Consider the following 115,343-nt stretch of genomic DNA (forward strand, 5'->3'; position numbering starts at 1 on the left):
GGATCTGCACACAGGCGCCATTGAAACCGGCGCCGGCCGCAATAATTACGCCTGCACCCCGCCGCCGTCACTGCCGGTTAACGCGCAAAGCGAACACCCATTAACGGCGCTGGAAGCCTTCTTGATGGAGTTTCCGGGTCGCGTACTTTTCTGCGCCGAGTCTGCCGGGCGCCGCGAAACTTTGTTAGAGCTTCTCAACCGCATACGCCTGCGCCCCAAAGAAGTCACAGGCTGGCACGCATTTGCGCAAGGCGATGACAAAATCGCCATCACGGTAGGAAATATTGACCAAGGCCTGTGTATCGACGATCCGGCCATAGCACTGATAACCGAAAGCCAATTGTTTGGCGAGCGAGTTCAACAGACCAGACGCCGGCGCCAAAGCCAGGAAAATGCCGACAATGTCGTAAAAAACCTAACCGAGCTTCAAGTGGGAGCACCGGTGGTGCACATCGACCACGGTGTTGGCAGGTATCGCGGCCTGGAAACCATTTCCGTTGAGGGCGAAGCCAACGAATTCTTAATGCTTGAGTACGCCGAAGATGCCAAGCTCTACGTCCCGGTTACCAGCTTACATTTGATTAGCCGCTATAGTGGTGCCGATGAAAATGTCGCGCCCCTGCACAGGCTTGGCTCGGAACAATGGGGCCGCGCCAAACGCAAGGCGGCCGAACAAGTGCGCGACACCGCCGCTGAGCTTTTGGACATATACGCTCGCCGCGCTGCGCGCAAGGGCTACGCTTTTGGCGACCCCAAAGCCGACTACCTAACATTCGCGGCAGGCTTTCCGTTTGAGGAGACACCAGACCAACAAGTTGCCATCGACAGTGTCGTGCGCGACATGCTGGCGCCACAACCTATGGATCGACTGGTGTGCGGCGACGTCGGCTTTGGCAAAACCGAAGTGGCCATGCGCGCAGCCTTTGTCGCAGCGCACGCGGGAAAGCAGGTGGCCATACTCGCCCCCACCACCCTGCTCGCTCAACAACATTATGAAAGCTTAAAAGACCGCTTCGCTAGCTGGCCCTTTACCATCGAGGTGATGTCTCGTTTTCGTACCAACAAAGACGTCGAAGCCGTTAAGGAGCGTTTGGCCAACGGTAAAGTTGATATTGTGGTGGGCACCCATAAACTGATTCAACCCGATATCAAATACAAAGATTTGGGGCTATTGATTATCGACGAGGAGCACCGCTTTGGCGTGCGGCAAAAAGAGCAATTGAAAAAGCTACGCGCCGAAATCGACATGCTCGCCCTGACTGCCACACCGATTCCACGCACATTAAACATGTCGATGGCCGGCATTCGCGATCTGTCCATCATCGCCACCCCGCCGGCCCGGCGTTTGTCTGTGAAAACTTTTGTACGCCAGCATGAAGAGGCCGTTATTAAAGAAGCCATTTTACGGGAGATTTTGCGTGGCGGTCAGGTTTACTATTTACACAACGAAGTTAAGAGTATTGAACGAACCGCGCGCGCCTTACAAGAATTGGTGCCGGAAGCTCGCATTGGCATTGGCCACGGCCAAATGCGCGAACGCGAACTGGAAAAAGTCATGTCAGACTTTTATCACAAGCGTTTTAACGTCATGGTATGCTCGACCATTATTGAAACCGGCATCGATATTCCAAGCGCCAACACCATTATTATTCATCGCGCCGACAAATTTGGTTTAGCACAATTGCACCAGCTGCGCGGTCGCGTTGGTCGTTCGCATCATCAGGCTTACGCGTACCTGTTGACACCAGAGCAACGCGCCATGACCACCGATGCAGTTAAAAGATTGGAAGCCATTGCAGGGGCTGAAGATTTGGGCGCAGGCTTCACCATTGCCACTCACGATATGGAGATTCGCGGCGCCGGCGAGCTGCTCGGAGATGAACAATCGGGCCAGATACAAACGGTGGGCTTTTCCATGTATATGGATATGCTCGATCGCGCCGTGAAAGCGATGCGCGCGGGCAAGGAGCCCAATATAGAACAGCCGCTGGCCGACAATACCGATGTGAATTTACGTATTCCGGCATTGATACCCGAAGAGTATTTGCCCGACGTGCACTCGCGCCTGGTACTCTACAAGCGCATCGCCGGCGCCGAATCACACGAAGCGCTACGCGAATTGCAGGTGGAAATGATCGATCGCTTTGGTTTATTGCCGGAGCCTGCCAAAAACTTATTGCGAGTGACCGAAATAAAGCTCGCCGCCGAAGCCATGGGCGTCGCCAAACTGGAAGCCTCCAGTGCCGGCGGTAAAATTGAGTTTGGCCCCGACACCCAAGTAGACCCGCTGAAAATTGTACAGTTGGTGCAATCACAGCCAACCGTATTCTCGCTGGCGGGCGCCAATGGCTTAAACTTCAAGGTACCCATGGTTGAAACTGAAGACCGCTTGCAGCGGATCACAGATTTACTCGACAGTCTTAAATCGCAATAGCGTCATTCGATGAGTGCACGCTAGACTGGCCGCTGATATACGGAATATGACGAAGATGAAGACAATGATTAAGACGAAACTGGGCGCACTGGCAGCGGCACTACTGACATTAGCAACAACCCCTGCAAACAGCCAAAGCTCGCCACACGAAGGCTGGTACCAGATCGAGGTGGTTATCTTTGCCCGGCCACTCAGTAGCGACGAACGCTGGCCCGATGACATCACACTCGACTATCCGTTGAACTGGGAAGCGCTGAGCGACCCACAAGCCGACTTTGAACAGCGACTGGAAAAAGCGCAGCTAGAAGCTGAAGCGATACGCCAGGATGCCAAATTGCAATCGCTGACGGAGCAAGACGGCAGCCCAGACACCTCACTTGTGGCGCAAAATACAGCACCTGCAACGCTTACTGATGAGGCCACTGCTAGCAGCGACCCGAGCACTGGCAAAGTACCGACAAATACGGTAACTGACCCGGGGCAAGCCATTATTGACGCCGTTGAGCCGGTTGATTTAGCGCGCAGAGAGCGATTCTTGTTGCCCCGCGAAGAGCGCAATTTAAATGCGCTGCAACAACGTATTGATGCGCAAACTGGATATCGGGTTTTATTTCACGAAGCCTGGCGTCAGTTTGTGACCGGTGAAAAGCAAGCCCCGTGGGTCCTCATCGAGGGTGGAGAAGCGTACGGTGAACACTTTGAACTAGAGGGCAGCATTAACATCAACGTATCGCGCTACCTGCATATTTTGACCGACCTGTGGTTTACCGAATTCCAGATAAACACCGGTCAAAGTCGCAGGCAGTGGCCAACCTTGCCGGAAAATCCTTATAAGCGCTTGCAAAAAAATACCCAACGCTCCGAGGCTAACGCTCTAAACACAACCACCGTATTTAACGATGAGACAATGTTTAGTGGCAGCCCCAATGCCCCGGGCGACAGTGAGCTAGACGCACTATTGTCGGACTTTCTCGACGCACCGTATATGCCCAGGCAGATATACACCCTCGATCAGCGCCGCCGGATGCGCAGTACAGAACTGCACTACCTGGACCACCCCAGGCTCGGCCTACTGATTAAAATATTACCGTACGATGTGCCACCGGAAGAGACTGAAACCACCGACAGCAAAGCACCCGCTGCCGACGCATCCATATTGCAGTAAAAACTGACCGGGCGGGAGCAGAGGCCAGCGATCAAGCCACTGGCCCGCTGGAGGACTTACAACTGAATGACGTCGTCGGCCTGAAGCCCCTTGTCGCCTTGCTGGACGGCAAATTCGACATTCTGGCCTTCAGCCAACGAGCGATAACCTTCGCCGCGGATGCTTCTGTAATGCACAAAAACATCTTCACTGCCCTCACCCCGGGTGATAAAGCCGTAGCCACGCGCATTGTTAAACCACTTAACGGTTCCTGAAAGTCGTTCAGACATACTCCTAACCTCGTTATTTTTATATGTATGCTTCTGCCTGCGTCAGGCAGGGTGACCCCCAAAGCCACCAAGAGAACTGGCAGCCATAGGCCAATCCTTACGCTTTTTTACTTTATTGTTCGCAAATTGTCCACTCCTTGACGCAATTTTCCCCTTTTCGACGTCTTTAACCGCATTCAGGGCGTGTGAACATAAATGCCGGGAAGGTTACGCGACAATTCATTATCGTCCATGCCATAACCAAAAACGTAACCATCGGGCGCGTGCAGTGCGACGTAATCCGCCTCTATCCTCGGTGGCTCTGAGCGATCTTTGCGCAATAAGACAAGTGTGGTTACCGCTGCTGCCCCCTTGTTGCGGCAATAATTCGCCACCTCCGCCAGGGTAATTCCCTCATCGAGAATGTCGTCCACTAAAATAACCTGCCGACCCGCGATCGGTGCAGTCGGTTCATGCAGCCACATCAACTCGCTCTGAGCGTTGTTATGCTGATAACGTGTGGCATGAACGTAATCTACTTCCAGAGCAAAATTGAGCTTTGGCAGAAGTGCGCCGGCCGTAACCAGCGCCCCTTTCATCACAACCAGCACCAGTGGCGGTGCCGACAACCCGTGCATATCTTGGTTGAGAGCGACGGCAACTCGGCCTAAGGCCGCATCAATGGCCGGCAAGTCGAACAGACATGTTGTCCTCACCGGGAGTCGCCGCCACGCAAGTCGATACCTTCCGGTAAATGTAGCGTTTGTGTTGGGAAGGCGCACTCTGCCCCCTCAGCGGCAACAATTTCCAATACCTTCAGCAACACATCTTGCTTTACTTTGTGGTAATGCACCCAGTTTACGGTCTTTGTGAATGTGTATATAAAGAAGTTTAACGACGAGTCGGCAAAAGCATTGAAGTTAACAATAAGGGTTTGCTCACTATCAATTTCGTCGTGCTGTTCTAGCATCTCGCGAACCTTTTCGACAATACCTTGCATTTTATCTGCGTCGTCGTAACGCACGCCAATAGTTTCGTAAATACGACGATTGAGCATACGAGATGGGTTTTCTACCGATATTTGCGTGAAGGTTTGATTGGGAACGTACAGTGGGCGCTTGTCAAAAGTACGAATACGGGTCAATCGCAGGCCAATTTCCTCTACCGTACCTTCAATTTCTTTATCCGGCGAACGAACCCAGTCACCCACCTTAAAGGGCCGATCCAGATAAACCATCAACCCCCCAAAGAAGTTGGCGAGAAGATCTTTGGCCGCAAAGCCAACGGCAATACCGCCGACCCCACCAAACGCCAGCACCCCGGATATGCTGTAACCCATTGACTGCAACAGCACTAACGCTGCGGTGATTATAATGGCAATTCGCAACAGCTTACCGACCGCCATGACGGTGGTCGGGTCGGTGGGTTTGCCCTGCTCTGGCTTGAGAAAGTTTTGCTCGCCAAACTTGACCAAACGTACCAAAAACCAGGTGAGCAATACGATAATACCAATGCGCAACACTGAGTCTGCGTACTTCAGCAAAGACTCCTCAGTAACATCATGGGCGATTTCCGCAGCCCAACATAGGCCCACTAACCAGATTAGCCAACGCACTGGCGCCATAGCAGCCTCTACGATGGTGTCATCCCAGCGGTTGCGGGTTTTATGCGCGTGTTTCACTATTGTCGACAGTATTCTGCGAACAAACGCAGCTAATAGTAATGTTATAAACACCACCAAAAACACTTCCAGCAGCCACAAGTTCCCGCTTGCGGCTAATTGTTGAAACCAATTTTGTATTTGATCCATTGTCTCGTTACGCCTATAAACTGCTATTTTTCTGAATAGTTGGCAGTATATCACCGCCAGAAAACTCTGCAGCATTACTGTTTATCAACACATTTATTTATTTTTCATAGGCTTACGAGGCATACATAAGGGCCATTTGAAAAACACTTGCACAGGCAATTTAACTGTATATAATCACAGATACTGTATAACCAAACAGTACAACAAAGTGATCGCCTGCAAGCGGCAGGTGTCACTTGCCATTGCTCACGGAGATATAGGGACGCCAATGCAAAACCTTACCGCACGCCAACAACAGGTATTTGAGCTGATTAAGAGCTACTCCGACGAAACCGGCTACCCGCCAACCCGGGCAGAGATTGCCCGCATGCTTGGCTACAAATCGGCCAATGCGGCGGAAGAGCACATCAAAGCGCTCGCCCGCAAAGGTGCGATTGAACTAATTCCCGGCGCGTCGCGTGGTATTCGCCTACCGGAAACGCAGGACGGTCTACCCATCGTCGGTCAGGTGGCGGCCGGCAGCCCGATTCTAGCCGAAGAGCATATTGAAGATTACTGCAAAATTCCCGCTGATTTTTTCAGCCCCCGTGCCGACTTTTTTCTTAACGTTCGCGGCATGAGTATGAAGGACGCCGGTATTTTGGACGGCGACTTATTGGCGGTGCACCGCACTGATCAGGTTCACAATGGCCAAATTGTCGTGGCCCGAATTGAGGATGAAGTGACGGTGAAGCGCTTTAAACGTGAAGGCAACAGGGCTCAGGTCGAGCTGTGGCCCGAGAACCCTGATTTTGACGTAATACGCGTGGATTTACGCGATCAGGACTTTGCCATTGAAGGCCTAAGTGTAGGAGTACTGCGCCGTGACTAGCTTGCATGCCATAACCGCCGAAAGCCAACCCAAGGGTACCCTTACAGAACTCGTGTTAACGCAAGGCGCAGCCGACTCCTGGGCGATGGTAATGCCGATGATTGCACACCTTAGCCATCAGAGCGACGGCCGTTGGCTAACCTGGATCACTCGTGAAACCATATCTCACAGTTTGCTGGAGCGCTTCGGCGTCGATACATCTCGCCTACGCCTGGTGCACTGCAAAGACGACGCAAAACAATTGTGGGTAAGCTGGGACGCCCTGGCGCTAGGCAATAGCCATACCGTGATAGCGAGCCCCGGCAGGCTGGGTAAGCAAGAGCTTGCACAGCTCGAGAGCGCGGCCATGCAAGGACGTTGTCAGGGGTTGTTACTCAGGGAGAGGTAAGGGTACGGGGTACGGGGTACGGAGTACCCTGAGCTTCGCGGCTTGCTGCTCAGTGCAGGGTGCGCTTGTTATACAGGCCCGCGTCGACATCGGTTTCGGCTACATCCGACAAATCAACTTCTTCTTCCGCATCGGCCAGATCCCCAGCTGCTTCCATGCCCGCCTCTATCATGGCCTTGGCAACATCAAATTTGCCGTCTCGCATCAGCGACAGGGATTCTGTAGAAAAGCGGATGCACAACAAGGGCTCGCCCTCTTCGTCGGCACGCTGCAGCACAACATCACCGTTGGCCAATTCTACAATTTCATACAAAGAGGCTGACATAGGTACTCCACCCGAACCATACTCGGGCTGCAAATTTAATCGGACAGGTCGGCCAGTATAACAGAATCGAGTATTTCAATAAATGCGCCAGTGCTCACACGGGCACAGATACAAGCGCCAGGCGGGCTGTGACCAACCCGTAACTGGCTCGATCACTGCGATTCCTTATCAATAATCTATTGGACGTACGTCCACAGAGGGTATACCTCAACACTCAACCGTCGTCTCCCGTTGCCTGTCGACAACTTCCTGAAACTTTGCGATGAATGCCGCGATTAAGTCCGCATCCAGCTCTGGAATGACGGTTTTATCGAGATTCGTAAGGGCAATGGTATTTACCGCGGGGGTTGTTTCCGCCTGAGGCACCTGCCATGTTTCTTCAAACAGGGCTCGCAATTGGCTCAACCAGGAGTCTGCCTGCTCTGCCAAATGACACAGTTCTTGCACCTCGGCCGGATGCTTATCGATTTGGCTTAACGCTTTGGCGGCCGCCTCCTCATCTTGTAGATGATCGACATATTTGACGCCGTAATAACTCGACAGCTCTTTGATATAAAACCGATAACCACAGCACAGATGAAACACACAGGCGTCTAGCAGTGCCTTGCTGTGAACCGGTGAGCGGGCGTCGGCCACGTCAGCCAGCAGCATGCGGGCGCACGCCATACGTTGATTAACCAGTGACGTTAGCGAAGCTGCCATTGCCATTACCTCAGGCGGTTGTGACGAAGCCGCTATTTATTAGCGACCCATTTACCGCCTTGATAAAAAGCTTTCCACCCTGTTGCCTTACCCTCTTGTTCTGACTGGACGTACTGCTCTTTTGTTTTGCGACTAAAGCGCACTACTGTCGCAATACCGTCTGGGTCTTCGGTTGGGGCGGAAAACAAAAAGGTATATTTGGGATCAATCTCGCTCTTATGCGGCAACAGCTCGGCCACCAAAGGGGCTCGTGTTTCACGGTTTTTAGGGAAGCCGCTCGCCGCCAGGAATAGACCTGATGCGCCATCGCGCAATATATAAGTGTCATCCACTTTCTGACACTGCAGCTCCGGCATGGGCACAGGATCCATTTTCGGTGGCGCCGCCTCTCCATTTTTCAATAGCTTGCGGGTATTTTTGCAATCCTCACTGGTACAGCCAAAATACTTGCCGAATCGACCCGTTTTTAACTGCATTTCACTGCCGCATTTGTCGCATTCAAGTGTCGGGCCTTCGTAACCTTTGAGCTTAAAGGTGCCGAGTTCTACCTCGTAGCCAGGACAATCTGGATTATTACCGCAGATATGTAACTTGCGCTTTTCATCGAGCAGATAGTTATCCATGGCCGTATTGCAAAGTTTGCAGCGGCGCTTGGAGCGCAACTGACGTGACTCGGCCTCTTCATCGGCTTCCACATCCACGGCCTCATCACCCGAGACGAGGTTCATCGTGCTTTTACAGCGCTCTTTGGGGGGTAAGGCGTAACCGGAGCAACCCAAAAATACACCTGTGGAGCCGGTGCGGATCTGCATATGACGCCCGCACTTTTCGCACTCAATGTCTGTCTCTGTAGGGCTATTGGCACGCATGCCACCCTTCTCCTGACTCTGTGCCTGCTGTAGTTTCTGTACAAATCCCGCGTAAAATTCATCCAGCAGCTCACGCCAGTTGCGACCGCCCTCAGCTACAACGTCGAGTGACTCCTCCATGCTGGCCGTAAAGCCGTAATCCATCAGATCCTGAAAGCTTTCATTCAGCCGCTCAGTCACAATATCGCCCATTTTCTCGGCATAAAAACGCCGATTCTCCAGGCGCACATATCCGCGGTCCTGAATGGTGGAGATAATAGAAGCGTAAGTAGATGGTCGGCCAATACCGCGCTTCTCCAACTCTTTTACTAAGCTTGCCTCGCTGAATCGCGCTGGCGGTTTGGTAAAATGCTGCGAGGGATCCACCTTCTGCATGGGCAGGACTTCGCCCACTTTTACCTCTGGCAAAACAACATCTTCGTCTTTTTTACTCACCGACGGCAAAACTTTGGTAAAACCGTCAAACCGAATGACACGGCCACGGGTACGCAATTCATAATCGCCGGCATTCACTGTAATGTTCGTGCTGGTATATTCGGCCGGGCTCATTTGGCAAGCAACAAACTGCGCCCAGATCAAAGCATAGAGGCGCTCTGCGTCGCGCTCCATACCGTTAAGCTGAGTTGGCAACACGGTGACACTGGATGGACGAATCGCTTCGTGGGCCTCTTGCGCGCCCTCCTTGCTCGAGTAAACATTGGGCGCTTTAGGGAGATACTTAGCGCCGTACTCCTCGCCGATGTATTCGCGACAATTTTCCACGGCCTCTTTACTGAGGTTAGTGGAGTCGGTACGCATGTAGGTGATGTAACCTGCCTCATAAAGACGCTGGGCCAACATCATGGTTTTCTTCACCCCAAAACTCAATCGCGTGCTGGCGGCCTGCTGCAAGGTAGAGGTTATAAATGGCGCCGACGGCTTAGACTGGGTTGGCTTATCTTCACGGCCTGCCACTTCATAGGATGAAGCCTTGAGTGCTGACACTGCCGCCATGGCATCGGCTTCGTTGTCGGGTCGAAAGTTTTTGCCACTGTGCTTTTTCACCTCAAAGCGAATGTTATCGCCTGAGCTGGCGGTCAAATCGGCGAATATATTCCAGTATTCTTCTGGAATAAAAGCGCGAATCTCTCGCTCGCGCTCAACCACCAGCTTGGCCGCAACGGACTGTACACGACCGGCTGATAAGCCCCGAGCAACTTTTTCCCACAGTAGCGGCGAGACCATATAACCGACCACGCGATCGAGAAAGCGGCGCGCCTGCTGTGCGTTAACGCGATCCTGATCAATTGGACCGGGCTCTTCAAACGCGTTCTGGATCGCGGTTTTGGTGATTTCATTGAAAACGACACGACGGTAGCGATTTTCATCGCCTCCGATAGCTTCGCGCAAATGCCAGGCAATGGCCTCTCCCTCGCGATCCAAATCCGTTGCGAGATAGATCGTATCGGCCTTCTCGGCGAGCTGTTGTAGCTCGCTGACTACTTTTTCTTTGCCAGGCAAAATTTGATAATTCGCATCCCAGCCGTGTTCCGGGTCAATACCCATGCGGTTGATAAGCTGGCTGTGGGCCTTTTCGGCTTTGTACTTTGCTTTCGCTTCAGGCGACATTTTACGCGTCTTGGCCGCCTGTTTTGCCCGCTCCTTAGGATCGACCTTCTTGCCACTGCCGCTGGTCGGCAGGTCGCGAATATGACCGACGCTGGATTTCACAATGTAGTCTCGGCCGAGATACTTGTTGATGGTCTTCGCTTTGGCCGGAGACTCCACAATTACCAGTGATTTACCCATATGCGCTCGTATATCCTTGTCAGAATGATCATAAGTTTGTGGCTTTTTCGCTTAAAGCCTAGGCGTACATCGGCGGTGCGACAAGCACAAACCTTCGCCTTGGGGGGGCATATATAAGTCCTGTGTGCGCCTCGGTCAAGCGCCGAATGTAAATACACTTCCCTTTTTTAACAAATAAATGCTAAATTAAGTGCCAAGGAGTGACGTTTTATAAATAGCGATTGCAGCTTGCTTTCGATTTCCTAACTGGCTGTTTGTATTGATTTTTTTCCTGTGTCAGTGAGTTTTAGTTTGCCCCGCATATGAACTTGTGAGCGGCCTTTAAAGAAAAAAGAATGTAAGACGTGTCGACACCTATCATAATTGCTCTTATTTTGATCACTATTGCTGCACTGATCGCGGTAAACGTAGTCAATGTGCGCCAAAAGCACCTCCAGTTACTCGTGAAACAGCAGCAACGATACTATCAGGCCCTCGAACAGGCCGAGGACGCACTCAGCACTTGTCTAAAAACGGTTGAAAGTCTGGATGTCGCCGATCAGCTCAACCGTGAAATCATAGTCATTCTTCAGCGACTGCTTGAGCTTGAACGCTTTAATCAGGATCCCATTAAAGCGCGGTTGGCACTGGCAGAATCTCGGCAACAGCACATTAGCAGTGGTCAACTGACTCCCAATTTAAGTCGCTGGTGCTCCAGCGATACCGAGATTGCGGCACTGCAAACTTCCCTGAGTCAGGCCACCCGAATTATCAACCAACGGCACGCTCACCAACAACTGAACGACGAGCAAGCCCGCCAGTTACGCCAACAATTAGATTGGGCCAAACTGCAAATCAGCGTCCTGTCCATTATTGCCGCAGGATACCAGGCGCGAGATGCCGCTCAAATCACCTCGGCCTTAAGCTACTTCCAAAAAGCCCAGGACTTACTGCAAGGCTCCCGCAACCCAGACCCCAGACGGCTGGAAATTGTCCGCCAGCTGAGTTCTGTTATGCGCCACGAGCGAGACACTATTGAGCTAGAGCTGTTTCCAGAGTCAGCCGATTACGTGTCGGGCGAACCTTCACTAACGGACGCAACCTGAGCCAATTTTTGTAAAAACCCCGTCAGTTGATCGACGTTGCCAGCCTCCCCCCACTCCTTCCAATACACGGCGACTTCCTGCCCCTGTGCAGTGACAGCAACAACCCCTCGCGGCAGTTCATCAATCGTCTGCGATAGAAAATTCCGTACCGCCTGACCGGGCTTGGCCGCCTGAAACTGCCACCACTCGTTGAGATGTATCTCGTGAGCAAAGCTTGCCCTCACCAGTTGCCAGCAACCTACCCCCTTATGGTGTATGCAATAAGCGGCCATATGACTGGCTTTTTCAGTGGCCGTTGCCGCGCTCGGTGGCAAACGCAAATGCACAGCGACACCTAATTGTCGCGCCCGCAGACGCAGTGCATCGCGTTTCTTTTGCGCAGGGGAAGGCCTCAACATCGCAACCGGCCCAACAACCATGGCAACCACCAGCAAAAGAATAATCACAACGATGTAGTTCATTTCAATTAACACTTCCAGCAAGTAAAGGGGCGGCACACAAGGTGTGGCAATGTTTGTTTTTTTCGACCATTATTGAAGTAAATCACAGTAGGGAGTTTGTATGAATTCATATACACACATTCTTGTGGGCCTGGATCTTACCGAAGAGTGCCCTGAAATACTGCAAAAATCCGCTGCGCTGGCGCGCGCCTGCAACGCCAAGCTCTCGGTTGCTCACGTCATTGAGCCGCTCACCTTCGCCTACGGTGGTGATATGCCTATTGACCTTTCCGAAGTGCAGGACCAATTGCAAATTAAGGCCGAGCAGGAATTGCTACGCCTGATCAAGCAAGCGGACTGCCAGGTGGAGCAAGAGCATATTTTAGTGGGCCAACCCGCTACCGAATTGCACCATCTGGCAGATCAGCTCGGCGCAGACCTAATCGCGGTAGGTAGCCATGGCCGCAAAGGCTTCGCCGTTTTGCTTGGTTCCACCTCAAACAGTGTCTTACACGGCGCAGCCTGCGATGTGTTAGCCATCAGAGTAAACGTCAAACAAGACGCAAAATAGCGAATGGCGACACCTTAACGCGAGGTCACCTAGCTGGCCTCGCGTTACCCCCCATTTCTTCGAGTTCCGCCCAGCGCTCGAAGCGCGCTTCAAGTTGTTGCTGGACGTCCGCTAATTTCTGCAGGTGGACCTCTATTTCTGCGGAATCCCCTGCGTAAAAACTTGCCCCACTCGCCACGCTCTGTAGCTCATCCAGCCGCACTTCTAGCGTTTCGATTTCTCCGGGTAAGGCATCAAACTCGCGCTGCAATTTATAAGACAACTTTTTTTTCGGCGCGGGCGCACTCGCACTGACACTTTTGGGTTGACTATCTTTTCCAGCCTGTGCGACTTGGCCAGCCTGCGGGGTGTCATCGCTAGCGGCTGAGTCCACGGCGCTATCGTCAACCCATTTGCCCCCCTGGCGCAACCAGTCATCGTAACCGCCAACGTATTCTCGCACCGCTCCGCCCCCTTCAAAGGCAATCACACTGCTCACCAAGTTATTAAGGAATGCCCTATCGTGGCTCACCAGCAATACGGTGCCACTGAATTGGCCCAGCACCTCTTCCAGCAGCTCCAGCGTTTCAACGTCTAAATCGTTTGTCGGTTCGTCCAGCACCAAGATATTGGCCGACTTGCTGAACAACTTAGCCAGCAATACGCGATTACGCTCGCCCCCGGATAGTGCTCGCACCGGAGTGCGGGCGCGTTCTCCGGAGAATAGGAAGTCGCTTAGATAGGATATGATATGTTTGGATTTACCATTGATTTCAATGGTATCACTGCCTTCTGAGACGTTATCGACAGCACTTTTGTCCAGGTTCAGCTGATCGCGCAGCTGATCAAAATACGCCACACTTAAGTTCGTGCCCAACTTAACCTTGCCACTGTCTGGCTCAAGAAGCCCCAGGATTAATTTAAGTAGCGTGCTTTTACCCGCACCGTTGGGCCCGACCAGACCAATTCGGTCGCCGCGAATAATGTGTGACGTGAAGTTGCGAACGATAGGCTTGCCCCCGTACGCGAAGTTCACATCTTTAAGTTCAGCCACAAGTTTGCCGGACAGACCGCCTTCGCCGACGTCCATTTTCGCTGTGCCTTGTTGCTTGCGTCTGGCTTTGTGTTCCTCACGCATGGCCTTGAGCGCCCGCACCCGTCCCTCGTTGCGCGTACGTCTCGCTTTTATACCCTGGCGAATCCAGACCTCTTCCTGAGCAAGCTTTTTGTCGAAGAGCTCATTGTGACGTGCCTCTTCGGCCAGAGTCCGCTCTCGATAATCGAGAAAACTACGGTAATCACCCTGCCAGGTACGCAATTGGCCCCGATCGAGCTCTGCGATGTGTGTCGCCACTGACTGCAGTAACGCCCGATCATGGGTAATGAAAACGATAGCCCCCTCAAAACTTTTTAGCTCAGTCTCTAACCATTCGATCGCACCAATGTCCAAATGGTTAGTGGGCTCATCTAAGAGCAAGACGTCCGGTTCCAACACCAAAGCCTGAGCCAGGGCGACCCGGCGCCTCCAGCCACCGGAAAGTGAATCCATAGGGGTGCTGGCGGTAAGGTGCAAACGGGTCAGCACCAGGTCAACTCGCTGTTGGAGGCTCCACCCATCGCGGGCTTCGAGTTCTGTTTGCACCTTGGTGAGTTGCTCGACCCAGTCGTCTTCGACATCGCCGTGCTCTTGCTGATCCAGCAACTTGTTGTAGCGCCTTAGCAATTCACCAACTTTGGGCACTCCGGCTGCAACGACATCAAAGACAGTGCGGTCATCGGCATCGGGTAGGTCCTGTGACAACCTCGCCACCCTAACGCCGCGATCAATGTTAATCGCGCCGCCGTCCAGCACAACGTCGCCAGTCAGTGTTTTCAGGAAGCTCGATTTCCCCGCGCCGTTGCGGCCGATAAGACACCAGCGTTGGCCCTTTTCGATAACGAAATCAACGCCATCAAGCAACACTTGCAGTCCATAGTTTAGGTGAGCTTTATCAACAGTAATTAGCGGCATAGGGTATCCAGAGTGTGAATCAATACTTATTGCTAAATATCAGCAATTTGCGAGATTTTCTTTAAGCAGGGAATAAGGTTAAAAAATTTGCATTTGCGGTTAAAAAAGTGGCAGCATGATACCCTATTCCTCTTCGGCAGACAGCTTGATTTAAGTATCACTCCGAGTCGGGGTAGTAAGCGCCTGGGATCAGGCTGAAGCTTTTAACGCTTCAGCCGATATACAGCACAGGCCAGAATCACCATAACAAGAATAAGCGTTCGGTTTAAGGCCGACCACTTATCCAGACGTTGACGCAGCGACACCCGTGGTAAAAGGCCACCGAGGTATCAGGTCAGAGGTATAACAATGCGGCGAATCAACTCAGGATTTTCAAACCGCCCACGGATCTGTCATTGGGGCAAAGTTGCCGGAGCAATCTCTCTGGGGATGCTGCTCGGCCTATCATTCTCTGCGACATTTGCAGCCGGCCAGGTCGCGGCGCCACCGAGCGCGATTGCCGACAAATCGGAACAGCGCAAACTCTACGATCAAGCCCAACAAGCGCTCAGCGCAAGTCGCTACACGGACTACCGCAAGTTAGCGGTCGGTTTGGAGCACTATCCGCTCTTGCCTTATCTGGAGTACCGCTACATTCGTCGGCGTTTATCGCGAGTGGGGGCTAACGAAATTGACCAGTTTTTGGCTGATTACCCCGACTCGTATCTGGCCGAGAAGCTTGAGCGCGCCTGGGTGGAAAAACTCGCCGAGCGTCGCCAGTGGCAAAATGTCTTAAAATATTACCGAGCTGACAACTCCACATCAGAACTCAAGTGCTATCAGCTAAGGGCGCGCGTTATCACCAGCGATCAAACCGCATTTGACGAGGTGGTCGATCTCTGGAACGTGGGAAAATCTCAGCATAAGGCTTGCGATCCGCTTTTCGCAGCTTGGCAAGATGCCGGCTACCTGAGCGACGATATTGCCTGGCAACGCTTTGAGAAGACAATGCAGGCCCGCCAGCGCTCACTGGCACGTTACGTCTCGCGGCAAATGTCGGCCCCGGTTAAAGAGCTCGCTGACCTGTACTACCAGGTCGACCGCAATCCTAAACTGCTCAAACAAATGAGCCGTTTCAGTGAGCAGAGCGATCGTATGCAATCATTGATATTGCATGGTTTGCAACGCTTATCGCTGCGCGACTCTAAATTGGCCATTGATCTTTGGCATCGCTACGACGCGCAACAACTTTTTAACGATGAGGACCGACTCACAACGCAGCGTTACATCGCAGTCCGCTTGTTGCGCCAGGGGCACACGGCGGAAACTCACGCACTGCTCGCCAGCAGCCCGGCCCTCAATACCGAGAGCGTCATTGAATCTTTGGTACGCGATGCACTGCGCAATCAGGACTGGCAAGGTGTCGCTAAGTGGATAGCAGCCCTACCCGAAGCGACACAACAATCGGAGCGTTGGCGCTACTGGAGCGCACGTGCACTGGCCCAAACAGGTACCGAAGAGGCCGTTGCGAAAGCGCGGGACATTTACAGTGAAGTGGCAGGCACACGGTCATTCTATGGGTTTCTGGCGTCCGATATTTTGCAGCAGGAATACCAGCTACTGGATAAACCGCTGGAGGTATCCGGGCCGCTGCGTGATCTGGTCGCCAGTAATCCTGCCATACAACGCGCCCGAGAGCTGTTGATTATCGGCGACAACCTCAACGCCCGACGCGAGTGGTACCACACGACTCAACGCATGAGCGAGCCCGAAATCGTCGCGGCCGGCAAACTGGCTGAGAGCTGGGGCTGGCACCGCAACGGCATTCAAGCCATGATTCAGGTTAGCTACTGGGATGATCTGGGCACACGCTTCCCTCTCGCGTATCAAGAGCACGTTGAGTCCACGGCTAAAGACACGACACTTGAGCCGCACCTGCTGTTTGCTATCGCTCGTCAGGAAAGCGCTTTCACACCGGACGCGCGCTCTTCGGCTGGGGCTCTAGGTCTGATGCAATTGCTGCCATCAACAGCCAAGCAAACCGCCTCGCGGGCGGGGATGAGGGTCTCTAATCACGATTTGCTGAACCCGCAAACCAACATTGCTCTGGGCGGACGATATTTGAACCAGCTGATGGAACAATTTGGCGGCAACAGAATTCTCGCAGCGGCTGCCTATAACGCGGGCCCCTACCGGGTGAAACAATGGCTAAATCGCGACGAAAATACCCGTGTACCTTACGATATTTGGATCGAAACGATCCCCTACCGGGAGACACGGGGCTATGTGCAGAATGTCCTGGCCTACTCCGTTATCTATGGTTACCGGCTGGGCGACAAGCGACCATTTATTCGCGATCTTGAAGCCGCTAACTCACTGTAACCCATAAAAAAGTAGTGGCCGTATAACACGGCCACTACTTGTGACGAATAAATTGGTTCAGCACATTAGCAGACTACTCCGGCAAGGTATCCAAATACTCCTGCAACCTTTTTTGCACAACGCCGGCCAATTCATCCGGGGCAAACTTCGACAAAAAAGCGTTACAGCCGACCTTCTCTACCAACGCACTGTTGAAGCTTCCACTCAGTGAAGTATGCATCACCACAAACAGGTCTTTAAGATCAGCATTCTGGCGAATCTCCGCAGTCAGCCTGTAGCCATCCATTTCGGGCATTTCAGCGTCGGTAATAAGCAATAAGTATTCGTCGCAGGCGCGTTTACCTGAAGCGATTAAATCCCTGAGGTTATTAAAAGCCTTGAGACCGTCTTGCATTGCGACAATTTCAATACCGAGGTCAGATAGGGTTTCACGCACCTGATGCATAGCCGTGGCAGAATCTTCCGCAACCAACGCTTTCAGCCCCAGCTGACGCGCGCGCGCTGCGATATCGACATTGAGCACTTGTTCAGAAACACGTGTGTTATAGGGGATTATGTCCGCCAAGACCCTTTCCACATCGAGGATTTCAACAATTTCATTATCCTGTCGGGTAATTGCCGTAAGATAATGTTCCCGGCCCGCTCCCTTTGGGGGTGGCAGTATATCTTCCCAGTTCAGGTTAACGATACGATCCACACTGCCGATGGCGAACGCCTGAATCGAGCGATTGTATTCCGCGACGATCAAGTTACCATCATCCAAGCTCTGGGTGGGGCCCATACCAATTGCCAGGCCAAGATCTATGACCGGCACAGTTTTACCGCGTAGGTGCGCGACACCGCAAACGTGAGGGTGACTGTGAGGCACCTGTCGCAACGCCGGTATTTTCAGTACTTCCTGCACCTTGAATACGTTGATGGCAAACCGCTGCGAGCCACCTAGCTTGAAAATTAGCAACTCCAGTCGGTTTTCGCCGACTAAATTAGTTCGCTGATCAACACTACTGAGGATACTAGACATATTTTCTCCGGGCGCACCACCGGGCAATTTTCAGGGTAAATAGTGCTAAATTTCAATCGATTACGTTCTTAAGCATACACCAGGGTTCGGGGTTAAGCGATGTAAAATAATGCCTAAGTGGCGCGATATATTCTAGAATCAAACATGAAGCTCAGGGAATGGCACCAGAATTGACCGAGACCGCGTCAACCCGTCATTCCCAGCATAGCAATAACTGGAACTTTCTATGGCACAGATGCACCCTTTGTTGGCTCGACAGCCCATTTTCGACCGCAATATGGGTGTTGTGGCGTATGAGCTTTTGTATCGGGCCAGCCTAGACAATCATGCCGCCGTGACCGACGGTAATACCGCCAGTACACAGGTGCTCCTCAATGCGTTTACTGAGCTCTCCGTAGAAAAGGTCGTGGGCCAACACAGAGCTTTTATCAACTTTACCGGCGATTTGATGGACGCGCGATTACCGTTTGACACCTCGCAACTGGTGGTCGAGGTATTGGAAAGCGAGGCCATAGACAGCAACCTGCTGCATCGTCTCAAAACCCTGCGTGAGAACGGCTTTGCTATTGCCTTGGATGATTTTGAAATAACCGAAGAGTCCGAACCTCTGCTCGCCTATGCAGATATTGTCAAGTTAGATGTGCTCGCATTATCGGAACAACAACTTGTCACTCATATTCAACAGCTCAAAAACCTCGGGATTCAGGTATTGGCAGAAAAAATTGAAACCTTTGAGATGTTGGAGCAATGCAAAGCCATGGGCTGCGACATGTTTCAGGGGTATTTTCTCGAACGCCCGGCGATTATCGAAGGGCATCGACTGAACGAAAGTAAGCAAGCGGTGCTTCAGCTATTAGCCAAGCTGAATGAGGCGAATGTGGCCTTTACCGATGTCGAAGAAATTATCTCGCGCGACCCGGTCCTGAGCTTTAAGCTACTCCGCCTGGTTAATTCAGCAGCATTTGGCTTACCGCGGACGATCGAGTCTCTGCGACAAGCACTCACGTTGCTTGGGCTAAAAATCATCAAGAACTGGATAGGGCTACTGGCTATGGCCAAACTTGGTGACAAGCCTGCCGAGCTCTCAGCTCAAGCCTTGACTCGGGCCAAATTATGCGAGCTTATGGCCGCGCAAACCCGGCCAGAAAGTCAATGCGATACATTTTTTACCGCGGGCCTGCTGTCCATGCTCGACGCATTTATGGATTCGCCCCTAGAGTCGGTACTGGCAGAAATACAATTAAGCGAGGAACTCAAGGCGGCACTGCTAGATTACAGTGGTGAGGAGGGCAATTTTTTGCGCACAGTCATCCATTATGAGCACGGCGAATGGAATGCTATTGACTGGGACTACCTCAAGACTAAGGACCTCGATCCGGGTTCGCTGTCCACCCTCTATTTGCAGACACTGTGCTGGGTCGACGAAACTCAGCGGGCAATACAGGCAGAGGTTCAGACATTACCGATCAAGCCATAAAGCGTTAACTGCCAATGAACTGAATTACATCCTCGGCACTAAACGGCCAATTAAGTTCATTTAAATCAGGGCGCCTAAGCACTGGAATACGCAACCCATAGCGATCAATCAGTTGCTCGTCACAGGCAATATCAACCTCCTGTAGCCGAACACTAGGGCAGCTGGCCACTACAAGCTTAGCTTGTTCGCACAAGTGGCAACCCGTCGTCGTAAAAAAAATAAGCGTTTTCATAGCAGACCAACCAGGCCAAACAACAGTTCGGCCTAGTGTAAGTCATCACTCAAAATAATTCAGTGCCTGGAATAGCTTTTACACCGCAGCTTGTGGGTCTTCTGTCGCAGTTTGGTCACTTTCAGCAGCCTGTTCACTTGGCTCAGGTGCTAAAAACTGGCCAATAAAATCGACAAACCTTTGCCCATCTCGGTTGCCCGGAACCGTTTCATCGCCATACATCGACTCAATCATCGACAGCAATAAATTTTGTGGCTGAGCGAAGCCTGAGGCGTCGTCAACTGCGCCGTTCAGGTCTTGCAGGAAATCACCGATAGGCTTCAGCTTACTCGACAAGTCCTGCTCACTGGCTTGCGGCTGATAGGCAACACTGGCTCGCTGAATCTCTACCCGAGTCAAGTTCAATGCAAATCCGCTTATCTGTTCGGCGTCATAGCCTAGGTCACTGGCGTAGTCGAACGCCGTCTGCAAGTCACCGGTGAAAAACTCATCCGCCAGTTGATTGACCTGCCCCAACAATTCGTCGATTGCCGCTTGCTCCTGGTCATTCAGGTCGCCCTGCACCGTGAGTTGATATTGACTGCTTGCAACCGAGGCGTATGAATAGCTCGCGCTACCGCTGCTATTTTCAAAGCTGGCACTTTCGCCACGACTGGCGCTGGCCTGAATGGTGACTTTATCCCCCTCAGCCGTCAGCAGCTCGAAACTAAAACTCTGAGCCGAGGCGTACTCGTAGTTTGCCTGAGTCACCTGCCCCAGCGCCGGCACTGCAAATTCCTCGGCAGGCTCGGCCTCAGTCAGGCCGTAACGCGCGGCAAAATCATCAATGCCATCAGTAACCCGCTGATAGGTCTCTCCGATATCCTTAGATACCTGATCATTGAGCATACCGAGAGCATCGAGTTTTTCCTTAGCCTCGTTGAAACCTTTTTTGAAGCCCGCCAGACCTGCCTCAAGCCGGGACTGCAGCTCATCCTGAGTAGCACCAGCGACGACGTCGCGCTCAAGCTGGCGCTCGATAAAGCCTAGGATGTTATTCGCAGCCTGCTCTGCGGTGAGGGGCTGAAAACCGCGGGGGGCTTTACCTTCAATGTGCTTTTGCGCACTTTGACTAAGCAGTTGCTGGGGATCTTGCGGTTCGGGTCGTTGAGCCGAGCTCAGCGTTGTGGGAGTCAGCGACGACAAACCGGGTGAATGTGAAGAAATCATGGGTACACCTCAACGTATTACGCTATTCCCCGCTTGCGGCAGAAATCGGTAAACCTTGAGGTCTTTCTAAGACCGAATCACGCTAACAGAGCATAGCTCAAAGCCCTAAAGCTATAAGGACGATCAACTAACCTCTGGTTAAAAACAGCGCTGCCACCACCACAACCGTCAATACCACCAAAACGCCCATGCCTGCGGTGGCATATCGGGGCCTGGTATGACTTTGCTGCTTATCTGAGGCCTCACCCTGTGTATTTTTCGGTACCTCAGAACTCACCGGGCTTGCCTTACCAGCAGGGCGCGCTGCGGCACTGCGCGCAGCACGGGGTTTATCCGCGCTGCGGACTGTCGTTTTTGCCATGTCATCAGCCGGGCCAATAACACCAAAGCTCAGGGTGTCGAACCGCAGCTCATCGCCACGCTTTACCCGAGCCTCGGTAACCGGCTTACCGTTGAGATAGGTGCCATTTGCAGAGCCGAGATCCTGCACGTACAAGACCCCATCTTTGACGTCGAGGCGAGCATGACGGCGCGACAAGTGAGCAGCGGCCAGGGACACATCACATTCACTGGCTCGACCGACTATATTTTCAAGCTTGAGGGGATAAACCCTATTCCCTAGGGCTGTATGATTGGCTTTGAGTGCCCAACCTGTGGTGGCTGGGTTTCTGGGACTGGTATTTTGCTTGGCCTTCGCTGGCTCAGGTTTTACAGAATCGTCCTTAGGGTCGATAATTTCGAGTTCGATCCCCGCCAAAGAGATAACATCTCGCGCGTTGAGGGCACAACGCTCAACGACTTCCTGACCATTGACGCTTGGGGCTGCCGCAGGAACTAAGTTAACCAACTCAAGCTGCTCGTGATTAACCTCGATGACGAAGTGCTTTTCAGCAACGTTGGGAGCGCTCACCACCAGTTCATTGGTTCTTGCACGCCCAACCCCGATACTTGGTTCTACCAGCCATACCGCACTGTATTTTTTGTTTTTAAAGCGGATTTTCAGCATTGAGGTTTCCCTTGCTCAAGACATAAATGCGTAAGTAAATGATGCATCAGCCCTGCGGTGTTTGCAAGGCAGGCGTGTCACACTTCCGCGGTTGACAACTAGCAGGTTGTTGAAAAACCCCATGCATGCTCCCTCTTACGCATTTGCAGACCTGAACTAAGGCAATATAACTTCAATTTGCCCCCCCTTCAAAAGCCCGGCATTCTTTAGAGCGATTCGCCCATGGCGATCTCCACGGCGGTGTAAATTGGCTATTTCACGCGCAAACAACAGGCCGAGGTTAGTACTTCCATCACTAAAAGATACGCTATCGCGCGCGGCATTAGGGCTCGCCAACATAAACTCCGGGTAACCGCGACCATCATCGGCAACCGCCAAATGCAATTCGTCACACTCAATCCAGGCGGCGATCTTAATGTGGCTTTCGCAATAGCGCGCCGCATTGACCAGGACATTATTCACCACACCGCCCAAAAGCTCCGAATCCACATACCAACAGATGTCTTCACTACAATCTACATCCACCAGAATGTTGCGCGACCGAAATAAAATGTCGTTGCGGGCCAGCTGATCGTGAATGACATCGTCGATATAACACTCTTCGAGCTGGACCAACATACGTTGATTTTGAACGCGGTACAGCGCCAGCAACTGAATGAGTTCGCCGTTAATTCGCGCTGCCTCATACCCTAATACCGACAATTGTTTGGCTTGATCATAATTGTCTGGCGACGTGGACGCGGAAAGTTCTTCGATTGTCTGCAACAGCATACCCACCGAGTTTTTCATATCGTGAACGCTGGAAGCCAGGACAAATGAGAAGTCTACGGGCAAAGCATCGTCAGTCATCATTAATTCTCCTTACCCTGAAATTGTTGAGCTGCCTGTGTCAGTTTCGCGTTGAGCTGAAGCAGCCTTGCCGCCTGGGGGTGCTCACTTGAAACAGAAACGGCCAAGCGCTTGGCGACACTATTCGCCTGTTCTAGTTGATGCGAGTTCCCTCCCCCCTGAGTCAAGGAACCAATAAGCGCCTGCAAAAGGTTCAACTCAATCCCAATATGTTTAGGAAACTCTTTAGCAGCCCGGGTAAAACATTCTACGGCGCCGGTATAATCGGCTTTCTCGTAGCAGGCTATACCTTGCTTATTGACCTGTGCAACTCGTTTGCGATTCTTCTCGCTCGCTGGATTTTCCAATACGCGATCGATAGCCTCAAGCGCCTTTTCGTTGCCCTCATAGCTTGTCAAAACATCTTTAACCAGTTGGTCATGTAACTGCTGTTTCCCCAAGCTTTCCGCAGCCACAATCCAATCGAGTTTTACCGGTAAATCCACATCGACTGTTTCACTTTGCTCCATCAGCTGTTCAAGCAGTTTCGCCGCGGTATCAGTCTCGCCAGTTGCAGCGTAATACATACAGGCGGTCGAGCGGACCGACACTCGCTCGTTATTTTTGTTGCCAAAGCGTTGCTCAAAATCCGCTAGCGTCCTACTAACGTCTCTGGCATAAGGCTTCGCGGCGTCGGGATCAGTTCGCGCCAGCTCAGCGCAAGAGCGTACAAACTGCAAATGCACATCCTGCCGGTCATAGCATGAATGCTCTCCCAATTTGACACTGCTCTTAAACGCCTGAGTGGCTAAAGCCGCATCGTGATTGTCGTAGGCCAATTGCCCCAATTTTTGCTGGCGCGTAAGCGACATAGGAGATATTTCCACCGCCTGCGCAATAGTTTGTTGTTGCGCCATACTGTCATCGCGCGCGCCCTGTATTTCAGACAGCAAATCATAAGCTGGCATAAACATGCGGTTATTATTGAGCGCCTGCTCCGCCCACTGCTGCGCGCTCACCCAATCACCTTGTCCTTTTTTTGCGGCGGCTAAACCCACCTGCGCCCAATCCAGCTCGCGCCCCTGCAGCACTTGCCGATAGACTTTCTCAGCCGCATCAAATTGCTCGCTGCGCAACAGCAGGCGCCCCAACAGCTTCTGCGCCAGCGGGCGGGCGCGACTTTCTCGTCCAATCACATCTCGACAGCACGCAATAGCACCGTTGATATTATCAGCATCCATAGCTTTGTAGATGTCGCGCATCTCAAAACATTGGCGAAACAGTCTCTCAAGACGTTGCTGTAGGTTTTTTGCCGTTATAGGTTTGGTGAGGTAGGCATCGGGCTCATAATCGTAAGCCGCCATAACAATGCTTTTACTGGACTCAGCCGAAATGAGGACGAACAGCGCGCTGTTCGTAAGAAGTTTATCGTGCCGCAATTGCTCCAGCACTTGCTGGCCACTTTTACCGGGGCCTAAATTATAGTCACAGAGTACCAAATCGTACTGAGAGGCCCGACACCGACTAACGGCGTCTTTGCCATTGACCGCAGCATCAACCGTATGAGCACCGAACTCTTGCAGCATACGCGTGATGGTCGTGCGGAAGTTCTCAAAATCATCCACCACCAGTATGCGCTTGTGCTCAAATCCAGCTGGGGTCATTTATGTGTCGCCTATGTGCCGCCTGTAGCCTCATTTCGCCTCAGCATAGCGCATTAATTACGAACAGGGAAAATCTGGCACCAGGATATGCGGTAAAACATCACATTTTTACTGAATAACGGCCAATTGATAGTGAGGACTATAAGGGAACCTCTTGATCCAGTCTCCAGAGGCCTCTGGCTTACCGAGTTTTTGAGCTCAAGGCGGCGAACGGAAAGCGTGCAGGCCGCACGGTGAGGTGAGCCATCACAGAGATCGGAAAACTCTATAAGCCCCGATGGGCGCGACCAAAGCACTCCCTATGTCGCGCTGTTTTTCTTGCCCTGGGCGACGGCCACTACCTGTAAAAAACGCCCTACGTACTGAGCGTGTTGGACACGCGCAGAGGCTCCTTAGGTACTGATTGTTTCAGGCGCCCTACGCCGCGACAGAAAGACATGCTGCCCCCCCATGGACTTGGCCCGGTGCTTGGCATCGGCCAGCAGCATAGCCACATGGTGGTGAGTCAGACAACGCTCTGGATCGGGGTGCACACAGCCGATGGCAATTTCCAGCGGGCCAAAGCGCCTGCGGTTGCCATTGCGATCCTCCGTCCAATAATCCAATTGCTGCTCTGGCATTTGCTCGGCAATAGTCTTACTAAACATAGTCAATAAATGAGCACAACGCTCGCGCCAATCCCGACTTCGAAACACCACTACAAAGTCATCGCCACCGACGTGACCGATAAAGTCTATCTCCTGATCGACTACATCGCGCAACAAGTTACCAAGCAAAATAATGACGTCATCACCACAAGAATAGCCAAATGCATCGTTAAACGGTTTGAAATGGTTGATATCGCAATAAGCAACGACAAAATCGACTTTTTGGCATAACAACTGGTCTATCCATTCATAGAGCGGGACATTACCAGGCAACGCGCTTAAAGGGTTGGAGTGACGAGCCAAGCGTAACTTCTCGTCGGCAATACTGCGCAGAATATTGCGCACCTTAGCCACACCGATGTACGCCTCTCCTTCACTGACAATGATATCAACACTCAAGTTTTGCGCCGGATCTTCTGTCACCAGTCGCCCGGCCGAATGCAAATCACTGTTGATATCCATTAGAATGGAGCGGCTACTGATAAACCCGGATACCGGCTTATTAGCATGCAGCTCGTAGGAGTAACGCCAGGAAAAAGTATTTAAAAGTTCAGAGCGACTGATCATGCCGAGCGCTTCACCGCTAGCAGAAACCACTGGTAGACATGTTAAACGTACATCTGAGCGAAATTTATTGACCACCTCGCCGGCCGTGACACTCGGCAAAATGGAATCCTGAGCAACCGTCACTTCACGTAACGTATGCTGAAACATATCGCGCGATACGGGCATAGCCAGCTTTCGTGCCGCTAAAACATGCGCAGGCGTAGCTACAATTGGCTCTTGGGCTGGCCGGGCAATATAGTAGCCTTGGAAGTATTCAACCCCCATGGCCACCAGGGTTTTAAATTCAGATTCTGTTTCAATACCTTCAGCGATCACTTTATTACCAATGCGTTGCGCTATGTCGAGCATAAAGCGAACAAACTCTCTTTTGACGGCACTGGCGTCGATACCACTGATAAAGTGTCGGTCAATTTTGACATAATCAGGGTTTAACTCACTCCAAATACGAAGCCCTGCGTACCCCGCTCCCAGATCATCAATAGCAACCGCAAAGCCCTGCCGCTGAAAATGTTCACAGGCATTGGTAAGCAGCTCGTATTCCTCCATGGGCTGCTTCTCCGTAAGCTCAAACACCACCCGCTCAGGGTCTAGCTTAAGTTTGCGCAATATCGCCATGGTGACACCGTCGCGATATTTACTGTCGGTAAAAGCCAAGGGTGTCATATTCAAAAACAGTTTGCCGGGAAGCTGTTGAGCCATAAAACTGTGACACGAAGCTTCTCGACAGGCGTACTCAAGCCGCGCTAACTGCCCTTCACTTGCCGCTGCCGCGAACAGTTGATTGGGCGTCGCCAACTCCGTACCTTGTGGGCCCCGAATCAATGACTCGTAACCCAAAATTCGGCCATTTATTATGTTGACTATTGGCTGGAAAACCGCATACAACTGGTTGGAATCTATAACGGTCTGGAGCTTGTCCCGCATACATTTAGCCACAGCGTCATCCTGTGTTGCGAGTACGGACATTAAAGGTAAGTACGACATAAGGCGGGATTATCAAACGATTTAATGACAAATAAGTTACACTTTGTCATTCTGATACCGCAATAGATTGAGACTCGGAGCCTGCACAGCTAAAATGCCGGCGTTTTCTCGCATTTTTCCATCCACGGCAAGTCAATCAATCACCTACAGCGCTGGCTTCACCACTATGACCGACTCCCGAGATACGCTCTACGCCAACCCCCTCGCCGATGTTAGTAGCTTTAGCTTTGATCAACAGGTCGTCGACGTGTTCCCCGACATGATCAAACGTTCGGTTCCGGGCTATGCAACGATATTATCCATGATCGGCACTCTGGCGGAGCGTTACGTGACAAGCGACAGCCGCTGCTACGATTTGGGTTGCTCATTGGGTGCAGCGACACTAGCGATGCGGCACAACATCCGCGCCGCCAACACTCAAATTATCGCGGTGGACAACTCCTCAGCAATGATATCCAGAGCGCAGCAGGTTATCGCGGCCGACAGTCACGAGGAGGTTCCGGTAACATTGCGTGAGGCTTTGATTCAGAGTATCGATGTCGATAACGCCTCCATGGTGGTACTCAACTTCACCTTACAGTTTATTGCTCAGGCAGAGCGCGACACCTTGCTCGCCAATATTGCCAAAGGGTTGAATACAGGTGGCGTGCTGATTTTGTCGGAAAAGGTAGCCTTTGCAGACGAGCCTCACCAGCAACTCATGACCGACCTGCACCACCAGTTTAAACGCGCCAATGGTTACAGTGACTTAGAAATTGCGCAGAAGCGCGCGGCAATAGATAATGTACTGATCCCCGAGTCTCTTAACACTCATCGCCAGCGTTTGCGAAATGCCGGCTTTGCCAGTGTCGATGTCTGGTTCCAATGCTTAAATTTTGCCTCACTGATTGCCATTAAATGATTGACTATCAAAACCTATACAGCTTTCTTACCGAGCATCCCAAACTGGCCCGGTGGGCCGCTCAGCTGCCCGATCAAACGGAGCAAGGACTGAGCACGCAGCGCTTTGGCGACTTGCCAGGGTGGTTTGACGCACTGCAAAATATGCCCGACATTTGCCCTGACAAGGTCGACTTGCTCAACGGAGTAAGCGTGCAATCAACACTGGACGATGCCACTTCCCGGCGACTGCTCGACTCCCTGCAAGCGCTCATCCCCTGGCGCAAAGGCCCCTATCAGCTGCACGGCATCGAGCTCGACACAGAATGGCGTTCAGATTGGAAATGGGACCGTATTAAACATGCGATAGCGCCCATGACTAACCGGCTCGTTCTCGATGTAGGCTGCGGTAACGGCTACCACTGCTGGCGTATGCTCGGCGCAGGCGCCCTGCGCGTTATCGGTATCGACCCGTCACCGCGATTCGTAGTGCAATTTGCGATGATTAAACGCTTATTGGGACAGCAACTCGCCGTCGATGTATTGCCATTAGGTATAGAGGCCCTACCCTCTGATCTTATGGCATTCGATACTACTTTTTCCATGGGGGTATTTTATCACCGGCGCTCACCGATGGATCATTTGCGCGAACTAAAGGCCACACTTCGCCCGGGTGGGCAACTGGTGCTGGAGACTCTGGTCATTGAGGGCCGCGAAGGTGAGGTTCTGGTGCCGCCCGGGCGCTATGCGATGATGAACAATGTCTGGTTTTTACCCAGTGTTCCGACACTGCTCAGCTGGCTCACAAAATGTGGGTTCCGCAATGCCAGAACAGTAGACGTATGCCCTACCACCACCGACGAACAGCGCAGTACCGAGTGGATGCGCTATCATTCATTGAGTGACTTTCTTGACGAGAACAACCCGAGCCTCACCAAAGAGGGACACCCAGGTCCGATTAGGGCGGTCTTTCTCGCCGAGGCCTGATGCCTTTGAGCTAGTCCCCTAGAGAGAGCGGCGTAGCGAGTCTCATTTCCCGGTGTATTTGCTCACACCAGCGATCAAGGCGCCCGGCCGTTAAGTTTTCCTGTTGATCTTCGTCAATAGCGAGGCCGACAAACTGCCCGTCACGCAACGCTTTTGAAGCTTCAAACTCATAACCGTCGGTCGACCAGTAGCCCACGCGCTTGGGGGCAGAAGCGGCAATAACATCGTGCATCATGCCCATGGCGTCGAGAAAATAATCTCCGTAGCCAAACTGATCGCCCAAACCAAACAAGGCTATGGTTTTATCACTAAAATCAATATCCCCTAAATCTTCCCAGAACTCTTCCCAATCTGACTGTATTTGGCCGAAATCCCAGGTGGGAATACCCAAAATAAGAGTGTCATATTGAGTGAATTCCATTTGTGTCACATCGGCGATGTCATAGACATCAACAACATCTGCCCCTAAGCGTTTTTGAATCCTCTGGGCGATAAACTCGGTGTTACCCTCATCACTGCCGTAAAAAAGCCCAACACTGGCCACTACTGAACACCCTCTGGTTACATAGGTCTTATCCATTACCCTCTGGCCTACGTATACTAAAACGAGGTACATTCGCCAAGTAGGAAAGCCAAGGGCAATAAAGTCTGGGCGGATTTTCCCAGCTGCAGCGGGCGAGCGCAAGAGCTCCCGTGCCGGTTAAGTTAGGTTAAGCGAGCTCGCAAGCCATGACAGAAGGCTATGACTGATGCAAACTTGCGCGGCACCGGGTCGACCTGCCGGGGGTTACACGTAAAAATAAGGGGTAAACATGGCCGATATTCTACTGATAGATGATGACAGGGAGTTGTCCGAGCTGCTGCAAGAGTACCTGACCGCAGAAGGTTTTAGCGTCAGTGCCGCCTATGATGGTGGCCAGGCGCTGGAAATGGCCATGGAAAATCAATATAAGGCCATGATTCTGGATGTCATGCTACCTCAGCACAGCGGCTTTGATGTCCTAAAACGACTTCGGCAAAGCCCAGAGCTCGGCCAGCAGCACACGCCTGTGATTATGCTGACAGCGAAGGGAGACACCATCGACAGGGTCATTGGTCTGGAAATAGGCGCCGACGACTACTTGCCCAAGCCCTGCGATCCGCGTGAACTGGTGGCTCGCTTGCGCGCTATATTGCGCCGCACCACTACAGCACAAACGGCGCAGCCTGAATCCGACACCCTGCAAGTGGATAGTCTGATACTGCAACTGGGCAGTCGTTCGGCCTTTTGGCAAAACGATCAACTCCCGCTCACCGGAACAGAATTCAGCGTTCTGGAGCTCCTGGTTCGCCAAGCCGGCCAAGTCATTAGCAAAGACGAACTCACCGAACAGGCGCTCGGCCGCAAGCTTACCCCTTACGATCGCAGCATCGACGTACATGTCAGCAATATTCGTAAGAAGCTGGCCGCCGCCGGTGCCAGCAAAGAGCAAATTATTAACGTGCGCGGTGCAGGTTATATGCTTACCCGCTCCAGCGAGGCGCCTGCCGCTCAATGACGCGTCTTTACCTTCGGGTATTTTTGACCTTCTGGTGTATAACGGCGGTCATCATCGTGACCACCAACGTCATTGTGCACTGGCGCGACATTAATCCCGACAACAATTTGCAACGCCTGCGCGATAATCGCGAGTCCGAACCTGCACAGCGCTTTCTCTACCAGATGGTGAGCTCGGCTATTAACCGCAACTCGGCACAGGTTTTGGCTGATATGCGCACCATGCCCGAATGGTCCATTCGATATTTTTACATTGTCGACTCCAGCAACCGTGATCTTCTGGGCAGACCCTTACCAGAGGGTGTACAAAAATTGGTCGCGAAAATTAACCCCAGCCATCCCTTCGATAAAATCATCATAGGAGAGGAAAAAACCTGGGGTCGCCACGTCACCCTAAACGACGGCAAAAGCGTAAAAGTGTTTACGCTTGCCTCAGCGGAGGGCGAGAAAAGTTCCGGGGATATTGTCTGGCAGCTGTTTATCAATAATATCTGGCCACTATTGCTGACATCTATTCTGGTCAGCGGCACCGCTTGCTTCTTTCTCGCCCGCCACTTGGCGCGCGGTCTATCGACCTTGCAAAGGGCCACACGCTCGATCGCCAAAGGCGACCTGAGTGTTCGCATAAGCCAGCGCTTTGACAAGCGCCGAGATGAAATTGCTTTTCTCGCCAACGATTTTGACCATATGGCGGAGCGCCTGGAAAAAGCCATGGCAGAACAAAAGCGTCTGATTAAAGACGTCTCACACGAGTTGCGCACGCCGCTGGCCAGATTGCAGGTTGCACTGGCTTTAGCGCAACAGCGCAGCCAGGGTGTTGTTGATCGCGAACTGGAAAGAATCAAACAGGCGGCCGACTACCTCAACGATGTGATCTCCGATATTCTAGCCATACCCGTACTCGACGATGGTGGCTGGACCCTGGATGACACCATGGACCTAACGGCTCTACTCAGCGCCCTGCACGAAGCGTTGCAGGCCGATGCTGAACAGCAGTCAGTGAACTTAACACTCCACAACGAACTGCATGAAGCCCTGGTGGCAACGCACGGGAATATGCTGGTTGGAGTATTCGACAACGTCTTGCGCAACGCGTTGCGCTATACACCCAATGGGGGTGACATCCATACCGAGCTATGCGACTGCGGCGATCACTATCAAATTGAAATTCACGATACCGGGCCGGGTGTAGCGGATGACCAGTTGGCGGACATTTTTCATCCATTCTATCGCACCGATCAGGCACGAGACCGGGAAAGCGGTGGATACGGGTTGGGACTGGCGATAGCCCAACGCACAGTAGCGCTGCATGGCGGCAAAATAGAGGCCCGAAACCTCCCCGACGCGGGCTTGTGTGTACGCATAAACTTACCTAAAAGTCATCCAACAGATGTCCAAAACGGCTAACGCCAAGCTTTTGACTGGCGGCAAAGACTTTCCTCATTTGCCGCTTACCTGAGTCAAGTTTTTGACCTGACGTGTTTGCAACTTCAAATTAAATATCGTAACCCACTGTTTTATATACACTTAATACAAACCTCGCACGATTGGCATGTAATTCGCTGAAGCACTCGTATGATTCGCCACTTACCGGAATTCAGTGGCTCACTCACCGACGAAGAGCGGAACAACTATGCCAGACTTATCGACAGGTATTGGCTCAGAAGCACTAGCCTCTGAACTGATGAGCGACCAGCTCGCCAATTCAGCCCTGCTTGAGGTGCGAACCCGATTGGCCCACGCGTTACAAATTAGCTTGGATGCGCAGGAGCTGCTGTCAGTGTTCTACAAGCACTCGCAACAACTCGTCAGCTATCAAGGTCTTACGTACGAGAGTTCCGAATTAGATAAGGTGGTCCGTATTGGGCAGCGTTCATTACACCGCTGCCATTACACCTTGAGCCTGCCCGATAGCGACTTAGGTGAAATTACTTTCTATCGTAAAAGCCGGTTTACTGAAAGCCAACAACTCATTTTAGAGACTCTGCTTGCGTCCCTGGCCTTCCCGTTAAACAACGCCAAAAAATATCAGCAAGCGATGAAAATGGCGCTGATTGACCCACTGACTAAAGTTGGGAACCGCAGCGCTCTGAGCGCAGCACTTGAACGTGAGCATCAACTGCTACAGCGCAACGGCAAAGCGTTTGCCCTGATTATGCTGGATATTGATCACTTCAAGGGAATCAATGATGAATACGGCCACAGCCGAGGCGACGAAGTACTAATACAAGTGGCAGCCACTGTCGAAGACGTTAGCCGTGGCACAGATATGACTTTTCGGTATGGTGGCGAAGAATTCGCTTTGCTACTGAGTGCTACCGGAGCTGCGGGAGGACTGATTACAGCAGAAAGATTGCGCCGGGCAGTGGAAAAACTGCATATTCGTGTTGCGGATAAAACAATTCAACCCACCATTAGCTTGGGTGTAAGCTCATGCGTAGATGCGCGAGAAGAACTTAATTTAGTCCTAGAACGTGCAGACCGGGCGCTATACGATGCCAAGCGCCAGGGCCGCAACAGAAGTTGCTGCGAGCCGGCGCAAATCTACCTGGACAATACCGCCAAAGTCTAAGCTTTTGGTTTAGGCTTGGGTTTACTACTGTGCGGGCGCTTTTTGTCTGGCCTGCGCCCCTTACCCGCTCGCAACCGCTTTTCCTGCCGTTCGCGCTGACGCTTCAAATCGGGGTCATCAGATTTAGAGCGCTTTTGCGGCTGTATATCGGCAGTCATACATAAATCGGCAATTTCCTTGCCGTTCAATTCTAACCACTGGCCAACGCGCACATGAGAGGGAATAAAAATATTTCCGTAACGCACTCGTTTTAATCGACTTACCCGCACGCCTTGTGACTCCCACAAGCGACGCACCTCCCGGTTACGGCCCTCCATCACCACGCAATAAAACCAACGGTTGCGCGATTCACCTGCCCCGTCGACAATATCGGTAAAACGTGCAACGCCATCATCCAAAAGCACACCATCAATCAGCCGACGCTTCATGCTGTCGTCGACGTCACCTTGAATACGAACTAGGTATTCACGGTCAATAACCGATGACGGATGCATTAGTTTGTTCGCCAAATCGCCATCGTTGGTGAACAGCAACAAGCCACTGGTATTGAAATCGAGCCTACCCACCGAAATCCAGCGCTCCCCTGACAATCTCGGCAAGGCGTCGTAAACCGTGCGACGACCTTGCGGGTCGTTGCGCGAGCATATTTCCCCTTCGGGCTTGTTATACAAAATCACACGCCGGCGACTGACCTCGGTTTTGGCCCTTACCGCTTTGCCTTGATAGGTCAGAACATCATCAGCACTGACCCGGTCGCCGAGGGATGCAGGTTTGCCATTGACCGTTACTTCGCCGGCAACAATGGCGCGCTCCATTTCACGTCGCGATCCCAAACCGGCTCGTGCCAGAACTTTTTGCAACTTTTCATCATTAACATTTTCGACAGTTTCAATAGGACTGTCGTCAGAGGTTGGGTCTATTTGTTTCGTTTTTTTAACCATAAATAGGCGTCTTTTTAAACGCTGCGCTCGTCGCTGTCGGTTTCAGCTTCGGCAACGGAGGTGAGCGCTTCGTCATCGCTGCTTACACTGTCACCGGATTCACTTGCAAAATCGCCATCAGTATCGGCCGAAGCCTCTTCGACCGCGGGTTGGTCACTCTCATCTACAGGCTCGAACACGTCATCGTCTGTAGCGTACATATCACTTTCGGGCGGATTTGCCCCATCGACCGCCGAGGCCGACTCCACGGTCTCGCGCGCATCCAGCTCGGCGTCGCCTTGATCACTTACCGTCGCTTCGGCCAGCTCCTGCGCTGCCGCAACAGCGTCATCACTTTGAGCTGCATCGGCAGCTTGGCCGGCATCTGTAGAATCACCCAGATCCAGTGCCGAATTAATTTCATCAATATCGCGAATCTCGCTCAGAGTAGGCAGCTGATCGAGACTTTTGAGATTGAAGTAGTCCAAAAACTGTCGAGTAGTCGCGTACAATGACGGGCGCCCGGGAACATCGCGCTGCCCTACCACTTTTACCCACTCGCGTTCGGTCAGCGTTTTAATAATATGGGAGCTCACGGCTACGCCGCGAATTTCTTCGATATCGCCACGGGTAATGGGTTGGCGATAAGCAATGAGAGACAGGGTTTCGAGCAGCGCCCGAGAGTATTTTTGCGGCTTTTCTTCCCACAAACGATTAACCCAGGGGGCGAGTTCCTCGCGCACCTGAAATCGCCAGCCAGTCGCCACTTCCTTAAGTTCAAAGCCGCGCGCTTCACACGCAATAGCGATTTCTGCCAAAGCCTGCTCGAACAGTGCCCTTTCTGGCACACCCTCTTCGTCGAACAAAGTTTCTAGCTTCTTGATAGACAGAGGCTCACCCGCTGCTAACAGCGCGCCCTCGATAATGATTTGTAGTTGCCGTAGTTCCATATTATTGCGTTTTCGCTTTAACGTGTATTGCACCGAATGATTCGCTCTGGACAATTTCCACCAGAGACTCTTTGATCAACTCCATGACAGCTAGAAAAGTAACAACCACACCAAGCCGGCCTTCCTGCACCGTAAATAAGCTGACAAAAGGCACAAAGTTCTTACCTGCGATACGATCAAGCACTTGTGCCATACGCTCACGTGTGGAAAGCCGCTCCATTTCTACATGGTGGCTTTCAAACATATCGGCGCGCCTCAGCACCTCCGATAGCGCCAGTAAAATTTCTTGCAACTCAACCTCTGGATCGGGTCGAGTTAAATTGCGGTCAGGCGCCTCAGCATGCGCCTGATGAACATCGCGACCAAGGCGCGGTATTTCATCGATATCCTCGGCGGCCTGTTTAAAGCGCTCGTACTCTTGCAACCGACGTATCAGGGACGCGCGCGGATCTTCGCCCTCCTCTTCCTCCTCTACCGAACGCGGCAGCAGCATTCGCGACTTAATTTCCGCTAACATGGCCGCCATCACCAGATACTCCGCGGCCAGCTCAAAGTGCGCCGCATCCATGAGCTCAACATACGCCATATATTGCGACGTGATTTGCGACACATCAATTTCTAAAATGTCGAGATTTTGCCGGCGAATTAAGTAAAGCAATAAATCCAAAGGCCCTTCGAAGGCCTCCAGGAACACCTCCAAGGCATCGGGCGGAATATACAAGTCTTTAGGCAGCTGGGTGTAAGCTTGCCCCTGGACTATCGCAAACGGCATTTCACCCTGCTCCGGGCCGGGCTCCGAAGCCACCCCTGCGGTAGGCTCCGCCGCTACATTGTCCACTTCTTGTGGCTCAGCAGTTTCATTCATAGTTGCCCCGGTTCCCAGGATAATATCGAATCGCCAGTCGAGTCTTTCGTGTTTGGGCGATTATAGAGAGGCAAAGGCGGCGCGCCTAGCCCTGTCAATCAGCCAGCAAAGCAGAAAAATCGCCCTTGCCTTCGCGAATAAGCTCTGGTGTGCCGTCGGTGAGCCCTACTACTGTGGTCGGCTCGAGACCGCAAAACCCACCATCTATAATCAACTCCACCTGATGCTCCAATGTATCGCGTATATCGTAGGGATCGGTTAGCGGGAACTCATCTCCGGGCAGCAACAAGGTACTGCTCATGAGAGGCTCGTTAAGCTCTTCCAGTAATGCGAGTGCTATTTTGTTGTCTGGCACCCGCAATCCAATGGTTTTACGCTTGGGGCGGCGCAGGCGCCGCGGCACTTCCGATGTACCCTCCAAAATAAAGGTATAGGGTCCGGGGGTATGGGTTTTAAGCAGGCGAAAAACTTGGTTATCGACCCTGGCGTAAGTCGCAATTTCCGATAAATCTCGACACATCAGCGTAAAATTGTGATTTTTGTCGAGCTTTCGCATCATACGTATACGATCGAGCGCCATTTTATCGCCAATGTGGCAGCCCAGGGCATAGGCCGAGTCCGTCGGATAAGCGATTATGCCGCCACTGCGAACAATATCAACGGCTTGTGAGATCAAGCGCGGCTGCGGGTTATCGGGGTGTACCTGAAAAAATTGAGCCACTTCACCATCCTTATCTCAGGCTGTAGGGCCTCTCGGCCGGAAACGAGTATTATAATTTTCAGGCGGGCGTTATACAAACAGGATTACACACAGATAGTGGCAAATATCGTAAATTAACTTATTTTCTTTCGCAATCAGAGCACAATGTGCACTTTCGGGGGGGACCTACAGCCAATTGCGCCAAACCGGCACAATACCAGCTGGCATGGGAGCAATTGCCCCCAGCTCCTGCCAAGGCTGCCCGGGCCTATGGAAATCGCTGCCCTGCGATGCCAACAACCCAAACTCCTGCGCTATATTCGTCAAATTTTGCGCGACACCCGCGACTTGATGACCGCTGATAATTTCCATCGCTTCGCCTCCACTTTCGGCGAAATCGGCCACTAAAGCCCTAAGTTTTGTTCTCGTTAAACCGTATTTGGCTGGATGAGCCAAAACCGCAACCCCTCCCGCAGCCTTAATGCTCGCGACGATCTCGCCGATTTGCGGCCATTGCAGCCGAATGTCGCCCATTTTGCCTGACCCCAAATACTTTTTAAACGCCCGGGCCGTGTCGATCACAAGCCCATCTTCAACCAACAATTGGGCAAAGTGTGGCCGCCCTGGCTCATCGCTGGCCAGTGCACAGGCTCGCTCGTAAGCATTTTTAACACCCAGCTTGTCTAACTTCTGAGCAATGATTTCATTGCGCTCACGCCGCGCACGAGCTTGCTGAGCGACGCGCTCACGCAATTGCACACCGCTAATATCCATATTAAGCCCGACAATGTGGACCCCGATTTTGCCCCAGCGGCTGGAAAATTCAATGCCATTGATAAATTGTATGGATAAAGCGTCGGCCTCAGCCTTAGCTTCGGCGATTCCCGCCAAGGTGTCGTGATCGGTCAGTGCCAACATCGACACGCCCTGCTCGCAAGCTCGCTGAACCAACGCCCTGGGCGAGAGAGCCCCATCTGAGCAGGTACTGTGCATATGTAAATCGACGGTCAACTAAAATCCTCGCTTCTGGCGTATAATTTTGTACTTTATAACGCTATCATGCCCAAGCCGCTAAGATGACCTGAGTAAAGTGAATACATCATGACCGATTCTGCCACCGATAAACAGTCAAAAGTCGCTTCAACAGGTGCTATAGACGAGCCCACTGCTACGACCACCAAAGAAAAGCCGCAAAAAGAGAGCTTGTTTCTCAACATTCTGCTCAATATCGTCATCCCGACATTGATTCTCACTAAGTTAAGCGGTGACGAGTACCTGGGTACTCGCAATGCACTGGTGGTCGCCCTGGCTTTTCCGTTAATTTACGGAATTAAAGACTTCATTTCCCGCCGTGAATTTAACGCATTTTCCATACTCGGCACGATCAGTATTTTGTTGACCGGCGGCATCAGCCTAATGGAGCTAGACCCCCAGTATATTGCTATAAAAGAAGCCGCTATCCCCGGGATTATCGGCCTTGCCACTCTGGTTTCAATGAAAACACGTTACCCGTTGGTGCGCACTTTTCTCTACAATGACAAGGTCCTTAAGACTGACTTGATTGGCGAGCGCCTAGCCCAGCGCGGCAACGGCCAAGCATTTGACCGGGCGCTCAACATGGCCTCCTATTTAGTCGCTTGCTCCTTTTTCCTCAGTTCATTTCTCAATTACGTGCTGGCAAAATGGCTGCTGCAAAGCCCACCGGGCACCGCAGAATTTAATGCCGAATTAGGAAAAATGACCGCGCTAAGCTTCCCCGTTATCGCTCTTCCCGCGACGATCATCATGGTGATCGCCCTGTTGTATTTGTTCCAGCGCATTCGCAAACTAACCGAGCTCGACTTCGAAGACGTTATTAACGCCCATTGAATCTAAGGATTTTCCATGCTTTATGCCATCGTAAGTGAAGATGTCAGCGATAGCCTTCCACTGCGCGCCAAAGCGCGCGCGGCTCATATTGCCCGTTTAAATGATCTGCGCGACAAAGGCCGTTTAATTTTGGCAGGCCCGCTGCCCGCAGTCGATGCTAATGATCCGGGAGACGCTGGATTTACCGGCTCTTTGATCGTAGCCGAATTCAATTCATTGGCTGATGCGCAAGCGTGGGCCGACGCAGATCCCTACGTCGACGCCGGTGTGTATCAACACGTAAGTGTTAAGCCGTTTAAAAAAGTATTACCTTAGAGCGCCGCCTCTATGTATAAGCATAGTCACAAGAGTAGCCACTTGGTTGTGATGGGGTTGACAGGTAAACATTGCTCTTTAGGCTACAATACAAGCGCTAAACACTGCTACAGATAAGGGTATTCACGTGATAAAGGCCAAGTTATCAACCATTGCTTCCACTGCCATTTGCCTAGGGGCGATCTTGTTCCATCATTGCACCTACGCCGAGCAACGCTACATCAGCGATGAGTTGCGCGTTCCACTGCGCAGCGGCATGGGAAACGAGTACCGTATTGTGCATCGTGGACTGGCCAGCGGCAGCCAATTAGAGCTTTTGCAAACAGACACAGACGACAGTGAAACCGAGTGGTCGCAAGTGCGCACCAATGGCGGATTGGAAGGATGGGTTCGCTCACAGTACCTTCTAGCCGAGCCAACCGCAGCCATTAAACTGGCCAAACTCGAGTCTAAAATGGCGCAACTCGATGGCGATCAAACTCAACTACTTGACACCAACGAAACCTTAGAGCAAGAAAACACCCTACTTCAAAGCCAGCTCGCAGAACTGAATACTCAATATAACAACATTCAGCGTGAATTTGATGCACTGCAGAAACTCTCTGCCAACGCTGTTGCTCTAAACGAACAAAATAAAAAGCTCAGCGAGAGTCATCAACTGCTGCAAACGCGGGCCGAAGTATTGAAAACAGAAAACCATCGGCTAATGACCAGTCAAACATATCAACAGTGGATCTACGGTGCCGGTATTCTCATTGCGGGCATTGCCCTTTCTTTCTTTTTACAGGCCTTTGGCCGTCGCAAACGTCGCTCTGAGTGGGGCTAATTGTAAGGACTTTTCTATGTACAACATTCGCTCTGTTTTACTTGCCGTATTCACATTAAGTTGCCTCGCCCTGCCCTGCCACGCCGAGCAAACCGAACAAGCGGCTGAAACCGACAAATCCGAACACTATGTCACGGTACAGACCGATTTAGGGCCCATGCTGATAGAGCTTTACCCGCAACAGGCTCCTATTTCCGTTGCGAATTTTCTCGCCTATGTAGACAGTGGTTTTTACGAAGGGACCATCTTTCATCGCGTAATACCGGGATTTGTGGTTCAGGGCGGCGGTTTGACGTTTGACTTCAATCGTAAAGAGACACTCGATCCCATTAAAAATGAATCAGATAACGGTTTAAAAAACACCTATCTCACATTATCAATGGCGCGCCTAAATCGGCCTGACACTGCGACCAGTCAGTTTTTCATTAATTTAAAACACAACGAATCGCTCGACGGCTCAGAAAACAAGCCCGGCTATGCGGTGTTTGGTAAAGTCATTGCGGGGGAGAATGTTGTTCGCGCTATTGTCAGTGAACCGCGCGGCATTTTTCGTGCCTATCCAGATGCCCCCAATGCAGCCGTTCGAATTCTCAAAACCGAACGCGGCAACCACTATAAGCAAGCACAACCTACATCGAAATTGAAGGATATGATCGCCCAGTGAGCACCGCACTCAGTGTAAACTTGAATAAGATAGCCCTTATTCGCAACTCGCGAGAGGGCAATTTTCCGAACGTCTACGAGTTCGGTGAGCTTTGTCTTGCCGCTGGAGCAGCTGGCCTTACCGTTCACCCACGTCCAGACCAACGTCATATTCGACCCATTGATGTGCGCAAATTGGCGCAGTTATGCCGCGTCAACTCAGGTATTGAGTTCAACATAGAAGGCAACCCTTTCGCCCCTGCGCAAGGCGACTATCCAGGGCTTCTAGCATTAGTGGCGGAAACGCGACCGGACCAGTGCACTTTGGTGCCTGATAGCCACGACCAACTTACGTCCGATCATGGCTTTGACTTACACACCACCGCAAAATTGCTAGAACCTGTTATTCAACAGTTAAAGGCGCTTGATGTTCGCATCAGCTTGTTTATGGATCCGAACCCAGAGCAAATTAGAATGGCCCGCGATTGCGGCGCCGACCGTATCGAACTCTATACCGGACCCTACGCTCAACACTACGGAACGGATACCGGTCGGGCACTGTTGCAACAATATGACCAGGCAGCCCGAGTGGCGCGAGAATGTGGCTTAGGTATTAACGCCGGTCACGACCTGAACCTGAGTAACCTACCCGACTTTCTGACTATTACCGGTATTGAGGAAGTGTCTATCGGCCACGCCCTAACCGTGGACGCTTTAAAGATGGGCATGAGCGCTGCGGTAAAATCCTATCTCCAAATCTGCCAGCAATAAGCATTGCGGTAAGCTACAATTTTAGAAAAGCGATATCCGATACCCCAAAGGAGGCGTCTATGCATTCGATTCTCGTACGGGACTATATGCAATCCGATCCTGTTGCCTTTGATCGCAACACTAATTTATTGCAGGCAGTGCACAAATTGCTCGCGGCTAAAATGACTGGGGCTCCGGTCATTGACGAAAGCCGCACCGTCATTGGGTTTGTGTCTGAGCAAGATTGCATTAAGGAGATTCTACAGGGCGCATTCTACTGTGAAGACCCACCGGCCGTGGCAAGTGTTATGTCGAGCCAGGTACTTAGCTTTAAGCCCGATCATTCAGTGGTTGAGGTGGCGCAGCAAATGATCACACAAAAGCCCAAAATTTACCCCGTTATTAGCGAAGGTAAATTGGTTGGAGTCATCAGCCGCAGCGACGTTCTCGCCGCTCTGCTCGACAATGACGAAGATTGTTATCTGCGCGCAAAATAAAGTATGCTCGCACCCCTGCCGGCCTGTGCAGAACCAAAACCGCAGGCTTCTGTACTATTAGGGGTAATACCATGAACCAAGGTGACAGCGATCACTACCTTGCCCGCAAACGTTTTTTTAGCCGTATGCTCACCGTGTATGGCCGCAAGCCTGTGCTCGAAGCGCTTGAAAACAAAGACATACAGGTCCACCGCTTGCACTTGGCCAGCAGTAATAAACCCGGGGATTTGGTTCGTAAAATTAGCGAATTAGCAACGAGTAAGGGTGCTGAAATATTGCACCACGATAAACAGGCACTATCGCGAATATCCCGCAATGCCAAGCAGGATCAGGGAGTCGCAGCCGATTTGCTGTGCCCGGGCTTCCAAACACTCGATCAACTGGTTGAGCAGATCAAAAGTAATGCCCTTAACAGAGACTTTCGAATTCTTGCGCTCGACGGTATTACCAACCCTCAGAATCTAGGTATGATTATTCGATCGGCTTGCGCCGGCAATATTGATGCGATATTACTGCCCAGCAAAGGCTGCGCTCAAATCGATCCTCTGACAATCAAGGCCAGTGTTGGCACTGTGTTTCGAGCACCTATTGTTCGGCTGGATGGGCAGTTGGCTGATGCCCTGCGCGCATTAAAAGACTCGAAATGCGCGATAATCGGCCTTTCCTCACGCGCACAGAACACGCTGAACGAGTGCCCAAGCGGCAATAATGTATTTGTCCTCGGCAATGAAACTCACGGCGTGAGCGATACCACACAAGCCACTTGCAGCGACTGGGTTAAAATCCCCATGAACAATGGCGTAGAGTCCCTAAACGTAGCAGTGACTGCGGCACTTATCGCCTTTCACTAGCCTTGTTCATTCTGCATGCCTAAAAAAGCCCACCACTGTGGGCGGGCATTCAAATACCAGGGCTGAGCGCTACAACTTGTAGCCCTCCTCCTCATGCATAGTAATATCCAAACCAATCTGCTCTTCTTCTTTTGTAACCCGCAAACCCGAAGTAAGTACACCGGTTATCTTTAATAAGATCCACGTCACGACGGCTGTGTATGTGAAGGTGATAACCACCCCAAGAAACTGAACCCATACTTGCTCACCCATGCCATTGACCGCATCGGAGAATCCGTAACCGCTGAACACTCCTAGATGCGGTGACGCGAACACGCCAGCCAACAAAGTGCCCAGTATGCCGCCGACACCGTGCACCGGAAACACGTCCAATGAGTCATCAATTTTCCACACGCGCTTAACGACCTGAGTCATAAAGAAGCAAATAACACCGGCGAGAAGGCCAATCACCAAAGCACCACCAGGGCCAACGAACCCGCTGGCTGGCGTAATGGTACCTAACCCTGCCACCATACCCGTCACAATACCCAGAACACTGGGTTTACGGAATTTGATCCACTCTATGGTCATCCAGGCTAAAGAGCCCGCCGCAGCGGAAATGTGCGTGACCAGCATCGCCATGGCAGCATCGCCATTGGCAGCCAAGGCACTGCCACCGTTAAAACCAAACCAGCCAACCCAGAGCATGCCCGCACCGGTAATGGTCATGGTCATGTTATGCGGAGGCATGGCTGTCGTTGCGAACCCGCTGCGCTGGCCAATGACCAGCGCAGCCACCAGGGCACCGACACCGGCAGTTATGTGAACGACGGTGCCTCCTGCGAAATCAAGTAGCCCCCACTGGCCGAGAAATCCGCCCCCCCAAACCCAATGGCATACAGGTACGTAGACCGCAAGCAGCCAGAAGGCAGAGAATATTAACATCGAGGAAAACTTCATACGTTCAGCAAACGCGCCAACAATCAATGCAGGTGTAATCACCGCAAAAGTCATCTGAAACAAAGCAAATAATGGCTCAGGTATATCACCTGCCAAGGTGTCCCGTCCCATGCCGGCAAACAGTACATTACTAAAATCACCAATGTACGCGTTACCCTCACCAAAACTTAAAGAATATCCAACAATGAGCCAAAGCAGCGACGCGATACAGGCAATCGCAAAACACTGCATAAGCACCGAAAGAATGTTTTTCGAGCGCACCAAACCGCCGTAAAACAGCGACAAACCAGGCAGCGTCATGAACAAGACCAATGCCGTAGCCGTAAGTATCCAAGCCGTATTGGCGCCATCCAGCCCACTCGCATTTACCACCGGGGCCAAAACCATCAAACTGGTGGTTAGCAGTCCGAAATTCAATTTTTTATTCATAGAAATTTACTACTCTCTCGTCGTCTTTCAGTGGCATTCGTATTTATGCTCGGGCGCATTATTATTAAAAAACCACCCCACGCATGCACCGCATTGGCACACCTAAATGTAAGAACGTGTCATACACTTCACTTTCGCACTCTATCGGAGCGCGACAAATTATATGCACAATATATGCCCACTAACTATATGCATATATATCAGCAACTTAGCACTGCCATGGTTGATTTTTGTGCAGGCGAGAGCACCATTACGGTGCCAACATTGAAGGGGTGATTATTTTTGGTGCAGAAAACGGCTCCACGCACCAGTATTTACCTAAAGGGCGATAACAACCTTCTTGCTTTGATTTTATGTACCAGAAGCCGCAGCCTGGGGATAGAAATTGGTTGATTTTGGTAGACATGGCGTTCGAACAAATCGCTCGCCTCCAGAACAAGCGCACCTAGTTCATGATTGTCACGCGAGACCCTAAGGGCGAAATCTCGGGCGCCCTCGCCAACGTGTCGCTGATACCCCAAAGCAGATAAGTAACGGCACATACGCAGGTAAAGTCGGTGTATTAAAGGTTGCCGGTTCCTGCTCTTGCGCCAAACACCGGGAAGCATAAGGACCGCTATAATCAGAGCAAAGATACCACTTACCCACACGACTATACGCCACGGAGCCGAGTCACCAAATATACGCTGCATAAAGGCTTTTTGTTGTTCGCCATCATAGTTCATAACCCAAATGTGCCAGCGATAATTAAACGCGTCCAACCGATCCCGCAAATTCGCCAAAACATAGAAGCGGCGACTCCATGCATCCCCTAACAATTGGGAGCCTGCATTGCCAAGCGAAAACTCAACGCCGCGATCAATACGCTCTGGCGCTACGGCAAACGTAGGATCGACTCTGACCCAACCTTTTGCTTCTAGCCATACCTCAGCCCACGCATGGGCATCCAACTGACGAACTGTTAAATAACCTTGGACGGGATTAACCTTCCCCCCCTGATAGCCGACTACCACACGTGCCGGAATGCCCGCCGCGCGCATGAAAAATACAAAGCTACCGGCAAAATGTTCGCAAAAGCCCGCCCGGGTGTCAGTTAAAAACTCATCGATGCTGTGCTTTCCTAACACGGAAGGCTGAAGGGTGTAGTGAAAGCGATTCTCAATGAAAGTCAAAAAGCGCTGGATCAATGCTTCCGGGCTACCCGCTTCGGCCATCCAGCTTTTGGCAAGCTGACGGGTATATGGGTTAAAGTTGCGAGGTAACTGCAGGGAACTTCTTTGCAGATAATCGCTTATCCCTTCAGCCTGCACGGTGTAAGATGGATATGAACTCACTGTATATTGCTGGCGCTGCGAGACCAGGTTCTTTTGATAGAGCGTCATTCCACGACTCATCCAAACATCACGAGAAAACTCAGTTGGCGCGGCAAGTGCGTAGAGCCAATTCTCATCCGTAGGCTCCAGCAATATTTCATAATCATAGCGTTTATCAGAAACTTCTATTTGCGACTGCCAGTCTCGCCAGCGAACGTACCCGCGCGCTTTAACATCTTGGGGATTACTCTGAGTCCAGGTCCGCCCGTCAAAATGATCCAACACTAATGCCCGCCAGTATAGCTGCCGGGGCTCGGGAATTTCATCTTCAAAAGTTGCGCGGAACGCCACGTCTGAAGATTCCATTAACGACGAGAAATCCCCGGGCGACATACTACTGCTGACGCCGGTAGTACCGGCGGCATTGTTAAGAGGTACCGTCCACAACGACCCCACGCGCGGTACGACAAAAAACAGTACCAACATAAATGGAGTTGCTTGCATGAGCATTATTGTTATTGTTCTTAGCGATCGCAGAGCAACCGTGGCATTGCCGCCACCCGCGTGATTGACCATCACAGTGACACTAACCAACAGCACGCATACCAGCGCATAAAAGGCCCCGATGATCCCCGAGGTATAGAGTAGCTGGGTGCCTATTACAAAATAACCGAGATAACTTAACAGACATGCGTCGCTGCGGGTGCGCAGCTCAGTCAGCTTTAGGACAAATCCGGCAACCAGAAGCGAGACCATAGCGTCCATCGCAAAACTGCGAAAGGTAGCTGCCAACCCTGCCGTAACGGCAACAGCAACTAATACCTTGAGCCAGCGCCCAGGGTAATACCAGAGCCCCCGGCTTAGCTGAAACCGCCATACGATAAGCGCAAATGCGAGAATGGTTAACCAGATGGGTAGCTGCAACACCAATGGCGCTACAATGAATAATTGAGACAGCAACAGCCAACGCAAGGCTTTGACCGAAAGACTAAAGGAGACCTTCACTTGGCGGACTCCGGTTGGTAGAGCGCGAGCGCTTTAAGCACTTGGTGTAAATGAGCCTCGCCTGCGGCCACGGAAATTGTCTGTCCCGGTAACTTTAATCCAAAATCTCGTCCTGACTGATGCCACTCCAGGGCAAGATAGCAAAGGCCAGACAGGCGCTGCTCAACACCGCCTGTTAGATTTTCATAGTCCAGCCAAAAGCTAGCGCGCTCTGCACCGCCATACTGCTTGAGGTGTAAACCCGCCCCACGCGCGTACAGTTTCCATGCCACTTGCGATAAGGGCGCACCGGGCTGATAGTCGACAAAGCCCATGAAATCGTCATCGGCTTGAATACGGGCACCTTCTTCACTCTCGCCACCACGCCCCAGATGGTCCACAAACGTTGGAGGTGTCGGTTGCGGATAAATAAGTATATTGGTATCCAGATAAACCCACGACCAAACCCGCACCAACCCCAGTGGATAATAGCTCTTCACTATTATTCTGCCCGGCTGCAGCCACCCTCTCCTTTCTGGAAGCACCTGCAGAGCAATTGTTGCGGCAGCACCTTGCGGGACATCAGCTTGAGCGAGGCCATCCGGTGCCATACCCAACCACAGATCATGCGCCGCCATATTTTCCGCAGTCGATAGCTCTATAGGCACATTGACCATCTGGCAGCAAAACCCGGGCGACGGTGCGTTTACACTTAAAGTTAAGCCAGATAAATTGCGAAAAGCATGAATAATCGATACAAAAAAAAGCCCCATCAGCAGAAAGCTGGCGGCCAGAATAAGGTTGTTTTGATAATTAGTGCCCAGCAACCACAACAAAAAAATCGCCACCGTGAAGCCTAGTGACGATTTACTGGGAATAACGTAAATGGATCGATGCCGTAATGTCACCTGGCGCGAGCGCGGCACCCGCTTCTCGGTCCAGCGCCAAAACACAGCTTCAATACGGTTGCTCAATCGCACGGTGGCCTATCCAATAACTTATTGAGCACAGCCTATCATATTACGCGGCACAAAAATAAACTTGCAACGGCTCTCCTTCAATCGAATATCCGATACACAAGCTATCTCCCGATACAGACGGCCTCGAGCCTGCATCATCAATTTCTTCCAACCAACTGTGATTAATTTCCTCGGCCAGTTGTCTTAGCAAACGACCAAAAAAATCTTCAGGTGATACCCCGGCTGCATACACAGGTTGCCCTTGTAGGTGGCCGGCCAGCTCAAAGTCTTGCATGACCTGCTGCCGCTGCTTCAAGGTTTGAACAAAAGAGGGAGCCGGCGCCACGCCAACCACTGAACTGACAGTGTCGCTCACCATCCGCCAAGTCCATTCCGGAAAGGTAAGTGGATGCTTAGTCAACACATAACTTGGCTGCGAGAATAGACCATACTCTCGTTGTAGCTGGCGTTCCAATAAGTAGGTAAATCCGTCGACATGAGGCGCCAATGGGCTCTGTGAAACGCGCCTGTTACATTCGCGCTGGTTGCGTAAATTCCAATAGTGGTAATCTGCCAATAGGTGCTGCAATTGAGCATCGGTCAACACCCCAAGGTTTATCAGGGCCTGTCCTAATGTGACATGATCCAGCTGCTGACGCGCCAACAATTGGCTGACCTGCGCGCCTGTCAACCAACCCAGTGATTCAGCCAACTCGCCAAACAGAGCATCGGTTTCGCGTTGTCGTAAATTTATTTGCGCGCTTTGCGCAGCACTGAGCAGCCCCTCATCGACGGCCAGCTGCCCGAAAGATCTATTGCTCGAGCTTTGCAAAGCTAAAGCTTGAAGTAATTGCTCCCGATCGATAATGCCTTTGATCTGCAAATACTGTCCAAAAAATGTCGCCGCCATGAAGAGGCCTCACCAAAGATCTCTTGGCACATTAGCTAGAAGTGCGATTTCATGCGCCTACCTTTAACCTATAGCTCTAAATATCGGAAATGTCGAGAAAACCACCGAATCAAGCAGGAATAATAGGGATAATCCTAAAATACAGGTATCACTCATGTATTTTAAGAGACGACTAACTAAAACGATCAGCCATTAACAGATAAAATATCAACACTTTGCTGTAACTGCTCTATTTGGCCAGAATCTGGCACCCCTGCCGCTAGAACACGATGCGACACCACCGAAGGTAACACCGCCTGAATGTCCTCCGGGATGACATAATCACGGTTGTGCATATAGGCCCACGCTTTTGCTGCATGCAACAACGCAAGCGCTCCGCGCGGTGACAATCCGTGGGCAAATTGGCTGTCGTGGCGGGTCGCATGTACTAACCGTTGCAAATAGCCCAAAAGAGCATCTGAGGCTTGGACCTGTGCAATTTGATTCTGTGTCTCAACCAGCGCTTCTGGCGAGACGAGCGTCTTCAAATCAGCAATGAGCCTACGGGAATCACCACCTTTAAAAAGAGCCAGCTCGGCTTTTTGATCGGGATAACCCAGGCTGATACGCATCAAAAATCGATCCAATTGAGACTCAGGCAAAGGAAAGGTACCCATTTGCGACTGGGGGTTTTGCGTTGCGATCACAAAAAATGGGTTCGGCAGCGGGCGAGTATTTCCATCTACAGTGACCTGACGCTCTTCCATAGCCTCTAACAACGCACTCTGCGTTTTTGGTGTAGTCCGGTTTATTTCGTCAGCCAGCAATACTTGAGTAAACACAGGGCCGGCGTGAAACGAGAATTGATTGGCCGATGCATCAAACACCGAAACACCCAGAACATCTGCAGGCAACATATCACTAGTAAATTGCACACGTTGATACTGCAAGCCCGCCACTTTCGCCAAAGCATGCGCCAAGGTGGTTTTCCCCATGCCGGGCAAGTCTTCAATCAGTAAATGTCCATTGGCAAAAAGACAGGCGAGAGACAATTTAATTTCAGGTTCTTTACCTAACAGAACCTTGCCAATTTCATCAATAATGTTCTGAACGCTTTCTCTCACCTAACACCTCTTTATGACAGCGAGCTCAAACCACCTGCGATATCCTTTTGAATATCGTCAATATCTTCCAGCCCTACCGCAATACGGATCAGGTTTTCCGTTATGCCTGCCTCGACTTTTTGCTCTGCGCTCAAACGACCATGAGTTGTCGTAGCCGGATGCACAATAGTGGTTTTAGCATCGCCCAAGTTGGCCGTTAAAGATAATATCTGAGTGGCATCGATAGTCTGCCAAGCTTGCTCACGACCACCAACCACCTCAAACGACAAAACGCCTCCGAAACCACGCTGCTGTTTTGCAGCGAGAGCATGTCCCGGATGGTTAGGCAAGCCAGCATAGTATACTTTGCTGACTTGCGGCTGGCTCTGCAGCCAGTGAGCCAGTGCGAGAGCATTGGTACTGTGAGCATCCATGCGCAAACGCAACGTTTCCAGGCCTTTCAAAAATACCCACGCATTAAACGCGCTCATGGTCGGACCTGAGCTTCGAATAAATCCAAGCACTTCGTCAATGTATTTGTTGGCACCGGCAACCAAACCGCCAAGACAACGGCCCTGACCATCAATATACTTAGTCGCTGAGTGCACGATTAAATCCGCGCCAAAATCAATGGGTTTTTGCAGCGCAGGGGTGCAAAAACAATTATCGACCACCAACAAGGCGCCGGCACGGTGCGTAATATCTGCAAGCCGCTCTATATCAACAACATCACATAAAGGGTTAGAGGGCGTTTCGACGAAAACCAATTTTGTCTTGGCCGTCATCGCCGCCTGCCAACCTTCAAAATCGGTAGCGTCGACAAAACTGGTCTGTACTCCGAAGCGCGCCAAATACTTGTTAAACAAAACCGTCGTAGTGCCAAACACACTGCGCGAACACACGATATGATCACCGGCCTGTAACAGCGCCATACAGGTCGACAATATTGCCGCCATACCCGAAGCGGTTGCCACCGCACTCTCAGTGCCTTCCATTGCGGCGATACGCTGCTCAAGCGTCCTCACAGTGGGATTCGTATAACGCGAATAAACGTTACCGGGTTCATCACCGGAAAAGCGAGCAGCAGCTTCTGCGGCACTGGCAAATACGTAGCTAGACGTTAAATACAAAGCCTCACTATGCTCGCCTTCCGCACTTCTTACCTGACCCGCTCTAACAGCCAAAGTATCAATACCCGCACCCTGTAGGGCTTTTGCTAAATCGCTAGCGTCACTCATAATCTTATCCGTCAATGAATGTGCAAATCTTCACCGTCGTTATGCAAACCTATCGGACTTTCTTCTTCTTTTGCCCGAAGCTCTTTTTTCTTTTTTACTTTGCCTTCCTTGCGACTTGCTTCTAATTTATCGAGGTAATCTTTATCGACATCACCGGTAATATACTCTCCATCAAACACGGCACAGTCAAACTCGGTAACGCCACTGCCACCATCAGCTGATGCCGCTTTAAGGTCTTCTAAATCTTGGTAGATCAACCAATCCGCGCCGATTTCCTCACACACTTCTTGATGACTACGTCCGTGGGCTATGAGCTCCTTAGTGGTTGGCATATCGATACCGTAAACATTGGGATAAACCACCGCGGGGGCTGCCGAGGCAAAATATACTTTTGCGGCGCCCGCTTCACGGGCCATTTGTATGATTTGCTGGCAGGTGGTGCCGCGAACGATCGAATCGTCCACCAACAGAACATTTTTACCGCGAAACTCCAACTCAATCGGGTTGAGCTTTTGCCTTACCGATTTTTTGCGCATTTGCTGGCCTGGCATAATAAAAGTGCGGCCGATGTAACGGTTTTTAATCAGGCCTTCGCGAAACTTAACACCAATTTTGTAGGCCAGCGCCTGCCCTGCTACCCGCGAGCTGTCCGGTATCGGAATCACCACGTCGATATCATGATTGGGGCGCTCTTGCAGAATTTGTTCAGCCAGCTTCTCACCTTGACGCAGGCGCGCCTTATACACAGAGACGCCATCCATAATAGAATCGGGGCGGGCAAAATACACATGCTCGAAAATACAGGGGGTTAAAGCCGTTTTTTCTGCGCACTGTTTGCGGTGCAGTTGGCCATCAAAGGTGATGTAAATCGCCTCACCCGGCGCCACATCACCAATCAGTTCAAACCCGAGCACATCCAGCGCGACACTTTCTGAGGCGACCATATACTCTTCACCTTTATCGGTCATACGCTTGCCATACACCAGTGGGCGAATGCCGTTGGGGTCGCGAAAGGCCACAATGCCGTAGCGGGCAATCAGTGCGACCACAGCGTAGCCGCCGCTAACGCGTTTGTGTACACCCTCAACCGCAGCAAAAATATCTTGTTCGGCGGGAATCAACTTGCCCTGCTGCTGCAATTCATGAGCAAACACATTGAGCAGTACTTCGGAGTCGGAGTCGGTGTTTACATGACGCAAATCGGTTTTAAACAATTCTTCGCTAAGCTTATCAGCGTTCACCAAATTGCCGTTGTGGGCCAGAGCAATGCCGTAGGGGGAGTTAACGTAAAACGGCTGCGCCAGAGCGGGCCCCGAACTGCCGGCAGTTGGGTAGCGTACATGGCCAATACCGATATTGCCCACCAGTCGTTGCATATGGCGGGTACGAAACACGTCGCGCACCAAACCATTCGCTTTTTGTTGTGCTACCTTTCCATTTCCCTGACAGGTAACAATACCTGCGGCATCCTGACCGCGATGTTGAAGAATAGTCAGCGCATCATAGAGCTGAGTATTAACGTCGCGCTTACCGACAATGCCAACAATACCGCACATAGTTGTCTTACCTTTGTATGGAGCAAAAAATTAGTTTATTTCATCTTCAAACAGGGACAGCGCCCAATCTTTAATGAGAAACGTTGTCTCCCGGGCCCAGTCTTCGAACACTAGAAAATGTGGAATCAGCAGTGACTCTTGCCACCAGGGGTCATCATTTACCGGAATCATAGCGGGCAATAAAATAACCGCTGCCATAACCACAACAGCGCCTCGCACTAAACCAAACACCATACCAAACAAACGGTCGGTGCCGGATAGGCCCGTAATTTTGACCAATTCACCGATGAGGTAATTGACCATTGCGCCGACGATAAGCGTCGCGGCAAAAAGTGCGGCAAAAGCAGCTATGGCACGCAACGATGGTGTTTCAATAAGGTTAGTCATCAGGGCGGCAAGCCTGTCATTGAAGAGCATAGCAATGATAAAAGCGGCAACCCACACGGCCAGAGAGAGCGCTTCTTTGACGAAACCGCGCTTTAGGCTGATCAAACAAGATACAGACAATATGCCAATGATTGTCCAGTCTGCCCAGTTCATGCTGGCGGCGTCTCCGATAACCAGAAAGGCGCAAATTTTAACAGAGCACGGGGCCGCATCATACCCATAATGTCGCGGGTTTATGGCTTAAAGCGCAATACCAGAGAATTCACCTTGAATACCGGGTCTACCTCATTCTTTACCGTCTCAGCCAGGGCTTTATCCAGTTTTGGACCGATAAACACCCTGCTTACCTCGCCTTGACCGGTTTGCGCCTGGCGAACATAGGCCTTGTAGCCGCGATCCTGCAATTGCTTGCGTAAGCGCTGCGCCGATTCGGACGAGCGCAAACTGGCCACCTGCACAACCCAGGCATTTAGCTCTTCTGGCGCCGAGGATGAGAGTTGGCTTGGCGAACTACTGCTCGACTCAGGGCGTGGCAACGAACTCGGCTGCGATGAAGTCGATTGTGCAACCGGCTGAGCACTCGCTGCGGCGCGCTCACTCGAAGCGGCTACCGAGGCTTCATTCGCGGCCTGCAGCTGGCTTAAGTCTTCGGCTACAGGCTGATCAGACTCAGGCAAATAGAGGTGGTCAGGGTCAGGTAATGGCTCGTCAATAATCGGCCTGGGCGTTTCGATAACAACCGGCGTCATAGCGGGCTTAGCGGGTATTTGGGTGCGGGTATCAACCTGGTGCAATTGCTGCTCTTTAAAAAAGTCAGGCAGGAAAATCACAGCAATTCCTGCGAGAACCAGCGCACCAATCACTCTTTGTTTTAAACCGTCGTTCACCTAGCCTCACCTATATCGCTGGTATTGATTCGGGAGTCAAAATTTTAAGCGCCTCAGCCACGGTAAAAAAGGATCCAAACACCACAATCAGATCATCTTTTTTTGCTGCAGCTTCAACCTTATATAAGCATTGAGCCATCGTCCCCTCCGAGGCCACAGTCCAGGCCCTTTGATCGATCAGCGCCCTAATATCCTGAGCGGCACCAGCTCTTGCATTGCCGTCGAGCTGGGCAAGATACCAAGTACCGGGCAACTCGGACAAGTTGTCCAGAATACCATCAATATCCTTATCCGCCATAACCGCAAAAATATAATGCAATCCGGAAGTTTGGTTGCGGGCAATTTGTGCGGCTAACATTTGTGTTGCGGCTGGGTTATGGGCGACATCAAGCAAATAGTTGAAGCCATTTTTTGCGACGTGTTGGCAGCGCCCCGGCAAGTGTAAATGTCCCAGCGTCCGCTGGAGCAACGGTTGTTCGGGCAGGCCCACCAATAGGTTCACCGCCTCGATAGCCGCCGCTACACTTGGCAGTGGTAAATGAACTTGTGGCAAATCTATCTCAATAGAGCCGCTGTTAAATCGGCAGCCCTTTTCCGTCAAACTTAAATCAAAATCATGTTCAATGCGCCGCAAAGGCACCTGCAATGCACCAGCAACATCCAGAACTGATTGTGGCGGATCACTATCGGCGCAAACAGCGTGCTTTCCTGCGCGCAAAACACCCGCTTTTTCACGTCCTATCGTTTCCCTATCACTGCCGAGCCAATCCTGATGATCAAGCGCAACAGAGGTAATAACCGCCACATCCGGGTCGACAATATTGACCGCATCCAGACGCCCGCCCAAGCCGATTTCCAACACGTACACATCCACTTGCTTGCGATTAAATAGCCACAGGGCCGCCAGGGTGCCAAACTCGAAATAGGTCAGCGAGATTGCGCCCCTGGCGCTATCGACCGCGGCAAACGCTTGGCACATCTCCTGCTCGGAGACAGGATGACCATTGATTTTAACTCGCTCACAGTAATGATTTAGATGTGGAGAGGTGTAACTGCCAACGCGATAGCCCATCGCGCGCAAGATTGCGCTTGTCGCTGCGACACAAGAGCCTTTGCCGTTGGTACCGGCAACTGTAACGACCTTTGCCTGATGGGATAATGCCAAGCCTGCGGCAGCCTGGCGAATACGATCCAACCCCATGTCAATTTCAGTGGGGTGAGCTCGCTCGATCCTGGCGAGCCACTCATCGAGGGATTGAGCCTTCACTAAGCGTTAAGACGCTTCTACACGGCGGGTAAATTTAGCAATGAGACGTGCAATCGTGTCTCGCATATCACTGCGATGGATAATCATGTCGATAGCGCCATGTTCGAGCAAAAACTCAGCGCGCTGGAAGCCCGCCGGTAGTTTTTGACGAATGGTTTGCTCAATAATAGCGGGGCCGGCAAAACCCGCGCGGGCTCCGGGCTCAGCGGCGTTGATATCACCCAGCAATGCCAGTGATGCCGATACGCCGCCATAAACGGGATCGGTCATTATTGAAAAATAAGGTGTCCCCTGTTGCTTCAATTTCTCCACCACCGCAGACGTCTTAGCCATTTGCATCAAAGAGATCAACGCCTCTTGCATACGTGCACCACCCGTTGCCGGGAAACACACCAATGGGATATTCTCCTCCAAGGCAACTTTTGCCGCGCGAGTGAATTTTTCACCGACGACATAGCCCATAGAGCCGCCATGGAATGCAAACTCGAAGGCGACACCCACAACAGGCATACCTTTCAGTTCGCCCTTCATCGCGACGATAGCGTCTTTCTCACCGGTCGCTTTCTGGGCGCTGACCAAGCGATCCTTATACTTTTTTACATCCTTAAATTTGAGGCGATCGACAGGCTCGATTTCCGCACCAATCTCTTGGCGAGAACCCTCGTCCAAAAAGATGTCCAGGCGGCGGCGAGCGCCGATGCGCATGTGGTGGTCACACTTAGGACACACATCCAGATTGCGTTCGAGCTCTGGGCGATACAGTACCGCGGAGCATTTAACACACTTTTTCCAAAGCCCCTCGGGTACTTTACTGCTCGTACCCTTACGGCCTTCGGCGCGAACCACACTTGGAACCAGTTTCTCTAGCCAACTCATTGCTCGTATTCTCTCTCGATCAGTTCTTCTCGGATGTGGGTGTTACAGGCTGTCCAACGCCTGACGGATGTCACTAATGATACCACCAACAGCACCGGCAATCTGCTCTGGGCTCTGCCCTTGCGCTTTGCCCATAGCATCAACCAGAACACTGCCGATAACCACACCGTCGGCCAATTCCGCCACGGCCTTTGCACTGGCGGCATCTTTAATGCCAAAACCTACACACATTGGCAAATCGGTGAGCGCGCCGAACTCTTGCAGTTTTCGTTGCACTGCTTTCACATCGAGATGACCCGCTCCGGTAACCCCCTTTAAAGAAACATAGTACAAAAAACCACTGGCCTGGGCCGCAACCTGGCGAGCGCGCTCTACACTCGTCGTCGGTGCTAGCAAAAAGATATTATCGATATCACGGCTGGCAAGCTCTTGCTTGAGCCCTTCCAGCTCCTCAAGAGGTAAATCTACGGTCAACAATCCATCGACACCTGCCGCCGACGCCTTTTGCGCAAATACGCTGTAGCCCATACGCTCAACCGGGTTCGCGTATCCCATCAGCAGCACGGGTGTCGTTTTATTCTCTTTACGAAACTCGGCCACTACGGCCATAGTGTCGGTAAGACTGACATGATGCTCAAGCGCACGCTCGTGGCCTTTCTGAATGACAGGGCCTTCAGCCATAGGGTCAGAGAAAGGCACGCCTAACTCAATAATGTCCGCGCCTGCAGCCACCATTTTATGCATAGTGGGCAACGTCGCTTCACGATTGGGGTCACCGTTCACAATGTAGGCAACTAATGCCTTACGACCAGCGTTTTTCAGATCACTGAAGGTTTTACTTATACGACTCATTCTATAGCTCCAGCTCTGTTTTAAACGGTGATGCCATCTATATCAGCGACCGTCAGAATATCTTTATCACCGCGACCAGAGAGATTCACGATGATGATTTGATCCGGCGACATAGTCGGTGCCAACTTCTCCACATAAGCCAATGCATGGCTACTTTCCAGAGCAGGCATAATGCCCTCTGTTCGCGTGGTTTTACGAAACGCAGCCAGCGCCTCGTGATCATTGATTGGCACATAATTGACCCGGCCAAGGTCTTTCAACCAAGCGTGCTCAGGCCCCACCCCCGGATAATCAAGTCCCGCAGACACCGAGTGCGTTTCAATAATTTGGCCGTTTTCGTCTTCCATCAAATAGGTTCGGTTACCGTGCAAGACACCAGGGACGCCATCGTTCAGCGGAGCCGCATGACGACCGGTCTCAACCCCGTCACCACCTGCCTCGACACCGTACATTGCGACACTTTCATCGCTCAAGAACGGGTGAAACAACCCTATCGCATTCGACCCACCGCCGACACAAGCAACCAGTGCGTCGGGTAATTTACCGGTCATTTCTAAACACTGAGCACGTGCTTCACGGCCGATAACGGACTGAAAATCACGCACTAACTGAGGATATGGGTGTGGGCCAGCTACCGTGCCAATAATATAGAAGGTGTCATCGACGTTAGTAGACCAGTCGCGCAAAGCTTCATTCATAGCGTCTTTCAGAGTTTTTGAACCGGACGTTACCGGAATCACTTCGGCCCCTAAAAGTTTCATGCGATAGACGTTGAGCGCCTGGCGACGAACATCTTCCGCCCCCATATAAACCTGGCATGTCAGCCCTAACCGCGCAGCGACTGTGGCTGTAGCCACGCCGTGCTGGCCCGCACCGGTTTCGGCAATAACACGACTTTTGCCTGTCATTTTGGCCAGCAGAGCCTGACCAATGGTGTTGTTAACTTTGTGCGCGCCAGTGTGATTCAGATCTTCGCGTTTCAGATAAATTTGCGCCCCACCGAGTTCGCGACTCCAACGCTCGGCATGATAAAGCGGTGATGGACGGCCAACATAGTGCGCCAAGTCCTTATCGAACTCAGCCTGAAATTCGTCGTTATCTTTCAGCTGGCTGTAAATCTCTTGCAGTTCGTCCAATGCGTAGATCAGTGTTTCCGATACAAAACGGCCGCCAAATTGGCCAAAATGGCCGCGCTCGTCAGGAAACGCACTGTAATCCACTGGGGACTTGGTTAAATCATTCACGATTTTACTCACCTATAGATTGCCGCGTTTGGCATTTACGATAAAGTTCTTTACTCGTTCCGGGTCTTTCATTCCCGGCCCAAGCTCGACACCGCCGCTGACATCGACCGCGTTACAGCGGGTCGTGGCAATGGCTTGAGAAACATTGTCTGGTGTGAGCCCTCCCGCTAGTACAATGGGTTTCAGCGGCTGAGTAGGCACGCGCTGCCAGTCGAAAGTTTCACCGGTACCGCCGGGAGTGCCGGGCCGATAGGCATCCAGCAAGATTCCCACAGCGCTCGGATAGGCCGCAATACTCGCCTCTAGGTCCAGCTCTGGGCGCATTCTCAGCGCCTTAATATAGGGCCTGTGAAAGCGCTCGCAGTCGGATAAGGTCTCATCGCCATGAAATTGCAGCAAATGCAGAGGGACTTTCGCAAGAATCGACTCTATTGCACTGGCGGCTGCGTTTACAAACAAGCCTGTCACCGTAACAAACGGTCCGCAAGCCAAAGCGATAGCACGAGCCTGCTCAAGGTCCACACAGCGGGGGCTCTTGGCATAAAACACTAAGCCAATTGCATCGGCACCTGCCGCGACCGCAAATTGGCCCTGCTCAACAGTGGTAATCCCACAGATTTTTACGCGCGCACTCATGAAATCGATGACTCTAAAACTCAGAGCGCGAATCTTAGCAGAATTTTGCTCATTCGTCAGAATACCAATGCCCTACCGGCTCATCGAAATACAGCGGCCCGGGAAGCCTGGCGGGCAAACCAAAGCTGGCGTCATAATCCACCTGAACCAAGTAGAGCCCGAAAGGCGGCGCCGTGACCCCGCCCAGGCGCCGGTCCCTGGCCATAAGCACCTGCTTTGCCCAACCAACCGGTTTTTCGCCTGCGCCAATGGCCATCAGAACACCGACTATATTGCGCACCATGTGATGTAAAAAAGCGTTGGCACGGATTTCCAGTACGATGAGTTCGCCCTTGCGCACTAACGTTAAATGCTCGATGGTACGAACGGGCGAATGGGCCTGACACTGAACCGCGCGATAGGAAGTAAAATCATGCTCCCCAACGAGATCTCTCGCTGCATCGACCATTTTTTGCAAATGCAACGCCTTGCGGCTCCAGGTAATCTGATCGTGCAGAAGCGCAGGCTTGGCGCAGCCTTCGGCAATCAAATATCGATAGGTACGAGACTGAGCGTTAAAGCGGGCGTGAAACTCTGGACCAACGTCGTGCGCCCAGTGAACAGAGATATCATCCGGTAAATAGGCCTTCAATCCCCGCGTCCAGGCTTTTTCCGGTCGCTGTACCAACGTATCAAAATGGACAATTTGATTGGTTGCATGCACCCCCGCGTCCGTCCGCCCGGCGCAAACCAAACTAATGGGTTCAGCCGCAATCTTCGACAAGCCCTTGTGCAGTGCACCCTGTACCGTCGCTAAACCACCGGGTTGCACCTGAAACCCGTGAAAACTGCTGCCCTTGTATTCCACCGCCATGGCAATTCGGTTCATACCTTCAGGCCAATTGGTGTCGGCAAGAATTTCACCGTTACGGACATACTTACCCATGTTAACTCTCATGTGACAAAAAAGGCCTTGTACGTCGAAACGTACAAGGCCTTTCGAATAACCAAAGCGCTTAACTGTCTACTTTTTCAAGCAGGCTTTGCGCCTCTTGTTTCTGCTCATCATTACCTTCTTCAGTAACTTCAGACAAAATATCTTTCGCCCCTTCCATGTCACCCATGTCGATGTAAGCACGCGCTAAATCTAATTTAGTCGCCACTTCATCGGCATCAGCCAAAAAGTCGAGGTCTTCGTCGTCATCGTCAGCGACTTCAGCGACAGACTCTGGCGTTGGTAAATCATCAACGTCCATTCCTTCGTCGAGCCCACTCAATGCTTCATCGAAAGCGTCATCTTCGTCTACGGATAAATCCATATCCTCGCTGACGTCGTGCTCAGAGTTCGCCGTCGGCTGAGGCTCCGCAGGGGCCGCCTCGTGCACAGAAGCATCCGACTCTGGCGCATCAAGATCCGCCATTTCACGATCCAGTGCCTCGAGATCAAGATCTCCCATGGCCTGGTCCAGGTCAAAGTCGTCGGCGTCTTCATCGGCCAAATCCAGACTCGCGCCAGACACTTCTGAGTCAAGAGTTAGATCTGAATCGTCCTCCAGATCCTCTGACTCCAGAGTTAATGCCGACTCAGAGGGCTGGTCGATTGCAGAGTCCAGCGTCAGATCGTCAGAGGAGTCCGGCAACTCCTCTGTGTCGCTGCTGGCCGATTCAGGCTCGGCACTTTCCAGCGAATCATTACCATCGAGCTCGAGCCCCTCGTCAAGCAGGGGGGCCGACTCAATATCGTCGTCCAATTCCAGCTCAAAGTCATCCAGCTCTGCGGGCTCGCTCGACACCGAAGGCTCCAAGCCACTGTCTTCGCTAACAGAGTCCTCCATATCTAACGACAAAATGTCATCAGTATCGGAGCTGAGCTCGTCGCCTTGTGCCTCGTTTGTATCGTCTAACTCCAGCGAGAATTCTTCATCTGCTGAGCCCTGTGTTGATAATGGCTCGTCAGCCTCGAGATCCAGCAGAGGCTCTTCGACAGTTTCCGTATCAGCAGCACCGGTAGCAGACTCATCATCCAACTCGAGGTCAAAATCTAAAAGCTCATGCTCGTCGCTCTGATCATCTTTATCCGTTTCAAACGATAGATCGTAACGGGTCTCGGAGCCTTCCAGTTCGAGCTCATTGGTTGCTGGATCTGCAGCAGTCTCGCCGTCAGAATCCTCATCCAGATCTAACTCGAAGTCATCCAGAGACAAATCTTCGCCATCTAAATCGAGCAAGTCTTCGGTTGCACTGTCATTGCTCGCCGAGTCTGCAGCAAAATCATCGAGATCAAAGCTTTCATCCAGGTCCAGTGCAGGCTCTGACTCAGATTCATCGTCGCCATCTAGCGTTAGCTCACTGTCACTTTCCTCGGTGCCAGTAATGTCATCATCAAGATCTAAACCGAAATCCTCGAGTTCATCCAGCGCGGGCTCTTCAGTTGTATCCGCAGCTGGCTCGGCATCACCAAATTGAGCGCGCAGTTCGTTCGCCCTAGCGAGCGCGGCCTGATCAGCCGCAGGTGCTACAAGATTATAACGTTCGTCAAACGCTGAGCGATTGCCACTTTCCGCATAAACTTCCAGCAATTTCAGTTGAATTGGCAAGGACCCAACTTCTTTTTCCAGCCCTTTAAGCAGCATTTCTTCAGCCTGATCGTACTTGGCGTAGGCGATGTAGATATCAGCTTCGCTGACAACGTCACCTGTTTCAGCTTCTACTGGCTGGACCGTCTCCTCTTCGAACGCATCACCCAGATCTTCATCAAACTCATCGGCAACGGCATCTTGTTCTGTGTCTTCTTCTGTTTCAAACACAGAATCATCAAACTCGGAGGTAAATTCATGCTCAGTGTCGCTCGCACCGCTGCGCTTGCGCAAAATAACGAACAGCGCAACGATCAGACCGACAATTGCCAATCCAATCCAGTGAATATTCGCCATCACCTTGTCCATCAGAGATGGCTCCGGGGGGCGACGGACGACTTGAGTGGCACTTGGCTTAGACTCTTCGACTTCAGGTGCTGGCTCTTCAGCGACTTCAGGCTCAACAGCTACCTCAGTTGACACTGAACTCTGCTGTTCTGCCGTCGCCGTATCTTCAGCTGTAGACATGGAAGACTCTTGCTCACCGGAAGACTGCAAAGCGGCAAGCTGTTCATTGCTGACTGCCAGCAGACGCTCCATGGTTTCAATTTGGTCTTCCAGATCCGTCACTCGTGAGCGTAAATCATTGTTTTCACTCACGCTACGCTGTAATTCTTCTTCCGCGGCTGCCAATTCATCGGCCAAAGCCCCGGCCGAGCCACTGCCATAGCCACCGCCTTGCGCAGTACCACCTTGCCCGGTTGTGCCGGGAGCCGCCAACTTAACCTGACCTTGCACACCAGCGTCGGAGCGATTTGCAGAGCCGCTGCGACCAGACGCATCCAACTGCGCGCCCATAGCATTGCCAGACCACTCGCGATTTTGCTGAGCCACCTGACTAATCGCCTGACGCGCGGTTAGGCTGCCAATCTCCTGGGCCGAAGGAATACGCAACACCTGACCTTTACGCAGCAGATTAATATTACCTTTTATGAAGGCTTGCGGGTTCGCGCGCTGGATGGCCAGCATGGTCTGCTGAATAGATGCGCGCCCCGGTCTTACCGCTCGGGCGATATCCCACAAGGTGTCGTTTGCTTTGACGGGCCCGTACACGTCACTGCCTGTAGAGCGTTCTGCCGGTACGGCGCCGGGCTCTCTCGCAGTCCGTACCGGCTCATTCTTTACCGCTGTGCTCGTACCACTTACCGGAGTGGCGGTTGCCTCAATAGGGCGAGCAGATTCGTCGGAAAAAACCGGCAGATCGAGTAGCACTGTGTATTCACGCAACAGTCGACCACTGGTCCAGCGCACCTCCACGACAAAGCTCAGGAAAGGCTCTCGCACCGCATCTTTGCTGGTCACCGCGATAAACGGCTCACCGGGCTGGTCCGCGATGACATTAAAGCGCAGCTGGGTGTAAAAGAAAGAGCGGTCAATTCCCAGACGGCGAAAATCGCCTTCGTCGGCCAGCCTGACGATAATCTGGTCTGCCCCAAGTTCGCCAATATCAATAAGATTGATATGCGCATCGAGCGGTTCGTTCAAGTTCGAGTTCAGCTTTATTTCGCCCAGACCCAAAGCCATCACGGAGCGTGACACTATGAGCGACAAGACTCCAAGCAGTAAAAACAGCTTACGAAGTTGCATAGCACTTTCCTTTTATAGTATCCCCCGGCCTTCCGACGACCCGGCCCTTCGACATCCTGTCAGCCACTGAATTGATACGCGGCCAGCCAATTGTGATTCTTAAGAGGCCCCAAAACCTCGAATATTTCTTCAATATTGGCTCTAAGTATTCATTATAAATAGCTTTTTATCAATACTTAGCCTGCCAAGGTCCATCCATTTGGGGTGGTTTTTGGGTGATATAGAGCTCCCGCCACTAAAAATGTGAGAAATTGCGCCGCGGATCACACTCCAGAAATAAAAAAACCTCAGTTTGCCAAGCAAACTGAGGTCTTCAACGAGCCGTAAAATCAGGCTTCGCGCAGTACTTTCAACATGCGACGCAGAGGTTCCGCCGCGCCCCACAATAACTGATCACCGACAGTGAAGGCGTTTAAGTATTCACCGCCCATACTCAATTTGCGTAAACGCCCTACCGGAACGGTCAAAGTACCAGTTACGGCGGTTGGGGTTAGATCACGTAAAGTGGATTCTTTATCGCTGGGAACCACTTTCGCCCACTCATTGTGCTCGGCAAGCATTTGTTCAATGTCAGCCACAGGTACGTCTTTTTTCAACTTCAACGTCAATGCCTGAGCGTGACAGCGCATGGCACCGATACGCACACAGGTACCATCCAAAGGAATTGGATTGCCGGTATTGCCCAGGATCTTGTTGGTCTCCGCCTGCGCTTTCCACTCTTCACGGCTCTGACCGCTTTCGAGCTGACTGTCGATAAACGGCAGTACACTACCCGCCAACGGGGCGCCAAAATTCTCTGTCGGGAAGTTGCCCGAGCGCATATTTTCGGCCACCTTACGATCGATTTCCAATATGGCCGAGGCTGGATCAGCTAACTCAGGTGCCACCGCATCCCGAATGGTGCCCATTTGTTCAATCAGCTCTCGCATATTGCGGGCGCCTGCGCCTGAGGCCGCCTGGTAAGTCATGGATGTGCCCCACTCCACCAAATCATTGGCAAAAAGACCACCAAGCCCCATCAACATCAAGCTCACGGTACAATTGCCACCGATGTAATTTTTTACACCGCGGGTCAAGCCATCTTTAATGACGTTAAGATTAACCGGATCCAGCACAATGATGGCGTCATCCGCCATGCGTAAGCTAGATGCCGCATCAATCCAGTAGCCCTGCCAGCCACCGTTGCGCAAATCAGAGAAAACCGCTTTGGTGTAGTCGCCACCCTGACAGGAGATAATAGCGTCCATTTGCTTCAATTCGTCAATCGCGTAGGCATCCTTGAGCGCAGGTAGATCGTCGGCAACCTGTGGCGCCGCGCCACCCACATTAGATGTGGTAAAAAATACAGGCTCTAAGCCCTCGAAATCGTTTTCCGCAACCATGCGCTCCATCAGTACGGAGCCGACCATTCCGCGCCAACCTACAAAACCTACTTTCATGTTTAACTCTCTGGTTTGAATGAATTAAAGCTGGCCTCAGCGCCTTTTGAGCAAGCGATGCCAGCCTTTGATTTTGCCGCATTTAGCGCCTTACTGCAAATAATTGGCCTGACCAATAGCCAATTACAGGGCCTGGAGTACCGCATCGCCCATCTGCTGCGTACCCACTTTCTCATTGCCTGCCGTATGGATATCAGCGGTCCGCAAGCCTTGGTCTAACACTTTACCGACAGCGGCCTCAATTACATCGGCCGCATCGGTCATACCCAGCGAGTAACGCAGCATCATCGATGCCGACAAAATGGTCGCCAGCGGATTGGCAATGCCCTGACCGGCGATATCAGGTGCACTGCCGTGACAAGGCTCGTACATCCCTTGGCCCTGCTCGTTAAGTGACGCCGATGGCAACATACCGATGGATCCGGTGAGCATAGCGGCAGCGTCGGAAAGTATATCGCCGAACATATTGCCGGTGACCAAAACATCGAACTGTTTAGGCGCTCGCACTAGCTGCATGGCGGCATTGTCGACATACATATGCGAAAGCTCGACATCAGGGTATTCAGGAGCCAGACGATCCATCACTTCACGCCATAATATGGTGGCCTCCAGAACGTTTGCCTTATCTACTGAACAGACTTTTTTATGGCGCTTGCGTGCCATTTCAAACGCGGTGCGACCGATGCGTTCAATTTCACTCTCTGAGTATTTGTAGGTGTTATAACCTTCACGCTCACCGTTTTCTAATGTCCGAATTCCGCGGGGCTCACCAAAATATATGCCTCCGGTAAGCTCCCGCACAATCAAGATATCCAAACCAGAAACCACTTCGGGCTTAAGACTAGACGCCTCAACCAATTGCGGGTAAAGCAGCGCGGGGCGAAGGTTGGCGTATAGACCGAGCTGCGAACGAATTTTCAAAAGACCTCGTTCGGGGCGAATGGAGCGATCAATAGTGTCCCATTTAGGGCCGCCGACGGCGCCCAGCAATATCGCATCGCAGGATCTGGCTCGCTCTACCGCGGCATCCGTCAATGGCTCTCCGTGCACATCGATGGACGAGCCACCAATCAACTCTTCAACAAATTCCAACCCCAGATTAAACTTTTCATTAACCGCTGCAAGCACGCGACACGCCTGCTCGACAATTTCAGGGCCAATACCGTCACCCGGTAAAATCATTACTTTTTTAGACACAATACTTCCTCAAATCTGAAGGGACTGATTAGTTTTTTACCGCGTCAAATAACCACGGTGCCGACTGGCGACGCTCTGCCTCATAGGCTTTAATAGCATCGGCTTGCTCAAGCGTTAAGCCAATATCATCCAAACCGTTTATCAAGCAGTGCTTACGAAACTCATCGACTTCAAAGTGAAAAACATCTCCGCCCGGTGTCACCACCTGCTGGCTTGGCAAATCCACCGTCAACTCATAGCCCGGCGCGGCGTACATCTGTTGAAACAGGACCTCCACCTCGTCGTCGGTTAGCACCAGTGGCAACAAGCCATTTTTAAAACAATTGTTGTAAAAAATATCGGCGAAACTAGGCGCAATGACGCAGCGAAAACCATAGTCATCCAACGCCCAGGGGGCGTGCTCTCGGGAAGACCCGCAGCCGAAATTTTTACGCGCCAACAGCACACTCGCGTTCTGATAGCGCGCGTGATTGAGTGGAAATTCCGCATTGAGTGGGCGCCCCGTACACTCTTGATCGGGCTTGCCTTCATCGAGATATCGCAATTCATCAAACAAATTCTTACCGAATCCGGTGCGCTTGATGGATTTTAAAAACTGCTTGGGAATGATCATATCGGTATCGACATTAGCGCGATCCATAGGCGCTGCAATGCCGGTAATTTTGCTAAAACTTTTCATTTATCTTCCCCTTATTCCTGACCGACAAATTCGCGAACGTCAACGAAATGCCCGGCAATACCTGCCGCAGCTGCCATCGCCGGGCTCACTAAATGAGTCCTGCCGCCATAGCCTTGGCGACCTTCAAAGTTGCGGTTCGAGGTGGAAGCGCAGTGCTCACCCGCACCTAATTTGTCAGCGTTCATGGCCAGGCACATAGAGCAACCTGGTTCGCGCCATTCAAAACCGGCCTCGACGAATATTTTGTCCAGACCCTCGGCCTCGGCCTGCGCCTTCACCAAACCTGAACCAGGGACCACCATCGCCTGCTTGACGCTATCGGCTTTCTTGCGACCTTTGACGACTTGCGCCGCCGCACGCATATCCTCTATGCGTGAATTAGTACAGGAGCCGATAAAAACCCGATCGAGCTTTATGTCCTGGATAGCTTGCCCGGCACTAAGCCCCATATACTCCAGGGCCCGCTCCATACCTTCGCGTTTAACGGCGTCCACTTCAGCCTCAGGCGTTGGCACAACATCCGCAACACCTACCACCATTTCCGGTGACGTTCCCCAGCTCACCTGCGGCATGATTTCAGCGCCGTTCAATGTCACCACCTCATCAAAATGCGCCCCGGCATCAGAGGTTAAATCCCGCCACGCGGCCTCGGCCTGCGCCCACTGCGCCTCGGTGGGGGCGTAAATACGGCCCTTGACGTAATCGAGTGTAATATCGTCAACAGCCACCATACCGGCACGGGCACCCGCCTCGATGGCCATATTGCAGACCGTCATACGGCCCTCCATACTCATGGCGCGAAACACATCCCCCGCAAACTCAATGGCGTAACCGGTGCCACCGGCGGTGCCAATTTTGCCGATAATGGCCAGCACTACATCTTTAGGGGTGATGCCAACTCCGAGTTCGCCGTTAACCTCGACCAACATATTTTTCATTTTTTTGGCGACGAGACACTGAGTCGCCAATACATGTTCAACCTCGCTGGTACCGATACCGTGCGCTAACGCGCCCAATGCGCCGTTGGTGGCGGTGTGTGAATCGCCACAGACAATGGTCATTCCCGGCAGACAAGCACCCGACTCGGGCCCTACAACATGCACAATTCCCTGCCTGCGATCGTTAATCTTGTACTCAACGATTCCGAACTCATCACAGTTATCATCGAGGGTCTTAACCTGAATTTGCGATACCGGGTCTTCAATACCGCTCACACCAGAGGCTCGCTCTTTGACGGTGGTCGGCACGTTGTGGTCCGGGGTGGCCAGCACAGAATCCACTCGCCAAGGTTTACGGCCAGCCAGACGAAGCCCCTCAAAGGCTTGCGGCGAGGTCACCTCGTGCACAATGTGACGATCAATGTAAATCAACGCTGAACCATCGGCGCGCTGCTGCACCAAATGGGCATCCCAAAGTTTGTCGTAAAGCGTTCTTGCAGCCATTACTAATCTCCCACTATCACGGTTTAGCGGTGTCTTGCACACGCCTGAGTATTGAATGTGTCTTTTAATGGTTATGTTATTACCGCAACAACAATAAAACAAATTTATATTTTTTATATTTTGCATTCCCAAATGGAATAGGTAAACTATGGGCTATGGACACCCAACAACTTGCCACATTTATTGCCGTCGCCGAATCGGGCTCCTTTTCACGAGCCGCCGAGCGCCTGTACCTGACCCAGCCGGCAATCAGTAAGCGTATCGCCCTGCTGGAGCAGAGTGTCGGAGCTAAGCTGTTCGATCGCATTGGCAAGAAGGTGAGCCTCACCCACGCGGGCGAGGTGCTCATACCCCGCGCCAAACAGATACTTATTTTGGTCGGTGAAGCAGAGCGGGCCATCGAAAATTTAAATAATCGGATCGCGGGAAAGCTTAGCATTGCCACCAGCCACCACATTGGCCTGCATCGATTACCTCCCGCTCTCCAGTCCTTTTCCCGAGCGTACCCCGAGGTTAATCTAGACTTGCACTTTCTCGATTCAGAAAAAGCGCTAACCGCGGTAGAGCAAGGCTTATTTGACCTTGGCGTTATCACCTTACCCGACAACCCAGCGCCAGGCATTTGCCATATTCCCATATGGCGCGACGACTTACAGTTTGTGGCGAGCCCCAACCACCCTCTGGCCGGTCAACCCATCGATCTTAACAATCTGGCCGAATACAAAGCGATATTGCCCGACAACAACACCTACACCACGGCGCTGGTTGAATCCATGTTTCAAGCGCAACACCTCACCCTTAACGTGGATATGGTTACCAACCACCTGGACACCATAAAAATGATGGTGGCGATTGGCTTAGGCTGGGGAGTCTTGCCAACCTCCATGATTGACAGCAGTTTATGCTCGCTCAATCTAGCAGCGCCTTCATTATCGAGGACACTAGGCGTCGTTTATCACGGCGGTCGCAGCCAAAGCAATCCGGCACAAAAATTTATTGCAAGCTTGCAAAGTGGCAGTGTTGACGAACGATCGTCAATGCTATGATTCGGCCCAGTCAGGAAATCAATCAAATCTGTACACGTGTCAACTAAAGCAACCGACGATTATTGTTCGACGAGCAACCAGAAAGGATATGTTATGAAAGCTATTGTCACCGGTCTGATCACATCAGCGCTCATGTTTACCCATGCCACGCAAGCGGATGCAATAGGCGTAAAAGGCGACGCCGGCATCTGGCGCTCAGACTACAGTGGTGATATCAGCCAATTCGATGTCAGTGACTTAGGGTTTAGCGAGGAAGACAACCAGTATTTCCACCTTTACGTCGAACACCCAATTCCGCTTATCCCCAATGCCCGGTTGAGTTACGCCGACATCAACAGTAGCACAACGTTCTCAACCGCCGGCATTGATTTAGCACAAGCGAGAATAGATTTAAGCCACGTCGATGCGACGGCCTATTATGAACTACTGGACAACTGGGTAAATATCGATGCAGGCATTTCACTGCGTAAGTTTGACGGCAAAGTTAACGTTGATGCCGGCGCGACTGACGCCAACCTAAATCTGGACGATGTATTGCCGATGGGCTATCTATTGGTGGAAGCCGAACTGCCTTTTACCGGCTGGTCTGCCGGTATCGAAGTAAACTATACCGAATTTGACGATTACACCATCAGTGACAATACCGTTAAGGCCCGCTATTTATTTGACTCTCTGATCAATGTCGGTTTTGAAGTTGGATATCGTCAATTGGAGGTCGACTTAAGCAAAGGTTTTGGAATAGATCTAAAACTGACAGGACCATTTGCCGGCTTGGCTCTGCATTTTTAGAAGGTCACTTAGCACTGCGCAAGCGTTAATCGCTTGCGCCTGACATCGGCCAGCGACACTCAAAGCGCGCTCCACCGAGCGTCGAGCCATCCACCACGCGAACGGTTCCTTGGTGCCACCCCATAATACGACGCACAATGGCCAATCCCAAGCCAAAACCTTTACTGTCCTTTCCCGGCTGCTGCTTTAACCGTATGAACGAATCAAAAATACGCAATCGGTCATGGGCTGGCACACCAGGGCCGTCATCCTCGACCGCGACTACGTAGTTCAGATCTTCGCTGTAAAGCTCCACCCGAATCTGCTTTTCCGCGTAACGCCTCGCATTGCCCAGCAAGTTTTGTAAAATGCGCTCAAACAAATGCCACTCACACCACAATTCGCTTAAACCTAGCCTATCTTCCACTTCGATATCAATATGTGGATACTGCTCTTGAATACGCTTTATTTGTTGTTCGGCCAGCGCCGCCAAAGCATCAGCGGCGCCCGGTCGCTGCACCAAGCTCTGCGATTGCGACTCAAAACCTGCGTAGCTAAACAGTTGGTTGATTAAATCATCCATGTCTGCCACGTCTTGCCGCAAACTCAATAATTGACGCTGCACCGGGTGCGGCATCTGCTCGACAGATTCCGCCAGCTCCAAAGCAAACTTCATTCGCGCTAACGGGGTACGCAATTCATGGGAAACCGCGTATGTCATTTCACGGTAACTTGTCAGAAGCTCATCAATACGCTCCTGCATTCGATTAAATTCACCGGCGAGGGAGTATACGGGTGAGCTTTGATTGAGCTGAACACCTTGATGCTCGCCGCGGCCAAATTGCTTCGCCTGAGCCTCAAGAGATTTCAGGTCGCGAACCAATGGCCACACCCACAGATAGATAACAATAGCCAAAAATATATAAAACCCAATCAGTAACACGCGATGGCTAGCCGGGGCTTCGTCTGGCAACTCGATACGAACGATAAGTGACAATTCGCCGAGCTTCACATACAACTCGCGACCATCATCGGAGTCCAAAACAAGTGGCTCGCCAGAGGCCAGCGCGTCGCCCAAACCCGAGTCGGCCAAATCCGATAACCGATATGCGCGCGCATTCAAACCGAGACGTTGCAAATGGGCCTGCACGAAAGCCAGTCGACCGTCATCAGGCTGACGCGCGGTTTGCTCAGTGATTAACCGGAGAAAGGCCGCTTCGGTGGCACTGATTGGCGCCTCTGTGGAAATGGATTGCTGCAGGCGATCGAGCCCCCAGCCGGCCAACAAAATGGCAACAACAACGAGCAAATAGAGGGTGAAAAATGCTCGCTTCAACAAGACCGCTTCCTCTTACCAGGCATCGGCCACCAACATATATCCCCGCCCCCAAACGGTCTTAATGCGCGCGGGATTGTCGCTGCTATCGCCGAGCTTTTTGCGCAAATGCGATACTCTTACATCAACCGTTCTATCCAGGCCGTCGTAAGCTCGATTGCAAATAGTCGTAAACAAATATTCCCGACTCATCACTTTGCCCGCTTGCCGAGCCAGGGTCAGCAAAAGATCGTATTCATGGCTCGACAGGGCTATGGGCCTATCATCAAGTCGCACTTCCCGTGCCTGGGTCAGTATTTGCAATGAGCCAATCGCAATGTCCCCCTGCTCTGCTGACTCGCTACTGCTGCGTCGCAAGAGTGCATGTATTCGCGCCAACAACAAACGCGGCTCTGCAGGCTTAATGACGTAATCGTCTGCGCCCACGTCAAAGCCCAAAATCTGATCGGCGTCGGCGTCTCTCGCGGTCAGCATCAGTATTGGCCCGGCGTAACCCGCAGCACGCGCTTCGCGACAAATGCTAATACCATCTTTGCCGGGCAAGTTTAGATCGAGAATGAGAATGTCGGGCTGGAGGCTTTGCACTTGCCTGGGCACGTTTAAGCCAAATGACTCTACCACCACTGTCAGTTGATTGGCCTCGAGGTAGTCCTTAACCAGTAAGGCCAGACGTTCGTCGTCTTCAGCCAGCAATACCACACTCATTAGAAAAAACTCCATGGGTTACGGCGACGGCGGCGATATCTCTGAGCGTCAGCCACCACCTCAAAGGCTCGGCTCGCCAGTACTTGCCGTTCCGCCATTTCAATCAATTGAAAGTGTATATCATCTTCAGTGTGTAGCTGCGACAAATATTCTCCACTACGACTTTCATCCCAGCAACTCAAAGGCTCTGGTTGCCCCGCCTCGAACAAGCACACAGAGTATAGGCGCACGGTTTGCCAGCGCACTTCTACCTTGTCTCGGCAAAGGGTTTCACCGCGCTCCAGAATACAAAGACTAGGCTGCACAGTTAGCTCGACCTGAGCCTCATCACCTTCCTGTCCCCAACAGATGCCGCTTATCGCGAGCATTAGCGCCATCCTGACACCTTGCTTAAAAATGATAGACCCCTCCAACAAAAACGGTGGTCGAAGTGCCTTCATCAACCAGAGGGCTGTCCTTAATCGCGCGCCCCAACCACTTCTGGTGGACAGTCAATTGGAACGTCCAGTTTGGCGTAAGCGGTCGAACCCAGTCGGCTCGCAGATAAGGGGTAACCGCGTCATCGGCGCTGTAATAAAGAGCGTCAGCACCTTCTACCTCCTTCAGGTCGCGCTCCCCTAACCCATAGTAATAATCCACGACTCTCGCCGACTGCCAGACAAAGCCCCCCGCTAAAGAATATTGGTTGCGACCGTGCAGCCAGTAACGATCTAAGCCAAAACGAATTTCCTGGCCCTTATGCACACCGGTAAAATCTTGCAATGCTTGCACACTAATCTGAGTGGCACCGTAGAGGAAGCTGTACTCCAAACCTGCAAGTCCCGCCATTTTCCGGTCAGCGATTTGCTCCAGGTTGATCGTAACGGCGCCACCGGAGCCCTCTTCAGCGGACGACTCTACTTTGTGAAAAAACTCATTGGGGCCATCTATATCATCGGTATTAGGGGTCTTGGTCTCGTCTTTTGGCGGGGTCAACTCAATGTTTTCACCCGTATTGCCGTCCATCGAATCCGCCGCAACCAGCCCACCGACATTAAAGCCTCCTCCGGTACCCTCAATAACAAAATTGCCCAAACTGATGTCACTAAAGTACATGCTGTCCAAGCCGACAGTGGCAACGGCATTCAGTAGGTGACGCTTATCCTCGTATAAGGTATATCCAAGAGAGGTGGTGTCGAAAAAAAAGCGCTCCCCGTAGTAACTGATCTCTGGCAACAGCACGATCGGAATATCATCGCCTTCGAGCAACGGGTTGGTGCGCCCCCCAAGACCCACGCCAACAGAGAATTGCCACTGGCCGACGGGCACGCAATCTTCCACTTCCGGTCTACATGCGTCGTCCGACCCGGCGGCTACCGGGCCCGCAACAATAAGGAGGAAGATATAAAAGAAAACTTTGCGCACTATGAGTGAACCTTGTAGAAACAGATAGCGTTACTATAAAAAGTACCCGCCCCCAAAATCCACTTTTTAACCGCTTTCATTTGTAAGACTTTGTTACCGCTATTATTTATCGCTGCAAATGCTTTGGGTCAGGGGTGCGCAAACGCTGGGCCAAAGGATGCTGCATCGCTTTCAGCTCACGCAGAACCAATTGCGCGACTTCACGGGCGCCAAGATGATTAAAGTGGGTATCATCGGTTACGCCAATCGGATAATTGGGGTGCAAATCGGGTGCGATATGCATAAACCGCAATTTAGAGGCTTCATCGCCCATCGCCGTAAAATAGTGTCGGGTGACTTTCTCCATATCGATAAAAGGCACCTGTTCAGCCTGCGCGACTTCTCTCACAAGGTCATCATAGCCGCGGTGCGTCGGCTCAATAACGCCTTTTGTGGTGAAATAGCGGCGGGTAACGGGTGTCATGAGTATGGGGCGGGCGCCTCTTGACCGCGCCTCGGAGATAAATCGCCGGAGGTTGTACTTATATGCTTCGGGTGGCGTATAACGGTCTTTTTTATGCTCAGACTGATCATTGTGACCAAACTGGATAAACACAAAGTCATCGGACTTTACCCCATCCATTATTTGCTGCCACAGCCCCTCTTCCCTAAAGGTACGGGTACTGCGTCCATTCTTGGCAAAATTATGGACACTCACCTGCTCGTCAAAAAAAATACTAAATGGCACACCCCAGCCGGTCTCCGGATAATCTTTTTCCAGTTTAATCGACATAGTAGAGTCGCCCGCCATAAACACTTGCAGGGGTGTTTCCGAAGCGCTGGCAGCGAGTGTCCCAAATGCCAATGCCGCTAAAAGAGCCGCTCTAACCATCTTCCTACCTCTACTCCGTCATTAGGGAAAATTCGTCGGCATCGAGAAAAGCGGGAAAGCTTTCTCGGTAAGCCGACAACTTATTGGCTGATAAAGTACAAACGTATCGCCCGATCTTATCCTCGGCGTCCAGCAGACACGCCCCGTCCGGCCCAAACACAACACTGCCGCCAGCGTATGGCTGGCTATAGGCATCGACACCGACACGGTTCACCCCTATGACGTAGCAGAGATTTTCAATGGCACGCGCTTTAAGTAGGGTTCGCCAATGTTCATGACGCGCCGATGGCCAGTTGGCGACATAGACTATAGCGTGGTAATCGTTGCGACAGCGACTAAAAACGGGGAAACGCAAGTCGTAACAGACTTGCAGAAGAACCCGCCAATCGCCAACAGACTCTACAACCCGGAGCCGACCACTTTGATAGCGCTTATGCTCCCCGGCCATGCGGAAAAGATGGCGTTTATCATAGTGGCCTAAGCTACCGTCGGGGCGGGCCCAGAGCATACGGTTAACATGGGCTGGTTCGGCGGTTTGCATCACCACCGAACCGGTCACGACGCAATCTAGTTCCTGCGCTTTTTGTATGCACCAATCTCGCGCGAGAGCGCCACTCACATCGGCCTTTAGACGCGCCTGGGGATGAAAACCTGTGGTGAAAACCTCGGGTAAAACAACTAGATCCACCTCACCCGCGCCCGGCAACAGCTCCGTAAAGGACGCCAAATTAGCTTCGGGTTGGTTACCGACAAGGGTGTTTTGCAACAGGGCGACCCTAAGATCTTGCATAACCGCCCAGGCGTTTACCCTTGCCCTTTCGGTATGACGGCAATGGAATGCTTGACGCCACCATTTTGGCCGCGCTGGCGCAGGGTATGATCTAGCAGCACTATCGCTAACATAGCCTCTGCTATTGGCGTAGCGCGGATACCAACGCAGGGATCGTGTCGGCCCTTAGTCACGACCTCAACCTGATTACCCTCCACGTCAACACTGCGCCCCGGTATACGTAAACTGGAGGTAGGCTTGAGGGCAATATGTGCCACTATATCCTGACCGGTAGAAATGCCGCCTAATATGCCACCGGCCTGATTGGACGCAAAGCCTTCGGGCAAAATCTCATCGCGATGTTCAGTGCCTTTTTGCGCGACACAGTCGAAGCCCGCGCCGATTTCGACACCTTTAACCGCATTAATACTCATAAGCGCGTGGGCAATTTCAGCATCCAGACGGTCGAATATGGGTTCCCCCAGACCTGGGGCAACATTTTGCGCCACTACCGTGATTTTAGCCCCTACCGAGTTGCCTTCTTTACTGAGCGCATGCATATACTCTTCCATCTCAGCCACTTTACTGGCATCGGGACAGAAAAAGGGGTTTTCAGAAATCTGGTTCCAGTCCACTGATTCGGCTTTAATCGGCCCCAATTGAGACAAATATCCCCGAACGTTCACCCCATAAAAATCTTTGAGGTATTTTTTCGCAATTGCGCCCGCCGCGACGCGCATAGCGGTTTCACGAGCAGACGAGCGCCCCCCCCCGCGGTAGTCACGGACACCATACTTTTGCATATAGGTGTAATCGGCGTGGGCTGGACGAAACTGGTCTTTAATGTTGGAGTAATCTTTCGAGCGTTGATCGGTATTTTCAATGACCAGTCCGATGGGCGTACCTGTGGTTTTACCCTCAAATACACCGGAGAGAATTTTAACCTGATCGGCTTCGCGGCGCTGTGTCGTGTAACGCGATTGGCCCGGGCGGCGGCGGTCTAAGTCTTCCTGTAAATCAGCTTCTGACAGCTCGAGTCCCGGAGGACAACCATCGACAATACAGCCGAGGGCCAAACCGTGGCTCTCGCCAAAGGAAGTTACCGTGAAGAGCTTGCCAAAACTGTTGCCAGACATAGGTTGCGCCTTAATCCTGATTCTTTAAAGGGCTGCGATTATACGCACTATTGACCAAATCCTCACCCCGGCAACTGCTCCCGGGTCAAAACAAACACACCGTGACCACCGCGTTCAAACTCTATCCAGGTAAAAGGCACCTCGGGAAAGGCACTCACCAGGGCACCGGCACTGTTGCCAACCTCGACCACTAACACGCCGCCATCGTTTAAATACTGAGCGGCTTCTAGCAGTAGACGTCGGGTAAAATCGAGACCATCGGAGCCGGAACCCAAACCAATTTCCGGCTCTGCTTGATATTCGGCGGGCATTTCGGACAAGTCATCCAGATCAACGTAAGGCGGATTAGAGACAATCAGATCAAAACATTGCCCCTCAAGATTAGCAAATAGATCAGATTGACACAGAGACACCTGCTCACGGAGATCAAATTTGTCTATATTGCGCTCGGCCACGGCAAGCGCATCTTTGCTAATATCACTCAATACAACCTGCGAATTGGGGAAAGCCAAAGCCGAGGCAATTCCAATGCATCCGCTACCCGTGCACAAATCAAGAATATACTCGGGCTCTACCGGCAACCAGGGAGCAAAATGCTGCTCAATCAATTCAGCAATCGGGGAGCGCGGCACCAAGACTCTTGAGTCCACAAAGAACTCCAGCCCACAAAATATAGCCGTACCGGTAATGTAAGCCGCGGGTATGCGCTCGCGAATGCGTAAGTCTATAGCCTCCAACACCTGTTGTTTCTCAGCTGTTGTTAGCCGGGCATCCAAAATATTGGGATTGTTAAACCCCGCCAGATGCACCGCCCAGCAGACGATTTGCACCGCTTCATCCCAGGCATTGTCGGTACCGTGACCGAAGTAAAGCTTGGCTGCATTAAATTGGCTAGCACCGTAACGTATAAAATCGCGAACACTAATCAAGTCAACCAAAAGGTCAGCTTTTGCGTAAGTAGCCATATAAATCCCCGTAAGTAACGCGCGCATTGTAACGCTTATCTGGTGATAAAAGCAGACAAATTCGCCGAATTACTTTACCTCTTGGCGGAGTTGGCGTAATGTTGCCGCCCCGTTACAAAAAGGTTGCGGCACTTCTATACTGAATCAAACTACCGGGCGCGACAAATCGTCCGGTAAGACAAAGCCCCAAGCAGGATCCATGTTCATGCAAGAGTATTTTGCCAAAATCATCGAGGGTATCGGTGAAGATTTAAACCGCCCCGGCCTGGTCGACACGCCCAAGCGGGCAGCAAAGGCCTTTCAGTTCCTGACCAAGGGCTATGAACAGTCGCTGGACGATGTGGTTAACGGCGCGCTGTTCCCCTCTGAGTCGAGCGAAATGATCATGGTTCAGGATATCGAGCTTTATTCCATGTGTGAGCACCACATGCTGCCATTCATTGGCAAAGCGCACGTTGCCTACATTCCCACCGGTCAAGTGGTTGGGCTCTCCAAGGTCGCCCGAATTGTCGATATGTTCGCACGCCGCCTACAGATTCAGGAGCAATTGACTCTGCAAATTGCAGAGTCAATACAGCAAATCACCGGGGCTTCCGGAGTCGGCGTCATTATTGAAGCAAAACATATGTGCATGATGATGAGGGGCGTGGAAAAACAAAACTCATCCATGAAAACGTCCGCGATGCTGGGGAGCTTTCGAAGTAATCAGGCGACTCGCAACGAGTTTTTATCCCTGCTGCGATAATTGCCCCATAGCCCTAAGGCGCGCTTTGTGCTGGCAGCAACACGACATCGAGCCGCGCCTGATCATCGCCGCGCCCTGCCGGCGCCAGCCCCCCAACACCCTCAACGATGATCCGCTCCCGAGGAATGCCCAACTCCACCAAAGCGTCCTGCAGTTGCACAGCGTAAGCCAACGATTTTACTTTTTGCTGATCAAGCGGTATCCGCTGATAATTGTGCCCAACTAACGCCACCTTCAAGTGCGGCTCGCTGCGCAGTGCGGCCGCTAGCGCCTGCACATGGTTCACCGCCAGCCCGTAAGTCTTCTCCTCGCCACTGCCGTCTTTACGCAAACCGGCGAAGACCGTATAGCCCTGCTGTCTTAACTGGCGCACCATAGTGGTCGGATTCGTCGCAGCCTGATAGCGATTGGACTGGTCACTCACCAGCATTTCGACATGCAAGTACACTCGCTTATTGCCACGCAATACACTGTAAACAGTGACGTAGATTCCCGCGTGTTGCGCCGAGGTAAGCTCAAACGCCCCGTAGTACTGATACTGGTCTAACCCATACAGTTGCAAAATTCCGAAGTGATTTATTGCCCAGCTATTTGAGTCACCACACTCGCGCGCACTGCACGAATACAATTCGCGCACGGGATGACTGCGCAGTTGCTCCGTGACAAACCGGTAACCATCGAGTGCACTATGGTTGTCAGGCAGTTGATACGTTTTTTTAAATAACTCGCCACTTAGACGCTGCTCGTCCACGCGCCAAAGCCCTCTTACTTTTTTATAGTTTCCCAGCGCCAACACATAATCGGTAGCGGGCTCCTGTGAGGAAAATACCAATCTCGCCTCGGGAAAATCCGCCAGCGCAATAGGCATGTTAGTCACCCCCCAGACAGGGCCACTCACAACCAACAAAAACACCACCCAAACTTTACGCAAAAAAGTCATTTATTAATCTCGCAACATCGTCTACTTGACCTTCCATATGAAGGTGATGGCCACCGGGCAAACATTCTAGCGACAAGTGGGGATAGGACTCCACGGCCTGTGCAAAACCTGGATATAATTTTGGCATACCGTCGTTGGCCAGCAACACCAGCGCTGGCGCCTCAATGGCTCGGACAAATGCGTCGATTTGGCCGCGCGTGAACTTGAATGATGAAGGCGCCAGCAAACGCTGATCAGTACTCCACTGGTACCCGTTCGCAACGGCGCGCACTCCACGCTCAGTTAAGGCTCTAGCTGCCCAGTCACTCAGAGGAAACATTCCTTTGCTGCGGGCACTTACGGCAGAATCTAAATCCGGGAAGGTGCGCAAAGGCTTGCTCGCTAATTTTCGGCTCTCGATTATAGAGTTTGCCAATTGTCGAGGTGCGTCGACAGACGCCACGGGTTCGGGAAAAATACCATCAATCAAGGCCATACGATGAATGCGCTCGGGGAACGCCCCGGCGACTAAGGCCGATATTATCGCACCTCTCGAGTGCCCCAAAAGGGAAAAGCGATTCCAACCAAGCAGTTCAACGATAGCCATAACTTCAGCAACGTCTTCCCATATATTGTAAGGGGCGCTGCCAGGACGGTGACAACTTTGACCGTGGCCGGCCATGTCGATCGCGACAATATTGAGCCCGGTCAGCATGGGTGCCAAGAGCGCAAAGCTGGCGCTATTATCGAGCCAGCCATGCAGCGCCAAGACCGGAAGACCTTCTGGATCACCCCAGCACTGTGCGGCGAATGTAAGCCCATCCACCTCCAATGTCAGAGACTTGACTTCTGTCATATCGACTCCCGTAATTTCAAACTGTCGTAAAGTGTAGCGCGCGACGCCACGATGCTCTACCCATCGTGCAACGACAGGTAACTATCAAGGTGTTACGGATGAACCAGCCAGTCAAGCTGGCCGAAGTCTGCGGCAGCAATTTCCAAGGTTAAACCGGCCATTGAGGCCGTTTTCATGGGCGAGGGCTGGGCTTGTGTGCACAAAGCTTGCAGCAAGTCGCCCACTAAAGGTTGATGACTCACAATAAGCAATGACGTCAATTCAGATTGATATATTTCTCGCAGCAACTTTTGCACGCTCGCATCAGGCGTAAGGTTGGCTGTAATACAATCGGGAGAAGTGGGCAATCCCAGGCAATGCGCGGCTATTTCCGCCGTTTGCAAAGCTCTCACATAAGGGCTAGACCATATAGCCACATCGTTAAGATACGATTTTTGCCGCTGGACAATCGAGTGTACATCTTTGCGCCCAGACGCAACCAGTTCACGACTGGCATCGTCGCCACGATAAGGCTCAGCCCTACCGTGGCGAAGAATAAACAAATGCATCGTTACTACTTGTCAGCAGCTTCTTTATCGGAATCCGCTTCTGACGAGTTTACGTCCTCAACGACAGCCGCAGGCTTTTCTTCCTCTGGTTTATCTTCCTCTGGCGTTTCTTCAATGGGCGATGGCTGTGGCCAATCGGCAAATGGAAACGGTTTTTCATCGGTGTTGTATGTCAGAAAACGCAGTGCCGCGTAAATAAACTGCGACAAGGAATCCCCCAACTGGCGGAGGTTTGGATTGTCTTTGCCGGTGATCAATGCAAATACAAACTGCACCACCACCAAAATCGACATAACGATACCGGCCACGTACAGAATGACCGAAAACAAGATCATAAATACTAGACGCATCCAGTGATTAGCTGACAGAAGGTTGGATTTCAGTTTTTCATTGTCCATGACTATTCCCTATATATTCCACATCATTACTTTGCTCACCCAACATCAGTTCACGCACTACATCTGCAATGGCCCGACGCTCAAATAACACGCTGTACAACCCCGAAACCAAGGGCATATAAACGCCCATGGCATCCGCTTTCTCTTTCACTTGTTGCAGCGTGTTCACACCTTCGGCCACTTGGCCAAGCCCTGACACTACCTCATCCAGGGGCTGTCCCTTACCCAAAGAGTACCCGACCCTATAGTTCCGGCTCAAGTCCGATGTGCAAGTTAATATTAAATCTCCCACGCCGGCCAACCCTAAAAAGGTCATTGGGTTGCCACCCATGACCCCGGCAAACCGCCCCATTTCCGCCAAAGAGCGCGTCAGCAGCATAGCCTGAGTATTTTTACCTGCGCCAATGGCGGCAGCCATACCGCAGATAATGGCGTATATATTCTTCAGTGCGCCGGCTAATTCGACTCCGCCCCGGTCTTGATTAGCGTATACACGAAAGGTTGCGGAGCTCAGTGTACTCTGAACGGTGCTCACGACATACTCATCTTCACTGGCAACCACCGTTGCAGTATGTTGGCCGGCAACAATCTCCTTGGCAAAATTGGGCCCGGAGATAACGCCGATTGCCTGCCCCGCTAACTCCTCCTCAAGTATGTCACTCATAAGATTGAACGTTCCCGGCTCAATACCTTTGGCGGTACTGACAACAATGGCATCGGCCTTCAAGTAGGGCTTGATCTGTCGACACACCTCCCGAAACGAGTGACTTGGGATGGACACCAGAACCAAATCCGTGGCATTTATTGCCTGCTCTAGGTCGGATGTAATCTGTAAACTTGGCGCCAATTTAAACCCGGGTAAATATCGGGTGTTCTCATGCTCGCGCTGGCACTTCTCGGCGTTTTCAGTATCTCGCATCCACAAATATGTGTGGTGGCCGTTTAACGCCACAATATTGGCGATTGCCGTCCCAAAACTGCCACCACCCAATACGGCCACTTTTAACTTATTCGTCATTAAACCTTTACCTTCCCATTGTCGAAGCACGGTGTCGCACTTTTCTACCATTTATAAAAGAATGACATTTAAATACTAAGCTTTTATTTCCGAATTCACAGTTGATTAAACTTTCAACGCTAGTGTTACTCGGTTAATCAATTTGTAACTTTTTTGCACAACCTAATATTACGTATGTTTTTCCACACTTTCTGTGGATAACTTAGTGGATTATTTTTGGGAAAAGTAGTCTGAGCCGCGTAAAACCTAGCTAAAGGTCAAATTGAACAATATTTAACCTTAATCTTTATTTCCTTTTAATTCAGTAACTTACAGCTCTTTCCCAGTGTTTTAAGGCGATTTATCCAACAATATAGAGTTCAACCGCAATCACTTTACGCTGATGTGCATAAAAAGTTAGTGACCCTTAACCCTATACTCGCCGTAGACACAAAACTTTCACACTTCAAGCATAAAACTGACACAGAAACGTCATGTTTGGAATAAGGCTTGAATCACTATTTCACTTCTAAAAAAACGTTGCGTATTGGATTACTGCCCCTACCTTTACTGCAAAACAGTCGACGTTTACGCGATTGGGGTTACGCTTTTGCGATATGGGCGTAACCGCCATTGTGATATATCAAAGGATCCGTGTGGCGCTCGCTAACCAGGACGTCGTCAATTTGTGCAATAACAATATGATGCGTGCCATAACTGACTACCTTGTCTGATTTACAAAAGAAAACAGCCTCAGAGTCTGTCAAATAGGGAATTCCGTCAGGCCCCTCCAGCCAGCTCCCCACACTAAAGCGATCCTGCACGGGCTCAAACCCTGCACAAACATTGGATACCTGGTGTTGATCCCGAAACAAGACATTTACCGCAAACGTACAACCTAAACTTTCGAGATGCCCCTGTAAGGAAACCTGCTTATTAATGCATACCAGCAACGATGGCGGATCATCGGAAACAGAGGTGACGGAGGATACAGTCATCGCAAAGCGCTCATCACTGTCGACGCGAGTGGATAGTACGCTCACCCCAGACGCCAGACGACGCATCCCCTGTTTCATGGCTAAGCCAAGATCTGTGTTGTGCATAGTGCCTCCAATTGAATAAGGCGCTATTCTGACCATCCCCCCGTGCAGACACAAGCGTGACATAGCAAAACAGCGCATCAAGTGGCCAATTTGAACACTGCCAACACAATTTGACGGCCGCGCAAGCAAAGGCTGCAAATTATTTAAATCCGTACTCATTTTTCGTTGACGAAGAAGATGGTCATGGGTATCATGCGCACCTCTTGAAACGTGGTCACCGCGCTTCAAGACGCGTCGGAGTGTAGCGCAGCCTGGTAGCGCGTCTGCTTTGGGAGCAGAATGTCGGGGGTTCGAATCCCTCCACTCCGACCATTTTTAGTTTCCAGCCATGCGCCCGTAGCTCAGCTGGATAGAGCATCCGCCTTCTAAGCGGATGGTCGCAGGTTCGAGTCCTGCCGGGCGCGCCATTTTAGCCCTTCCAGGTGTAGCGGCGCGTCGCCAGGATATCAGGCGAATGCTTTAAAGTTCGCCAAAGTCCCCGAGGCGGGACAAGACCTCTCAATGGTGGCTGTAGCTCAGTTGGTAGAGCCCTGGATTGTGATTCCAGTGGTCGCGGGTTCGATCCCCGTCAGCCACCCCACTTTTCTTCTGAATTACCCAGACACCCCACGCAAAAGCAAAGCCATAACCTCTTAGAACCCACTATGCCCTCAATCTGAGTTTCCATCCATTTTATTGCGCGGCATCTCTCATTTACTTCTCATCCCCCTACCTTCAGCGCAGGTCTATTTATTGATAGAAGCACAGCGGCACCAGCACTATCGATGCGAATACCGCCAGCCTGATCGAAAATTAAAAATTGTCATCGCGCTGCCAAACAGAACCAGCGCTCTATACGGTTAACAGGCGTCGCTGTATGGGAGCTAAAAACAGCCACGTGCGCCCCCAAAGTGGCAAGCTACAGCCTATTGGACGCCTTTAGTATAGAATGAGAAGTCCCTCGATTAAGTTGTATAGGTTTGTTGCTTGGCTACTTGACCGAAGCTGTGGGAAAATGCCGACTTAATTAATTCTCTCCGAATTTGTACTGACTAAAAGGTATACGCTCTACATGTCTGCACTTGTACTTGATGGCAAGGCTCTTGCCGCTAAAACCGAACAGGAACTTTCCGCCCGCGTTGATGCGCTAAAGGCCGGCAGTAGCGGTCAAACGCCCATCCTCGCAACCATATTAGTGGGCGACGACCCGGCCTCTGCCACCTATGTGAAGATGAAGGGCAACGCCTGTGCACGCATCGGCATGGAATCGGTCAAGGTAGAGATGCCAAGCGCAACCACCACAGAACAACTGCTGGCGAAAATCGACGAACTCAATAACAACCCGAATGTGCATGGCATTTTGCTACAACACCCGGTGCCAGAACAGATTGACGAGCGCGCATGCTTCGATGCGATTGCACTGGAAAAAGACGTTGATGGTGTAACGTGCCTCGGGTTTGGCCGTATGAGCATGGGAGAGGATGCCTATGGCTGCGCCACACCAAAAGGGATTATGCGCTTACTCGAAGCCTACGAGATTGAAATGGCCGGCAAACACGCCGTGGTAGTAGGTCGCAGTCCTATTCTCGGCAAGCCAATGGCGATGATGCTATTGGGCGCTAACGCTACGGTTACTATCTGCCACTCCCGCACCAAGGATTTAGCCGCACACATTCAGCAAGCGGACATTGTTGTTGGCGCTGTAGGCCGTCCCGAATTTATTAAAGCCGAGTGGATCAAAGACGGCGCTGTAGTGGTTGACGCAGGCTACCACCCTGGTGGCGTAGGCGACATTGAGCTGGCCCCACTGGTCGACCGTGTGGCAGCTTATACGCCCGTACCTGGCGGCGTCGGGCCCATGACCATCAACACCCTGATTTACCAAACTGTAGATTCAGGTGAAAAAGCGATCGCGGGCCACTAACCAAAATATTGCAGGGGCTGTTAAGGCCCTGCTCCCGCCGATACGAGAACTTCTATGGCACACTCAGCAAAACCTTACGCCCTAAAGTTGCCTGGCGGGTACCGCCGTTGCTTGCGCACCTTTTTCCTTGCAACGTCAATGGCACTATCCTGCGTAACGAGTGCTCACGAGAACTACCTTTTTATTTGTGAGCTAGAAGGAGCAACCCGCCAAATTGAGGTGGCTTATTTGGTTTCAGAGCAAGATGTACCGTGCGAAGTTCGCTATCAAAAAAATGACGGGGACGGCACCGTATTGTGGCGCGCCAACAATCAGGGCGGCTTTTGCGAAAACAAAGCGGCCAGCCTTGTAAGCGAGCACAAAACACTCGGATTTCAATGTGAGAGTGAGAATTTGCCCGAAGATTTGCCACAAATTGGCGAATACTAATGGCGCCCCGGGATATTATTGATGGGGACACTCAAGAGAAGCCCGCACGGCTCGATATACTTTATCGAGACGAATACCTGATTGCCATTCAAAAACCCAGCGGGTTGTTAGTGCACCGCAGCCCTATCGACAAATATGAAACCCGCTTCGCGATCCAACAATTGCGCGATCAAATAGGCCAGCGTGTCTACCCAGTGCACCGACTTGATAAACCGACATCGGGGGTACTCTTGTTTGCACTGGATTCAGCCACCGCAAAACAGGTCAACGAACACTGGAGCACGACCGAGAAAACGTATTTGGCGGTTGTTCGCGGCTATGCTCCCGAACACCAAATGATTGACCACGCTTTGCGATACGAAGCCGACAGTTACGGTGACGCCAATTTAACGCATACAACGGTACAGCAAGCAAAAACGCAAGTATCACGACTTGCCAGTATTGAACTCAACGTCACCATTGACCGCTACCCTTCGAGCCGCTACTCACTGGTCAAGTGCCAACCTTATACCGGACGCAAACATCAAATACGCCGCCACTTAAAGCGCATTAGCCACCCTATTATAGGCGACGCCAAACACGGCAAAGGTAAGCACAACCGCTATTTTGCCAACCAATTACACACCCCCCGACTTCTGCTGGCAGCCACACAGCTGAAGCTTAAGCACCCTATCACGCGACAAACGCTTTGCATCAATGCGCCACTTGAAGGTTGCTTCGCCGAATTAATCCAACGCTTTGACTGGAACGAAGCCGTGCCGACAGAATGGTTACCCAATTATGCGTCTTGATAAGTTTATTGCTCATAGCGCTGGCCTATCGCGTAAACAAGTGAAAATTGCACTGCACCACGATCAGGTTTGCGTAGACGAGCAGACAGTTAGAAACGGCGGTATCATCGTTAACAGTGTAAATACAATTACCTTGGATGGACAAGTATTAGCACTATCGGGCCCGCGTTACTTTATGCTCCACAAACCAAAAGGCGTCGTCTGCGCGAATCAAGACGCCAGCTACCCCACGGTACTGGACTTACTCAAAGAGACAAATAGCGACACGCTACAAATCGCAGGACGACTCGATGTGGATACCACCGGCTTAGTCCTCATTACCGATGACGGCCAGTGGAATCACCGCGCCACCTCCCCCAAAGTAGGCAAGAATAAAACGTACCAAGTCACTACCCGCGAAGCCATAACTCAAGCGCTCATAGAAGCACTTGAAGCGGGTGTTCACCTCAAGGGGGAGACTAAACCTTGTCGGCCAGCACAAGTTAAAATTCTCGATCAGCGGTGCGCACAACTAACAATAAACGAAGGTAAGTACCACCAGGTAAAACGTATGTTTGCAGCAGCGGGAAATCATGTGGTCGCATTACACCGAAACAGTATTGGAGACATAGCCTTAGATCCCACACTTACCGAGGGGCAGTATCGCCCGCTGAACGATATAGAAATAAATTCGATTTGAAAGACGACTTAACGGCGACTTGAGCCCTATGACGAACGATCCGGCTATTGAATGGTTACTCGCGAACGCACCGACCGGTGGCAACACTCTGTGGCTGTGCGATGAACACTTCTACAATCAATCAGCCCGCCTGCCCAACGACCACAACGAGTACATCACCAACCGATTTGACATCGCCAGGCAACTTAAAGGGGCCGACTTACCGTGCCATTTCAATGATTTCGACGTTCGCCACATTGCAGATTATTCTCGGGATGCGATCGTATACCGAATATCCAAAGAAAAGCCGGTGGTACATCATGTCATTGAGCAAGCGGCAAAAAAACTCAAACCTTCTGGCCTGTTATTGATTGCCGGACTTAAGAGCGAAGGCGCCAAGAGTATACTGGAACACGCCGCAAAGACGTTGGGCGCGGCTAAAGGGACACGCAAAGAGGGCTTAGCCTACTGCGCCATTCTGAGTTCACAGGCCGAGAAAATTTCCACCAGCAGCAACTACAGCGAACTTCGCACGCACCCTATTCTCCCACAATACTTTACCAAACCCGGACAATTCGGCTGGCAAAAAGTGGATGCGGGCAGCGAATTTTTAATCTCCACCCTGGAGTCGCAGACAGCTATTCAGCAAGCTGGCAGTCTACTGGATTTAGGGTGTGGGTATGGCTTTCTGGCACTCGAGTCTCTCAATCGAGTACTAACTCACCGCCCCGCAACCATTGTTTTGACGGATAACAATGCCGCCGCTCTCGTTTGCGCACAGAAAAATACCGAATATTTAGCGCAGTGCGACGTGATAGCCGCCGACGTCGGCGATGAAGTAAGGGGACAGTTCGACCTAATCGTATGCAATCCGCCGTTTCATCAAGGCTTTCAGCTAAGCGGCGACCTTACCGATCGGTTTCTGACAAGCACCAAACGATTGCTCAAACAAGGTGGGCATGCTTATTTTGTGGTAAATGCCTTTATTCCCCTGGAAAGCAAAGCGCACAAACACTTTGAATACGTCAATTTAATCGCTAACAACAATCAATTCAAAGTTGTAGAACTTAAGCACTTTTGATGTGAATCTGTCGAGGCACACGCCCGCCGCCAAAATTTTGCAGCCGTTTCTCGATGGCAGTACGCATCGATAGAGATTGTGCAGAAACCCTTTCGCGGCTAAAACTGCCCACCGCATTTTCATAGTGTTTATGACTAAAGTAACAGAGCGAGGTAAAATCTCCGCGAGCGGCCACAACCCGCGCTGCTTGTCGATATTCCTTACTTGAGCCAAAATTTGTAATAATCTGTCCTCGATCGCTCAAACGCCTCGCTAACGACGTCAGCCATGCTTGATTCAGCGGCGTGACTCGCTCAGGTTCACCGTTATTCGTTGTAAACAAATCATCGACAATGAGACCAAAAGCCGGGCCTCGATATTGCTTTACAAAGGCCAATGCATCAGCTTCAAGCAACAGTACATGCTTACTTTTCACCCCGAAAATCGTCTTAGCAATATGCAGGTGCAGTGCACTTATATCCACACCAACCAGTAAAGCGGTGGGGAATATTCGCTGCAACTTAGCCATAACGGCGCCGCCACCGACACCGAGGACCAGCACGCGTAACGGCGCTTGTGCCTGTAGCAGCGCTGGCAACCACAGCAGGTCCCACAGGTTATCTTCTATCAACTTGGTCGGATTAAATTGGCTGTGAAAGGTACCGTCGGTATAAAGTCGCAGGCTGTTTCCCGCACTGCGTACCTCGCAATTTTGACCAAGCTCATCACAAGCCCGAAAAATCAGCACTGAATCGACTTCTCGAGTATTGTCATAGCCCAATTCACCTGTTTTAGTTGATCCACATCTCCGCCGCGATCCGGGTGATGCTGCATCGCCAAACGCCGGTAACGCTGCTTAACGGCGCTCCAGCTGACTGGATCCGCCAACCCCATAACATCCAAAGCGCGAGTGCGATCGGCTTCGACTACAGGCTGTCGCCCCATTCTCAACCAAAAGTCATCGAGCATTTCATTGACACTGGCAACCGTCGCCTGATCGAAATGAGACCAGTCGAAATAGTAACGGCGCAATTTCTCATCGCGGCTACTGCCGAGCTCTCTGGCGCCGGACGCTGGCTGAAATCTTCGCACGCTCACCTGCACCAGCCCGATATCCAGATACAGCGCCTGTGCTGCTAGCTCCTGCTGAAGATGATAAAGGGCATTAAACAGGACGAAATGGGCCTGAAACAAGCGCTTAGAACAGCTTCCGAATTCTTCAGGAATCAAACCGCGAGCCACCGCAATCTTCAACAGTGCGTGCTCACTGAACTGCTGACCGTCTTCGAACAGGAGTTGTCGAACCATTTCAAGCAGTGGATTGGGTCTATCTGCGCCTTTCAACGTCTCAGAATTAGCCATAGCCAAAGTATACATCGGCACCATCGGCAGGCGCTAATTCCCTTATTTTAGACTCTCTATCCCCTTGAATTGATTAGACTTAATACAAATTGCAGGGATTTCAGACAAAGCCATTAAAATCTTACTTTTTTTCGTGGTTGGGGGTTGACCAAATCCCGATGGCTCTATAAGATGCGCACCACTTCCCGAGAGGAAGTTACTGATCCGCCTTAGCTCAGTTGGTAGAGCAAATGACTGTTAATCATTGGGTCGCTGGTTCGAGCCCAGCAGGCGGAGCCAAATATAAGATGAAGGGGTTATCCAGAGATGGGAAGCCCCTTTTTCGTTGTATCGCGACACAATGATAAACAACTCTTTAACTTTTAATATTGGGCTGAATCAACGTTTCCGCCTTTTTCTAACCCAGCGGCTGCGCAAAATATAAGATGAAGGGGTTATCCAGAGATGGGTAGCCCCTTTTTCGTTGCGCGACACAATGATCAACGACTCTTAATCTGTTAATCATTGGCTGAATCAACGATTCAGCCTAGTTCGAGCCAGCGGCTGCGCCAAATTGAAGATGAGGGGGTTATCCAGAGATGGGAAGCCCCTTTTTCGTTGTTGCGCGGCACAATGATCAACAACTCGTTAACTGTTAATCATTGGCTGAATCAACGATTCCGCCTAGTTCGAACCCAGCGGCTGCGCCAAATATAAGATGAAGGGGTTATCCAAAGATGGGTAGCCCCTTTTTCGTTGCGCGACACAATGATCAACGACTCTTAATCTGTTAATCACTGGCTGAATCAGCGATTCAGCCTAGTTCGAGCCCAGCGGCGGAGCCAAATATAAGATGAAGGGGTTATCCAGAGATGGGTAGCCCCTTTTTCGTTGTTGCGCGACACAATGATCAACAACTCGTTAACTGTTAATCATTGGCTAAATCAGCGATTCAGCCTAGTTCGAGCCAGCGGCTGCGCCAAATTGAAGATGAAGGGGTTACTCAGAGATGGGTAGCCCCTTTTTCGTTGCGCGACACAATGATCAACGACTCTTAACCTGTTAGTCATTGGGCAATAGCGCCTCAACCCAATAACGATAGAGCGCAATGGAGATTCGGCGCAGTTTTGAGGTGTTTATGGACTATCGGGGCCACCGATGCGTCTAGCAGCAACTGTGTTCTAGATTATGATGGGCTTATATGGCTCCCCCGATCTGAACACAGTTGCTGCTAGCCAACCAAGTCAATTTACGGTAGCCTTCGCGGCCTAATTTAAGAGGGTTTTTACATGTTTAATGTTAACAATTACTTCGACGGTAAAGTCGCGTCTATTGCGTTCCAAGGTGAAAAGCTGCCCGCTACAGTCGGTGTTATGGCTCCCGGCGACTATGAGTTTGGCACCAGTCAAAAAGAATATATGTCAGTGATCAGCGGTGCCTTAACGGTAAAACTGCCAGGCAGCGAACAGTGGGTTACCTATGCCGCAGGCGAGAGCTTTGAAGTCGAAGCCAATCAAAAATTTGGCGTTAAAGTAGCGGCAGATACAGCTTATATGTGCCTGTATGAGTAAGCAGTTTTTTTAAAGCCTTGTTAATTATCACAGGGCACAATGGCGTTTTTTGATCGACTGATAAAGCCTTCCAGTTGTGCCAAAGCGCAGGGACGGTTGCTCAATACTGAGTGGCCGGTTCCTGTAAAGACAGATAAAGCCACCTCAGGCCACTGTCGCTGAACTGCCTTAGCCCAGCGCAGCGGTGTGATTGCATCAAACTGGCCACCGACAACAGCGACCCTCTTTGGCACCTGTTCGGGCCAATCTAACGGCTCTATCGAGTCGCGCCAGTGCTGACAAATTTGACCGCGCCACCCCGTCGCCATAAAAGGTTGCAGCCACGGGTAGGACTCAAACCCGCGCTGGTAATCTTCGTCCTTACCCAAGGGGTTATCGCGACAATCGACAGCGGCGTATGCACTGCCGGAAATATGCCCCGACTGCGCCAGTGACAGCTGCGTAAAACGCTCCAGCGGTTTGCGATGCCGGTTGGGGACTGCCGCGATCGCATCAATCAATAGAGGCCAGCGGTGCCGATTGTACGCGGCGGCAAACGCGGAGTTTAGAAACCGCTCAGGCGTTAACCACACTGTTTCGGGCCAACCATCAAGAGTCACTACAAGATCGAGGGGGCGGTGTTGCAGCTGGCGCAAACTCGCCCGCAGTAATTCGACAAAATTTTTATCATTCAACGGCAAGCCATTAAAGTGATTGCGCCAGACATCAAGGCAACCCGCCTCTGTACGACAGGCTTGCGCGAGCTGTTGAATACTGCCCCCTAAAAGCTCCGGCGCCGACAAAACACCGCCAAATCCTGGCGGGTAAGCAGAGTCCAACACCATAGATTCAAGTCCCTGACTGCCCACCAGCTCAATTGCCAGCCTTGATCCATATGACACACCCAACACATGCCAGTGCTCTACCCCCATGGTTTGCACAAGCGCGCGTATATCAGCCGCATTTTGTCGTGTTCCGTAAGCGTTTATGTTTAAGGTATCGGACTGATTAATACAACGCAGTAAAGCTTGATCGGGATTATCAATACGGTGCTGACGATAAGGCGTCGCCGCTAAAAGCTTGCGCCGTGCGCGTTGGTACCCTAAGCAAATGTCGCCACTTCCGCGACGATTCAATAAAATTAAATCGCGCTTTAGTCCAGCCTGCTCCGCAAACCCCAGCCAGTGCTGCATACCAGAAACACTAAAATCCAAACGGTAACCCGGCCCACCCTGCAAATAAACCAAAGGCTCTCGACTTTTATCATTACCAAGGTACTGAACCACTCGCACCGGCAATCGATCTACATTATTAGGCAGCACGAGAGTAGCGCACTGCACTTGCTTCGACATAGCAGGATCGCAATCGTGTTGAAGTATTTGGTAATCCTCGGCTATGCTTCCACTAGAGCCGTCTGCCTTCTTATCTGCACAGCCCACCGTCACCAAAACCAAGGTTAATAGAACCGCAACAAAACCCGCCCGCCGCTTCGCAAGCATTAGCAAGACGGCCATAGTAAGTTCCCAGCCTCGCCGATTTCTTCGAGTACTCGCAGACATGCCTCACCCAGGAAAAGCTGACCCGATTGCGGTAAACACCGAAAAAAGTGCGACTCGCCGGCGAGTTCAAACGCCAGTTGATAAGCGTGCAAATACACCCGATCGGCAGGTTCAGCGCCATAGAGCGTATCGCCGATAATAGGGGCGCCAATACTTTTCATTGCGACTCGTATTTGATGGGTTTTACCGGTTTTTGGCTTCACGCATTGAAGCCGAATGCCAGGAGCCAAAGAACGCGACAGATAAGCTGTGCGAGCGGCATTATCCGTACTGCGCAGCAACTTCCATGCACCGCGACGAGCCGGCGCCATATCACCCACAATACGACCTTGTTTTTTAAGTGGCTTCTTACGACTTAAGGCTAGATACACCTTCTCTACTTCGCCTTGTGCGAACTGCCGGCACAGCTCTCGGTTAGCCATCTGGGTTTTGGCCATAACCAGCAGGCCGGACGTAACCTTGTCCAACCGGTGTACCGGGTAAAGCTCATCAAGACCGAGGTTTGCCTTGACACTTTGGAACAGTCCCGGCACTGCGTTATCAGTGTGAAAGTCGATCCCGGCGTGCTTATGCACGACCAGAACACTCTCATTTTGCCAAATGACGTCAAACATCTTATTACTCTTGTCGGTATCAAAATATCGTCTAAGTGCCAGAAAAACTAAGCAGAGGCTGGCCAGTCAGAATTCAGGTGTTACACTTTACATGGGTGTCCGTACGCCAAAGCGCGCCCTCGGTGCACTGCATAATCCCGGCCAGGGGATGCTTGTAGGCATCATCGCAGAGAACGCAATACCGGAACATAGAAACGGGAAACGCACAGGCTTTGAATCGAGCACAAGGACAGCGCCAACGAAGCTTAAAAGCAACCTGAGAGCGTCCGCTCGATGCTCCACCGAAAATCTTACACGCCCTAGTTCCGCGTGGCATGGTGATTCTGCTCAACTTTATGCGCTTGGCGGCGGGCACCTTATCATTTGTGTAAACATACCCATGCTCGCAACGCTCTACCAACCCCGACAATCACCCCTGCCATTCCATAAAGTTGGTTATTTTTCTCTTTACCGCTTTAATGGTCGCTCGACTGGCGTAAAATACCGCTACTCGTTCTCCGCCAACAGCACAAGCCCATGGATTATACCGAACAGCACAAAAAACGCCTGAGCTATATGCCCTGGTTATATTTCCGCTTAAAAACCATGCATCTGGAGTGGGCCCATCCATGGCAAAACGATATTCAACAAACTCTGATGGCAATGGAAACCATCTCTATAGGCAAAAATGTATTTATTGCTCCTGAGGCCAATATATTCGCAGAGCCTGGCCGTGCAATAGAAATTGGCGATAATAGCTATATTGCCGCGGATGTAACCCTGCATGGCCCTGTGCGTATTGGTCAAAACGTTTCCATAAACCATCACTCCACGCTCGATGGTGGCAGCGCAGGTATTGATATTGCCGACCATTGTCGTATTGCGGCCTACAGCCATCTGTACGCTTTCAACCACGGCCTTAAGGCCGGTAGGTTGATCAGTGAGCAACCCGTAAAGTCGCGTGGGATAGCGCTGGAGCGCGATGTTTGGCTTGGCAGCCACACGGGTGTCACAGATGGCGTAACAATGGCAGAGGGCTCGGTAGCCGGCATGAACAGCGTTGTCACCTGCAATGTCCCCGCCTACACCATTGTCGCGGGTAATCCGGCGCGACCTATTGGCAAACGAGAACTCTAAGATGATTACATATTCACCCAACTAGACAGGGCTTTGAGTGTAAAACGATGCTGGCCTGAGCGCAGTATAATACCATCGGCTTGCACAGCCTCTAACGTAATACCCTGGCTCACAGACTCCCCTTCACGCCAAATGCGCCCGTTTATCACCACTGAACTATCGCCGGCAGGATTGTAGTTATGCGCGGCGTACATAAGTGTGGGCACTGAGTTTTGCACGGCAAGCGGCAGGCTACGCACTCCGCCGATCTGTTCAAACGGCTTTTCAGCGGCCGCAATGGTTCCTGTCATAGACGCTGGAACCTCAGGTGCTTCGGCCGGCGTAGGCGCCTCTTCTTGCGTTTGCTGGTAAAGCGCCATTACCTCATCATTAACAGACGTATCGGACAACGCCTCGTCCTTGCTCACAACGGCCGGCTCGGGCGCAGACACTGGTGGCGATATTTCACTGTAAGCCTCTCCGACCATGGCTAAAGTGCCTACGGAGGTCACCATAACCTCAGGCGCCGGCGTCTCATTGCTTTTTGCAGGCTTTATGTCCTCTATCGGCGCTTCAGTCTTTGACGCGTCGTCAGGTTCCGGCTGCGGGTTCGGGGTATCTTTAGAGGGACTCGCTAACCGCTCAGTTACCACTGGTGGCAACTCAGGCGCAGGCGTATCCTCGGTTGACAATAACCACGCTAGAGCACCGGCCAAAATCACAACCAATACGGCCAACAGTACGACGAAAAATTTGCCCAGACCTGTAGACGCAACCTGAATAGTGGCGGTTGAATCGATCCCCGCCGGTTTATGCGATTGCTCTCGATCACGATCGGCCTTACGTAATGCTTCTAATAGCAAAGACATTACCAGTCCCCCTCAACCATTAAGGTCGTATCTATACCCAACCGTTCGTTGAGTCTGAGTATCGTTTGCTGACCGAGAATACCGTCTACAGTAAGGCCACTATTGCGCTGAAATATTTTTAACCGGGCGGCTAACGCACTGTTAAACCGATCGTCCGTGAGCGGTCGCTGCTGCTCATCAATGCGAGCAAAAGCGTTGCTCAACCAGTGCACAAGTGGTCCGCTGTCACCCAGCCCTACTGACGCCCCCTTTTGATAACCTGGCGGGCGGCGCCACAGATAAATAGTTTGCCCGCGCCACAGCGCGCCCAGCTCAGCCAGAGCTACGCTGTGCTGCGTACCGTCGCGATCTATGACGAGCGCCTGCGATGACGTCAAGCCAACCACCAGAACATAAGCATGAAACTTATCGGGCGTGATCACAGACAGTAACGCGGGCCTGTTCAGCTCTGCCAGCTGCTGCCAAGTATCGTAATGCTCTACTTCACAGATTGCCGCATCGCTGCCACTTGTGAAGCAAGTCAAAGGATTATCAAAGCCACTGTAACCGGCCAGCTGAGCTTGGGCATCAGACAAGCGGCGTATTAAATAACCAGGCGCCTTCTGTGTACCACCTACAATTGCCTGCTGGGGGGGGCTCCCCACCCCAGCGAGTTGCTGGCCGGGACTTTGACGGTCGGGGCTTTGTTTTTCGGGAATACGTTGTTCGGCACTGGGGGGAGTGGTCTCCAGGTCGTTATCGACTGTTTGTTGCCACAGTAAAAGCGCAACTGACAGAACCGCTACCAGCGCCAGAGCTAAGCTGAGCCAGCGCCAGAGCCCAGAGAAATCGTGGCGCGCACCTTCAGAGCTACCACTCACTTCACGGCGAGCTAGAGATAAAATTTTGCCATCCACACGCTCCTTGTTGTGTCCGTACAATCCAACCAGAGCACGCTCACACAAAATGTTGATACGTCTGGGTATACCGCCACTGTAGCTATGAATTTTTCTAACAATTGCGTCGGGGAAAGGGTTGTTTGCTCCACTTAAACCTGCGACCTGCAAGCGATGCCCAATATAGGCGCGGGTTTCGGCAAGCGACAATGGATTTAAATGAAATCGGGCGGTAATGCGCTGAGATAACTGTCGCAGGCGCGGTTGAGCCAGCAGACGGTTAAGTTCGGGCTGTCCGACCAGAATGATTTGTAGAAGCTTTTCGGTGTTAGTTTCGAGGTTCGTCAACAGTCGTATCTGCTCCAACGCTTCTGGCGACAGCAGTTGTGCTTCGTCAATGAGAAGTACCGTATGACGATTGCGGCTGTGGTTTTCCAGCAGGTAGCGGTGCAGCGTGTCAGTCAACTTCTTGACACTGGGCGCAGCGCGGTCGTACTCAGCACCCAGTTCATCGCAGATCATCTGCAGCATCTCAGGTACTTCTGCCATAGGATTAAACACCATGGCAAGGTCAGTATGTTCCGGTAACTGCTCCAACAAAGAGCGAATAATGGTGGTTTTACCGGTTCCTACTTCACCGGTAAGCAGCACAAATCCGCCGCCTGTCACGCCATACAACAGATGCGCAAGCGCTTCTTTATGCTGCTCGCTCATGTACAGGTAGCGCGGGTTTACCGCAATTGAAAAAGCGGGCTCTTTTAATCCAAAATACTGGTGATACATGGCATCTGACCATCCCAACACGATGGCACGATCATACCTACTTTTAACCGCGAGTAAACAGGGCCATCGTTTCCACGTGGGAAGTGTGCGGAAACATCTCCATAATTCCGAGGCTTTGCAGGCTAAAGCCTGCGTCTGTCAAGCTGCGGGCATCCCGGGCCAGCGTTGAGGGATTACAAGATACATAAAGAATTCGCTTGGCCGCCGTGTGAGGCAACTGCTTGCATGCCTCCAGAGCACCGGCTCGTGGCGGATCCAGCAACACTGCAGCGAAATTTCCTATGCGCTTTTGCAGAGATTTAAGCGAGTGCTGCTCCAGGTCACATGCCATAAATTCGACGTTATCCAATTTATTAGCGACAGCATTCTCGCGGCCACGCGCAACCATGCTCGCAATGGCTTCAACCCCTACAACACGTCCTGCACGCTTTGCCAACGGCAGAGTAAAGTTACCAATCCCGCAAAACAAATCGACAACTGTCTCTGCCGCGCTTGGTGCCAACAGACGCATCGCCTGATCCACCATCGCCTGATTTACCTCGCAGTTGACTTGGGTAAAGTCCAGAGGGTGGAACGCAAGCTTTAACGCGCCGCATTCGAGCTCTAACGTGAGCCTCGGGTCGGTTGACGCTCCAGTGATTGTCGTTAAGCACTGATTGTCAGGGCTAAGCCAGAGCTTGCATTGAAACTCTCGCTCGAACGCTTGCAGCGCTTCTTGGGCATGCGCTTTGATCGGCCGGGTGTGACGCATTACCACACCGGTTTCACCCTCAGCTTGAATGAGCTCAATATGACTCACGGCTTTCAGGTCATATTTTTGCAGTAAGCTTCGCAGCGGCTGCAACAAACGCTGCATCGTTTTCGGCAATACCGGGCACTCACTAATATTAACCAATTGACTGTCGGCTTGGCGTCGAAACCCGAAACTCAACTTCCCGGCCTTATCAAACTTGACCGCCAGCCGGGCACGAGCGCGATAGTGCCAGGGCGCCATAACAATTGGCTTGAGCTGCTGAGACGGGGCGCGAACACCTGCTCGCGTCAACTGCTCAAGTACCGCATTGTGCTTTATCAGCAGCTGAGTCCCGGAGTCTGCGTGTTGTAACTGGCACCCTCCACATTGACCGAAGTGTTTGCAATATGGCGCAACCCGTTGCGGTGAAGGGGTTATGACGTTTATGGTACGCGCTTCACTATAGCGAGACTGACGATGGGTCCATTTTGCCTCTACCTGCTCGCCATCCAGAGCACCGCTAACAAATACTGCCTGCCCCTTATGCTTTGCTAAACCGCGACCATCATGAATATAGCCTTTGACATCGAGGCTGACGATTTCGCTGGAATTGGCCACCGGGCTGCGCTGAGGGCCACGGCGTGAGCGACGGGACTTCATGACGACGGGCTGAACAGACCGGAGGACAAATAGCGATCGCCCCGATCACAAATGATGGCGACAATAACCGCGTTTTCGACCGATTCGGCCAACTCCAGTGCCGCTGCAACCGCGCCGCCCGAGGAAACACCACAAAAAATGCCTTCTTGGCGCGCTAACTCACGCATAGTTTGCTCGGCACGCGCCTGCGACATACTGACAATTTTATCGACTCTCTGATCATCATAAATTGAAGGTTGATACGCTTTCGGCCAACGACGTATGCCTGGGATTGCTGAGCCCTCTTCTGGTTGCAGCCCGACAATTTGCACCGCTGGGTTCTGCTCCTTAAAAAAGCGCGAGCAACCCATAATCGTACCGGTGGTGCCCATAGAGCTCACGAAATGTGTAATGCCACCATTGGTCTGCTGCCAAATTTCAGGCCCTGTACCGCGGTAATGAGCTTCGGGATTGTCGCTATTGGCGAATTGATCCAGCACCTTACCTTTGCCCTCAGCTTGCATCCTGAGCGCCAGATCACGAGCCCCTTCCATCCCCTCTTCTTTACTCACCAAGATGAGCTCAGCGCCATAGGCGGCCATAGAGGCTTTGCGTTCGTCCGTACTGTTATCGGGCATAATCAGCGTAATCGGATAGCCTTTGATGGCAGCGACCATAGCCAGCGCTATACCTGTGTTCCCGCTGGTGGCCTCAATCAGGCGGTCGCCAGGGCTGATATCTGCACGCGCCTCCGCCCGCTCAATCATCGACAGTGCGGGGCGATCTTTGACCGAGCCTGCGGGGTTATTACCCTCTAGCTTTAACAGCAGAGTATTGGTGCTAGAGGCCGGTAGCAGGCGCTGCGCCCGGACAAGCGGTGTATTGCCTACATAAGCATCAATGGTAGGGAAATCCATGTAAACCTCTAGTGACTTGCAGCCCAGCGCAAAAGGCGACTATTCTAAGGAGCCACACGAGAAGTAGCAATTACTCCGTGATAATCTGACGAAAGCGCAATAAATGAAGACCACTAGTGTTAAAACAGAAGTCTGGAGGTTAATTCTCCTACCCGCAATAAGTATCATTCTTTTGCTCTCGGGGACTTTGACCTTTTTGTTTGTCAGTAAGTTAGACAGTTTTATTGACCAGCGCGGCCGTTTACTGGCAGAAAAAACGTCGCATCTCGCGCATATCGCACTGTCTGCAAACGACCCTGTACTGCTCGATGCACTGGTTAAAGCAACCCTAGAGGAGCCACTGGTACGGGCAATCCATGTCTATGACGGAGCCAACAAACAAAATTACCATGTTGGGCCACGCTTCTTAGCGGCTAAGCCCGGCAGCACAGTACCCAATGGCCCAGGCCACGAAGTACAGACAACAGATTCAACCCGCTATCACCACCCTATTGTCAACCGCAATGGCCAGCTGGAGATGGGCTGGCTGGAAATAGAACTACTGCTTTCTTCTTATTGGATTACCGTTTATCAAATGCTATTGATTGTTGTATTAGCAGCCATGGCATGCCTGCTGTTGGCGGGATATCTAGCGGTTAAACTGAACGCCAACATTACCCATCCGCTCAACCTAATACGCTCAACAGTCGAAAAATTAAGTGCGGGCCAACTGAATGCTCGCGTCAATGGCAGCTTCGCTTATGAATTTGAATGCCTGGGTGCGGCGGTCAACCAAATGGCAAGCGCACAGGAAGAAGCTCAGGGAGATATGCAAAATCACATTGAGCAATCAATGGAGGATTTGCGCGAAACCCTGGAAACTATTGAAGTGCAAAATATCGAGCTGGACATGGCTCGAAAAGAAGCATTGGCCGCGAGTCAAATAAAATCAGAATTCTTGGCTAACACCAGTCACGAAATTCGAACTCCGCTCAATGGTATTATAGGCTTTACCAATCTCGCTCTAAAGACGTCGCTCGATGAAAAGCAGCGCGGCTATATACAAACTATACATGATTCAGCTCACAACCTACTTACCGTCATAAATGACATTTTAGATTTCTCTAAAATTGAATCCGGTAAATTGGTACTCGACTACGCCCCGCTACCGCTGCGCCAGGTCGTTGAAGCCGCGGTGGAAACGCTAGCACTTGATGCTTCAGAAAAGGGCCTGCAAATAGTCACCGTCATTGACAATAACATTCCACCACAGCTGATGGGAGACCCACTTCGTTTCAGCCAAATCTTGTCAAATCTTCTCGGTAATGCCGTGAAGTTTAGCGAGCGCGGAACGATCAGTCTTGAGTTTAACCTTGTACACTTTGAAGAAAATCAAGTAACGCTAAAAGGCATAGTCAGTGACGAGGGTATCGGATTAACGCAAGAGCAAAAAACTCAACTGTTTTCTGCATTCGCTCAAGCCGACACCTCTATTTCGCGCGAATATGGTGGCACCGGCCTCGGCCTCGCTATTTGCAAAGGGCTGGTCAATAGAATGCAGGGCGAAATAGGCGTTGAGAGTGAAGCTGATCAGGGCGCTAGCTTCTGGTTCACGCTAACCTTAGGAGTAGACCCGCACTATCTGCCCTTAGATCACGCCCGTCTGCTGAACACGACAGCGCTGGTGTGTAGTGAGAACGACGCTGCTTACCGACAATTACAGTCGTTGCTGGAAAGCTGGCAGGGCCAGTGCAAGAGAGTGGCCTCTATACACGATATTTTCCCGACTTTACGCAGTGAACGAACACAGGGAAATACTTATCAACTACTCATTCTCGATATTTCCCCCGGCGAGAGAAGATTACCGCCGGCGCTATTGGCCAACTTAGCGGAACAACTCTCACTAGAATTTAACAGCAAAGTTGTGGTGTGCTGCATTGCGTCGCAACGCAATGTATTCAATCAACATGCCGAGAATCACTCGATCCCTTTCGTTTTAAAGCCAGTTCATGCAGAACAGCTACTTGAGACTATCAGTCAAAGTTTGGGCCTTCACTTAAGCCACAAACCGACCACTGATACCACCGACCGCTCTAGCATTAATGTACTGCTGGTCGATGACAATGAAGCAAATCTGCAACTCACCACAGAATTTTTAAACGATCTTGGAGTGAGCGTCAGCCAAGCCGTTAGTGGCGCCCAGGCACTTGAGCTGCTTGATCGTAGCGATTTCGATATTATTTTTATGGACATACAAATGCCAGGTATGGATGGTATGGAAACCACTCGCCGTATTCGGAATAAAGAACAAGACCAAAACGGGCGCAAGCGCACGCCCATTGTTGCCTTGACGGCCCATACCGTTACCGAACAAAAAACCGCTTTACTCATCGCTGGAATGGATGATTGTATTCGCAAACCGGTTACAGAGGATCAACTGGAGCATATGTTAAGCCGGTGGACGGGAATGCCGAGTCAGCTACTTTTCAGTACTTGCGCACCGGGTTCCAGCGATACCCTGTCGAATGACCCAAGCAGCCCCGTCAACTTGCCGCAATGCTTATCACTGGCAAATCATAAAGCTGATTTGGCGCGAGATATGCTAAGCATGCTCATTGGGTCACTGGAGGAAGAAAAACTGGCTATCAATCAAGCTTATCAACATAAAAACTGGGAACAACTTCAAGAGTTAATTCACAAACTCTACGGCAGCTGCTGCTATACAGGCGTACCGCATCTTCGCAGCTTATCGGGACTACTCGACAAGTTACTGCAAGCGGGTCAGACCGATAACTTAGATGCCGAGCTCGTCACACTCAATAAAGCCATCGATCACATTCTCGAGTGGAGTCAGAATCAGGATATTGCCCAGACATTCGACAGCATCATCGAAGCTGAGACAAGTGCATAGCGCAATAGTTTGAGCTGAGCCAATATCGAATTATCCGGCGAAAGGGTATTTCAAGGCTAGCAGGCAATTGCAAAACCTCTTATGTATGTGCTCAGGCTTTCACGCTGATTCGTAATCTAGGCACTAATTTGAAGGTGTGTGCCCCCCCCATCAAAAAGTGGCAACGACGAGTACGGGCCAGCCTGCTAGGTAAAAAGCTGTCTCGACTGCAGTGGTTTACTACCCAGCAATGGATGCAACAGTTGCCGATGAACTGTTTTCGCGAGTCGTTTGACACTGTCACTATGCCACTCGCCTGCCGCCACTTGCAGAATCAACTTGCCTTCGAATGCTTCGCTCGCAGTGCCTGTCGCAACGCGAACAAAGCCCGACTCAACATCTAGCCGGTACATTTCATTTTCACAAATCGGTTTATCGCTGTTCGCTTGCTGCTGCCAACTAATGTTAACGCCTAAATCTGTGAGCAGCCTGGATTCAAATTGACGCAATATAACTTCAACGTCCGCGCCTTGGTCAAGTGCGTTGAGCGACCATTGATAATCGCTGAAAACGGCGGGGTGAGAATCCCACTCAGGCAGCAATCGCACAATGAGTTCGTTGACGTACATTCCAGAATAAAGCGTTCGCCCCTGAAGGACTATGGTATTTTGTTGCCACTCGAAATGACTCACCAACTTAAGTGAGGCCTTACCTTGCAGCGTAATCAATAACGGGGTAAATGGAATTAGGGGGGTCTTGCTTTTTTTCCTGGAAGTTTGGCGCTGGCCTCTGACAACGCCTGACACTATGCCATGATTCTCTGTAAAAAAAGTCGCAATAAGGCTTGTGTCACGATAAGGTCTTGAATGAATAACGAACGCCGGCTCAAATTCAATGCGCTGCATAGAGGCTTAAACCCGTTAGGCTTACTTACCGATCAAGTTATACATCGTCATAACCAAGGCTTCGCAATGCCCGCTCGTCGTCAGACCAGCCAGACTTTACTTTCACCCACAGTCGCAACATAACCTTATTGTCGATCAAAACTTCAATATCTTCTCGAGCCTGCTGACCTATTTGCTTGATTCGGTCACCTTTATTACCAATTAAAATTCGTTTTTGACCGTCTCGCTCCACTAAAATCAGGGCGCCAATATGCAGTGTTTTACCATCATGGCGATACTCCTCAATCTCAACCGCCATTTGATGAGGGAGTTCATCGCCTAGCTGTCGCGTTATTTTCTCGCGAATAATCTCAGCCACCATAAAACGGGCGGAACGGTCGGTAAACTGATCTTCTTCATAAAAATGCTGACTTACAGGCAAATAATTTAAGATTAAACTATGCAGCCTGTCTAAATTTGTACCGCGCAGAGCAGAAAGAGGGACAATTTCATCGGCATTTATCCGTTCCGAGAGTGCCTGTAAATGAGGTAATAGCGTATTCTTATCGTCGATTTGATCAACTTTATTAACTGCCAGCACCACAGGTGAAGAGCTGGACTCGAGCTGGCGAGCAACCATTTCATCCTCTTCTGTCCAGTTCAGCCGGTCTACCACAAACACGATGAGATCAACGTCTTTCATCGCAGACCCAGCGGCTCTGTTCATATACCGATTAATAGCCTTGGGCTGATTTTTATGCAGCCCTGGGGTGTCGACAAATACTATTTGGTCGCGACCCTCAGTCTTAATACCAGTAACATTATTGCGCGTAGTCTGAGGTTTGCGTGAGGTGATACTCACTTTTTGACCCAGCATGTGATTGAGCAGTGTAGATTTTCCTACATTCGGCCTGCCCACAATTGCGACAAACCCACAGCGTGTATCAACTTGAGATGTGTCAACCATACTAGCTCTCCACCCCTAATTTCTGTAAAGCCTGTGCCGCAGATTTTTTTTCTGCCACACGTCGGCTACTGGCGGTTGCTGTTTCAGGCTCGTGTAACAAGCTCACATGGCACTCCACGGTAAAGGTTTGAGCATGAGCATCACCCTCAATATCAACTACCCTATAATCCGGCAGCGGTTCTTTGCGACTTTGTAAGAATTCTTGCAGGGAGGTTTTCGCGTCCTTGGCAGGGCTTTTTAAGCTAAGCTTGGCGAGACGTGTTTTATACCACTGAAGTACACACTGACGACACGTGTTAAAGTCACTGTCGATATAGATGGCACCGATTATCGCCTCGACCGCATCGGCGAGTATGGAGTCTCGACGCTGGCCGCCGCTCTTCATTTCCCCTTCGCCCAGCTTTAAACATGGACCAAGATCAAATTCCTTGGCCAACTCGGCCAATGTCTCACCCTTAACCATCTGCGCTCGCAAGCGGCTGAGCTGCCCCTCACGCGCCGCCTCGAACTGATCAAACAGTGCCCGGGCGATTATAAAATTTAAAATCGAGTCGCCTAAAAATTCCAGGCGTTCATTATTAGTTGCACCGACACTGCGGTGGCTCAATGCCAAGGTAAACAGGGTTGAATCTTTAAACTCGTAATTGAGCTTGGATTGCAACCTAGATAGTGCAATATCATTCACTCTCTAATAATTCCTCAGGAGGATCGCAACACAAATCAGGGGCGCTTGTATCGAGTACATTAAAAAAACTCATAACGACATCAATATTCGCCAATAAGGGCACGCGAACTTCATACCGGTTAATGACTAGCATCCCTCTACTTGTGGATTGAAACTCAAGCTCTTTCGCTCCCGGTGAGCGAACATTGTTAATCGAATAATAGCTATTCAAACTACGGGAGATTTCAGATTTGCGCATATTCTTCAGATTACCCGCATTCTGCTGAGCGACAGACTTCAGACCTGTGGTTATGTAATAGTTTTCTGCGTATACGGGCGCCATTTTGGCAACGCATAAACCAAAGAATCCAACTACCGTCAACAACACCAGCCACGAAATAGCGGAAAGTCCACGTTGTGCTTTAAAAGTGCTCATAATCCCACCCCAATATTAAATGAGAAGCTGTGTGTGCCAGTATATAAGTAGCCTAACGTTATTAACAATAGATCACTCTATGGTGCCGGCCCGGTCGAAGCTTGGCAGGCTAAACAACGAATCCCAGTGCATCCATACGGCAACAGCTTTACCGACTATATGGTCTTCCGGTACAAACGGATCATCCCAGCCACGGCTGTCAAAGCTGTTGTCGCGATTATCCCCTATCATAAAGTAATGCCCTTGCGGTACGCGCCAGGCACCTCGGCGGCTAAACTGGCCGGGACGAATGTATTTGCGGGAGGTAAACTCGTGTTCACCCAATGTTTCTCGCACTAAACGATACTGAGGCGCCCCGGCCGGCAGGGCCGCTTGCAGCTGCTCAGGCACAGGCTCACCATTAATAAACAATTGGTGGCTTTCATAGCGAATCAAGTCACCCGGTAGGCCCACCACGCGCTTGATATAGTAGGTATCGGGGAGATGTGGAGGGAAAAACACCATTACATCACCTCGCTCCGGATCGTTTATATCTATTATTTTTTTATTGATAACCGGCAGCCGAATACCATAGGTATACTTGTTCACCAATATAAAGTCGCCAATATCGAGAGTTGGCTCCATTGAACCTGACGGGATCTGAAAAGGTTCTGCGATAAAAGAGCGCAGTACGAATACAATCAAGAGAACAGGAAAGAACGACTTGCTGTACTCGACAATGACCGGCTCACGTTCGGCCTGATCCATTGCCAGGTTATACAGGTCTCGATCTTTGCTATGCGCAGACGATACGTCACGCTCCTTAAACTGGGACTCTACTGCGTCAATCTTGCGCTGTCGGGGCCCCGCCAACACCAACAAATCAAACAACCACACCAGTCCGGTAAAAAACACCCCTATCGTTAGAATAAGGGGTAAATTAATATTTTCCATGTACTATGCCTTGCAATCCGGTTACAGGTTAGCTATCCACTTGCAGAACGGCCAAAAACGCAGACTGCGGAATTTCAACATTTCCCACCTGCTTCATGCGTTTCTTACCTTCTTTTTGCTTTTGCAGCAGTTTCTTTTTACGGCTGGCATCACCACCGTAGCATTTTGCCGTCACGTTTTTACGCAAAGCTTTAACCGTAGTGCGAGCAATAACACTGCCACCAATGGCCGCTTGAATCGCCACGTCAAACATTTGCCGCGGAATTAATTCTTTCATTTTTTCCGTTAAATTACGCCCAATACTCTGCGAGTGATCGCGGTGCACAATGAGCGCCAGGGCATCAACACGGTCACCGTTGATTAATACATCCAGACGCACCAGATTGGCGGCTTCAAAGCGGGAAAAACTATAATCTAAAGATGCAAAACCACGACTAACCGACTTTAAACGATCAAAAAAGTCCAACACCACCTCGTTCATTGGCATGTCATAGCGAACTGATACCTGGTTTCCCATGTAATGCATATCCCGCTGTACACCGCGCTTTTCCACACACAGAGTAATTACCGCGCCCAAGTGTTCTTGCGGAACCAAAATGCTCGCCTCAACAATAGGCTCGCGCATTTCTTCAATAATGCCGGTGTCGGGTAACGAGGATGGGTTATCCACATAAATGGTTTCACCTTTCGTGGTAAGCACCTCGTAAACCACCGTCGGCGCAGTGGTTATCAAATCCAGGTCATATTCTCGCTCGAGCCGCTCCTGAATAATCTCCATGTGCAGCATGCCGAGAAAGCCACAACGAAAACCAAACCCAAGTGCGTCTGAACTCTCTGGCTCAAAGAATAATGAGGCATCGTTCAAAGTCAGCTTTTGCAGCGCCTCCCTGAAGTTTTCAAAATCATCAGAACTTACCGGAAACATGCCGGCATACACTTGCGGTTTCACTTTTTGGAAACCCGGCAGTGCCTCTACGGTCATATCGCCAGCGGCAATCAAGGTATCCCCCACCGGGGCTCCTTGAATATCTTTAATACCGGCAACAATAAAGCCTACTTCACCCGCCTTTAGTTCTTTAAGCTTGTGCAGCTTCGGGTTAAACACACCGACGCTGTCCACGACATGTGATTTGCCGATAGATTTAGTAACAATCTTATCTTTAACTTTCAATGTGCCCTGCTTCACCCGCACTAACGACACAACGCCCAAATAGTTATCAAACCAAGAATCAATAATGAGCGCTTGCAATGGAGCGTCGACATCTCCCACGGGCGGCGGTACTAATTTAACAAGCTCTTCCAAAACATCTTCAATACCCAAGCCAGATTTGGCACTGCAACGAACGGCCTCCGTAGCGTCAATACCGATGATGTCTTCAATTTCCTGGGCGACGCGCTCAGGGTCAGCTTGCGGCAAATCCATTTTATTGAGTACCGGAATTACTTCCAGCCCTTGCTCAATTGCGGTATAGCAGTTGGCTACGGATTGGGCCTCGACGCCCTGTCCGGCATCCACCACCAACAACGCACCTTCACAGGCAGCCAGAGAACGCGACACTTCATAGGAAAAATCAACATGCCCGGGCGTGTCGATAAAATTGAGCTGGTAGGTTTCACCATCGCGCGCCTTATAGCTCAAAGTAACACTCTGGGCCTTAATGGTAATTCCACGCTCACGCTCAATGTCCATGGAGTCCAAAACTTGTTGAGCCATTTCCCGGTCGGTTAAACCGCCACACAAATGGATAAACCGGTCGGCGATCGTGGACTTACCATGATCGATATGAGCGATAATAGAGAAGTTTCGTATATGCTTGATTTCTTTGGGGTTAATACTGTCTGACATTCGATCTCAACTCATATGTGCGCTTGCCTCAAGCGCACAAAAGATAGGGGTTCCGGCGCGATTTAATGGCCGACTGGTGGGCCTAATCGCCCCAAATTTAAAAGCCGCAAGTGTAGCTTATTTACTCTTTGGGTGCTATGAACTTAATCGTAATCCCGACAGCGATCGCACCACCAGGCAAGTTTTGCTAGAATCGCCCGCCCCATAGCCCCAAAATCAGGAACCCATGCCCATGCATAATGCCGCCTCAGCCACACTTACGCTGGCTCAAGAACTGATTAGCCGCCAGTCAGTCACCCCCGAGGACGCGGGCTGCCAAGCGCTGATGATCGAGCGACTAAAGGCGATTGGGTTTGAGATTTACCCGCTACGGTTTGGTGATGTCGATAATTTTTGGGCCGTACGGGGCAGCCAGGGTCCGCTATTGGCATTTGCCGGACACACAGACGTGGTACCCACGGGGCCCGAAACTCATTGGCAACACCCACCTTTTGAACCTGTTATCGACGACGGCTACCTCTGCGGGCGCGGGGCCGCCGATATGAAAGGGTCGCTGGCCTCTATGGTGGTTGCTTGCGAGGAGTTTGTTGCCGAGGTTCCGAATCACAATGGTCGCATTGCCTTTCTTATCACCAGCGATGAAGAGGGGCCAGCGGCCAACGGTACTGTGAAGGTCGTAGAGTGGCTGGAGCAACAGGGGGAAAAAATCGACTGGTGTATTGTCGGGGAACCATCTAGCACGGCAGTTCTGGGGGACATTATAAAGAACGGCCGCCGCGGATCACTCGGCGCTGAACTGACGGTTAAGGGGATTCAAGGCCATGTCGCCTACCCTCATTTGGCGGCAAACCCAATCCATCAGGTGGCACCTGCTCTGGCAGAACTAGCGTGCACCGAATGGGATCAAGGCAACGATTACTTTCCTGCAACCACCTTTCAGATATCGAATTTTAACTCAGGCACCGGCGCCACCAACGTCATTCCAGGCGAAGCGCATATTGTCTTTAACTTTAGATTTTCTACCGAAGTAACCGAAGCCGACTTGCGCCAACGCACAGAAAACGTTCTGCAAAAACACGGGCTAGAATACGATATACAGTGGAAGCTCAGCGGCCAACCGTTTCTCACCGAAAGAGGCACGTTAGTGGAGGCGGTCGTGAGCGCCGTAGCAAGCGCCACCGGCACGCAATCACAGCTATCGACAAGCGGCGGGACTTCCGATGGACGCTTTATTGCTCCAACCGGAGCACAGGTGGTAGAGCTCGGCCCGGTCAATGCAACCATCCACAAGGTGGATGAGCGAGTACGGGCAGAAGATTTAAACAAACTCACTCGTGTCTATTGCCAAACATTGCGCAACTTATTAGCGTAATGACGGCTCCTGCTAGGGCATTTGCAGCTTGATTACACGACGCTGCCCGCGAGCTAATTCTTGCTGAGCCCAGTGAAAGCGCGGAATAGTTTCCATCAGCCGCTGCTTGCTGCCATCCTCTTGTGCCCGCTCTAAGCCCAGCCTTAACCGCTCAGCTAATTCGGAGTTATCCTCTCTAACAAAAAAGTAAACATCATTGGGGTAATGCAGCAGTATCTCTGACTCAACCACTAAATTAAACTCTGGATAGAGGTTGGGCTCGGAGTGTATTTGGTACAGCCCGCGGGGAAAATAATCGAACCTATCTGCCGCCAACATTCTAAACAATAACTCATAGCGGGAAGACGATACATAAGGCAGGTCATTTTTCTTCAATACGGGCACCCCGGGCCACTGCGCCCCTATTCCGGCCACCATTTGCCTTAAGTCGTCAAGCGAATGAATATTATTGAAACGCGCTTGATCGCCATGTCGAACCAAGAACGCCCGGTACTCACTTAATTCACCCAACAAAGAGACGGGTATCATTCGCAGGCCCATATCCTCCGAACCGATTGAAGAGTGCCACATAACATCCACCGTGCCCTTTACAACCTGCGCCTTGAGACGGTCATCTGTGAGCATCACCTCAGGGATTTCAAGTGTATAAGGACCGTATTCGCTTACCGTTTTGTCAAGCGCAAGCTTTAACAATCGGGAGAAAAAGTAGGAATCATGATGCGGGTCTTCAGCCCCATACATGGGCACAACAAGTCTCTGCGAAGTACCAGCGCTAAGATTACTGGCCGTTAGAGCCAGCAACAGCCCGAGCAGCCAAACCACTAAGGCAGGCAATTTTGCCTGTGCCCGATATAATCGCATTATTTACGCACCTAACGTTTATGCAAAGGGGTAGCAGCCCCACATTGTTATCGATCGGCTTGCCCAACGTCTACTTTTATGGGCTTTTATCGTATAATACTAGCCTATAGCATATACGGCTGCCCACTCTCCTACGCTAACTTGACTCTCCCTTGAAACAATATATTTTATTTTTACGCAACAACTGGCCGCTTCTGGCTTTCGGTTTCACCAGCATTTTCTGGGGAAATTTTGGCCAATCATTTTTTGTCAGTTGGTACGGAGCCAGCATACAGGAGTCGCTGGGCTTAAGCGCCGCCGCATACGGCAGCCTTTACTCGGGCGGCACACTCGGCAGCGCCCTTACCATAATCGCGATAGGCGGCTTAATCGATAAATGGCCACTACAGCGCTTCACGGCCATTGTTGCCTGCGGCCTAATGCTCGCCTGTGTATTGATGATGGTGAGCGCCCATGCATTGACGTTACTAATCGCTTTCTATTTGCTGCGTCTTTGCGGTCAGGGGTTATTGCCTCATACCGCACAAACCACAATGGCTCGTTATTTCGACGCTGATAGAGGCAAGGCATTAAGCCTGTCATCCAGCGGAGTGCCAGTGGGCGAGGTTGTGCTACCGCTAGTGGCCGTCGCTTTGATTGCGGGAATTGGCTGGCGTGGCAGCTGGCTCGTGTTTGCCGCCAGTGTGCCGCTGCTATACCTACCGCTTAGCCTCTGGCTGTTGCGCCGTTCACCTCAAATTCAACAACCCAACACCCCTGCCAGTCGTGCCGGTACCGAAAAAGCCCAGGGCCGGCGCGAAATGCTTGGTGATTATCGGTTTTGGCTTGCCCTTCCCGCCGTGCTAACTCCGCCCTTTTTAGTCACGGGAGTATTCATTCAACAAGGCTTTATTTTGAATCAAAAAGGTTGGGACCCACTTTGGCTGGCCAGCTGTTTTATTGTCTATGGCATCGCCCATTGGCTGGCTGCGCTCCTGGCAGGGGTATTGATCGACCTGTTTAGCGCCCGCAAGTTGTTACCTTTTATGCTTACCCCACTCGTACTCGCCCTGCTGTCCTTGGTTTATCTCGACGGCAACTGGGTTGCGCCACTCTTTATGTGCTTGCTCGGCACCACCATTGGCATCGCAGGCCCGCTGACAGGCGCGCTATGGGCAGAGGTGTATGGCACAGAAAAACTTGGCTCTATCCGTTCCTTGATGACCGCATTTATGGTTCTTTCTACCGCGGTTTCACCGATATTGTTTGGCGCCTTGATTGATCGAGGGGCCAGCTTGCAGAGCCTATTCGGCACATCGGCTCTATGTGCCGTGCTTGCCAGCGTTGTCGTCATTTTTTCTTACCCGCGGCAAACGTTACCGGGCTAGCGTCAACCATCGGAATCAGCTTAAACTGAACCTAACGTAACCTATAGGGATTAACCTGTGCGTTTCACATCTCCATTGTGGATTGTTTTTCTACTGGGTCATTGGCTTGCCAGCGGGTTTGCCAGCTGGAACCTATTGGCCAGCGCTGACTTTGGCTACGCAAGTGCCTATCAAGTTCTCGACATTGACGAGCACATTGCCACCTACGGCCCACAAAACCGCTACCGGGACAATTTCGCTCTCACCGATAAAGACCAGCACCTGGAACTGTTTCACCAAATAAACATTGCGGTTCATCAACGGCCTGAGACGCTAGGTAATATTAAATATTACCCGTCGCAGGGAGCAAGTCAGACATTGTTAACCGAGCCCGAGGCTCTGCACTTAACCGATGTCGCCCTCCTGATCGATAAAGTCTATTGGCTCGGCTGGCTTGCCATCATTGCTTTCGCAATCAGTGCAACTGTGCTCTGGCAGCTCAACGCGCCATTGCCACGACCGCGCCGGGTGATTGGCAGTGTCCTCGGTGCTATTTTTGCTACGCTGGCACTCGTGTTAGTGGTTGGCCCCAAGAAAGTATTTTACTACCTACATACTTGGGTCTTTCCGCCCGAGCACCCTTGGTTTTTTTATTATCAGGATTCTCTAATGACGACCTTGATGAAAGCGCCGGATCTATTTGGTTTTATCGCCACGTTGTTACTCGGACTTTGGTTGATTATCTGGGCGTCATCACTCTACCTAATCATCCGACTCTGGCCCAGTACCCGATAAAGAGGTCACCATGATCATTAAAAACGAAATCGTTGATTTACCCACCGCCACAGGTACCATGCGAACTTACGTCTACCGCCCGGTGGAAGATGGGCAATACGCCACGGTTATTTTTTACTCAGAAATATTTCAACAAACAGCCCCGATAGCCCGCTCTGCGGCTATTATCGCCGGGCATGGTTTTGTTGTGCTAGTGCCTGAAGTCTTCCACGAACTGAACCCTGTCGGCACCGTATTAGCGTATGACGAAAAGGGGAAAGACAAAGGTAACCACGATAAATTTACCAAGCCCCTGGCCAGTCACGACAGTGATACCGAAGCGATGATTGACTTCGCCGACCAAGCCAGTTTCTGCAACGGTAAGATTGGCAGTATGGGGGTATGTATTGGCGGTCATCTGGCATTTAGAGCGGCGCTCAATCAACGCATTGGGGCGGCCGCCTGCTTATACGCCACAGACTTACACTCCAATACGCTGCCGGCCGATGATGCCGACCAAAGCCTGGCCAGAGCTGGCGATATCAACGGAGAATTATTAATGGTTTGGGGACGACAAGATCCGCATGTTCCCGACGCCAATCGGGCCGACATCAACCAGGCTCTGCGAGATTCAGGCTGTCTATTTAGTTGGCACGAAGTGAATGGCCAGCATGCTTTTATGCGCGACGAGGGAGTGCGCTACGATCCAGAGCTCGCACTAAACTGCTATCGCTTATCGGTAGATTTGTTCCGCAGGGCATTGGCGTAAAGTTGACCAGGAGCCATTTGGAGGACGAACATGTCCGATGGCCCTTAGTAAGTGCAACGGGTTAACTCTCGGATTTCAACAGGCGGAGCTTGTCGCGCACATTCATCAGTATTTGGCCATAGTGGTTAGTACCACGCTTATCGCGGCCGCAGCCCCAGAAGTAATCAAATTGACTGTCCTCAACGAGCATCTGTTCTTGCGTGGCTAATAGTAAGCTGGCAATTTCCGGGTGGGTTCGCATTTTTATATAAACCGCTCGCGTCATCACGGTCAATTCGACTTGCTTCCAATCTGGTCGTTTTTTCTTAAACCAGCCCCCACCTACTTTACGAGCCTGTCGTGCAGTCTTTGCAGCTTTCACAGCGTCTTTATCGGACGCATTGTCGAACTTCATCGCCTGATAATAATGCTCAACGGTGGGCCAGTATTCGCCATCGAGCTCAAAACCATGCTCGGACACACGGCTCCATCCGTTCGCGACATCATCCATTGAAAAATAATGGGCATCTTCTTTGGCGCTGATGAATAAACTCATACTAGGCTTACACTCTCATTAAATTACAAACTACCCGCTTTGCGAGCGGAACTGCTTACGGCGCTGTCAATCTAAAAGCGATATAAGCATCGAAAGAAGGGGTACCCATTTTGCCACCACCAGTGGCCAGAACGACATATTGCTCACCGCCAATGCGATAAGTAGCAGGGGTGGCATAACCGCCCGCCGGCAGTTTAGTTTGCCATAATAGTTGCCCTGTGTGGCGATTGAAGGCGCGCAACATTTCATCCCGGGTTGCAGCAATAAAGACTAAATCGCCTGCTGTTACTAACGGACCGCCATAGTTTTCCGCACCTGAGCCCAACGGTGCATCGGGCATTTGTCCCAGCGGCACTTGCCAAAGGTACTCACCCGAGTTTAAGTCAATCGCACTCAAGGTTCCCCAGGGGGGTGTGGTCGCAGGATTGCCCCGGGCATCCACCAGCCGGTGATAGCCATTAAATTTGTAGGGTACCTGCTTGCCGTGAGATGCCGTCGATTCCTTCTGTTCGACACTATTGGGCTGCCAATTCATGGGCTCATTTTGCCACAAATAGGTCAGCAACTGCTGCAGCTGTTGGTCATTTAGCATGGTATTCGCGGGCATAAACCCGCGCCCCGCGCGTACCAAACTAGCCACATCTTGCGCAGCATAGCGTTCGTGCAATCCACCCAGCGCAGGGGAGCGCTCATCACCTTGCCTATCCTTACCATGACAAGCCGAACAGTGAGCGCGATAGACATCCTGACCGCCTTGCACCTCGGTATCCAGCATAGAGAGAGACGCCACCCAGGGCATTTCATTGGCGTTTACGTAGATAACTCCGTCCGGGCTTGTGGCAGCCCCACCCCACTCTGCGCCACCATCGAATCCCGGAAACATAACAACACCCTTTTCATCGAAAGGAATAAATGGTTTGCCCATAGTCAATTTTGATACCTGTTCACGAATAGAGTTGCCGTCGGAATCACGCACGTCCCGAATATCTTTCATGCTCAGTGTCTGCCGGGTAAAGGGGGCGGGTTTTAGCGGTACAGGTTGAGTGAGCCAGGCTTTTTCACCGGCCAGGTCCGACTTTGGAACAAGCCTTTCTTCGATGGGAAACAGGGACTCCCCGGTCAACCGATCAAATACAAATAACCAACCAGATTTTGTCACCTGAGCGACGGCATCAATGGTTTTGCCGTGATGCTCCACTTGCAGTAAATTTGGCGGTGCCGGTAGATCCTTGTCCCAAATATCGTGATGTACCGTTTGAAAGTGCCACAACCGCTCACCGGTTGCAGCATTAAGCGCTAGCAGAGAATTAGCAAATAGGTTTTTACCGACTCGATCACCGCCCCAGAAATCGAACGCCGCGGAGCCTGTGGGAATAAAAACCATACCTCGCTCTTCATCTAAGCTCATACCCGCCCAACTGTTGGCGCCGCCGGCATACTGATAAGCCTGCTTAGGCCAGGTGTCATAGCCGAACTCGCCAGGCTGGGGAATGGTGTGGAAAATCCAGGCTAGTTCCCCGGTACGAACGTTGTACGCTCGTATGTGGCCTGGGGCTGCGCCCGCGCCTTCACCCACACGGGTACCTTGTATAAGAAGGTCTTTGTAGACAACTCCGGGGGTGGTCGCGCCGACAAACACTGAGCTGGCATCGCGACCGAGACCTTTGCGCAAGTCGACACTACCCTGTTCGCCGAAGCTCTTAACTAAGCCACCATCGGTGGCGTTTATCGCATGCAACTTGGAGCCAATAACCACAAATAAACGCTGGTCATCACCATCGCGCCAATAAGCTAAACCGCGCGCATTCCCCAGCGATCTTGCGGCACTTTCATCATCCACCAAGGTGCCGTGTTGGGCCGGATCGAACTGCCAGAGTTTACGGCCCGATGTGGCATCGAGCGCGAAAACATTAATGCGCGGCGTCAGGCCGTAGAGTACACCGTCAATCACCAACGGATTGGTTTGAATCTGCGCTTGGGTTTCGCTCCACAGACCACCTGTACGATATATCCAGGCCACCTCCAACCGATTCACATTATTCGTATTGATTTGATCGAGTGCGGAATATTGGCTGCTGGACTTATCGCCTAAATATACGGGCCAGTCCACATCAGGCAGTGATGCAGCAGCCCGGGAATGAGTAGGCGCAGCAATGATCGCGACCCATAGGCTGAGTATTGCCAAGCACTCGCCACAACTGACTCTTTTTTCCATAGTAAGTATCACTCCCGTTATTTTTATGGCTCTCGTTTTCAAAGTGTGACATCACCCAAGTGAACTGTGCTGTGAGTGTTGTTCTCACCTACCAGATGGTTTTTACCAAGTGCGTTAATCACACAGCTATCAAGAACTACACGACAACATGGAGCATCCGGGTTTTACTCTGGCCCATTCAGGCCTTTTTGCCGCATAACAGTCAAACTCAGGCTGATCGTCATAGGGGTTTCTCAGACAATTCAGTAAACGATTCACTTCGCTATAGTCACCCTGCTCCGCCTGCTCAATCGCCACTTGCGCCAGATAATTGCGCAGCACGTATTTTGGGTTTACCGAGTCCATACGCGCCTTGCGATCCCTTTCGGATTCCCCGGCCAAGCTCAATGACTCCTGAGTACGCCGCAAATAGCGGGTAATCCACTCACAAGTTTGCTGGCGCACCGCGCTGGGAACATCAACGTAATAGGCATCATGCAGCGGGGATAGGCTGGCCCAGTCGACACCGGTTGCGAGCAACGGCACGTCAATTTGAGACAATCTGCGAAAAAAGAGGGTCATGTCCGTTTCAGTTTGCTGGAGTAAGGTCAATAAGTCTTCGATTAAATGGCCATCTTCATCGCGGTATTGGGCCAAACCCAGCTTGGCGGCCATATCTGCGCTACGGGTATCGGCAAATACCTCGCTATAACGTTCGAGGGCATCCTCCAGCGGCTTTGCTTCGCCTACCAAGGGGTAGATTGCATTTGCCAGCCTGACTAGATTCCACAGGCCTATGTTTGGCTGCGCGCCATAGCAATAGCGGCGGCCCTCGGCATCTGTGGTGTTTGGGGTCCAGTTTGGATCGTACCCTTCGAGCCAGCCGTAAGGCCCGTAATCAATGGTATCCCCAATGATGGATAGGTTATCGGTATTCATGACACCGTGAACAAAGCCTACCCGCATCCAGTCGGCCATCAAGCGTGCGGTACGCTCAACAATCTCAGTAAACCACCGAACATACGTATCACAACCTATTTCACCGTCCATTAGCTGTGGATAGTGCTCGGTAATGGTGTAATCCGCCAATTGCTTAAGCAGAGCCTGCTCGCCGCGATGGGCAAAGATTTCAAACGACCCAAAACGTACAAACGACTTCGCCACACGGCACACGACGGCCCCGGGTTCCCGCTGTGGGTGCCCGTCATAGAACATATCACGAGTCACCGACTCGCCGGTGAGCACCAAACTGAGGGCCCTTGTGGTGGACACGCCCAAATGATGCATGGCTTCGCTGCATAAAAACTCGCGCACCGAGGAGCGCAGCACCGCCAATCCGTCCGCATGGCGCGAATACGGGGTTCGTCCCGCGCCTTTAAGCTGTAACGACCAGAGCGTATCCGCGGCGCTCACTTCGCCTAGATTAATTGCGCGCCCATCCCCCAGCTGTCCCGCCCAGTGACCGAACTGGTGACCGCCATAGCACATGGCGTAGGGTTGCATATCCGGCAGTAGCGTTCGGCCAGAAAATACATGACTGAACGCCTCTGATTCGCACTGTTGTGCAGGCAGGCCCAGCAGTTGGGCAACCTCGGCAGCGTAAACCACAAGCTTGGGAGCCTTAGCCGGTCGTGGTATTGCATCGCTATAACAGGCCCCCAGCACCTCGCGGGAGCTGTGATCACCGCTGTGATCGCCCGGTAGGGTGTCGGCAAAGCGATTTTGTATGGGCAGGCTTTTCGCCAACTGGGCAAGTTCTCGATCTAGCATATGGCCCCGTGGTAGTTGCATGTGCGGGCATTGTAGCACCTTGCCGGGATTGGCTTTGGCATGAAAATCTTCCAAAACGGTGCTTGACGGCGCCCGGTTTCAAACTTAACCTAACCGGCCTTTTTACTGTTTCGGCTGACCAATTTATGACATATTGCGTTGCTATTACCATGGACGCTGGCCTGATATTCTGTTCTGACTCCCGCACCAACGCTGGAGTTGATCAAGTCAGCACATACAGCAAAATGTTCCATTACAAGGTATCCGGTGAGCGTGAATTCGTCGTGTTATCAGCGGGCAACCTGGCCACCACTCAGGCTGTCGTGTCGCAAATTAAACGAGACATCCGCGATGATGCCTCTACCAGCCTCAAAAACTTGC

At 51.5% G+C, this 115,343-nt stretch carries 109 protein-coding genes and 4 tRNA genes (2 of these 113 cut by a window edge); 40 read left to right on the plus strand and 73 right to left on the minus strand.

Annotation, left to right across the window (positions count from 1 at the left end; all coding sequences use genetic code 11):
- Both mfd and QWI17_RS11125 read left to right on the plus strand, forming a co-directional pair.
- Nucleotides 1-2,434, plus strand: partial view of a transcription-repair coupling factor gene (mfd, locus tag QWI17_RS11120; protein WP_302722577.1) — the 3' portion only. Its footprint begins 1,019 nt before the window's first position; only the last 2,434 of its 3,453 coding nucleotides appear in the window; the start codon falls outside the window, past its left edge; the stop codon is at nucleotides 2,432-2,434.
- 64 nt (nucleotides 2,435-2,498) lie between these two features.
- Complete coding sequence (locus QWI17_RS11125) at nucleotides 2,499-3,599, plus strand: CsiV family protein (protein WP_302722578.1); 1,101 nt, start codon at nucleotides 2,499-2,501, stop codon at nucleotides 3,597-3,599.
- Nucleotides 3,600-3,655: 56 nt separating this feature from the next.
- Here QWI17_RS11125 and QWI17_RS11130 read toward each other — a convergent pair whose 3' ends face one another.
- The 3 genes from QWI17_RS11130 to QWI17_RS11140 all read right to left on the minus strand — a co-directional run bounded on the left by QWI17_RS11130 (nucleotide 3,656) and on the right by QWI17_RS11140 (nucleotide 5,657).
- The gene (locus QWI17_RS11130; RefSeq protein WP_302722579.1) at nucleotides 3,656-3,868 is read right to left on the minus strand and encodes a cold-shock protein; all 213 of its coding nucleotides are present in this window, start codon (nucleotides 3,866-3,868) and stop codon (nucleotides 3,656-3,658) included.
- 176 nt (nucleotides 3,869-4,044) lie between these two features.
- Complete coding sequence (locus QWI17_RS11135; protein ID WP_302722580.1) at nucleotides 4,045-4,563, minus strand: hypoxanthine-guanine phosphoribosyltransferase; 519 nt, start codon at nucleotides 4,561-4,563, stop codon at nucleotides 4,045-4,047.
- Nucleotides 4,560-5,657, minus strand: coding sequence for a mechanosensitive ion channel family protein (locus tag QWI17_RS11140; protein ID WP_302722581.1), 1,098 nt, complete (start codon nucleotides 5,655-5,657; stop codon nucleotides 4,560-4,562). Before QWI17_RS11140 ends, QWI17_RS11135 begins: the two co-directional genes overlap by 4 nt.
- A gap of 268 nt (nucleotides 5,658-5,925) precedes the next feature.
- Between QWI17_RS11140 and lexA the strand changes: the two genes are divergently transcribed.
- Together lexA and QWI17_RS11150 are read left to right on the plus strand one after the other, a co-directional pair.
- Nucleotides 5,926-6,528: a transcriptional repressor LexA gene (lexA, locus tag QWI17_RS11145; protein WP_302722582.1), complete on the plus strand. Its 603-nt coding sequence runs from the start codon at nucleotides 5,926-5,928 to the stop codon at nucleotides 6,526-6,528.
- Nucleotides 6,521-6,916: a cell division inhibitor SulA gene (locus QWI17_RS11150; RefSeq protein ID WP_302722583.1), complete on the plus strand. Its 396-nt coding sequence runs from the start codon at nucleotides 6,521-6,523 to the stop codon at nucleotides 6,914-6,916. The genes lexA and QWI17_RS11150 overlap by 8 nt, the downstream gene beginning before the upstream one ends.
- A 49-nt stretch (nucleotides 6,917-6,965) precedes the next feature.
- Here QWI17_RS11150 and QWI17_RS11155 read toward each other — a convergent pair whose 3' ends face one another.
- The 3 genes from QWI17_RS11155 to topA all read right to left on the minus strand — a co-directional run bounded on the left by QWI17_RS11155 (nucleotide 6,966) and on the right by topA (nucleotide 10,600).
- Nucleotides 6,966-7,241, minus strand: coding sequence for a hypothetical protein (locus tag QWI17_RS11155; RefSeq protein ID WP_302722584.1), 276 nt, complete (start codon nucleotides 7,239-7,241; stop codon nucleotides 6,966-6,968).
- Between the two features lie 207 nt (nucleotides 7,242-7,448).
- Nucleotides 7,449-7,943 carry a DUF6586 family protein gene (locus tag QWI17_RS11160; protein ID WP_302722585.1) on the minus strand — a complete coding sequence of 165 codons (495 nt, stop codon included), beginning with the start codon at nucleotides 7,941-7,943 and terminating at the stop codon, nucleotides 7,449-7,451.
- A 32-nt stretch (nucleotides 7,944-7,975) separates the two neighbouring features.
- The gene (gene topA / locus QWI17_RS11165; protein WP_302722586.1) at nucleotides 7,976-10,600 is read right to left on the minus strand and encodes a type I DNA topoisomerase; all 2,625 of its coding nucleotides are present in this window, start codon (nucleotides 10,598-10,600) and stop codon (nucleotides 7,976-7,978) included.
- 344 nt (nucleotides 10,601-10,944) lie between these two features.
- On the opposite strand from topA, the gene QWI17_RS11170 reads away from it, so the two are divergent.
- Nucleotides 10,945-11,685: a hypothetical protein gene (locus QWI17_RS11170; RefSeq protein WP_302722587.1), complete on the plus strand. Its 741-nt coding sequence runs from the start codon at nucleotides 10,945-10,947 to the stop codon at nucleotides 11,683-11,685.
- Here QWI17_RS11170 and QWI17_RS11175 read toward each other — a convergent pair.
- A complete protein-coding gene (locus QWI17_RS11175; RefSeq protein WP_302722588.1) occupies nucleotides 11,646-12,146 on the minus strand; it encodes a hypothetical protein in 501 nt (166 codons plus the stop codon). The two genes, QWI17_RS11170 and QWI17_RS11175, sit on opposite strands and share 40 nt — an antisense overlap.
- Nucleotides 12,147-12,246: 100 nt before the next feature.
- Between QWI17_RS11175 and QWI17_RS11180 the strand changes: the two genes are divergently transcribed.
- On the plus strand, nucleotides 12,247-12,696 hold the full coding sequence (locus tag QWI17_RS11180; RefSeq protein WP_302722589.1) for a universal stress protein: 450 nt from the start codon (nucleotides 12,247-12,249) through the stop codon (nucleotides 12,694-12,696).
- A gap of 25 nt (nucleotides 12,697-12,721) precedes the next feature.
- On the opposite strand, the gene QWI17_RS11185 is transcribed toward QWI17_RS11180, so the two are convergent.
- Complete coding sequence (locus QWI17_RS11185; RefSeq protein WP_302722590.1) at nucleotides 12,722-14,686, minus strand: ATP-binding cassette domain-containing protein; 1,965 nt, start codon at nucleotides 14,684-14,686, stop codon at nucleotides 12,722-12,724.
- Between the two features lie 348 nt (nucleotides 14,687-15,034).
- Between QWI17_RS11185 and QWI17_RS11190 the strand changes: the two genes are divergently transcribed.
- Nucleotides 15,035-17,047, plus strand: coding sequence for a transglycosylase SLT domain-containing protein (locus tag QWI17_RS11190; RefSeq protein WP_302722591.1), 2,013 nt, complete (start codon nucleotides 15,035-15,037; stop codon nucleotides 17,045-17,047).
- Nucleotides 17,048-17,120: 73 nt separating this feature from the next.
- On the opposite strand, the gene QWI17_RS11195 is transcribed toward QWI17_RS11190, so the two are convergent.
- Complete coding sequence (locus QWI17_RS11195) at nucleotides 17,121-18,068, minus strand: chemotaxis protein (protein WP_302722592.1); 948 nt, start codon at nucleotides 18,066-18,068, stop codon at nucleotides 17,121-17,123.
- A gap of 226 nt (nucleotides 18,069-18,294) precedes the next feature.
- On the opposite strand from QWI17_RS11195, the gene QWI17_RS11200 reads away from it, so the two are divergent.
- Entirely contained in the window at nucleotides 18,295-19,545 is a 1,251-nt protein-coding gene (locus QWI17_RS11200) for an EAL and HDOD domain-containing protein (RefSeq protein WP_302722593.1), read from the plus strand.
- 4 nt (nucleotides 19,546-19,549) lie between these two features.
- Here the strand turns inward: QWI17_RS11200 and QWI17_RS11205 are convergent, their stop codons facing one another.
- The 6 genes from QWI17_RS11205 to QWI17_RS11230 all read right to left on the minus strand — a co-directional run bounded on the left by QWI17_RS11205 (nucleotide 19,550) and on the right by QWI17_RS11230 (nucleotide 26,634).
- Complete coding sequence (locus QWI17_RS11205) at nucleotides 19,550-19,777, minus strand: glutaredoxin family protein (RefSeq protein WP_302722594.1); 228 nt, start codon at nucleotides 19,775-19,777, stop codon at nucleotides 19,550-19,552.
- A gap of 78 nt (nucleotides 19,778-19,855) precedes the next feature.
- Nucleotides 19,856-20,986, minus strand: a complete 1,131-nt coding sequence (locus QWI17_RS11210) for a DUF5610 domain-containing protein (RefSeq protein WP_302722595.1) — start codon at nucleotides 20,984-20,986, stop codon at nucleotides 19,856-19,858.
- Nucleotides 20,987-21,113: 127 nt separating this feature from the next.
- Nucleotides 21,114-21,992, minus strand: coding sequence for an FHA domain-containing protein (locus tag QWI17_RS11215; RefSeq protein ID WP_302722596.1), 879 nt, complete (start codon nucleotides 21,990-21,992; stop codon nucleotides 21,114-21,116).
- Between the two features lie 156 nt (nucleotides 21,993-22,148).
- Nucleotides 22,149-22,844 (minus strand): sensor histidine kinase, encoded by a 696-nt coding sequence (locus QWI17_RS11220; RefSeq protein ID WP_302722597.1) that lies wholly within the window; start codon nucleotides 22,842-22,844, stop codon nucleotides 22,149-22,151.
- On the minus strand, nucleotides 22,844-24,484 hold the full coding sequence (locus QWI17_RS11225; RefSeq protein ID WP_302722598.1) for a tetratricopeptide repeat-containing response regulator: 1,641 nt from the start codon (nucleotides 24,482-24,484) through the stop codon (nucleotides 22,844-22,846). Before QWI17_RS11225 ends, QWI17_RS11220 begins: the two co-directional genes overlap by 1 nt.
- Before the next feature lie 392 nt (nucleotides 24,485-24,876).
- The gene (locus QWI17_RS11230) at nucleotides 24,877-26,634 is read right to left on the minus strand and encodes a bifunctional diguanylate cyclase/phosphodiesterase (RefSeq protein ID WP_302722599.1); all 1,758 of its coding nucleotides are present in this window, start codon (nucleotides 26,632-26,634) and stop codon (nucleotides 24,877-24,879) included.
- A 214-nt stretch (nucleotides 26,635-26,848) separates the two neighbouring features.
- Between QWI17_RS11230 and cmoA the strand changes: the two genes are divergently transcribed.
- On the plus strand, nucleotides 26,849-27,583 hold the full coding sequence (gene cmoA / locus QWI17_RS11235; protein ID WP_302722600.1) for a carboxy-S-adenosyl-L-methionine synthase CmoA: 735 nt from the start codon (nucleotides 26,849-26,851) through the stop codon (nucleotides 27,581-27,583).
- Complete coding sequence (gene cmoB, locus QWI17_RS11240; RefSeq protein ID WP_302722601.1) at nucleotides 27,580-28,548, plus strand: tRNA 5-methoxyuridine(34)/uridine 5-oxyacetic acid(34) synthase CmoB; 969 nt, start codon at nucleotides 27,580-27,582, stop codon at nucleotides 28,546-28,548. The genes cmoA and cmoB overlap by 4 nt, the downstream gene beginning before the upstream one ends.
- 10 nt (nucleotides 28,549-28,558) lie before the next feature.
- Here the strand turns inward: cmoB and QWI17_RS11245 are convergent, their stop codons facing one another.
- Nucleotides 28,559-29,092: a flavodoxin gene (locus QWI17_RS11245; protein ID WP_368045341.1), complete on the minus strand. Its 534-nt coding sequence runs from the start codon at nucleotides 29,090-29,092 to the stop codon at nucleotides 28,559-28,561.
- A gap of 268 nt (nucleotides 29,093-29,360) precedes the next feature.
- Between QWI17_RS11245 and QWI17_RS11250 the strand changes: the two genes are divergently transcribed.
- The 3 genes from QWI17_RS11250 to QWI17_RS11260 all read left to right on the plus strand — a co-directional run bounded on the left by QWI17_RS11250 (nucleotide 29,361) and on the right by QWI17_RS11260 (nucleotide 32,657).
- Entirely contained in the window at nucleotides 29,361-30,086 is a 726-nt protein-coding gene (locus QWI17_RS11250) for a response regulator transcription factor (protein ID WP_302722603.1), read from the plus strand.
- Nucleotides 30,083-31,492 (plus strand): ATP-binding protein, encoded by a 1,410-nt coding sequence (locus QWI17_RS11255; protein ID WP_302722604.1) that lies wholly within the window; start codon nucleotides 30,083-30,085, stop codon nucleotides 31,490-31,492. The genes QWI17_RS11250 and QWI17_RS11255 overlap by 4 nt, the downstream gene beginning before the upstream one ends.
- A 226-nt stretch (nucleotides 31,493-31,718) precedes the next feature.
- Nucleotides 31,719-32,657, plus strand: a complete 939-nt coding sequence (locus tag QWI17_RS11260) for a GGDEF domain-containing protein (protein WP_302722605.1) — start codon at nucleotides 31,719-31,721, stop codon at nucleotides 32,655-32,657.
- On the opposite strand, the gene rluB is transcribed toward QWI17_RS11260, so the two are convergent.
- From rluB to QWI17_RS11285, 5 genes are all read right to left on the minus strand, one after another.
- The gene (gene rluB, locus QWI17_RS11265; RefSeq protein ID WP_302722606.1) at nucleotides 32,654-33,598 is read right to left on the minus strand and encodes a 23S rRNA pseudouridine(2605) synthase RluB; all 945 of its coding nucleotides are present in this window, start codon (nucleotides 33,596-33,598) and stop codon (nucleotides 32,654-32,656) included. The two genes, QWI17_RS11260 and rluB, sit on opposite strands and share 4 nt — an antisense overlap.
- Nucleotides 33,599-33,612: 14 nt before the next feature.
- The gene (scpB, locus tag QWI17_RS11270) at nucleotides 33,613-34,527 is read right to left on the minus strand and encodes an SMC-Scp complex subunit ScpB (protein ID WP_302722607.1); all 915 of its coding nucleotides are present in this window, start codon (nucleotides 34,525-34,527) and stop codon (nucleotides 33,613-33,615) included.
- 1 nt (nucleotide 34,528) lies between these two features.
- A complete protein-coding gene (locus tag QWI17_RS11275; RefSeq protein ID WP_302722608.1) occupies nucleotides 34,529-35,392 on the minus strand; it encodes a segregation and condensation protein A in 864 nt (287 codons plus the stop codon).
- 94 nt (nucleotides 35,393-35,486) lie between these two features.
- Nucleotides 35,487-36,113 (minus strand): L-threonylcarbamoyladenylate synthase, encoded by a 627-nt coding sequence (locus QWI17_RS11280; RefSeq protein WP_302722609.1) that lies wholly within the window; start codon nucleotides 36,111-36,113, stop codon nucleotides 35,487-35,489.
- 165 nt (nucleotides 36,114-36,278) lie between these two features.
- Nucleotides 36,279-37,103, minus strand: coding sequence for a PHP domain-containing protein (locus tag QWI17_RS11285; protein ID WP_302722610.1), 825 nt, complete (start codon nucleotides 37,101-37,103; stop codon nucleotides 36,279-36,281).
- Nucleotides 37,104-37,193: 90 nt separating this feature from the next.
- On the opposite strand from QWI17_RS11285, the gene QWI17_RS11290 reads away from it, so the two are divergent.
- The 7 genes from QWI17_RS11290 (at nucleotide 37,194) to QWI17_RS11320 (ending at nucleotide 41,842) form a co-directional block, all read left to right on the plus strand.
- Nucleotides 37,194-37,961, plus strand: a complete 768-nt coding sequence (locus QWI17_RS11290; protein WP_302722611.1) for a VC0807 family protein — start codon at nucleotides 37,194-37,196, stop codon at nucleotides 37,959-37,961.
- Between the two features lie 15 nt (nucleotides 37,962-37,976).
- Nucleotides 37,977-38,276 carry a YciI family protein gene (locus QWI17_RS11295; RefSeq protein ID WP_302722612.1) on the plus strand — a complete coding sequence of 100 codons (300 nt, stop codon included), beginning with the start codon at nucleotides 37,977-37,979 and terminating at the stop codon, nucleotides 38,274-38,276.
- Nucleotides 38,277-38,403: 127 nt separating this feature from the next.
- Nucleotides 38,404-39,102 (plus strand): TIGR04211 family SH3 domain-containing protein, encoded by a 699-nt coding sequence (locus QWI17_RS11300; protein WP_302722613.1) that lies wholly within the window; start codon nucleotides 38,404-38,406, stop codon nucleotides 39,100-39,102.
- A 16-nt stretch (nucleotides 39,103-39,118) separates the two neighbouring features.
- On the plus strand, nucleotides 39,119-39,766 hold the full coding sequence (locus tag QWI17_RS11305; protein ID WP_302722614.1) for a peptidylprolyl isomerase: 648 nt from the start codon (nucleotides 39,119-39,121) through the stop codon (nucleotides 39,764-39,766).
- Nucleotides 39,763-40,515, plus strand: coding sequence for a pyridoxine 5'-phosphate synthase (locus QWI17_RS11310; protein ID WP_302722615.1), 753 nt, complete (start codon nucleotides 39,763-39,765; stop codon nucleotides 40,513-40,515). Before QWI17_RS11305 ends, QWI17_RS11310 begins: the two co-directional genes overlap by 4 nt.
- Nucleotides 40,516-40,574: 59 nt before the next feature.
- The gene (locus QWI17_RS11315) at nucleotides 40,575-40,991 is read left to right on the plus strand and encodes a CBS domain-containing protein (RefSeq protein WP_302722616.1); all 417 of its coding nucleotides are present in this window, start codon (nucleotides 40,575-40,577) and stop codon (nucleotides 40,989-40,991) included.
- Nucleotides 40,992-41,062: 71 nt separating this feature from the next.
- On the plus strand, nucleotides 41,063-41,842 hold the full coding sequence (locus tag QWI17_RS11320) for a TrmH family RNA methyltransferase (protein WP_302722617.1): 780 nt from the start codon (nucleotides 41,063-41,065) through the stop codon (nucleotides 41,840-41,842).
- A gap of 69 nt (nucleotides 41,843-41,911) precedes the next feature.
- On the opposite strand, the gene QWI17_RS11325 is transcribed toward QWI17_RS11320, so the two are convergent.
- The 20 genes from QWI17_RS11325 to leuC form a co-directional block, all read right to left on the minus strand.
- Nucleotides 41,912-43,168: an ammonium transporter gene (locus tag QWI17_RS11325; RefSeq protein ID WP_302722792.1), complete on the minus strand. Its 1,257-nt coding sequence runs from the start codon at nucleotides 43,166-43,168 to the stop codon at nucleotides 41,912-41,914.
- Between the two features lie 356 nt (nucleotides 43,169-43,524).
- Complete coding sequence (locus tag QWI17_RS11330; protein WP_302722618.1) at nucleotides 43,525-45,528, minus strand: transglutaminase TgpA family protein; 2,004 nt, start codon at nucleotides 45,526-45,528, stop codon at nucleotides 43,525-43,527.
- Nucleotides 45,525-46,487: a DUF58 domain-containing protein gene (locus QWI17_RS11335; RefSeq protein ID WP_302722619.1), complete on the minus strand. Its 963-nt coding sequence runs from the start codon at nucleotides 46,485-46,487 to the stop codon at nucleotides 45,525-45,527. Before QWI17_RS11335 ends, QWI17_RS11330 begins: the two co-directional genes overlap by 4 nt.
- Before the next feature lie 40 nt (nucleotides 46,488-46,527).
- On the minus strand, nucleotides 46,528-47,376 hold the full coding sequence (locus QWI17_RS11340; protein WP_302722620.1) for a hypothetical protein: 849 nt from the start codon (nucleotides 47,374-47,376) through the stop codon (nucleotides 46,528-46,530).
- 185 nt (nucleotides 47,377-47,561) lie between these two features.
- Nucleotides 47,562-48,479: an AAA family ATPase gene (locus QWI17_RS11345; RefSeq protein ID WP_302722621.1), complete on the minus strand. Its 918-nt coding sequence runs from the start codon at nucleotides 48,477-48,479 to the stop codon at nucleotides 47,562-47,564.
- A gap of 11 nt (nucleotides 48,480-48,490) precedes the next feature.
- Entirely contained in the window at nucleotides 48,491-49,696 is a 1,206-nt protein-coding gene (locus QWI17_RS11350; protein ID WP_302722622.1) for an O-succinylhomoserine sulfhydrylase, read from the minus strand.
- Nucleotides 49,697-49,707: 11 nt separating this feature from the next.
- A complete protein-coding gene (gene purF, locus QWI17_RS11355) occupies nucleotides 49,708-51,252 on the minus strand; it encodes an amidophosphoribosyltransferase (RefSeq protein WP_302722623.1) in 1,545 nt (514 codons plus the stop codon).
- A 30-nt stretch (nucleotides 51,253-51,282) separates the two neighbouring features.
- Entirely contained in the window at nucleotides 51,283-51,792 is a 510-nt protein-coding gene (locus QWI17_RS11360) for a CvpA family protein (RefSeq protein WP_302722624.1), read from the minus strand.
- 80 nt (nucleotides 51,793-51,872) lie between these two features.
- A complete protein-coding gene (locus tag QWI17_RS11365) occupies nucleotides 51,873-52,526 on the minus strand; it encodes an SPOR domain-containing protein (RefSeq protein ID WP_302722625.1) in 654 nt (217 codons plus the stop codon).
- 10 nt (nucleotides 52,527-52,536) lie between these two features.
- Entirely contained in the window at nucleotides 52,537-53,793 is a 1,257-nt protein-coding gene (gene folC, locus QWI17_RS11370; protein WP_302722626.1) for a bifunctional tetrahydrofolate synthase/dihydrofolate synthase, read from the minus strand.
- A 6-nt stretch (nucleotides 53,794-53,799) separates the two neighbouring features.
- A complete protein-coding gene (gene accD, locus QWI17_RS11375; RefSeq protein ID WP_302722627.1) occupies nucleotides 53,800-54,669 on the minus strand; it encodes an acetyl-CoA carboxylase, carboxyltransferase subunit beta in 870 nt (289 codons plus the stop codon).
- Nucleotides 54,670-54,711: 42 nt separating this feature from the next.
- Nucleotides 54,712-55,521 (minus strand): tryptophan synthase subunit alpha, encoded by an 810-nt coding sequence (gene trpA, locus QWI17_RS11380; protein ID WP_302722628.1) that lies wholly within the window; start codon nucleotides 55,519-55,521, stop codon nucleotides 54,712-54,714.
- A gap of 20 nt (nucleotides 55,522-55,541) precedes the next feature.
- On the minus strand, nucleotides 55,542-56,765 hold the full coding sequence (trpB, locus tag QWI17_RS11385; RefSeq protein WP_302722629.1) for a tryptophan synthase subunit beta: 1,224 nt from the start codon (nucleotides 56,763-56,765) through the stop codon (nucleotides 55,542-55,544).
- A 12-nt stretch (nucleotides 56,766-56,777) separates the two neighbouring features.
- The gene (locus QWI17_RS11390) at nucleotides 56,778-57,401 is read right to left on the minus strand and encodes a phosphoribosylanthranilate isomerase (protein WP_302722630.1); all 624 of its coding nucleotides are present in this window, start codon (nucleotides 57,399-57,401) and stop codon (nucleotides 56,778-56,780) included.
- Between the two features lie 49 nt (nucleotides 57,402-57,450).
- Entirely contained in the window at nucleotides 57,451-58,326 is an 876-nt protein-coding gene (truA, locus tag QWI17_RS11395; RefSeq protein ID WP_302722631.1) for a tRNA pseudouridine(38-40) synthase TruA, read from the minus strand.
- 70 nt (nucleotides 58,327-58,396) lie between these two features.
- Nucleotides 58,397-61,603: a FimV/HubP family polar landmark protein gene (locus tag QWI17_RS11400; RefSeq protein WP_302722632.1), complete on the minus strand. Its 3,207-nt coding sequence runs from the start codon at nucleotides 61,601-61,603 to the stop codon at nucleotides 58,397-58,399.
- A 329-nt stretch (nucleotides 61,604-61,932) separates the two neighbouring features.
- Nucleotides 61,933-63,042, minus strand: coding sequence for an aspartate-semialdehyde dehydrogenase (gene asd / locus QWI17_RS11405; RefSeq protein ID WP_302722633.1), 1,110 nt, complete (start codon nucleotides 63,040-63,042; stop codon nucleotides 61,933-61,935).
- A gap of 123 nt (nucleotides 63,043-63,165) precedes the next feature.
- Nucleotides 63,166-64,239: a 3-isopropylmalate dehydrogenase gene (leuB, locus tag QWI17_RS11410; protein WP_302722634.1), complete on the minus strand. Its 1,074-nt coding sequence runs from the start codon at nucleotides 64,237-64,239 to the stop codon at nucleotides 63,166-63,168.
- 28 nt (nucleotides 64,240-64,267) lie between these two features.
- A complete protein-coding gene (gene leuD / locus QWI17_RS11415) occupies nucleotides 64,268-64,918 on the minus strand; it encodes a 3-isopropylmalate dehydratase small subunit (protein ID WP_302722635.1) in 651 nt (216 codons plus the stop codon).
- Nucleotides 64,919-64,929: 11 nt separating this feature from the next.
- A complete protein-coding gene (gene leuC / locus QWI17_RS11420; RefSeq protein ID WP_302722636.1) occupies nucleotides 64,930-66,360 on the minus strand; it encodes a 3-isopropylmalate dehydratase large subunit in 1,431 nt (476 codons plus the stop codon).
- 155 nt (nucleotides 66,361-66,515) lie between these two features.
- On the opposite strand from leuC, the gene QWI17_RS11425 reads away from it, so the two are divergent.
- Nucleotides 66,516-67,406, plus strand: a complete 891-nt coding sequence (locus tag QWI17_RS11425; RefSeq protein ID WP_302722637.1) for a LysR family transcriptional regulator — start codon at nucleotides 66,516-66,518, stop codon at nucleotides 67,404-67,406.
- A 93-nt stretch (nucleotides 67,407-67,499) separates the two neighbouring features.
- Nucleotides 67,500-68,195, plus strand: coding sequence for a TIGR04219 family outer membrane beta-barrel protein (locus QWI17_RS11430; RefSeq protein ID WP_302722638.1), 696 nt, complete (start codon nucleotides 67,500-67,502; stop codon nucleotides 68,193-68,195).
- Between the two features lie 25 nt (nucleotides 68,196-68,220).
- Here QWI17_RS11430 and QWI17_RS11435 read toward each other — a convergent pair whose 3' ends face one another.
- The 8 genes from QWI17_RS11435 to prmB form a co-directional block, all read right to left on the minus strand.
- Entirely contained in the window at nucleotides 68,221-69,513 is a 1,293-nt protein-coding gene (locus QWI17_RS11435; RefSeq protein WP_302722639.1) for an ATP-binding protein, read from the minus strand.
- Nucleotides 69,514-69,525: 12 nt separating this feature from the next.
- Entirely contained in the window at nucleotides 69,526-70,215 is a 690-nt protein-coding gene (locus QWI17_RS11440) for a winged helix-turn-helix domain-containing protein (RefSeq protein WP_302722640.1), read from the minus strand.
- The gene (locus tag QWI17_RS11445) at nucleotides 70,215-70,583 is read right to left on the minus strand and encodes a DUF3019 domain-containing protein (RefSeq protein ID WP_302722641.1); all 369 of its coding nucleotides are present in this window, start codon (nucleotides 70,581-70,583) and stop codon (nucleotides 70,215-70,217) included. Before QWI17_RS11445 ends, QWI17_RS11440 begins: the two co-directional genes overlap by 1 nt.
- 22 nt (nucleotides 70,584-70,605) lie before the next feature.
- Nucleotides 70,606-71,619, minus strand: coding sequence for a MipA/OmpV family protein (locus QWI17_RS11450; RefSeq protein WP_302722642.1), 1,014 nt, complete (start codon nucleotides 71,617-71,619; stop codon nucleotides 70,606-70,608).
- Between the two features lie 106 nt (nucleotides 71,620-71,725).
- Nucleotides 71,726-72,490 (minus strand): rhamnogalacturonan acetylesterase, encoded by a 765-nt coding sequence (locus QWI17_RS11455; RefSeq protein ID WP_302722643.1) that lies wholly within the window; start codon nucleotides 72,488-72,490, stop codon nucleotides 71,726-71,728.
- Nucleotides 72,491-72,500: 10 nt separating this feature from the next.
- Complete coding sequence (locus QWI17_RS11460; RefSeq protein WP_302722644.1) at nucleotides 72,501-73,280, minus strand: amidohydrolase; 780 nt, start codon at nucleotides 73,278-73,280, stop codon at nucleotides 72,501-72,503.
- Between the two features lie 14 nt (nucleotides 73,281-73,294).
- Nucleotides 73,295-74,395 (minus strand): chorismate synthase, encoded by a 1,101-nt coding sequence (aroC, locus tag QWI17_RS11465; RefSeq protein ID WP_302722645.1) that lies wholly within the window; start codon nucleotides 74,393-74,395, stop codon nucleotides 73,295-73,297.
- A 62-nt stretch (nucleotides 74,396-74,457) separates the two neighbouring features.
- On the minus strand, nucleotides 74,458-75,360 hold the full coding sequence (prmB, locus tag QWI17_RS11470) for a 50S ribosomal protein L3 N(5)-glutamine methyltransferase (RefSeq protein WP_302722646.1): 903 nt from the start codon (nucleotides 75,358-75,360) through the stop codon (nucleotides 74,458-74,460).
- A gap of 205 nt (nucleotides 75,361-75,565) precedes the next feature.
- On the opposite strand from prmB, the gene folE reads away from it, so the two are divergent.
- Nucleotides 75,566-76,105 carry a GTP cyclohydrolase I FolE gene (folE, locus tag QWI17_RS11475; RefSeq protein WP_302722647.1) on the plus strand — a complete coding sequence of 180 codons (540 nt, stop codon included), beginning with the start codon at nucleotides 75,566-75,568 and terminating at the stop codon, nucleotides 76,103-76,105.
- 13 nt (nucleotides 76,106-76,118) lie between these two features.
- Here folE and QWI17_RS11480 read toward each other — a convergent pair whose 3' ends face one another.
- From QWI17_RS11480 to QWI17_RS11505, 6 genes are all read right to left on the minus strand, one after another.
- Nucleotides 76,119-77,045, minus strand: coding sequence for a DUF4892 domain-containing protein (locus QWI17_RS11480; RefSeq protein ID WP_302722648.1), 927 nt, complete (start codon nucleotides 77,043-77,045; stop codon nucleotides 76,119-76,121).
- Entirely contained in the window at nucleotides 77,029-77,880 is an 852-nt protein-coding gene (locus tag QWI17_RS11485; protein ID WP_302722649.1) for an alpha/beta fold hydrolase, read from the minus strand. Before QWI17_RS11485 ends, QWI17_RS11480 begins: the two co-directional genes overlap by 17 nt.
- A 92-nt stretch (nucleotides 77,881-77,972) precedes the next feature.
- A complete protein-coding gene (sixA, locus tag QWI17_RS11490; protein WP_302722650.1) occupies nucleotides 77,973-78,428 on the minus strand; it encodes a phosphohistidine phosphatase SixA in 456 nt (151 codons plus the stop codon).
- A gap of 5 nt (nucleotides 78,429-78,433) precedes the next feature.
- Nucleotides 78,434-78,826, minus strand: a complete 393-nt coding sequence (locus tag QWI17_RS11495; RefSeq protein ID WP_302722651.1) for a DUF4389 domain-containing protein — start codon at nucleotides 78,824-78,826, stop codon at nucleotides 78,434-78,436.
- Entirely contained in the window at nucleotides 78,816-79,844 is a 1,029-nt protein-coding gene (locus QWI17_RS11500; protein ID WP_302722652.1) for an NAD(P)H-dependent glycerol-3-phosphate dehydrogenase, read from the minus strand. Before QWI17_RS11500 ends, QWI17_RS11495 begins: the two co-directional genes overlap by 11 nt.
- 581 nt (nucleotides 79,845-80,425) lie before the next feature.
- Nucleotides 80,426-80,926, minus strand: a complete 501-nt coding sequence (locus tag QWI17_RS11505; protein ID WP_302722653.1) for a flavin reductase family protein — start codon at nucleotides 80,924-80,926, stop codon at nucleotides 80,426-80,428.
- A gap of 235 nt (nucleotides 80,927-81,161) precedes the next feature.
- On the opposite strand from QWI17_RS11505, the gene QWI17_RS11510 reads away from it, so the two are divergent.
- The 8 genes from QWI17_RS11510 to QWI17_RS11545 all read left to right on the plus strand — a co-directional run bounded on the left by QWI17_RS11510 (nucleotide 81,162) and on the right by QWI17_RS11545 (nucleotide 85,788).
- Nucleotides 81,162-81,238: transfer RNA gene (locus tag QWI17_RS11510), tRNA-Pro, on the plus strand.
- A gap of 18 nt (nucleotides 81,239-81,256) precedes the next feature.
- A tRNA-Arg gene (locus QWI17_RS11515) sits at nucleotides 81,257-81,333 on the plus strand.
- Nucleotides 81,334-81,430: 97 nt separating this feature from the next.
- A tRNA-His gene (locus QWI17_RS11520) sits at nucleotides 81,431-81,506 on the plus strand.
- A gap of 471 nt (nucleotides 81,507-81,977) precedes the next feature.
- Complete coding sequence (gene folD / locus QWI17_RS11525) at nucleotides 81,978-82,829, plus strand: bifunctional methylenetetrahydrofolate dehydrogenase/methenyltetrahydrofolate cyclohydrolase FolD (protein ID WP_302722654.1); 852 nt, start codon at nucleotides 81,978-81,980, stop codon at nucleotides 82,827-82,829.
- A gap of 54 nt (nucleotides 82,830-82,883) precedes the next feature.
- Entirely contained in the window at nucleotides 82,884-83,258 is a 375-nt protein-coding gene (locus QWI17_RS11530) for a hypothetical protein (protein WP_302722655.1), read from the plus strand.
- The gene (locus QWI17_RS11535; RefSeq protein WP_302722656.1) at nucleotides 83,258-84,049 is read left to right on the plus strand and encodes a pseudouridine synthase; all 792 of its coding nucleotides are present in this window, start codon (nucleotides 83,258-83,260) and stop codon (nucleotides 84,047-84,049) included. Before QWI17_RS11530 ends, QWI17_RS11535 begins: the two co-directional genes overlap by 1 nt.
- Nucleotides 84,039-84,728, plus strand: a complete 690-nt coding sequence (locus QWI17_RS11540; protein ID WP_302722657.1) for a pseudouridine synthase — start codon at nucleotides 84,039-84,041, stop codon at nucleotides 84,726-84,728. The genes QWI17_RS11535 and QWI17_RS11540 overlap by 11 nt, the downstream gene beginning before the upstream one ends.
- Before the next feature lie 28 nt (nucleotides 84,729-84,756).
- Complete coding sequence (locus tag QWI17_RS11545; protein ID WP_302722658.1) at nucleotides 84,757-85,788, plus strand: class I SAM-dependent methyltransferase; 1,032 nt, start codon at nucleotides 84,757-84,759, stop codon at nucleotides 85,786-85,788.
- On the opposite strand, the gene QWI17_RS11550 is transcribed toward QWI17_RS11545, so the two are convergent.
- Together QWI17_RS11550 and QWI17_RS11555 are read right to left on the minus strand one after the other, a co-directional pair.
- The gene (locus QWI17_RS11550) at nucleotides 85,775-86,515 is read right to left on the minus strand and encodes a polyamine aminopropyltransferase (RefSeq protein ID WP_302722659.1); all 741 of its coding nucleotides are present in this window, start codon (nucleotides 86,513-86,515) and stop codon (nucleotides 85,775-85,777) included. The two genes, QWI17_RS11545 and QWI17_RS11550, sit on opposite strands and share 14 nt — an antisense overlap.
- Entirely contained in the window at nucleotides 86,509-87,129 is a 621-nt protein-coding gene (locus tag QWI17_RS11555) for a DNA-J related domain-containing protein (RefSeq protein WP_302722660.1), read from the minus strand. Before QWI17_RS11555 ends, QWI17_RS11550 begins: the two co-directional genes overlap by 7 nt.
- 203 nt (nucleotides 87,130-87,332) lie before the next feature.
- Between QWI17_RS11555 and QWI17_RS11560 the strand changes: the two genes are divergently transcribed.
- Nucleotides 87,333-87,408: transfer RNA gene (locus QWI17_RS11560), tRNA-Asn, on the plus strand.
- A 989-nt stretch (nucleotides 87,409-88,397) separates the two neighbouring features.
- Nucleotides 88,398-88,679, plus strand: coding sequence for a pyrimidine/purine nucleoside phosphorylase (gene ppnP, locus QWI17_RS11565; RefSeq protein WP_302722661.1), 282 nt, complete (start codon nucleotides 88,398-88,400; stop codon nucleotides 88,677-88,679).
- Nucleotides 88,680-88,699: 20 nt separating this feature from the next.
- Here ppnP and QWI17_RS11570 read toward each other — a convergent pair whose 3' ends face one another.
- The gene (locus QWI17_RS11570; RefSeq protein WP_302722662.1) at nucleotides 88,700-90,172 is read right to left on the minus strand and encodes an alpha/beta hydrolase; all 1,473 of its coding nucleotides are present in this window, start codon (nucleotides 90,170-90,172) and stop codon (nucleotides 88,700-88,702) included.
- Complete coding sequence (locus QWI17_RS11575; RefSeq protein WP_302722663.1) at nucleotides 90,157-90,831, minus strand: TIGR01621 family pseudouridine synthase; 675 nt, start codon at nucleotides 90,829-90,831, stop codon at nucleotides 90,157-90,159. Before QWI17_RS11575 ends, QWI17_RS11570 begins: the two co-directional genes overlap by 16 nt.
- A gap of 516 nt (nucleotides 90,832-91,347) precedes the next feature.
- Between QWI17_RS11575 and QWI17_RS11580 the strand changes: the two genes are divergently transcribed.
- Nucleotides 91,348-91,947 (plus strand): acyltransferase, encoded by a 600-nt coding sequence (locus QWI17_RS11580; RefSeq protein ID WP_302722664.1) that lies wholly within the window; start codon nucleotides 91,348-91,350, stop codon nucleotides 91,945-91,947.
- Nucleotides 91,948-91,952: 5 nt separating this feature from the next.
- On the opposite strand, the gene QWI17_RS11585 is transcribed toward QWI17_RS11580, so the two are convergent.
- Genes QWI17_RS11585 through cysM form a run of 4 tightly spaced genes read right to left on the minus strand, consistent with a single transcriptional unit; the run spans nucleotide 91,953 to nucleotide 96,742 of the window.
- Entirely contained in the window at nucleotides 91,953-92,795 is an 843-nt protein-coding gene (locus QWI17_RS11585; RefSeq protein WP_302722665.1) for a general secretion pathway protein GspB, read from the minus strand.
- Nucleotides 92,795-94,474, minus strand: coding sequence for an ExeA family protein (locus tag QWI17_RS11590; RefSeq protein ID WP_319835070.1), 1,680 nt, complete (start codon nucleotides 94,472-94,474; stop codon nucleotides 92,795-92,797). The genes QWI17_RS11585 and QWI17_RS11590 overlap by 1 nt, the downstream gene beginning before the upstream one ends.
- 22 nt (nucleotides 94,475-94,496) lie before the next feature.
- Entirely contained in the window at nucleotides 94,497-95,846 is a 1,350-nt protein-coding gene (gene rlmD / locus QWI17_RS11595) for a 23S rRNA (uracil(1939)-C(5))-methyltransferase RlmD (protein ID WP_302722666.1), read from the minus strand.
- Nucleotides 95,843-96,742 (minus strand): cysteine synthase CysM, encoded by a 900-nt coding sequence (gene cysM / locus QWI17_RS11600; protein WP_302722667.1) that lies wholly within the window; start codon nucleotides 96,740-96,742, stop codon nucleotides 95,843-95,845. The genes rlmD and cysM overlap by 4 nt, the downstream gene beginning before the upstream one ends.
- 103 nt (nucleotides 96,743-96,845) lie before the next feature.
- Here cysM and QWI17_RS11605 point away from each other — a divergent pair, with 103 nt between their 5' ends.
- The gene (locus QWI17_RS11605; protein ID WP_302722668.1) at nucleotides 96,846-99,632 is read left to right on the plus strand and encodes a response regulator; all 2,787 of its coding nucleotides are present in this window, start codon (nucleotides 96,846-96,848) and stop codon (nucleotides 99,630-99,632) included.
- Nucleotides 99,633-99,817: 185 nt separating this feature from the next.
- Here the strand turns inward: QWI17_RS11605 and recO are convergent, their stop codons facing one another.
- The 6 genes from recO to lepA all read right to left on the minus strand — a co-directional run bounded on the left by recO (nucleotide 99,818) and on the right by lepA (nucleotide 105,341).
- Complete coding sequence (recO, locus tag QWI17_RS11610) at nucleotides 99,818-100,516, minus strand: DNA repair protein RecO (RefSeq protein WP_302722669.1); 699 nt, start codon at nucleotides 100,514-100,516, stop codon at nucleotides 99,818-99,820.
- Nucleotides 100,517-100,553: 37 nt separating this feature from the next.
- The gene (gene era / locus QWI17_RS11615; RefSeq protein WP_302722670.1) at nucleotides 100,554-101,462 is read right to left on the minus strand and encodes a GTPase Era; all 909 of its coding nucleotides are present in this window, start codon (nucleotides 101,460-101,462) and stop codon (nucleotides 100,554-100,556) included.
- 1 nt (nucleotide 101,463) lies between these two features.
- On the minus strand, nucleotides 101,464-102,147 hold the full coding sequence (gene rnc / locus QWI17_RS11620) for a ribonuclease III (RefSeq protein ID WP_302722671.1): 684 nt from the start codon (nucleotides 102,145-102,147) through the stop codon (nucleotides 101,464-101,466).
- Entirely contained in the window at nucleotides 102,140-102,562 is a 423-nt protein-coding gene (locus QWI17_RS11625; protein ID WP_302722672.1) for a DUF4845 domain-containing protein, read from the minus strand. The genes rnc and QWI17_RS11625 overlap by 8 nt, the downstream gene beginning before the upstream one ends.
- Before the next feature lie 72 nt (nucleotides 102,563-102,634).
- Nucleotides 102,635-103,495 (minus strand): signal peptidase I, encoded by an 861-nt coding sequence (gene lepB, locus QWI17_RS11630; protein ID WP_302722673.1) that lies wholly within the window; start codon nucleotides 103,493-103,495, stop codon nucleotides 102,635-102,637.
- A gap of 28 nt (nucleotides 103,496-103,523) precedes the next feature.
- Nucleotides 103,524-105,341, minus strand: a complete 1,818-nt coding sequence (gene lepA, locus QWI17_RS11635) for a translation elongation factor 4 (protein WP_302722674.1) — start codon at nucleotides 105,339-105,341, stop codon at nucleotides 103,524-103,526.
- A gap of 232 nt (nucleotides 105,342-105,573) precedes the next feature.
- Here lepA and dapE point away from each other — a divergent pair, with 232 nt between their 5' ends.
- Nucleotides 105,574-106,713, plus strand: a complete 1,140-nt coding sequence (dapE, locus tag QWI17_RS11640; RefSeq protein ID WP_302722675.1) for a succinyl-diaminopimelate desuccinylase — start codon at nucleotides 105,574-105,576, stop codon at nucleotides 106,711-106,713.
- 12 nt (nucleotides 106,714-106,725) lie between these two features.
- On the opposite strand, the gene QWI17_RS11645 is transcribed toward dapE, so the two are convergent.
- Nucleotides 106,726-107,574, minus strand: a complete 849-nt coding sequence (locus QWI17_RS11645; protein WP_302722676.1) for a transporter substrate-binding domain-containing protein — start codon at nucleotides 107,572-107,574, stop codon at nucleotides 106,726-106,728.
- 152 nt (nucleotides 107,575-107,726) lie between these two features.
- Between QWI17_RS11645 and QWI17_RS11650 the strand changes: the two genes are divergently transcribed.
- From QWI17_RS11650 to QWI17_RS11660, 3 genes are read left to right on the plus strand one after another with little or no spacing between them, the layout of a single operon-like run.
- On the plus strand, nucleotides 107,727-108,941 hold the full coding sequence (locus QWI17_RS11650; protein WP_302722677.1) for an MFS transporter: 1,215 nt from the start codon (nucleotides 107,727-107,729) through the stop codon (nucleotides 108,939-108,941).
- A 57-nt stretch (nucleotides 108,942-108,998) separates the two neighbouring features.
- Nucleotides 108,999-109,715, plus strand: coding sequence for a lipoprotein intramolecular transacylase Lit (locus QWI17_RS11655; protein ID WP_302722678.1), 717 nt, complete (start codon nucleotides 108,999-109,001; stop codon nucleotides 109,713-109,715).
- A gap of 10 nt (nucleotides 109,716-109,725) precedes the next feature.
- Complete coding sequence (locus tag QWI17_RS11660) at nucleotides 109,726-110,463, plus strand: dienelactone hydrolase family protein (protein WP_302722679.1); 738 nt, start codon at nucleotides 109,726-109,728, stop codon at nucleotides 110,461-110,463.
- Nucleotides 110,464-110,524: 61 nt separating this feature from the next.
- On the opposite strand, the gene ybiA is transcribed toward QWI17_RS11660, so the two are convergent.
- The 3 genes from ybiA to QWI17_RS11675 all read right to left on the minus strand — a co-directional run bounded on the left by ybiA (nucleotide 110,525) and on the right by QWI17_RS11675 (nucleotide 114,962).
- The gene (gene ybiA, locus QWI17_RS11665) at nucleotides 110,525-110,998 is read right to left on the minus strand and encodes a riboflavin biosynthesis intermediates N-glycosidase (protein WP_302722680.1); all 474 of its coding nucleotides are present in this window, start codon (nucleotides 110,996-110,998) and stop codon (nucleotides 110,525-110,527) included.
- A gap of 55 nt (nucleotides 110,999-111,053) precedes the next feature.
- The gene (locus QWI17_RS11670; protein WP_302722681.1) at nucleotides 111,054-113,213 is read right to left on the minus strand and encodes a pyrroloquinoline quinone-dependent dehydrogenase; all 2,160 of its coding nucleotides are present in this window, start codon (nucleotides 113,211-113,213) and stop codon (nucleotides 111,054-111,056) included.
- A gap of 129 nt (nucleotides 113,214-113,342) precedes the next feature.
- The gene (locus tag QWI17_RS11675) at nucleotides 113,343-114,962 is read right to left on the minus strand and encodes a protein adenylyltransferase SelO (RefSeq protein ID WP_302722682.1); all 1,620 of its coding nucleotides are present in this window, start codon (nucleotides 114,960-114,962) and stop codon (nucleotides 113,343-113,345) included.
- Nucleotides 114,963-115,108: 146 nt separating this feature from the next.
- Between QWI17_RS11675 and QWI17_RS11680 the strand changes: the two genes are divergently transcribed.
- Nucleotides 115,109-115,343 carry the 5' portion of a proteasome-type protease gene (locus QWI17_RS11680; protein ID WP_302722683.1) on the plus strand. 521 nt of this gene lie beyond the right edge of the window, so the window shows 235 of its 756 coding nt (coding positions 1-235); it begins with the start codon at nucleotides 115,109-115,111; its stop codon lies off the right edge, out of view.

It is taken from the genome of Gilvimarinus gilvus, from assembly GCF_030518155.1.
Taxonomy (GTDB): domain Bacteria; phylum Pseudomonadota; class Gammaproteobacteria; order Pseudomonadales; family Cellvibrionaceae; genus Gilvimarinus; species Gilvimarinus gilvus.

Bases quoted from the DNA above. Each gene is read 5' to 3' on its own strand.
- QWI17_RS11140 (WP_302722581.1), bottom strand. From the start codon at position 5,657: ATGGATCAAATACAAAATTGGTTTCAACAATTAGCCGCAAGCGGGAAC.
- era (WP_302722670.1), bottom strand. From the start codon at position 101,462: ATGGTTGACACATCTCAAGTTGATACACGCTGTGGGTTTGTCGCAATT.
- QWI17_RS11670 (WP_302722681.1), bottom strand. From the start codon at position 113,213: ATGGAAAAAAGAGTCAGTTGTGGCGAGTGCTTGGCAATACTCAGCCTA.
- cysM (WP_302722667.1), bottom strand. From the start codon at position 96,742: ATGGATTTCCCTACCATTGATGCTTATGTAGGCAATACACCGCTTGTC.
- QWI17_RS11445 (WP_302722641.1), bottom strand. From the start codon at position 70,583: ATGCTCGCGATAAGCGGCATCTGTTGGGGACAGGAAGGTGATGAGGCT.
- QWI17_RS11485 (WP_302722649.1), bottom strand. From the start codon at position 77,880: ATGACAGAAGTCAAGTCTCTGACATTGGAGGTGGATGGGCTTACATTC.
- QWI17_RS11205 (WP_302722594.1), bottom strand. From the start codon at position 19,777: ATGAAAACGCTTATTTTTTTTACGACGACGGGTTGCCACTTGTGCGAA.
- topA (WP_302722586.1), bottom strand. From the start codon at position 10,600: ATGGGTAAATCACTGGTAATTGTGGAGTCTCCGGCCAAAGCGAAGACC.
- lexA (WP_302722582.1), top strand. From the start codon at position 5,926: ATGCAAAACCTTACCGCACGCCAACAACAGGTATTTGAGCTGATTAAG.
- QWI17_RS11160 (WP_302722585.1), bottom strand. From the start codon at position 7,943: ATGGCAGCTTCGCTAACGTCACTGGTTAATCAACGTATGGCGTGCGCC.
- QWI17_RS11180 (WP_302722589.1), top strand. From the start codon at position 12,247: ATGAATTCATATACACACATTCTTGTGGGCCTGGATCTTACCGAAGAG.
- leuD (WP_302722635.1), bottom strand. From the start codon at position 64,918: ATGAAAAGTTTTAGCAAAATTACCGGCATTGCAGCGCCTATGGATCGC.
- cmoB (WP_302722601.1), top strand. From the start codon at position 27,580: ATGATTGACTATCAAAACCTATACAGCTTTCTTACCGAGCATCCCAAA.
- dapE (WP_302722675.1), top strand. From the start codon at position 105,574: ATGCATAATGCCGCCTCAGCCACACTTACGCTGGCTCAAGAACTGATT.
- QWI17_RS11255 (WP_302722604.1), top strand. From the start codon at position 30,083: ATGACGCGTCTTTACCTTCGGGTATTTTTGACCTTCTGGTGTATAACG.
- QWI17_RS11660 (WP_302722679.1), top strand. From the start codon at position 109,726: ATGATCATTAAAAACGAAATCGTTGATTTACCCACCGCCACAGGTACC.
- QWI17_RS11575 (WP_302722663.1), bottom strand. From the start codon at position 90,831: ATGTTTGACGTCATTTGGCAAAATGAGAGTGTTCTGGTCGTGCATAAG.
- folE (WP_302722647.1), top strand. From the start codon at position 75,566: ATGCAAGAGTATTTTGCCAAAATCATCGAGGGTATCGGTGAAGATTTA.
- aroC (WP_302722645.1), bottom strand. From the start codon at position 74,395: ATGTCTGGCAACAGTTTTGGCAAGCTCTTCACGGTAACTTCCTTTGGC.
- QWI17_RS11480 (WP_302722648.1), bottom strand. From the start codon at position 77,045: ATGACTTTTTTGCGTAAAGTTTGGGTGGTGTTTTTGTTGGTTGTGAGT.
- leuC (WP_302722636.1), bottom strand. From the start codon at position 66,360: ATGGCTGCAAGAACGCTTTACGACAAACTTTGGGATGCCCATTTGGTG.
- QWI17_RS11290 (WP_302722611.1), top strand. From the start codon at position 37,194: ATGACCGATTCTGCCACCGATAAACAGTCAAAAGTCGCTTCAACAGGT.
- QWI17_RS11210 (WP_302722595.1), bottom strand. From the start codon at position 20,986: ATGATTTCTTCACATTCACCCGGTTTGTCGTCGCTGACTCCCACAACG.
- QWI17_RS11340 (WP_302722620.1), bottom strand. From the start codon at position 47,376: ATGGCGGCGACATTTTTTGGACAGTATTTGCAGATCAAAGGCATTATC.
- QWI17_RS11185 (WP_302722590.1), bottom strand. From the start codon at position 14,686: ATGCCGCTAATTACTGTTGATAAAGCTCACCTAAACTATGGACTGCAA.
- QWI17_RS11155 (WP_302722584.1), bottom strand. From the start codon at position 7,241: ATGTCAGCCTCTTTGTATGAAATTGTAGAATTGGCCAACGGTGATGTT.
- asd (WP_302722633.1), bottom strand. From the start codon at position 63,042: ATGAAAGTAGGTTTTGTAGGTTGGCGCGGAATGGTCGGCTCCGTACTG.
- purF (WP_302722623.1), bottom strand. From the start codon at position 51,252: ATGTGCGGTATTGTTGGCATTGTCGGTAAGCGCGACGTTAATACTCAG.
- QWI17_RS11605 (WP_302722668.1), top strand. From the start codon at position 96,846: ATGAAGACCACTAGTGTTAAAACAGAAGTCTGGAGGTTAATTCTCCTA.
- QWI17_RS11540 (WP_302722657.1), top strand. From the start codon at position 84,039: ATGCGTCTTGATAAGTTTATTGCTCATAGCGCTGGCCTATCGCGTAAA.
- QWI17_RS11125 (WP_302722578.1), top strand. From the start codon at position 2,499: ATGATTAAGACGAAACTGGGCGCACTGGCAGCGGCACTACTGACATTA.
- rlmD (WP_302722666.1), bottom strand. From the start codon at position 95,846: ATGAAGTCCCGTCGCTCACGCCGTGGCCCTCAGCGCAGCCCGGTGGCC.
- QWI17_RS11250 (WP_302722603.1), top strand. From the start codon at position 29,361: ATGGCCGATATTCTACTGATAGATGATGACAGGGAGTTGTCCGAGCTG.
- prmB (WP_302722646.1), bottom strand. From the start codon at position 75,360: ATGGCTACTTACGCAAAAGCTGACCTTTTGGTTGACTTGATTAGTGTT.
- scpB (WP_302722607.1), bottom strand. From the start codon at position 34,527: ATGGAACTACGGCAACTACAAATCATTATCGAGGGCGCGCTGTTAGCA.
- QWI17_RS11535 (WP_302722656.1), top strand. From the start codon at position 83,258: ATGGCGCCCCGGGATATTATTGATGGGGACACTCAAGAGAAGCCCGCA.
- QWI17_RS11440 (WP_302722640.1), bottom strand. From the start codon at position 70,215: ATGAGTGTGGTATTGCTGGCTGAAGACGACGAACGTCTGGCCTTACTG.
- QWI17_RS11400 (WP_302722632.1), bottom strand. From the start codon at position 61,603: ATGCAACTTCGTAAGCTGTTTTTACTGCTTGGAGTCTTGTCGCTCATA.
- QWI17_RS11425 (WP_302722637.1), top strand. From the start codon at position 66,516: ATGGACACCCAACAACTTGCCACATTTATTGCCGTCGCCGAATCGGGC.
- recO (WP_302722669.1), bottom strand. From the start codon at position 100,516: ATGCAGCGCATTGAATTTGAGCCGGCGTTCGTTATTCATTCAAGACCT.
- QWI17_RS11325 (WP_302722792.1), bottom strand. From the start codon at position 43,168: ATGGTTTTGGCCCCGGTGGTAAATGCGAGTGGGCTGGATGGCGCCAAT.
- QWI17_RS11555 (WP_302722660.1), bottom strand. From the start codon at position 87,129: ATGGCTAATTCTGAGACGTTGAAAGGCGCAGATAGACCCAATCCACTG.
- QWI17_RS11200 (WP_302722593.1), top strand. From the start codon at position 18,295: ATGGCACAGATGCACCCTTTGTTGGCTCGACAGCCCATTTTCGACCGC.
- QWI17_RS11195 (WP_302722592.1), bottom strand. From the start codon at position 18,068: ATGTCTAGTATCCTCAGTAGTGTTGATCAGCGAACTAATTTAGTCGGC.
- QWI17_RS11495 (WP_302722651.1), bottom strand. From the start codon at position 78,826: ATGGACAATGAAAAACTGAAATCCAACCTTCTGTCAGCTAATCACTGG.
- QWI17_RS11430 (WP_302722638.1), top strand. From the start codon at position 67,500: ATGAAAGCTATTGTCACCGGTCTGATCACATCAGCGCTCATGTTTACC.
- QWI17_RS11320 (WP_302722617.1), top strand. From the start codon at position 41,063: ATGAACCAAGGTGACAGCGATCACTACCTTGCCCGCAAACGTTTTTTT.
- QWI17_RS11190 (WP_302722591.1), top strand. From the start codon at position 15,035: ATGCGGCGAATCAACTCAGGATTTTCAAACCGCCCACGGATCTGTCAT.
- QWI17_RS11545 (WP_302722658.1), top strand. From the start codon at position 84,757: ATGACGAACGATCCGGCTATTGAATGGTTACTCGCGAACGCACCGACC.
- trpA (WP_302722628.1), bottom strand. From the start codon at position 55,521: ATGAGTCGTATAAGTAAAACCTTCAGTGATCTGAAAAACGCTGGTCGT.
- QWI17_RS11585 (WP_302722665.1), bottom strand. From the start codon at position 92,795: ATGTCTTTGCTATTAGAAGCATTACGTAAGGCCGATCGTGATCGAGAG.
- QWI17_RS11580 (WP_302722664.1), top strand. From the start codon at position 91,348: ATGGATTATACCGAACAGCACAAAAAACGCCTGAGCTATATGCCCTGG.
- ppnP (WP_302722661.1), top strand. From the start codon at position 88,398: ATGTTTAATGTTAACAATTACTTCGACGGTAAAGTCGCGTCTATTGCG.
- QWI17_RS11175 (WP_302722588.1), bottom strand. From the start codon at position 12,146: ATGAACTACATCGTTGTGATTATTCTTTTGCTGGTGGTTGCCATGGTT.
- QWI17_RS11215 (WP_302722596.1), bottom strand. From the start codon at position 21,992: ATGCTGAAAATCCGCTTTAAAAACAAAAAATACAGTGCGGTATGGCTG.
- QWI17_RS11530 (WP_302722655.1), top strand. From the start codon at position 82,884: ATGGCACACTCAGCAAAACCTTACGCCCTAAAGTTGCCTGGCGGGTAC.
- QWI17_RS11295 (WP_302722612.1), top strand. From the start codon at position 37,977: ATGCTTTATGCCATCGTAAGTGAAGATGTCAGCGATAGCCTTCCACTG.
- QWI17_RS11360 (WP_302722624.1), bottom strand. From the start codon at position 51,792: ATGAACTGGGCAGACTGGACAATCATTGGCATATTGTCTGTATCTTGT.
- QWI17_RS11390 (WP_302722630.1), bottom strand. From the start codon at position 57,401: ATGAGTGCGCGCGTAAAAATCTGTGGGATTACCACTGTTGAGCAGGGC.
- QWI17_RS11315 (WP_302722616.1), top strand. From the start codon at position 40,575: ATGCATTCGATTCTCGTACGGGACTATATGCAATCCGATCCTGTTGCC.
- QWI17_RS11455 (WP_302722643.1), bottom strand. From the start codon at position 72,490: ATGGTTAGAGCGGCTCTTTTAGCGGCATTGGCATTTGGGACACTCGCT.
- lepB (WP_302722673.1), bottom strand. From the start codon at position 103,495: ATGGAAAATATTAATTTACCCCTTATTCTAACGATAGGGGTGTTTTTT.
- QWI17_RS11350 (WP_302722622.1), bottom strand. From the start codon at position 49,696: ATGAGTGACGCTAGCGATTTAGCAAAAGCCCTACAGGGTGCGGGTATT.
- QWI17_RS11260 (WP_302722605.1), top strand. From the start codon at position 31,719: ATGCCAGACTTATCGACAGGTATTGGCTCAGAAGCACTAGCCTCTGAA.
- QWI17_RS11130 (WP_302722579.1), bottom strand. From the start codon at position 3,868: ATGTCTGAACGACTTTCAGGAACCGTTAAGTGGTTTAACAATGCGCGT.
- QWI17_RS11220 (WP_302722597.1), bottom strand. From the start codon at position 22,844: ATGATGACTGACGATGCTTTGCCCGTAGACTTCTCATTTGTCCTGGCT.
- QWI17_RS11625 (WP_302722672.1), bottom strand. From the start codon at position 102,562: ATGAGCACTTTTAAAGCACAACGTGGACTTTCCGCTATTTCGTGGCTG.
- truA (WP_302722631.1), bottom strand. From the start codon at position 58,326: ATGGGTAAGTATGTCCGTAACGGTGAAATTCTTGCCGACACCAATTGG.
- folD (WP_302722654.1), top strand. From the start codon at position 81,978: ATGTCTGCACTTGTACTTGATGGCAAGGCTCTTGCCGCTAAAACCGAA.
- QWI17_RS11645 (WP_302722676.1), bottom strand. From the start codon at position 107,574: ATGCGATTATATCGGGCACAGGCAAAATTGCCTGCCTTAGTGGTTTGG.
- rluB (WP_302722606.1), bottom strand. From the start codon at position 33,598: ATGGTTAAAAAAACGAAACAAATAGACCCAACCTCTGACGACAGTCCT.
- QWI17_RS11500 (WP_302722652.1), bottom strand. From the start codon at position 79,844: ATGACGAATAAGTTAAAAGTGGCCGTATTGGGTGGTGGCAGTTTTGGG.
- QWI17_RS11225 (WP_302722598.1), bottom strand. From the start codon at position 24,484: ATGACCCCAGCTGGATTTGAGCACAAGCGCATACTGGTGGTGGATGAT.
- QWI17_RS11675 (WP_302722682.1), bottom strand. From the start codon at position 114,962: ATGCTAGATCGAGAACTTGCCCAGTTGGCGAAAAGCCTGCCCATACAA.
- accD (WP_302722627.1), bottom strand. From the start codon at position 54,669: ATGAGTTGGCTAGAGAAACTGGTTCCAAGTGTGGTTCGCGCCGAAGGC.
- ybiA (WP_302722680.1), bottom strand. From the start codon at position 110,998: ATGAGTTTATTCATCAGCGCCAAAGAAGATGCCCATTATTTTTCAATG.
- QWI17_RS11305 (WP_302722614.1), top strand. From the start codon at position 39,119: ATGTACAACATTCGCTCTGTTTTACTTGCCGTATTCACATTAAGTTGC.
- QWI17_RS11505 (WP_302722653.1), bottom strand. From the start codon at position 80,926: ATGCACAACACAGATCTTGGCTTAGCCATGAAACAGGGGATGCGTCGT.
- QWI17_RS11570 (WP_302722662.1), bottom strand. From the start codon at position 90,172: ATGGCCGTCTTGCTAATGCTTGCGAAGCGGCGGGCGGGTTTTGTTGCG.
- lepA (WP_302722674.1), bottom strand. From the start codon at position 105,341: ATGTCAGACAGTATTAACCCCAAAGAAATCAAGCATATACGAAACTTC.
- QWI17_RS11275 (WP_302722608.1), bottom strand. From the start codon at position 35,392: ATGAATGAAACTGCTGAGCCACAAGAAGTGGACAATGTAGCGGCGGAG.
- cmoA (WP_302722600.1), top strand. From the start codon at position 26,849: ATGACCGACTCCCGAGATACGCTCTACGCCAACCCCCTCGCCGATGTT.
- QWI17_RS11460 (WP_302722644.1), bottom strand. From the start codon at position 73,280: ATGCAAGATCTTAGGGTCGCCCTGTTGCAAAACACCCTTGTCGGTAAC.
- sixA (WP_302722650.1), bottom strand. From the start codon at position 78,428: ATGCATTTGTTTATTCTTCGCCACGGTAGGGCTGAGCCTTATCGTGGC.